Source organism: Streptomyces sp. BK239 (assembly GCF_004217285.1).
GTDB lineage: Bacteria > Actinomycetota > Actinomycetes > Streptomycetales > Streptomycetaceae > Streptomyces.
In genome coordinates this window covers 57,672-172,598 of record NZ_SHKS01000009.1, presented here as the reverse complement: position 1 = coordinate 172,598, position 114,927 = coordinate 57,672, and the positions used below count along the sequence as shown (strand labels likewise).

100 protein-coding genes, 2 tRNA genes, 3 pseudogenes and 1 riboswitch (2 of these 106 running past the window's edge) are annotated in these 114,927 nt (G+C 71.9%); of the genes and pseudogenes, 60 read left to right on the top strand and 45 right to left on the bottom strand.

Annotation, left to right across the window (positions count from 1 at the left end):
* A protein-coding gene (locus EV567_RS24855) for an MFS transporter (RefSeq protein WP_130443794.1) crosses the window boundary here: on the bottom strand, window positions 1-359 show its beginning. It extends 886 nt beyond the left edge of the window; 359 of the gene's 1,245 nt are visible here — the first part of the coding sequence; the start codon lies at window positions 357-359; its stop codon lies off the left edge, out of view.
* A gap of 147 nt (window positions 360-506) precedes the next feature.
* Between EV567_RS24855 and EV567_RS24850 the strand changes: the two genes are divergently transcribed.
* From EV567_RS24850 to EV567_RS24840, 3 genes are all read left to right on the top strand, one after another.
* Window positions 507-1,148: a DUF6758 family protein gene (locus EV567_RS24850; RefSeq protein WP_130443792.1), complete on the top strand. Its 642-nt coding sequence runs from the start codon at window positions 507-509 to the stop codon at window positions 1,146-1,148.
* 157 nt (window positions 1,149-1,305) lie between these two features.
* The gene (locus tag EV567_RS24845; protein WP_130443790.1) at window positions 1,306-2,178 is read left to right on the top strand and encodes a PHP domain-containing protein; all 873 of its coding nucleotides are present in this window, start codon (window positions 1,306-1,308) and stop codon (window positions 2,176-2,178) included.
* A gap of 70 nt (window positions 2,179-2,248) precedes the next feature.
* On the top strand, window positions 2,249-2,854 hold the full coding sequence (locus EV567_RS24840; RefSeq protein WP_130443788.1) for a MarC family protein: 606 nt from the start codon (window positions 2,249-2,251) through the stop codon (window positions 2,852-2,854).
* 61 nt (window positions 2,855-2,915) lie between these two features.
* Here the strand turns inward: EV567_RS24840 and EV567_RS24835 are convergent, their stop codons facing one another.
* Both EV567_RS24835 and EV567_RS24830 read right to left on the bottom strand, forming a co-directional pair.
* Window positions 2,916-3,284, bottom strand: a complete 369-nt coding sequence (locus EV567_RS24835; protein WP_130443787.1) for a hypothetical protein — start codon at window positions 3,282-3,284, stop codon at window positions 2,916-2,918.
* A 281-nt stretch (window positions 3,285-3,565) separates the two neighbouring features.
* A complete protein-coding gene (locus EV567_RS24830) occupies window positions 3,566-3,718 on the bottom strand; it encodes a hypothetical protein (RefSeq protein ID WP_007384531.1) in 153 nt (50 codons plus the stop codon).
* 251 nt (window positions 3,719-3,969) lie between these two features.
* Here EV567_RS24830 and EV567_RS24825 point away from each other — a divergent pair, with 251 nt between their 5' ends.
* The gene (locus EV567_RS24825) at window positions 3,970-4,875 is read left to right on the top strand and encodes an NYN domain-containing protein (RefSeq protein ID WP_130443942.1); all 906 of its coding nucleotides are present in this window, start codon (window positions 3,970-3,972) and stop codon (window positions 4,873-4,875) included.
* Window positions 4,876-4,927: 52 nt separating this feature from the next.
* Here the strand turns inward: EV567_RS24825 and EV567_RS24820 are convergent, their stop codons facing one another.
* Both EV567_RS24820 and EV567_RS24815 read right to left on the bottom strand, forming a co-directional pair.
* Window positions 4,928-5,833, bottom strand: a complete 906-nt coding sequence (locus EV567_RS24820; protein WP_130443785.1) for an alpha/beta fold hydrolase — start codon at window positions 5,831-5,833, stop codon at window positions 4,928-4,930.
* A gap of 136 nt (window positions 5,834-5,969) precedes the next feature.
* Window positions 5,970-8,528 carry a DEAD/DEAH box helicase gene (locus tag EV567_RS24815; protein WP_130443783.1) on the bottom strand — a complete coding sequence of 853 codons (2,559 nt, stop codon included), beginning with the start codon at window positions 8,526-8,528 and terminating at the stop codon, window positions 5,970-5,972.
* 497 nt (window positions 8,529-9,025) lie between these two features.
* Here EV567_RS24815 and EV567_RS24805 point away from each other — a divergent pair, with 497 nt between their 5' ends.
* Window positions 9,026-9,769: a ferritin-like fold-containing protein gene (locus tag EV567_RS24805; protein ID WP_130443779.1), complete on the top strand. Its 744-nt coding sequence runs from the start codon at window positions 9,026-9,028 to the stop codon at window positions 9,767-9,769.
* Window positions 9,770-9,866: 97 nt separating this feature from the next.
* Here EV567_RS24805 and EV567_RS24800 read toward each other — a convergent pair whose 3' ends face one another.
* The 4 genes from EV567_RS24800 to EV567_RS24785 form a co-directional block, all read right to left on the bottom strand.
* Entirely contained in the window at window positions 9,867-10,136 is a 270-nt protein-coding gene (locus EV567_RS24800) for a hypothetical protein (RefSeq protein ID WP_130443777.1), read from the bottom strand.
* Between the two features lie 237 nt (window positions 10,137-10,373).
* Window positions 10,374-10,601, bottom strand: a complete 228-nt coding sequence (locus EV567_RS24795; RefSeq protein ID WP_130443775.1) for a DUF3107 domain-containing protein — start codon at window positions 10,599-10,601, stop codon at window positions 10,374-10,376.
* Window positions 10,602-10,758: 157 nt separating this feature from the next.
* Window positions 10,759-11,400: a TetR/AcrR family transcriptional regulator gene (locus EV567_RS24790; protein ID WP_130443773.1), complete on the bottom strand. Its 642-nt coding sequence runs from the start codon at window positions 11,398-11,400 to the stop codon at window positions 10,759-10,761.
* A 202-nt stretch (window positions 11,401-11,602) separates the two neighbouring features.
* Window positions 11,603-11,821: a hypothetical protein gene (locus EV567_RS24785; RefSeq protein WP_130443771.1), complete on the bottom strand. Its 219-nt coding sequence runs from the start codon at window positions 11,819-11,821 to the stop codon at window positions 11,603-11,605.
* 198 nt (window positions 11,822-12,019) lie between these two features.
* Between EV567_RS24785 and EV567_RS24780 the strand changes: the two genes are divergently transcribed.
* From EV567_RS24780 to moeZ, 7 genes are all read left to right on the top strand, one after another.
* A complete protein-coding gene (locus EV567_RS24780) occupies window positions 12,020-13,039 on the top strand; it encodes an alpha/beta fold hydrolase (protein ID WP_130443769.1) in 1,020 nt (339 codons plus the stop codon).
* Complete coding sequence (locus EV567_RS24775) at window positions 13,036-14,433, top strand: DUF3152 domain-containing protein (protein WP_130443940.1); 1,398 nt, start codon at window positions 13,036-13,038, stop codon at window positions 14,431-14,433. Before EV567_RS24780 ends, EV567_RS24775 begins: the two co-directional genes overlap by 4 nt.
* 173 nt (window positions 14,434-14,606) lie before the next feature.
* Window positions 14,607-16,373: a DUF3492 domain-containing protein gene (locus EV567_RS24770; RefSeq protein ID WP_130443767.1), complete on the top strand. Its 1,767-nt coding sequence runs from the start codon at window positions 14,607-14,609 to the stop codon at window positions 16,371-16,373.
* Complete coding sequence (locus EV567_RS24765) at window positions 16,370-17,767, top strand: hypothetical protein (protein WP_130443765.1); 1,398 nt, start codon at window positions 16,370-16,372, stop codon at window positions 17,765-17,767. The genes EV567_RS24770 and EV567_RS24765 overlap by 4 nt, the downstream gene beginning before the upstream one ends.
* A gap of 244 nt (window positions 17,768-18,011) precedes the next feature.
* Window positions 18,012-18,974 (top strand): NAD(P)-dependent oxidoreductase, encoded by a 963-nt coding sequence (locus EV567_RS24760; protein ID WP_130443763.1) that lies wholly within the window; start codon window positions 18,012-18,014, stop codon window positions 18,972-18,974.
* A complete protein-coding gene (locus tag EV567_RS24755; RefSeq protein WP_130443762.1) occupies window positions 18,962-19,711 on the top strand; it encodes a spherulation-specific family 4 protein in 750 nt (249 codons plus the stop codon). The genes EV567_RS24760 and EV567_RS24755 overlap by 13 nt, the downstream gene beginning before the upstream one ends.
* Before the next feature lie 63 nt (window positions 19,712-19,774).
* Window positions 19,775-20,953, top strand: coding sequence for an adenylyltransferase/sulfurtransferase MoeZ (gene moeZ, locus EV567_RS24750; RefSeq protein WP_130443760.1), 1,179 nt, complete (start codon window positions 19,775-19,777; stop codon window positions 20,951-20,953).
* 77 nt (window positions 20,954-21,030) lie between these two features.
* Here the strand turns inward: moeZ and EV567_RS24745 are convergent, their stop codons facing one another.
* The 3 genes from EV567_RS24745 to EV567_RS24735 form a co-directional block, all read right to left on the bottom strand.
* Window positions 21,031-22,629 (bottom strand): alpha/beta hydrolase, encoded by a 1,599-nt coding sequence (locus EV567_RS24745; RefSeq protein ID WP_130443758.1) that lies wholly within the window; start codon window positions 22,627-22,629, stop codon window positions 21,031-21,033.
* Window positions 22,630-22,747: 118 nt separating this feature from the next.
* A complete protein-coding gene (locus tag EV567_RS24740; RefSeq protein WP_130443756.1) occupies window positions 22,748-24,292 on the bottom strand; it encodes an alpha/beta hydrolase in 1,545 nt (514 codons plus the stop codon).
* A 109-nt stretch (window positions 24,293-24,401) separates the two neighbouring features.
* Complete coding sequence (locus EV567_RS24735) at window positions 24,402-27,143, bottom strand: lysylphosphatidylglycerol synthase domain-containing protein (RefSeq protein WP_130443754.1); 2,742 nt, start codon at window positions 27,141-27,143, stop codon at window positions 24,402-24,404.
* A gap of 186 nt (window positions 27,144-27,329) precedes the next feature.
* Between EV567_RS24735 and EV567_RS24730 the strand changes: the two genes are divergently transcribed.
* From EV567_RS24730 to nudC, 5 genes are all read left to right on the top strand, one after another.
* A complete protein-coding gene (locus EV567_RS24730) occupies window positions 27,330-27,740 on the top strand; it encodes an MGMT family protein (RefSeq protein ID WP_407071619.1) in 411 nt (136 codons plus the stop codon).
* Between the two features lie 263 nt (window positions 27,741-28,003).
* Entirely contained in the window at window positions 28,004-31,504 is a 3,501-nt protein-coding gene (locus tag EV567_RS24725; RefSeq protein ID WP_130443750.1) for an ATP-dependent DNA helicase, read from the top strand.
* A 106-nt stretch (window positions 31,505-31,610) separates the two neighbouring features.
* Window positions 31,611-35,219, top strand: a complete 3,609-nt coding sequence (locus EV567_RS24720; RefSeq protein ID WP_165430475.1) for an ATP-dependent DNA helicase — start codon at window positions 31,611-31,613, stop codon at window positions 35,217-35,219.
* A 10-nt stretch (window positions 35,220-35,229) separates the two neighbouring features.
* On the top strand, window positions 35,230-36,642 hold the full coding sequence (locus tag EV567_RS24715) for a dipeptidase (RefSeq protein ID WP_130443746.1): 1,413 nt from the start codon (window positions 35,230-35,232) through the stop codon (window positions 36,640-36,642).
* A gap of 144 nt (window positions 36,643-36,786) precedes the next feature.
* Window positions 36,787-37,731, top strand: a complete 945-nt coding sequence (gene nudC, locus EV567_RS24710; RefSeq protein WP_130443744.1) for an NAD(+) diphosphatase — start codon at window positions 36,787-36,789, stop codon at window positions 37,729-37,731.
* Window positions 37,732-37,847: 116 nt separating this feature from the next.
* Here the strand turns inward: nudC and EV567_RS24705 are convergent.
* A pseudogene (locus tag EV567_RS24705) lies at window positions 37,848-37,913 on the bottom strand (NrdH-redoxin); the annotation flags it as partial.
* Here EV567_RS24705 and EV567_RS28430 point away from each other — a divergent pair.
* Window positions 37,888-38,091, top strand: a complete 204-nt coding sequence (locus EV567_RS28430; RefSeq protein ID WP_278044781.1) for a helix-turn-helix domain-containing protein — start codon at window positions 37,888-37,890, stop codon at window positions 38,089-38,091. The pseudogene EV567_RS24705 and the gene EV567_RS28430 overlap by 26 nt on opposite strands.
* Window positions 38,092-38,272: 181 nt before the next feature.
* A pseudogene (locus tag EV567_RS28340) lies at window positions 38,273-38,431 on the top strand (XRE family transcriptional regulator); the annotation flags it as partial.
* Between the two features lie 112 nt (window positions 38,432-38,543).
* Here EV567_RS28340 and EV567_RS24690 read toward each other — a convergent pair.
* Window positions 38,544-38,801: a mycoredoxin gene (locus tag EV567_RS24690; RefSeq protein WP_130443742.1), complete on the bottom strand. Its 258-nt coding sequence runs from the start codon at window positions 38,799-38,801 to the stop codon at window positions 38,544-38,546.
* A 182-nt stretch (window positions 38,802-38,983) separates the two neighbouring features.
* Here EV567_RS24690 and EV567_RS24685 point away from each other — a divergent pair, with 182 nt between their 5' ends.
* From EV567_RS24685 to EV567_RS24670, 4 genes are all read left to right on the top strand, one after another.
* A complete protein-coding gene (locus EV567_RS24685; RefSeq protein ID WP_242620989.1) occupies window positions 38,984-41,182 on the top strand; it encodes an ATP-dependent DNA helicase UvrD2 in 2,199 nt (732 codons plus the stop codon).
* Between the two features lie 173 nt (window positions 41,183-41,355).
* Window positions 41,356-41,682 carry a hypothetical protein gene (locus EV567_RS24680; protein ID WP_242620988.1) on the top strand — a complete coding sequence of 109 codons (327 nt, stop codon included), beginning with the start codon at window positions 41,356-41,358 and terminating at the stop codon, window positions 41,680-41,682.
* Window positions 41,683-41,856: 174 nt separating this feature from the next.
* Window positions 41,857-42,225 carry a WhiB family transcriptional regulator gene (locus EV567_RS24675; protein ID WP_030784068.1) on the top strand — a complete coding sequence of 123 codons (369 nt, stop codon included), beginning with the start codon at window positions 41,857-41,859 and terminating at the stop codon, window positions 42,223-42,225.
* Window positions 42,222-42,545, top strand: a complete 324-nt coding sequence (locus EV567_RS24670; protein ID WP_130443736.1) for a hypothetical protein — start codon at window positions 42,222-42,224, stop codon at window positions 42,543-42,545. The genes EV567_RS24675 and EV567_RS24670 overlap by 4 nt, the downstream gene beginning before the upstream one ends.
* Before the next feature lie 140 nt (window positions 42,546-42,685).
* On the opposite strand, the gene EV567_RS24665 is transcribed toward EV567_RS24670, so the two are convergent.
* Both EV567_RS24665 and EV567_RS24660 read right to left on the bottom strand, forming a co-directional pair.
* Window positions 42,686-44,107: an AarF/ABC1/UbiB kinase family protein gene (locus tag EV567_RS24665; RefSeq protein WP_130443734.1), complete on the bottom strand. Its 1,422-nt coding sequence runs from the start codon at window positions 44,105-44,107 to the stop codon at window positions 42,686-42,688.
* Window positions 44,100-45,320 carry a TOMM precursor leader peptide-binding protein gene (locus EV567_RS24660; protein WP_130443732.1) on the bottom strand — a complete coding sequence of 407 codons (1,221 nt, stop codon included), beginning with the start codon at window positions 45,318-45,320 and terminating at the stop codon, window positions 44,100-44,102. Before EV567_RS24660 ends, EV567_RS24665 begins: the two co-directional genes overlap by 8 nt.
* Window positions 45,321-45,587: 267 nt before the next feature.
* On the opposite strand from EV567_RS24660, the gene EV567_RS24655 reads away from it, so the two are divergent.
* The 4 genes from EV567_RS24655 to EV567_RS24640 all read left to right on the top strand — a co-directional run bounded on the left by EV567_RS24655 (window position 45,588) and on the right by EV567_RS24640 (window position 49,437).
* Window positions 45,588-46,184 (top strand): M48 family metallopeptidase, encoded by a 597-nt coding sequence (locus EV567_RS24655; protein WP_130443730.1) that lies wholly within the window; start codon window positions 45,588-45,590, stop codon window positions 46,182-46,184.
* Window positions 46,185-46,286: 102 nt separating this feature from the next.
* A complete protein-coding gene (locus EV567_RS24650) occupies window positions 46,287-47,972 on the top strand; it encodes a TerD family protein (protein ID WP_130443728.1) in 1,686 nt (561 codons plus the stop codon).
* An 11-nt stretch (window positions 47,973-47,983) separates the two neighbouring features.
* Window positions 47,984-48,664, top strand: a complete 681-nt coding sequence (locus tag EV567_RS24645; RefSeq protein ID WP_130443726.1) for an AIM24 family protein — start codon at window positions 47,984-47,986, stop codon at window positions 48,662-48,664.
* Between the two features lie 17 nt (window positions 48,665-48,681).
* The gene (locus EV567_RS24640) at window positions 48,682-49,437 is read left to right on the top strand and encodes an AIM24 family protein (RefSeq protein ID WP_130443724.1); all 756 of its coding nucleotides are present in this window, start codon (window positions 48,682-48,684) and stop codon (window positions 49,435-49,437) included.
* Window positions 49,438-49,501: 64 nt separating this feature from the next.
* Here the strand turns inward: EV567_RS24640 and EV567_RS24635 are convergent, their stop codons facing one another.
* Both EV567_RS24635 and EV567_RS24630 read right to left on the bottom strand, forming a co-directional pair.
* Window positions 49,502-50,017: an NUDIX hydrolase gene (locus EV567_RS24635; RefSeq protein ID WP_130443722.1), complete on the bottom strand. Its 516-nt coding sequence runs from the start codon at window positions 50,015-50,017 to the stop codon at window positions 49,502-49,504.
* Window positions 50,014-51,492 (bottom strand): zinc-dependent metalloprotease, encoded by a 1,479-nt coding sequence (locus EV567_RS24630; RefSeq protein WP_130443720.1) that lies wholly within the window; start codon window positions 51,490-51,492, stop codon window positions 50,014-50,016. Before EV567_RS24630 ends, EV567_RS24635 begins: the two co-directional genes overlap by 4 nt.
* 193 nt (window positions 51,493-51,685) lie before the next feature.
* Here EV567_RS24630 and EV567_RS24625 point away from each other — a divergent pair, with 193 nt between their 5' ends.
* The 4 genes from EV567_RS24625 (at window position 51,686) to EV567_RS24610 (ending at window position 54,810) form a co-directional block, all read left to right on the top strand.
* A complete protein-coding gene (locus tag EV567_RS24625) occupies window positions 51,686-52,795 on the top strand; it encodes an SDR family oxidoreductase (RefSeq protein ID WP_130443718.1) in 1,110 nt (369 codons plus the stop codon).
* Window positions 52,796-52,837: 42 nt separating this feature from the next.
* Window positions 52,838-53,299, top strand: coding sequence for a molybdenum cofactor biosynthesis protein MoaE (locus EV567_RS24620; protein ID WP_130443716.1), 462 nt, complete (start codon window positions 52,838-52,840; stop codon window positions 53,297-53,299).
* A 140-nt stretch (window positions 53,300-53,439) separates the two neighbouring features.
* Window positions 53,440-53,661: a hypothetical protein gene (locus tag EV567_RS24615; protein ID WP_130443714.1), complete on the top strand. Its 222-nt coding sequence runs from the start codon at window positions 53,440-53,442 to the stop codon at window positions 53,659-53,661.
* Between the two features lie 54 nt (window positions 53,662-53,715).
* Window positions 53,716-54,810, top strand: coding sequence for a PDZ domain-containing protein (locus EV567_RS24610; protein WP_130443712.1), 1,095 nt, complete (start codon window positions 53,716-53,718; stop codon window positions 54,808-54,810).
* A 33-nt stretch (window positions 54,811-54,843) separates the two neighbouring features.
* Here EV567_RS24610 and EV567_RS24605 read toward each other — a convergent pair whose 3' ends face one another.
* On the bottom strand, window positions 54,844-55,383 hold the full coding sequence (locus EV567_RS24605; RefSeq protein WP_242620987.1) for a PPA1309 family protein: 540 nt from the start codon (window positions 55,381-55,383) through the stop codon (window positions 54,844-54,846).
* Between the two features lie 167 nt (window positions 55,384-55,550).
* Here EV567_RS24605 and EV567_RS24600 point away from each other — a divergent pair, with 167 nt between their 5' ends.
* The 4 genes from EV567_RS24600 (at window position 55,551) to EV567_RS24580 (ending at window position 61,775) form a co-directional block, all read left to right on the top strand.
* The gene (locus tag EV567_RS24600) at window positions 55,551-58,541 is read left to right on the top strand and encodes a UPF0182 family protein (protein ID WP_130443936.1); all 2,991 of its coding nucleotides are present in this window, start codon (window positions 55,551-55,553) and stop codon (window positions 58,539-58,541) included.
* 45 nt (window positions 58,542-58,586) lie between these two features.
* Window positions 58,587-58,660, top strand: a tRNA-Met gene (locus EV567_RS24595).
* 206 nt (window positions 58,661-58,866) lie between these two features.
* Window positions 58,867-60,798 (top strand): tetratricopeptide repeat protein, encoded by a 1,932-nt coding sequence (locus tag EV567_RS24585; protein WP_407071618.1) that lies wholly within the window; start codon window positions 58,867-58,869, stop codon window positions 60,796-60,798.
* Between the two features lie 903 nt (window positions 60,799-61,701).
* Window positions 61,702-61,775: transfer RNA gene (locus EV567_RS24580), tRNA-Met, on the top strand.
* 97 nt (window positions 61,776-61,872) lie between these two features.
* On the opposite strand, the gene EV567_RS24575 is transcribed toward EV567_RS24580, so the two are convergent.
* Window positions 61,873-62,289, bottom strand: a complete 417-nt coding sequence (locus EV567_RS24575; protein WP_130443706.1) for a Fur family transcriptional regulator — start codon at window positions 62,287-62,289, stop codon at window positions 61,873-61,875.
* A gap of 229 nt (window positions 62,290-62,518) precedes the next feature.
* Here EV567_RS24575 and katG point away from each other — a divergent pair, with 229 nt between their 5' ends.
* Complete coding sequence (gene katG / locus EV567_RS24570) at window positions 62,519-64,735, top strand: catalase/peroxidase HPI (protein WP_130443704.1); 2,217 nt, start codon at window positions 62,519-62,521, stop codon at window positions 64,733-64,735.
* A gap of 97 nt (window positions 64,736-64,832) precedes the next feature.
* On the opposite strand, the gene EV567_RS24565 is transcribed toward katG, so the two are convergent.
* Together EV567_RS24565 and hisN are read right to left on the bottom strand one after the other, a co-directional pair.
* Complete coding sequence (locus EV567_RS24565; RefSeq protein WP_130443702.1) at window positions 64,833-65,225, bottom strand: cyclic nucleotide-binding/CBS domain-containing protein; 393 nt, start codon at window positions 65,223-65,225, stop codon at window positions 64,833-64,835.
* Window positions 65,226-65,400: 175 nt separating this feature from the next.
* Entirely contained in the window at window positions 65,401-66,201 is an 801-nt protein-coding gene (hisN, locus tag EV567_RS24560) for a histidinol-phosphatase (protein WP_130443700.1), read from the bottom strand.
* Between the two features lie 207 nt (window positions 66,202-66,408).
* Here hisN and EV567_RS24555 point away from each other — a divergent pair.
* A pseudogene (locus EV567_RS24555) lies at window positions 66,409-66,990 on the top strand (TetR/AcrR family transcriptional regulator); the annotation flags it as partial.
* Between the two features lie 127 nt (window positions 66,991-67,117).
* On the opposite strand, the gene EV567_RS24550 reads toward EV567_RS24555, so the two are convergent.
* The 4 genes from EV567_RS24550 to EV567_RS24535 all read right to left on the bottom strand — a co-directional run bounded on the left by EV567_RS24550 (window position 67,118) and on the right by EV567_RS24535 (window position 70,852).
* Window positions 67,118-67,441, bottom strand: a complete 324-nt coding sequence (locus EV567_RS24550; RefSeq protein ID WP_130443696.1) for a multidrug efflux SMR transporter — start codon at window positions 67,439-67,441, stop codon at window positions 67,118-67,120.
* Between the two features lie 76 nt (window positions 67,442-67,517).
* Complete coding sequence (gene rsgA, locus EV567_RS24545) at window positions 67,518-68,528, bottom strand: ribosome small subunit-dependent GTPase A (RefSeq protein WP_130443694.1); 1,011 nt, start codon at window positions 68,526-68,528, stop codon at window positions 67,518-67,520.
* 11 nt (window positions 68,529-68,539) lie between these two features.
* A complete protein-coding gene (aroA, locus tag EV567_RS24540; protein ID WP_130443692.1) occupies window positions 68,540-69,880 on the bottom strand; it encodes a 3-phosphoshikimate 1-carboxyvinyltransferase in 1,341 nt (446 codons plus the stop codon).
* 249 nt (window positions 69,881-70,129) lie between these two features.
* Window positions 70,130-70,852, bottom strand: coding sequence for a M50 family metallopeptidase (locus EV567_RS24535; RefSeq protein WP_130443690.1), 723 nt, complete (start codon window positions 70,850-70,852; stop codon window positions 70,130-70,132).
* 49 nt (window positions 70,853-70,901) lie between these two features.
* Between EV567_RS24535 and EV567_RS24530 the strand changes: the two genes are divergently transcribed.
* The 10 genes from EV567_RS24530 (at window position 70,902) to EV567_RS24485 (ending at window position 81,025) form a co-directional block, all read left to right on the top strand.
* Window positions 70,902-71,717, top strand: coding sequence for an SOS response-associated peptidase (locus EV567_RS24530; protein WP_130443688.1), 816 nt, complete (start codon window positions 70,902-70,904; stop codon window positions 71,715-71,717).
* Between the two features lie 37 nt (window positions 71,718-71,754).
* A complete protein-coding gene (locus tag EV567_RS24525) occupies window positions 71,755-72,423 on the top strand; it encodes an alpha/beta family hydrolase (RefSeq protein WP_130443933.1) in 669 nt (222 codons plus the stop codon).
* 256 nt (window positions 72,424-72,679) lie between these two features.
* Window positions 72,680-73,366 carry an RNA polymerase sigma factor SigR gene (gene sigR, locus EV567_RS24520; RefSeq protein WP_207228846.1) on the top strand — a complete coding sequence of 229 codons (687 nt, stop codon included), beginning with the start codon at window positions 72,680-72,682 and terminating at the stop codon, window positions 73,364-73,366.
* Complete coding sequence (rsrA, locus tag EV567_RS24515) at window positions 73,363-73,665, top strand: mycothiol system anti-sigma-R factor (RefSeq protein ID WP_130443686.1); 303 nt, start codon at window positions 73,363-73,365, stop codon at window positions 73,663-73,665. The genes sigR and rsrA overlap by 4 nt, the downstream gene beginning before the upstream one ends.
* A gap of 132 nt (window positions 73,666-73,797) precedes the next feature.
* Window positions 73,798-75,171: an HD-GYP domain-containing protein gene (locus EV567_RS24510; RefSeq protein ID WP_130443684.1), complete on the top strand. Its 1,374-nt coding sequence runs from the start codon at window positions 73,798-73,800 to the stop codon at window positions 75,169-75,171.
* A complete protein-coding gene (locus tag EV567_RS24505; RefSeq protein ID WP_130443682.1) occupies window positions 75,168-76,421 on the top strand; it encodes an HD-GYP domain-containing protein in 1,254 nt (417 codons plus the stop codon). The genes EV567_RS24510 and EV567_RS24505 overlap by 4 nt, the downstream gene beginning before the upstream one ends.
* A 105-nt stretch (window positions 76,422-76,526) precedes the next feature.
* Window positions 76,527-77,507: a hypothetical protein gene (locus EV567_RS24500; RefSeq protein WP_130443680.1), complete on the top strand. Its 981-nt coding sequence runs from the start codon at window positions 76,527-76,529 to the stop codon at window positions 77,505-77,507.
* A 92-nt stretch (window positions 77,508-77,599) separates the two neighbouring features.
* A complete protein-coding gene (def, locus tag EV567_RS24495) occupies window positions 77,600-78,250 on the top strand; it encodes a peptide deformylase (protein ID WP_130443678.1) in 651 nt (216 codons plus the stop codon).
* Between the two features lie 274 nt (window positions 78,251-78,524).
* On the top strand, window positions 78,525-79,622 hold the full coding sequence (cyc1, locus tag EV567_RS24490) for an epi-isozizaene synthase (protein ID WP_130443676.1): 1,098 nt from the start codon (window positions 78,525-78,527) through the stop codon (window positions 79,620-79,622).
* The gene (locus EV567_RS24485) at window positions 79,619-81,025 is read left to right on the top strand and encodes a cytochrome P450 (RefSeq protein ID WP_130443674.1); all 1,407 of its coding nucleotides are present in this window, start codon (window positions 79,619-79,621) and stop codon (window positions 81,023-81,025) included. Before cyc1 ends, EV567_RS24485 begins: the two co-directional genes overlap by 4 nt.
* 39 nt (window positions 81,026-81,064) lie before the next feature.
* On the opposite strand, the gene EV567_RS24480 is transcribed toward EV567_RS24485, so the two are convergent.
* The 6 genes from EV567_RS24480 to EV567_RS24450 form a co-directional block, all read right to left on the bottom strand.
* The gene (locus EV567_RS24480) at window positions 81,065-82,027 is read right to left on the bottom strand and encodes a GlxA family transcriptional regulator (protein WP_130443673.1); all 963 of its coding nucleotides are present in this window, start codon (window positions 82,025-82,027) and stop codon (window positions 81,065-81,067) included.
* 238 nt (window positions 82,028-82,265) lie between these two features.
* Window positions 82,266-83,273, bottom strand: coding sequence for a ribonucleotide-diphosphate reductase subunit beta (locus EV567_RS24470; RefSeq protein ID WP_130443669.1), 1,008 nt, complete (start codon window positions 83,271-83,273; stop codon window positions 82,266-82,268).
* A complete protein-coding gene (locus tag EV567_RS24465; protein ID WP_130443667.1) occupies window positions 83,273-85,663 on the bottom strand; it encodes a ribonucleoside-diphosphate reductase subunit alpha in 2,391 nt (796 codons plus the stop codon). The genes EV567_RS24470 and EV567_RS24465 overlap by 1 nt, the downstream gene beginning before the upstream one ends.
* 120 nt (window positions 85,664-85,783) lie before the next feature.
* A riboswitch (cobalamin riboswitch) is annotated at window positions 85,784-85,921 on the bottom strand.
* A gap of 166 nt (window positions 85,922-86,087) precedes the next feature.
* Window positions 86,088-87,716: a monocarboxylate uptake permease MctP gene (mctP, locus tag EV567_RS24460; RefSeq protein ID WP_130443665.1), complete on the bottom strand. Its 1,629-nt coding sequence runs from the start codon at window positions 87,714-87,716 to the stop codon at window positions 86,088-86,090.
* On the bottom strand, window positions 87,713-87,988 hold the full coding sequence (locus EV567_RS24455; RefSeq protein ID WP_130443663.1) for a DUF3311 domain-containing protein: 276 nt from the start codon (window positions 87,986-87,988) through the stop codon (window positions 87,713-87,715). The genes mctP and EV567_RS24455 overlap by 4 nt, the downstream gene beginning before the upstream one ends.
* A 122-nt stretch (window positions 87,989-88,110) precedes the next feature.
* Window positions 88,111-88,875, bottom strand: a complete 765-nt coding sequence (locus EV567_RS24450) for a GntR family transcriptional regulator (RefSeq protein ID WP_130443662.1) — start codon at window positions 88,873-88,875, stop codon at window positions 88,111-88,113.
* A gap of 355 nt (window positions 88,876-89,230) precedes the next feature.
* Between EV567_RS24450 and EV567_RS24445 the strand changes: the two genes are divergently transcribed.
* From EV567_RS24445 to EV567_RS24430, 4 genes are all read left to right on the top strand, one after another.
* Window positions 89,231-90,511 (top strand): extracellular solute-binding protein, encoded by a 1,281-nt coding sequence (locus tag EV567_RS24445; protein ID WP_130443660.1) that lies wholly within the window; start codon window positions 89,231-89,233, stop codon window positions 90,509-90,511.
* Window positions 90,512-90,593: 82 nt separating this feature from the next.
* Window positions 90,594-91,580: a carbohydrate ABC transporter permease gene (locus tag EV567_RS24440; RefSeq protein ID WP_130443658.1), complete on the top strand. Its 987-nt coding sequence runs from the start codon at window positions 90,594-90,596 to the stop codon at window positions 91,578-91,580.
* On the top strand, window positions 91,577-92,434 hold the full coding sequence (locus EV567_RS24435; protein WP_407071617.1) for a carbohydrate ABC transporter permease: 858 nt from the start codon (window positions 91,577-91,579) through the stop codon (window positions 92,432-92,434). Before EV567_RS24440 ends, EV567_RS24435 begins: the two co-directional genes overlap by 4 nt.
* Window positions 92,435-92,441: 7 nt before the next feature.
* Window positions 92,442-93,938 (top strand): glycoside hydrolase family 3 protein, encoded by a 1,497-nt coding sequence (locus EV567_RS24430; protein WP_130443656.1) that lies wholly within the window; start codon window positions 92,442-92,444, stop codon window positions 93,936-93,938.
* A 13-nt stretch (window positions 93,939-93,951) separates the two neighbouring features.
* Here the strand turns inward: EV567_RS24430 and nagB are convergent, their stop codons facing one another.
* Entirely contained in the window at window positions 93,952-94,737 is a 786-nt protein-coding gene (gene nagB, locus EV567_RS24425; protein WP_130443654.1) for a glucosamine-6-phosphate deaminase, read from the bottom strand.
* Between the two features lie 394 nt (window positions 94,738-95,131).
* Between nagB and EV567_RS24420 the strand changes: the two genes are divergently transcribed.
* Entirely contained in the window at window positions 95,132-96,607 is a 1,476-nt protein-coding gene (locus EV567_RS24420) for a PAS domain-containing sensor histidine kinase (RefSeq protein WP_207228845.1), read from the top strand.
* Between the two features lie 231 nt (window positions 96,608-96,838).
* Here EV567_RS24420 and EV567_RS24415 read toward each other — a convergent pair whose 3' ends face one another.
* Window positions 96,839-97,096, bottom strand: a complete 258-nt coding sequence (locus tag EV567_RS24415) for a WhiB family transcriptional regulator (RefSeq protein WP_003992873.1) — start codon at window positions 97,094-97,096, stop codon at window positions 96,839-96,841.
* 321 nt (window positions 97,097-97,417) lie between these two features.
* Window positions 97,418-98,386 carry a diacylglycerol kinase family protein gene (locus EV567_RS24410; protein WP_130443652.1) on the bottom strand — a complete coding sequence of 323 codons (969 nt, stop codon included), beginning with the start codon at window positions 98,384-98,386 and terminating at the stop codon, window positions 97,418-97,420.
* Window positions 98,387-98,501: 115 nt separating this feature from the next.
* Here EV567_RS24410 and EV567_RS24405 point away from each other — a divergent pair, with 115 nt between their 5' ends.
* Complete coding sequence (locus EV567_RS24405) at window positions 98,502-98,960, top strand: hypothetical protein (protein WP_130443650.1); 459 nt, start codon at window positions 98,502-98,504, stop codon at window positions 98,958-98,960.
* Window positions 98,961-98,965: 5 nt separating this feature from the next.
* Here EV567_RS24405 and EV567_RS24400 read toward each other — a convergent pair whose 3' ends face one another.
* The 3 genes from EV567_RS24400 to EV567_RS24390 all read right to left on the bottom strand — a co-directional run bounded on the left by EV567_RS24400 (window position 98,966) and on the right by EV567_RS24390 (window position 101,059).
* The gene (locus EV567_RS24400; RefSeq protein ID WP_130443648.1) at window positions 98,966-100,081 is read right to left on the bottom strand and encodes an RNA polymerase sigma factor SigF; all 1,116 of its coding nucleotides are present in this window, start codon (window positions 100,079-100,081) and stop codon (window positions 98,966-98,968) included.
* Entirely contained in the window at window positions 100,078-100,491 is a 414-nt protein-coding gene (locus tag EV567_RS24395; protein ID WP_004925829.1) for an anti-sigma regulatory factor, read from the bottom strand. The genes EV567_RS24400 and EV567_RS24395 overlap by 4 nt, the downstream gene beginning before the upstream one ends.
* 307 nt (window positions 100,492-100,798) lie before the next feature.
* Window positions 100,799-101,059: a UBP-type zinc finger domain-containing protein gene (locus EV567_RS24390; protein WP_130443646.1), complete on the bottom strand. Its 261-nt coding sequence runs from the start codon at window positions 101,057-101,059 to the stop codon at window positions 100,799-100,801.
* A 59-nt stretch (window positions 101,060-101,118) separates the two neighbouring features.
* Here EV567_RS24390 and EV567_RS24385 point away from each other — a divergent pair, with 59 nt between their 5' ends.
* On the top strand, window positions 101,119-102,717 hold the full coding sequence (locus EV567_RS24385) for a Na+/H+ antiporter (RefSeq protein WP_130443644.1): 1,599 nt from the start codon (window positions 101,119-101,121) through the stop codon (window positions 102,715-102,717).
* A 2-nt stretch (window positions 102,718-102,719) separates the two neighbouring features.
* Here EV567_RS24385 and EV567_RS24380 read toward each other — a convergent pair whose 3' ends face one another.
* On the bottom strand, window positions 102,720-103,649 hold the full coding sequence (locus EV567_RS24380) for a 1-aminocyclopropane-1-carboxylate deaminase/D-cysteine desulfhydrase (protein WP_130443642.1): 930 nt from the start codon (window positions 103,647-103,649) through the stop codon (window positions 102,720-102,722).
* 156 nt (window positions 103,650-103,805) lie between these two features.
* On the opposite strand from EV567_RS24380, the gene EV567_RS24375 reads away from it, so the two are divergent.
* Together EV567_RS24375 and EV567_RS24370 are read left to right on the top strand one after the other, a co-directional pair.
* Complete coding sequence (locus EV567_RS24375) at window positions 103,806-105,212, top strand: family 2B encapsulin nanocompartment shell protein (protein WP_130443640.1); 1,407 nt, start codon at window positions 103,806-103,808, stop codon at window positions 105,210-105,212.
* A gap of 103 nt (window positions 105,213-105,315) precedes the next feature.
* Complete coding sequence (locus tag EV567_RS24370; RefSeq protein ID WP_130443638.1) at window positions 105,316-106,461, top strand: family 2 encapsulin nanocompartment cargo protein polyprenyl transferase; 1,146 nt, start codon at window positions 105,316-105,318, stop codon at window positions 106,459-106,461.
* A gap of 369 nt (window positions 106,462-106,830) precedes the next feature.
* Here EV567_RS24370 and EV567_RS24360 read toward each other — a convergent pair whose 3' ends face one another.
* Together EV567_RS24360 and sodN are read right to left on the bottom strand one after the other, a co-directional pair.
* Window positions 106,831-107,580 carry a VOC family protein gene (locus tag EV567_RS24360; protein ID WP_130443634.1) on the bottom strand — a complete coding sequence of 250 codons (750 nt, stop codon included), beginning with the start codon at window positions 107,578-107,580 and terminating at the stop codon, window positions 106,831-106,833.
* 149 nt (window positions 107,581-107,729) lie between these two features.
* Window positions 107,730-108,125, bottom strand: a complete 396-nt coding sequence (gene sodN / locus EV567_RS24355; protein ID WP_130443632.1) for a superoxide dismutase, Ni — start codon at window positions 108,123-108,125, stop codon at window positions 107,730-107,732.
* A 144-nt stretch (window positions 108,126-108,269) separates the two neighbouring features.
* Between sodN and sodX the strand changes: the two genes are divergently transcribed.
* A complete protein-coding gene (gene sodX / locus EV567_RS24350) occupies window positions 108,270-108,704 on the top strand; it encodes a nickel-type superoxide dismutase maturation protease (RefSeq protein WP_130443630.1) in 435 nt (144 codons plus the stop codon).
* On the opposite strand, the gene EV567_RS24345 is transcribed toward sodX, so the two are convergent.
* Window positions 108,608-109,237, bottom strand: coding sequence for an ABATE domain-containing protein (locus EV567_RS24345; RefSeq protein WP_130443628.1), 630 nt, complete (start codon window positions 109,235-109,237; stop codon window positions 108,608-108,610). The two genes, sodX and EV567_RS24345, sit on opposite strands and share 97 nt — an antisense overlap.
* Window positions 109,238-109,335: 98 nt before the next feature.
* On the opposite strand from EV567_RS24345, the gene EV567_RS24340 reads away from it, so the two are divergent.
* Window positions 109,336-110,094 carry a trans-aconitate 2-methyltransferase gene (locus EV567_RS24340; RefSeq protein WP_130443925.1) on the top strand — a complete coding sequence of 253 codons (759 nt, stop codon included), beginning with the start codon at window positions 109,336-109,338 and terminating at the stop codon, window positions 110,092-110,094.
* A gap of 63 nt (window positions 110,095-110,157) precedes the next feature.
* On the opposite strand, the gene EV567_RS24335 is transcribed toward EV567_RS24340, so the two are convergent.
* Genes EV567_RS24335 through EV567_RS24325 form a run of 3 tightly spaced genes read right to left on the bottom strand, consistent with a single transcriptional unit; the run spans window position 110,158 to window position 112,870 of the window.
* Window positions 110,158-110,919: an amino acid ABC transporter ATP-binding protein gene (locus EV567_RS24335; protein ID WP_130443626.1), complete on the bottom strand. Its 762-nt coding sequence runs from the start codon at window positions 110,917-110,919 to the stop codon at window positions 110,158-110,160.
* Window positions 110,916-111,875: an amino acid ABC transporter permease gene (locus tag EV567_RS24330; protein ID WP_130443624.1), complete on the bottom strand. Its 960-nt coding sequence runs from the start codon at window positions 111,873-111,875 to the stop codon at window positions 110,916-110,918. The genes EV567_RS24335 and EV567_RS24330 overlap by 4 nt, the downstream gene beginning before the upstream one ends.
* Before the next feature lie 29 nt (window positions 111,876-111,904).
* The gene (locus EV567_RS24325) at window positions 111,905-112,870 is read right to left on the bottom strand and encodes an ABC transporter substrate-binding protein (RefSeq protein ID WP_130443622.1); all 966 of its coding nucleotides are present in this window, start codon (window positions 112,868-112,870) and stop codon (window positions 111,905-111,907) included.
* Between the two features lie 650 nt (window positions 112,871-113,520).
* Between EV567_RS24325 and EV567_RS24320 the strand changes: the two genes are divergently transcribed.
* Entirely contained in the window at window positions 113,521-114,753 is a 1,233-nt protein-coding gene (locus tag EV567_RS24320) for an NADP-dependent malic enzyme (RefSeq protein ID WP_130443620.1), read from the top strand.
* Between the two features lie 141 nt (window positions 114,754-114,894).
* Window positions 114,895-114,927: the start of a zinc-binding dehydrogenase gene (locus EV567_RS24315; RefSeq protein WP_130443618.1), read on the top strand. Its footprint extends 933 nt past the window's final position; 33 of the gene's 966 nt are visible here — the first part of the coding sequence; its start codon is at window positions 114,895-114,897; its stop codon lies beyond the right edge, outside the window.

The following is a 114,927-nucleotide window of genomic DNA, read 5'->3' as shown; positions in this document are numbered from 1 at the left end:
CCGGCCCGGTAGCCGACGAGCTGGCCGACGGTGTCGGAGGTGCCGGACAGGCCCGCGAAGACGACGACGAGGGCGAGGCCCAGCAGCAGCGTCTTGCGGCCGCCGATCCGGCTGGAGACGAACCCGGTCACCAGCATGGCGAAGGCGGTGATCAGGAAGTACGAGGTGAACAGGAGGGAGACCTGGCCGGCCGTGGCGTTCAGTCCGGAGGCGATGGACGGCAGGATCGGGTCGACGAGTCCGATGCCCATGAAGGCGACGACGGACGCGCCGGCGGTCGCCCAGACCGCCTTGGGCTGCCGCAGAAGGCCGCCTGCTCCCGCGGGCGCCTCGAGAGGGGACTCCGTTTCGTGTTGCATGCCGGTGCTCCAATCCCGCGGCTGATAGTTGGTATTTACACACACTAAGTTAGGGTCACTAATTAATGCAAGTTACATCTAACTTGGCAGGCCCGGACGGGTGATCGTCCTTGACGTGGACGGGATCGGGTAGGACCGTGGGGCTCTATGAGGGGCGAACCCAGTTGCCCGAAGTGCGGTGGCCGGGTCAGGGCTCCCGGACTCTTCGCCGATTCCTGGCAGTGCGATGTGCACGGCACGGTGCATCCGCTGCAGCCCGTGATCCCGCCCAGCGTCGAGGCCCTCAGTGTGGTGGTGCACCGCACCCGGGTACCGGTGTGGATGCCGTGGCCGCTGCCCGTCGGCTGGCTGTTCACGGGCGTGGCGTACGCCGGTGACGACCGCAGCGGCGGGCGGGCCAGCGCCGTCGCGTGCTCGGGGCCCGGTCCGCTCGGCGGCATGGGCGAGCTGATCCTCGTCGCCGAGGAGCTCGGCGTCGGTCTCGGCGCGCGCTACGCCGGCATGGAGGGGCCCGACCCCGGCCCCTACATGAACGTCGAGAAGCCGCCCGAGGCCAAGGTCCTGGCCGCCGGCCGCCCCACCCCGCTGTGGCACGTCAGCGGCGCCCCCGGCGACCGCGCGGTCTTCGCGGGCGAAGCGTGCGGGCTGTGGCTGTGGGCGGTGGCGTGGCCCGAGCAGTCCGGGCTGCTGATGTACGGCGAGCTGGTGCTGACGGACCTGCGGGACGCGGGCGCCGAGGTGGAGCTGGTGCCCTGCGGGGCGTTGTCGCCGCACCTGCTCAAGCCGTGAGGGCCGGCCGGGCACGCGGGGCGCAGCGCGGGGTGCGGCTGGGTGTGCTCCCGGGGTGTAGGGGGCGCTTCCCGGGTGCGGGTGTGACAGGGGTCGTCCGGATTCCCGTTATGCTGGAGCGTCCCGTTCCGCTCTCTCGCCGTCTGGAGCCCGTGCCGTGCGCATCGACCTGCACTGTCACTCCACGGCTTCCGACGGTACGGACACCCCTGCCGAACTCGTCCGGGGCGCGGCCACGGCCGGCCTCGACGTCGTCGCGCTGACCGACCACGACACCACCCGCGGGCACGCCGAGGCGATCGCCGCGCTGCCCGAGGGGCTCACCCTCGTCACCGGCGCCGAACTGTCCTGCCGGATCGACGGCGTCAGCATGCACATGCTGGCCTACCTTTTCGACCCCGAGGAGCCCGCGCTGCTCGCCGAGCGGGAGCTCGTGCGCGACGACCGCGTGCCGCGCGCCCGGGGCATGGTCGCCAGGCTCAACGAGCTGGGCGTCCCCGTCACCTGGGAGCAGGTCGCGCGCATCGCCGGTGACGGTTCCGTCGGCCGGCCGCACGTCGCCACCGCGCTGGTCGAACTGGGCGTCGTCCCGACCGTGAGCGACGCGTTCACCCCGGACTGGCTGGGCGACGGCGGACGGGTCTGGATCCCGAAGCACGAGACGGACCCCTTCGAGGCGATCCGGCTGGTCAAGGCGGCGGGCGGCGTGACCGTCTTCGCCCACCCGGCCGCGAGCAAGCGGGGCCGCACGGTCCCCGAGTCAGTGATCGCCGAACTGGCCGCCGCCGGCCTCGACGGCATCGAGGTCGACCACATGGACCACGACGCGGACACCCGCGCGCGACTGCGGGGGCTCGCCCGCGACCTGGGCCTGCTGGTGACCGGGTCCAGCGACTACCACGGCAGCCGCAAGACCTGCGCGCTCGGCGAGTACACGACCGACCCCGAGGTGTACGGGGAGATCACGCGACGGGCGACCGGGGCGTTCCCCGTCCCGGGGACCGGCGGGCCCGAGGCCCTTCGCGCCTGAGGCCGTCACGGCCTCGGGGGCAGCTCCGCACGTCCACTTCCACCCTCTCTCGCGCAAGGCCTCCGTACACATGTTCGACGTTGCCGTCTTCGGCTCCCTGTTCCTCACCCTGTTCGTCATCATGGATCCCCCCGGCATCACCCCGATCTTCCTGGCCCTGACCTCGGGCCGCCCGGGCAAGGTGCAGAAGCGGATGGCGTTCCAGGCCGTCTGCGTGGCCGGCGGCGTGATCACCGTTTTCGGGCTGCTGGGCCACCAGATCCTGAACTACTTGCACGTGTCAGTGCCCGCGTTGATGATCGCGGGCGGGCTGCTGCTCCTGCTGATCGCGCTCGACCTGCTCACCGGCAAGTCCGACGAGCCCAAGCAGACCAAGGACGTCAACGTCGCGCTGGTCCCGCTGGGCATGCCGCTGCTCGCCGGACCGGGCGCGATCGTGTCCGTCATCCTCGCCGTGCAGAAGGCCGGCAGCGTCTCCACGCAGGTGTCGGTGTGGGCGGCGATCTTCGCCATCCACGTCGTGCTGTGGCTGGTGATGCGCTACTCGCTGCTGATCATCCGGGTCATCAAGGACGGCGGCGTGGTCCTGGTGACACGGCTCGCGGGCATGATGCTCTCCGCGATCGCCGTGCAGCAGATCATCAACGGGGTCACCCAGGTCGTCCAGGGCAGCTGACGCGGCGGCGTGGTTCCTACCGGCTGTGCGATCCGGCTGCCGGTAGGAACCACGCCTCAGCTCAGGCCTCGTGGTGATCGGGGCGGTCGGAGTGGGCGCGCAGACGCTGCCAGCAGCGGTGCACATGCCGCTCGGCCTCCAGTACGGCCGATTCGGCGGGGCGGACGCCGCCGTGAGGTGTCGTGGTGCGACGGGCCGCGGCCGGGGTGTGCGTGCGTCGCGCCGAAGCGGACGGCGTGGGTCCGGAGTGCGGCCGGGCAGCCGGCTGATCGTGGCGGGCGGGTGCCTCGGGGGACGTCGCGGCGCGCCGGCGGGCGGTGCCGACCGCCCGGCGCCGCGTGTAGGGGCGGGTGGCCGCGAACCGTGCCGCCAGGATGACGCCGGTGGCGGCCGCCGCGGCCAGAGCGGGTTCCGCGTGGTGTACGAGCACAGGGAGAGGGCCTTCCCGTGAAGTGGCGGTCGGGGCGGCGCGGACGCCGGGTGCTCACCAGGTACCCGCGCCGGACGGGATCACCCCGGGCAACTTCCTCACTCTGGCCCCCTTGCGCTCGCGAGGATTTCCGACCCGCCCACCTTCACCCGTTCGGGTGAACTCCGGATGCGGCCTCCCCGTCCCGGACGGACATGGGCGGAGCCCCGCCCGGCGTCGAGTCGACGCGGTGCGGGGCTCCGGAACGCATGTGAGGGGGCCCGTAGAGGGGGGTCGAGGTGCTACGAGGCCGAGGTGTCGGCCGGACGGATCCACAGTCGCTGCCCGATGGCGGCGGCCTGCTGAACGATCCGGTTGACGGAGGCGGCGTCCACGACGGTGCTGTCCACGGGCGTGCCGTCGACGTCGTCGAGTCGCATGATTTCGAAGCGCATGGTGGCTTCTCCCTTCGTCTGGTCATCCTCCTGAGGAGAACTGCTGATGTGCGGCCCACGGGACGACGGTGCCCCCTGTTCCATACGCATTCAACGCGGTGCTTGTTACAAACATTCCCTACGCTAATAAAATTTTTCGAACGCCTAATTACTGACGGGTAGGCGCAGTGGCCGTGGCGGAACAGGGCCGAAGCGGGGCCGGAGCGGGACTGAACGGGACCGGTTGTGTTCATAGCGTGACCGCCGGGACAATGGAAGGGATGAACGACGACCTGGCGGCCCTCGCCGCCCGTATCGACCGCACGAACGAGCTGCTGACGCGCATGCTCGCCGAGGTGGCGAAGACGCCGTCGACGCACGCGATCTTCGTCGACGCCGGCTATCTGTACGCGGCGGCGGGCCGGCTGGTCGCCGGGACCGAGGACCGGCGGGCGTTCGACCTGGACGCCGAGGGCCTGATCGAAGCGCTCATCGACCGGGCGCGCACGATCTTCGCGGACAGCCGGTTGCTGCGGGTCTACTGGTACGACGGCGCCCGGCGCCGCATCCACACCGCCGAGCAGCAGTCCATCGCCGAACTCCCGGACGTCAAGATCCGGTTGGGCAACCTGAACGCCAACAACCAGCAGAAGGGCGTCGACTCCCTGATCCGCACCGACCTGGAGTCCCTCGCCCGGCACCGCGCCATCAGCGACGCGGCACTCCTCGGCGGCGACGAGGACCTGGTCTCGGCGGTGGAGGCGGCCCAGGGGTACGGCGCACGCGTCCACCTCTGGGGCATCGAGGCCCCCGAGGGCCGCAACCAGGCCGAGCCGCTCCTGTGGGAGGTCGACAGCCAGCGCACCCTGGACCTCGACTTCTTCAAGCCGTACGTCTCACGGCGCACCGCCCCGGCGTACGAACCGGCCGGCGTGCAGCGGCCCACCCGTGAGGAGGTCCGCTTCGCCGGCGCGCAGATCGCCGCCAAGTGGCTCGCGGCGCGCGGCAGGGAGCCCCTGGCGGACCTCCTCCCCGGCCACCCCTACCTGCCCGGCTCCGTCGACCAGGACCTCCTGGTGGAGGCGGAGCGCATCCTGCAGTACTCGCTCCGCGGCCAGGCGGAGCTGCGGCGCGTACTGCGGGACGGCTTCTGGGAGCACCTCCAGACGCAGTACTAGTGCCGGGGCAAACGTTGCCTGCCGGGGCACTAGTGCCGGGGCACTGGCTGCCTCAGGACGGGTGTCCGCCCTGTCGGCGGTCCGGTCGCCCGCGTACGACCTTGTCCCAGAAGTCCGCCAGGCCGTGGGCCGTGGCCAGGGGCTGGTCCAGGTTGGGGGAGTGCTCCGCGCCGGGGATCACCGTGCGGGCCGCACCCAGCTCCACGGCCATGTCGTCCAGGACGCTCACCGGCCAGGTGTCGTCACGCGCGCCCGACAGTACGTGCAACGGCAGCGGCGCGGCGGCTAGTTCGGCGACCCGGTCGGGCTCGACGAGCAACTGACGTCCCGTCGCGAGGAGTTGCGCCGGCTTGTGGTTCAGCCAGCGCAGCCGCATCAGCGACAGTTCGCCGAACCCCCGCGCGGGGCCGCCGATCTCCTCCGGTGGGCCCATCGCGAGGATCGCCTCCCATACCTCGGGCATCTCCATCACCGCGAGGGCGTCGTGCAGCAACTGCACGCGCTGCCGCTGCGACTCGGAGATGTGCGCCGGGCCCGAGGCGACGAGGGTGAACGAGACGAAGGGGGAGTGGTCCAGGAGGACGGCCGCCCGTGCTACCTGGCCGCCCATGGAGTGCCCGACGAGATGCAAGGGAGTGTCGAGGGCGGCCGCCTGTGCGAGCACATCCCGCGCCAACTCGGCTTGGGCGTAGGGCGTTTCGTCACGCGCCGGGCCGTGGGACTCGTTCTGCCCGCGTCCGTCCACGGCGACCGTGCGGTAGCCGCGGGCCGCCAGGGGCTCGTGCAGGAAGTGGAAGTCCTCCTTGCTCCCGGTGAACCCCGGCAGCAACAGCGCGACGCCCGACGGCTCGACACCGGGCGCCGCCGGCGCGTCGACGACGGCGAACTCACCGCGCGCTGTCCGCAGCTGGTACGCGCGTGCGCCGGGAGGCGGGGTGAAGCTGATCGGCGTGGTCACGGGCTGAGGTTACCGGGACAACGGAGGCCGGGTGCAGAGCGCCTCTCGGCCGGGGCGGAACCTCTCACCACGCCGACGGCCCGGTTCCCCGAGGGGGAACCGGGCCGTCGGCGGTCGCTGTCGTCGCTCGCGGCGATCAGCTGTCCGCGGGCTTCGCGGCGGCCGTCGCCTTACGCGTACGCCGCGGCTTCGGCTGCGCCTCGGCCGTGTCGGCGGCGGCCTCCGCCGGGGCGGCGGTCTTGCGGGTCCGGCGGGGCTTGACCTCCGGCTCCTGCGAGACCTGAGCCGGAATGGCGGCCGTACCGGTCGCCGGGGCGGCGGTCTTGCGGGTGCGGCGCGGCTTGGCCTCGGCGGTCTCCGCGTCGACGGCTGCCGGGGCGGCGGCCGTCTTGCGGGTGCGCCGCGGCTTGGCCTCGGCGGCCTCGGCCGTGTCCACGGCTGCCTCCGCTGCGGCTGCGGCCGTCTTGCGGGTGCGGCGCGGCTTGGCCTCGGCCGTCTCCGCCGTGTCGGCGGCGGCTTCCGCCTTGGCGGCCGCGGTCTTGCGGGTGCGGCGCGGCTTGACCTCCGCGGCCTCGGCCGTGTCCACGGCTGCCTCCGCTGCGGCTGCGGCCGTCTTGCGCGTGCGACGGGGCTTGGCCTCGGCCGTCTCCGCCGTGTCGGCGGCGGCTTCCGCCTTGGCGGCCGCGGTCTTGCGGGTGCGGCGCGGCTTGACCTCCGCGGCCTCCGCCGCCTCGACCGTGTCCACGGCGGCTTCCGCCGGGGCGGCGGTCTTGCGCGTGCGGCGCGGCTTGGCCTCCGGCTCCTGCGAGGCCTGAGCCGGGATGACCGGCGTGGCGGCCGTCTCCGACTGGGTCGCCTTGCGGGTGCGGCGCGGCTTGGCCTCGGCGGCCTCGGCCGTGTCGACCGCGGTCTCAGCCGGGGCCGTCGCCTTGCGGGTGCGGCGGCGCGGCTTGGTCTCCACGGCCTCCGCCGGAGCGACGGCGGCCTCCGCCGGCGGCGCCTCGACGGCCGGGGCGGCCGACTCGGTCACGGCCGTCGTCTCGGGGACCGGCTGCTCGGCCGGCTCCGTCACGGTCGCCGGCGCGTCCGACGCGACCGCGCTGCGGCGGGTGCGGCGGCGGCGCGGCTTCTCGGCCTCGGCGGACGCGATCTCCGAGGGACCCTCCGCCGTCGTCACGGCCGCTTCCGCGGCCTCGGGAGCGGCGGACTCGACGGCCGTGGCGGCCGACGCGGCGACGGCGTCCTGCGAGGCTCCGCCCCGGGTCCGGCGACGGCGACGCGGCGTACGAGGAGACGTCGCCGCCTCCTCGACGGCGGGAGCCGCGGCCTGCCCTGCCTGCTCGGTCCGGGCCTGCTCGGGCGCCGGCGTCCCGTCGACGGTGGCGCCACCCCGTGTACGACGGCGGCGGCGCGGCGTACGGCCGACGCTCTCACGCTGCTCGGCGGAGCGGGAGTCGTCCCGTCCACCCCGGCGGTCGCCGCGCCCGCGAGCACCGCGGCCGCCCGGCTCGCCCAGGTCCTCCAGCTCCTCCGCGTCGAGCCCGGCGCGCGTGCGCTCCGAGCGCGGCAGGACACCCTTGGTGCCCGCGGGGATGCCGAGGTCCTCGTAGAAGTGCGGGGAGGTGGAGTACGTCTCCGGCGGGTCGCTGAAGTCGAGCTCCAGCGCCTTGTTGATGAGCTGCCAGCGCGGGATGTCGTCCCAGTCGACGAGCGTGACCGCGATGCCCTTGGCGCCCGCGCGGCCGGTACGGCCGATGCGGTGCAGGTAGGTCTTCTCGTCCTCGGGGGACTGGTAGTTGATGACGTGGGTGACGCCCTCGACGTCGATGCCGCGCGCGGCGACGTCGGTGCACACGAGCACGTCGACCTTGCCGTTGCGGAAGGCGCGCAGCGCCTGCTCGCGGGCGCCCTGGCCGAGGTCGCCGTGGACCGCGCCGGAGGCGAAGCCGCGCTGCTTGAGCTGGTCGGCGAGGTCGGCCGCCGTGCGCTTGGTGCGGCAGAACACCATCACCAGGCCGCGGCCCTCGGCCTGCAGCATGCGCGCGACCATCTCGGGCTTGTCCATGTTGTGCGCGCGGTACACGTGCTGCTTGGTGTTCGCGACCGTCCGCCCCGCGTCGTCGGGCGAGGTGGCGTTGATGTGCGTCGGCTGCGACATGTAGCGGCGGGCGAGGCTGATGACCGCGCCCGGCATGGTCGCGGAGAACAGCATGGTCTGCCGCTTCACCGGCAGCATGCCGATGATCCTCTCGACGTCGGGCAGGAAGCCCAGGTCGAGCATCTCGTCGGCCTCGTCGAGGACCAGGCACTTGACGTGCTTGAGGTTGAGCTTCTTCTGGCCCGCCAGGTCCAGCAGCCGGCCCGGGGTGCCGACGACGACGTCGACGCCCTTCTTCAGGGCCTCGACCTGCGGCTCGTACGCGCGGCCGCCGTAGATCGCGGTGACGCGCACGTTGCGCACCTTGCCCGCGGTCAGCAGGTCGTTGGTGACCTGCGTGCACAGCTCGCGCGTGGGGACCACGATGAGCGCCTGCGGGGCGTCGGTGAGGTCCTCGGGGCGGGCGCGGCCGGCCTCGACGTCGACGGGGACCGTGACGCGCTCGAGGAGCGGGAGGCCGAAGCCGAGCGTCTTTCCGGTGCCGGTCTTGGCCTGGCCGATGACGTCCGTGCCCGACAGGGCCACGGGGAGCGTCATCTCCTGGATGGGGAAGGGAGTGGTGATGCCGACGGCCTCCAGGGCCTCGGCGGTCTCGGGGAGGATTCCGAGCTCTCGGAACGTCGTAGTCAGGGTGCTGCCTCTTCTGTGTGCGCGGTGCGAGGCGAGCGCGGGGGTCGTGTCGGACCGTGCCGGGGACGCGGCCGCCTCTCACGGGCGAGCCGTCAGCACACGGGACCTCATCCGACGCTCCAGCGTTCGTACCGCTGAGGGTGTCCCGCCGATCGTCGTACGCGCAGAGCCGTACGGTCAGGGTGGGCTGTCGGGTCGGAGCCGATCGGGCCACCGACCGGGCATCCTCATACATGCGGCCCGTCGAATACTCGGCAGGCGCATTACCACCATACCTTGGATCCGCGCACATGCGATGGCCGATTCGGTCACGTTGTGGTTGTCACACCGACGGGCAGGGTCCCGCGCGCTTCGTCGCCGCACACGTCGACCAGGGCCTTCCCCCGTGCGGCGAGCGGGTTATTGTGCGCTTCATGACGACCTCTGACAAGCCCGACAACGAGAACGCCGCCACCGGCATCGCCGCCCAGGACTGGGCGACGGCCGCCGCCGACCCCCAGTACCGGGCCGCGGTCGTGGACCTGCTCGGTGCGCTCGCGTACGGCGAGCTGGCGGCGTTCGAACGGCTCGCCGAGGACGCCAAACTGGCGCCCACCCTGGAGGACAAGGCGGAGCTGGCGAAGATGGCGTCCGCCGAGTTCCACCACTTCGAGCGGCTGCGCGGCCGGCTCACGGAGATCGGTGAGGAGCCCACGCGCGCGATGGAGCCGTTCGTCGCCGCGCTCGACGGCTTCCACCGGCAGACGGCCCCCTCCGACTGGCTGGAGGGTCTGGTCAAGGCGTACGTGGGCGACTCGATCGCCAGCGACTTCTACCGCGAGGTCGCCGTGCGTCTGGACGCCGACACGCGCGCCCTGGTGCTCGCCGTCCTCGACGACACCGGCCACGCGGGCTTCGCCGTCGACCGGGTGCGCGCGGCGATCGACGCCGACCCGCGCGTGGGCGGACGGCTCGCGCTGTGGGCGCGGCGGCTGATGGGCGAGGCGCTGTCGCAGTCGCAGCGGGTGGTCGCGGACCGCGACGCGCTGTCGACGATGCTGGTCGGCGGCGTCGCGGACGGCTTCGACCTCGCCGAGGTCGGCCGGATGTTCTCCCGCATCACCGAGGCCCACACCAAGCGGATGGCGGCTCTGGGACTCGCCGCGTAGATGCCGTCGGGCGCCGTGGGGGCCGGGGAGACCGCTTCGGCTGCCGGCCCGTGCGGGGCCGGCTGGTCGCGCGGTTCCCGCGCTCCCTCGGTGCGCCTCAGGCTGTGGCTGATCGCCGCAGGCCGCGGCCCGTGGGGCGCAGGAGCAGGGACAGCGAGGCGGCGGAGACGACCGCCGCTCCGAGCAGGCTCAGCAGCTCGTTGCCCGGGCCGAGCGCGCTGTGGGCGACGAAGTCGCCGAACAGGGCTCCGGCGACGCCCGTCGCGAACACCATGGTGGGCGCGGGCAGTCGGTGGGACAGGCGGTGGAACGCCGCCCACGCGAGCACGAGACCGAGCACAGCGGAGCCGAGCGCTTCCAAGATCATGCGGGTCCCTCCCAGACGGCGGGCTGTGCATCGAGGTCGTAGCCCGTCTTACCCGTGACCTGCGAAAGGCAATCCTCCCCTGTGGGGAAGTCGTGCTCCATCCGTGGAGAATTCCGCCGCCGCCGACGGCGAGAGCCCGGCGGCCGTCGCCCACGTAGGTGGGACCGGCCGCGGTGCACGGCGAGGGGCCCGGCAGCCGAATCGGAATCGGCTGCCGGGCCCCTCGTCACGCGCCGCCTACAGGGTGCCGAAGCCCACCTTGCGCGGGGCGGGCTCGCCCAGCTCGACGTAGGCCAGGCGGTCGGCCGGGACCAGGACCTTGCGGCCCTTCTCGTCCACGAGGCTGAGCAGCTGCGACTTCCCCGCCAGCGCCTCGGAGACGAGGCGCTCGACCTCCTCGGCGCTCTGACCGCTCTCCAGAACGATCTCGCGGGGCGCGTGCTGCACGCCGATCTTGACCTCCACGGCTATGTCCCTCCGACGGTCAGTGGTGCGCGGGCGTCCGCGCCGTACGCTGCACACATTAGCCCGGTGAGGGGACGGGTACGCCGCGGCCGTCCACGCCAGGAGCGAACAGCGGACGGGAACAAAGAGCCGACGGTCCGCACGCGGGCGTGCGCGCTCAGTGCTGCTCGGTGCCGTGCAGCGGGAATCCGGCGATGCCCCGCCAGGCCAGCGAGGCCAGCAACTGCACCGCCTGGTCGCGCGGGACGCTGCGGTCGCTGTGCAGCCAGGAGCGGGCCACGACCTGGGCGAGGCCGCCCAGTCCCGAGGCCAGCAGCATCGACTCCGCGCGCGAGAGGCCGGTGTCCTCGGCGATCACGTCGCAGATCGCCTCGGCGCACTCGTTCGTCACCTTGTCGACGCGCTCGCGCACCGCCGTCTCGTTCGTCAGGTCCGACTCGAAGACCAGCCGGAACGCGCCGCCGTCGTCCTCCACGTACGCGAAGTAAGCGTCCATCGTGGCGCGCACGCGCTGCTTGTTGTCGCTCGTCGAGGCGAGCGCGCCCCGGACCGCCTGGATGAGCGATTCGCAGTGCTGGTCCAGCAGCGCCAGATAGAGGTCGAGCTTGCCCGGAAAGTGCTGGTAGAGCACCGGCTTGCTGACGCCGGCGCGCTCGGCGATGTCGTCCATCGCGGCAGCGTGATAGCCCTGCGCGACGAACACCTCCTGGGCGGCGCCCAGCAGCTGGTTCCGTCGGGCACGGCGCGGCAAGCGCGTGCCTCGCGGGCGCGCCGCCTCAGTTTGCTCGATGGCTGTCACGCCGCCTCCCAAAGTCGTCCTCATGCGGTGTGCCGCCGCCCGGCCATCGTACTTTTCGGTAACCGTGACGCGCGCGGTGCGAGCGCAGAATTTCACGGACCGGACGATGGTAAAAGCAGTACAGAACGTTTGCTACCGGTATGCAGTGGGCAGACTGCGCCTCCGTCTCGGCCTGCGCCGCCGTGAGTCCCTGGCGTGCGCGTCAGCGGTAGTCGTCCTCGTCGAGCGAGACGACGCGGGCCTGTTCGACGAGGTCGGCCTCGTTCGCCCGGGCGGGGTCGACGCCCTCCAGGGGGTCGTCGCGGCGCGGCGTGACGTCCGCGTGCTGTTCCGCGGCGTCGTTCTCCGGCGCCTCGACGTCGACCTCCGAGACCTCGTCGTCGTTCACGAACGTCTCGGGGTCGGTGGGGTCGACGGTCATGGCGGGCTCCCTTCCTACGAACGTCCCTGAGAATGCAGGGGCCACACGCGGGTGCCCTCTCTACGAGCCTAGGAGACACCCTTTTCGGACGCTATGCGATGTGCCCGGGAATCGCGCCGCCATCTGCGCGGTCCCCGACCTGTCCGCTGTGACGGCGAACACACAAGTCACGGCGTGATCGTCTCGTAACATTGCGGCATGTCTTCGACCGAGCTGCCCTCAGTGCCGCCCGCCAGTGTGCTGCCGAAGGCGGTGTCCGTCAGGGTCGCCGAGGGCGAGCGGCTGCGGTCGGTCGGACTGCCGGGCGTCACGCTGAAGATCCGTTCCAGGCCGCCCGCGCGCGAAGGGCTGGAACCGGCGCTCTACGTGCACGGTCTCGGCGGCTCCTCGCAGAACTGGTCCGCGCTGATGGCCCTGCTCGACGGCGTCGTCGACAGCGAGGCCGTCGACCTGCCCGGCTTCGGCGACTCCCCGCCCCCGGACGACGGCGACTACTCCGTCACCGCACACGCGCGTGCCGTCATCCGCTACCTGGACGCCTCCGCCCGCGGACCCGTGCACCTCCTCGGCAACTCGCTCGGCGGCGCGGTGTCCACGCGCGTCGCCGCCGTACGACCCGACCTCGTGCGCACCCTCACCCTCGTCTCGCCCGCACTGCCGGAGCTGCGCATACAGCGCACCGCGGTGCCCACGGGACTGCTCGGCGTCCCCGGAGTGGCCGCGCTGTTCAGCAGGTTCACCCGTGAGTGGACGGCCGAACAGCGCGTCCGCGGCGTCACCGCCCTCTGCTACGGCGACCCCGGGCGGGTCGCGCCGGAGTCCTTCCAGCACGCGGTGGAGGAGATGGAACGGCGGCTGCGGCTGCCGTACTTCTGGGACGCCATGACCCGCTCCGCGCGCGGGCTGGTCAACGCCTACACCCTGGGCGGCCAGCACGGACTGTGGCGCCAGGCCGAACGCGTCCTCGCCCCCACCCTCCTCGTCTACGGCGGCCGCGACCAGCTCGTCGGCTTCCGCATGGCGCAGCGGTCCGCACGCGCCTTCCGCGACTCTCGGCTGCTCACCCTGCCGGACGCCGGACACGTGGCGATGATGGAATACCCGGAGACGGTCGCCACGGCGTTCCGGGAACTGCTGGCGGAGACCCGTGCCCCGGACGCGGGAAGCGGGGCCGCTCCGGCCGCCGAGCGCGCCGGGTCCGTGGACGCGGGGAGCTGAGGGGGGACGTGGGACGGCACAGTCGACGGGGGCCGGCGCAGAGCAGCGCGCCGCGAGGTACGACCACCAGCGCCGAAGGGAGCGCCTCCGCAGGGGCGCGCGGAGGGGTTTCGAAGGCGGACGCGCGGGGCAGCCGCGATCAAGAAGCGGCGGGCCGGCCAAACGGCGGGACCCCAGCCCACGGCTTTCCCCCGCTTTCTGACAGATCCCCAGCCCACGGCTCGCCCAGGCTGCCCGAAGGCACTCCCGCGCACGGTTTCCCCCGGGTGGCTCGTGGCGGTCACCCCGAGCAGCGGGAAGCCGGGGGAGCATGGGGTGAGTTGACGGGACGTCCGGCGCAGGGTGCCGGGCCGCTGATCCCCCGTCAGCGACCGGCGTCCCCGGGCGGCCCCCGGCAGGACTACCTCGACGCATTTGAGGAGGACGACGTCTTCGCCCGCCGCAGGCCCCTGTCCGGCGCCGTCTCCTCGCACACGAGCGGCGACCCGTACGCCTCCGTCACCGAACGGGACCCGGAACCCCGTTCGGCCGACAGGGGCGAGGACGACGTGCCGCCCTCCGGCGCGCCCTCGTCCGGCAGGGGAGGCAAGGGGCGGGCCTTCACCGGCATCGCGGCCGCCGCCGTCACCACCGCGCTGGCGATCGTGGTCGCCGGACAGGTCACCGACGCGCGCGACGAGGACTCCGCCCGGTCGCAGACCGCCGCCGGCCAGGCCGCGCGCGACACCCGGGACTCCACCGGCCGGGGCGGCGGCCGTCCGGGCCCCTCCGCCGCGCTCCCCGAGGCGGCCCCGCTGACGTACGCGCAGCAGATGGACCGGAAGTACCCCCTCGGCGCAGAACTCACCGGCTCGGGCAGGTTCGACTCAGTGCCCGGCATCGAGAAGGCGCCCGGCAAGGGGCGCAAGTACACCTACCGCGTGGACGTCGAACAGGGACTCGGCCTCGACGCGGCGCTCTTCGCGCAGGCCGTGCAGAAGACGCTGAACGACCAGCGCAGCTGGGCGCACGACGGCGCACGCACCTTCGAACGCATCCACTCCGGCGAGCCCGACTTCGTCATCACCCTCGCCAGCCCCGGAACCACCGCCGAATGGTGCGCGAAGTCCGGTCTGGACACCACCATCGACAACGTCTCCTGCGACTCGGCCTCCACCGAACGCGTGATGATCAACGCCTACCGGTGGGCGCAGGGCTCGCAGACCTACGGCGACCAGATGTACGCCTACCGGCAGATGCTCATCAACCACGAGGTCGGCCACCGGCTCGGCTACAGCCATGTGACCTGCGACAAGAACGGCGACCTCGCGCCGGTCATGCAGCAGCAGACCAAGTTCCTGGAGCACGACGGGATCCGCTGCCTGCCCAACCCGTGGCCGTACCCCACGCAGTAGGTCCTCCCTAGCGGGGCACAACGCGTGCCGCGCGGGAAAGTTACGAGCGTTCACCCCTTTTGGTGGTGCGACGGACAACCGTCCGTCGCGCCACGCCCTCGTCCGCATACCTTCGTCCCGCTGCGAGCCGCCGACCAACGGCGGCTCCCGAACGGGAGATCGGGGGTGCACACGTGCGGATCGGACTGCTTACGGAGGGTGGCTATCCGTATGTGGGCGGTGACACCGGACCCTGGTGCGACCGGCTCGTACGGGGGCTCGGACAGCACGAGTTCGCCCTCTTCGCACTCAGCCGCAGCGAACGACAGGACACCGCCGGCCGGGTCGAACTGCCCCCGCAGGTCCGCAGCGTGCGCACGGCCCGGCTGTGGACGGCCGAGGACGACGGGGTCGCGTACGGCCGCCGCGCGCGCCGGCGGTTCACCGAGTGCTACGGCGAACTGGCGGCCGGGATCTCCGGGGCAAGCGCCCCGGACGTTCAGGCGGACCGTTTCGGCAGCGCGCTGTACGGGCTCGCCGAGCTGGCCCGCGACGAGGGCTCACTGGTGCGCGCACTCCGCTCGGAGGACGCGCTGCGCGCCCTGGAGCGCGCCTGCCGCGCCCCGGGCGCGACGCGCACGGCCCGCGAGGCGCGTGTGCCCGAACTGCTCGCGGTGGCGGCGCATGTGGAACGCCTCCTGCGGCCCCTTTCCCTCGGCTGGTACGAGGAGGAGGGGGGCGGAGGACGTGGTGAACGGGGTCATGGGGGCCGTGGGCACCATGGGGGCCGTGGCGGGGGCGGCCTCGGCGCGGTCGACCTGTGCCACGCGACCTCCGGAGGAGCGGCCGCCCTGGTGGGACTGCTGGCGTGGCACTTCTTCGGGGTGCCCCTGGTGGTCACGGAGTACGGAGTGCGGCTGCGGTCGCACTACCTGAACTTCGGAGCGGTGGAGGCGTCAGGGGAGGGCGGCACCGACGCGGGAGGTGACGTACTCGCCTCGGGGGAGGCGTCCCCCGCCGTGCGGGCGCTCGTCACCGCCTTCCACGGGCGGCTCGCCGCCGAGGTGTACCGCCGGGCCGCCTGTCTCACGGCCGGCAACGCGCACGCCCGGCGCTGGCAGGAGCGATGCGGCGCCGACCGGGCCAAGCTGCGCACCGTCCACCCCGGCAGGGACGCCGCGCCCTTCGCCGAGGTGGGCGACTCCCCTGACACCGCCGACCCGCGCACCCTCGTCTGGATCGGCCGCGTGGAGCCGGCGAAGGACCTGGTCTCCCTGCTGCACGCGTTCGCCGAGGTGCGCCGGGAGGAGCCCGGGACGCGACTGCGGATCATCGGCACGCCGAGCGGGCCGGAGGGCCGGGCGTATCTCGGCCACTGCCGTGCGCTGGCCGCGCAGCTCTTCCCCGACGAGGCGGCGGGACCGCACTGCGTCGGCGACAACCCGGTGTCCTTCGAGGACCTCGGCCACCCGGGTGCGCCCGGCCTCGCCGAGGCGTACGCGGCGGGCGCCGTCGTCGTTCTCTCCAGCGTCGTCGAGGGCTTCCCGGCCGGCCTGGTCGAGTCGATGTTCTGCGGGCGGGCGACCGTGTCGACGGACGTCGGCGCGGTGGTCGAGGTCATCGGCGGCACGGGACTGGTCGTGCCGCCGCGCAATCCGAGAGCGCTCGCCGACGCCTGTGTCGCGCTGCTGCGCGATCCCGAGCGCCGTGCGCGCCTGGGCGCGGCCGCCCGCGCACGAGCCCTCGAACTGTTCACCGTCGAGCAGAACGTCACGGCGTTCCACGACATCTACCTGGAGACCGTCTCCCGCACCCCCGTGCACCGTCCCGCCTTCGACGGCCCCGGTGAGCCCCGGCCCTTCGCCGTCCCGGCCGAGGCCCGCCTCGCGGGCCCCTGGACGGGCTCACGCAAGCGTGACGTGGCCGCGGGGCGGGTCGCCGCGGCCGAGGGGGCGCGATGAGCGGCCTCGGCGAACTGGACCGTCCCGCCACACCGGCGAGCCCGGGTTCCTCCGCGGTGGCATGGGACGGCCGATCGGAGGAGTGGCTCGCCCCGGAGGGCGAGGCCGTCGAAGACACGGCTCCGGAGGACGCGCTCTCCGCGGGCGTGGCCGTGGAGAACCGGGCAGAACCGTGCTCCGAGCGCCCCGCCGACTCCACGGGAGCGGCGGGGGAGCCGCCCTTACCCGCGCCCGCTCTCGCCTCCGGGCCCGCAGCTGCCTCTGCGCCGACAACCGCCCCTGCGTCGGAAGCCGCCCCCCGTCGCGGCGCCGGCGACCCCGTCAAGGCGTTGATGCACCGCCACCGTCACCTCTGTGAGCGCGCCGTCGACCCGCTGGAGATCGCCGCCGGTCTCGAGGCCCATGGGATGACCGACCGGACGGCCGCACGCTTCCGGCACCGGGACGTCTTCTCCCTCGCGGAGGAGATGTACGCCCGCGTTCCCCGCGACGGCGACCGCCCCGTACGCCCCGCCCCCGCCGCCGCACCCCGAGCCCGCTCCGACTGGGCGCTGCTCACCCTCCTGCCCGGCGCCCTGTTCGCCGCGACCGTCACCGGACTGCGCCTGACCGACGGCCAGACGCGCCTCTGCCTGGCGACCGCGGGCGTCCTCGCCGTCCTCCTCGCCCTGTGCGCGGCACTGCGCCGAGGCCCGCTGAGCCCGCACGGCCACGCGCACCCCGGCTCACTCGGCGCCAGCGGCTGGACCTGCGCGCTGTTCGCCTACGCGGCCCTCGGCGACGGACTCCTCCGCGCCGCCGTGAACGGCGGCCCCGACGGCCTGCCCACCGGGGCGAACGACGGCCCCTGGCCGCTCACCCTCGCGCCCCCGCTGACCCTCGTCCTGGCCTGCGCCCCCGCCGCGTGGAGCGCGCACCTCCTCGCGGTGGGCGCCTGCCGACGACTGGAGGCCAGCCGGGGCCTGGAGGAGTTCACCGCCGCCGTGCGTCCTCTGGTGTTCGGCGTGTTCGCCCTGTTCCTGTGCGCCCTCACCGCCCTGACCGGACTCTGCGCCAAGGCCCTCGGAGAGACCGCCGACCACCCCCGGACCCTCACCCTCGGCATGCTGCTCTTCCTCGCCCGCCTCCTCGTCGTGCACGGCTCGCCCCGGCTTCCGGTGCTCCTCCTCGGCGCCGCGGGCGCCGCCGAGACGATCGCCGTGGCCACTGTCTTCACGGGCCGTCTGCCGGGCTGCGGCTTCCTCGCCGTGCCCGTCGAGTCCCTCGTCGCCGCCTGGGGACCAACCGGCGTACCCGCCCTCACCTGCGGTGCGGCCGCGCTGGCCCTGCTGATCCACGCGAGCCGCACGCTCCCCAGGGTGTCCGCCCACGCGCGAACGGACCAGCCGTGCTGACACCGAACCGCCCCGGCCGCGGCGCCCTCCCGTGCCCTGCCGCCCCACGACCTCCGCGCGCAGCGCCACCCCCACCGTGCACGGACCGCACGACGCACGCGCTCCTCCATCCACGCGACACCCGAAGGAGAGACCAGATGACCACCTCCCGATCCGGAGCGACCGGGACCGCCGGAGCCCCGGCGGCCGCAGGCGCCCTCGCGGCCACGGGAACGACCGGAGCGCACACCCCGGGAGCGGCACGATGAGGGTCCTGCTGATCGGAGCCAACGGCTACGTCGGGCGCTTCGTCGCCGACCGTCTGCTCGCCGACCCGGCCGTCCAGCTCACCGCGCTCGGCCGCGGCGACGACGCGGACGTCCGCTTCGACCTCGCGACCGGCAGCCCCGGCGCGCTCACCCGCTTCCTCGACGCGGTCCACCCCCAGGTCGTCGTCAACTGCGCGGGCGCCACCCGCGGCGGCGCCCGCGAACTCACCCGCCACAACACCGTCGCCGTCGCCACCGTCTGCGAGGCCCTGCGTCGCAGCGGCTGCGGCGCACGGCTCGTCCAGATCGGCTGCGGCGCCGAGTACGGCCCGAGCCAGCCCGGCTCCTCCACGGCCGAGGACGCCGTCCCCCGTCCCGGCGGTCCGTACGGCGTCAGCAAACTCGCCGCCACCGAACTCGTCCTCGGCTCCGGTCTCGACGCGGTGGTGCTCCGGGTCTTCTCGCCCGCCGGGCCCGGCACCCCCGCCGGCTCGCCGCTCGGCCGGCTCGCCGAGGCCATGCGCCGTGCCATGCAGTCCGGCGACGGGGAGCTCAAGCTCGGCGGACTCGGGGCCCAGCGCGACTTCGTCGACGTCCGCGACGTCGCCCGCGCCGTGCACGCCGCCTCCCTCTCCGCCGCGCAGGGCGTCATCAACATCGGTTCCGGCCGCGCCGTCCGGCTGCGCGACGCCGCCGCGATTCTTGCGCGCGTGGCCGGATACGGCGGCGCCCTCCACGAGCTCGACGGCCCGCCCGGCGGCCACTTCCGGCCGACCATCGGCCATCCCCGCGCCGACGCCGACCACGCGGTCCCGGTCGCGTACCCGTACCCCGACGGCTGCGGCAGCTGGCAGCAGGCCGATGTGCGCACCGCGCGCGACCGGCTCGGCTGGCGGCCCCGGATCAACCTGGAGGAGTCCCTCGCCGACATCTGGATGGAGGCCGCGTGTCGTATCTGACCGGCGCCCCGGCGGGTGCCGCGGACACCGACGTACGCACCGGCTTCGGCGTGCCCGGCATCGCGCACCCCCTCCTCGCGCAGACCGAGTGGGACGAGCTCACCCGCCCCGGCAGAAGCCTGCACTGGGTCGTCCTCGACGTCGCCGGCGGCCCCGGCGTCCGCCCCGACCCGCACTGCCTCGAAGCCGCCGGCCGGCTCCGCAACGCCGGCGTCCGCGTCCTGGGCCACCTCGACCTCGCCCACGGCGCCCGCGCCCTGCCCGAGGTCGTCTCCGACGCGCAACGGCACGTCGACTGGTACCAGGTCGACGGCTTCTTCCTGGACCGCTCCCCGTCCGACCGCACGGCGCTCCCCGGGATCCGCCGCACGGTCAGCACCCTGCGCACGCTCCGCGAGAGCCCCCACATCGTCCTCGGCCATGGCGTCCACCCCTACCCGGGCTACGCCGAGAACGCCGACCAGCTCGTCACCTTCTCCGGCGCGTGGAGCGACTACCGCTGGTCGCAGGCGGCCGAATGGACCGCCGCCTACCCGCCCGAGCGCTTCTGCCACCTCGTCCACGGCGTGCCCGGCGCACACCTGGAGGAGGCGCTGCGCATCGCCCGCTGGCACGGTGCGGCGACCATCTGGTTCACCGACCGCGGCGACGGCGGCGGACTGACCGACCCCTGGGAGACCATGCCCGGCTACTGGGACGAGATCGTCTCGCGGATCGGAACAGGTGTCTCGGAATGAAGAAGCCCATGGCAGTGTTACGGGGAGAACAACCGTAGTGATTGACCGACCAACGGAGTCCCCGTGTCGCTGCCACCCCTGGTCGAGCCGGCCGCCGAGCTCACCGTAGACGAGGTCCGCCGGTACTCCCGCCACCTGATCATCCCCGACGTCGGGATGGACGGGCAGAAGCGGCTGAAGAACGCCAAGGTGCTGTGTGTCGGCGCCGGCGGCCTGGGCTCGCCGGCGCTGATGTACCTGGCCGCGGCGGGCGTGGGCACGCTCGGCATCGTGGAGTTCGACGAGGTGGACGAGTCCAACCTGCAGCGTCAGATCATCCACAGCCAGGCCGACATCGGCCGCTCCAAGGCTGAGTCCGCGCGCGACTCCGTCCTCGGCATCAACCCGTACGTCAACGTGGTCCTTCACGAGGAGCGGCTCGAGGCCGACAACGTGATGGATATCTTCGGCCAGTACGACCTGATCGTCGACGGCACGGACAACTTCGCGACCCGCTACCTGGTCAACGACGCGTGCGTGCTGCTGAACAAGCCGTACGTGTGGGGCTCGATCTACCGCTTCGACGGCCAGGCGTCCGTGTTCTGGTCGGAGCACGGTCCCTGCTACCGCTGCCTCTACCCGGAGCCCCCGCCCCCCGGCATGGTCCCCTCCTGCGCCGAGGGCGGCGTGCTCGGCGTGCTGTGCGCGTCCATCGGCTCCATCCAGGTCAACGAGGCCATCAAGCTCCTCGCGGGCATCGGCGAGCCGCTGGTCGGCCGCCTGATGATCTACGACGCCCTGGAGATGCAGTACCGCCAGGTCAAGGTCCGCAAGGACCCGGACTGCGCGGTCTGCGGCGAGAACGCGACCGTCACCGAGCTCATCGACTACGAGGCCTTCTGCGGCGTCGTCTCCGAGGAGGCCCAGGAGGCGGCCGCCGGCTCGACGATCACTCCCAAGCAGCTCAAGGAGTGGATCGACGACGGCGAGAACATCGAGATCATCGACGTCCGCGAGCCGAACGAGTACGAGATCGTCTCCATCCCGGGCGCCACGCTGATCCCGAAGAACGAGTTCCTCATGGGCACCGCCCTGCAGAGCCTCCCCCAGGACAAGAAGATCGTCTTGCACTGCAAGACGGGTGTCCGCAGTGCGGAAGTCCTCGCGGTCCTGAAGTCCGCCGGCTTCGCGGACGCGGTGCACGTCGGCGGCGGCGTGATCGGCTGGGTCAACCAGATCGAGCCGGACAAGCCGGTCTACTGACCGGCCGGCCGATCCGGCCCACCGGTTCCGGCGGCGGGGGTTTCGCGCACCACAGGTGTGTGAGACCCCCGCCGCCGTCATGAGCAGACCGTGCCGTCCTTCGGCGTCTTGCCGTTCAGCAGATAGCCGTCCACCGCCGAGTCGACGCAGCCGCTCCCGCTCCCGTAGGCGCCGTGCCCCTCGCCCTTCCAGGTGAGCAAGGCCCCTACGCCCCGGCCGAGTTCGTTCGCCATCCTGCGCGCGCCCTCGTACGGTGTCGCCGGGTCCCCGGTGTTGCCGACCAGCAGGATCGGCGCCGAGCCCGCCGCGCTCACCTCCGGTGTGTCGAACTGGCCCGCCACCGGCCAGTCGTGGCACCACCCCGCCGTGTCCCAGCCGAGGAACGAGCCGAACACGGGGGAGATCCTCTCGAACTCCGGCAGCAGCCTCTTCGTCTCCTCGACCGTCGGCCGCTGCCTGTCGTCCAAGCACGATATGAGCCGTTGCGCGTGGTTCGACGTGCCGTAGTGCCCGTCGGTGTCGCGGTCGTTGTAGGCGTCGGCGAGGCGCAGCAGCTCCGAACCGTCGCCCTGATAGGCCGACTTGAGGGCGCTGGTCAGACTGGGCCAGGCCGCCTCGCTGTACAGCGGCACCACGATGCCGATGAGCGCGAGCGTCTGGGTGAGCGTGCGTCCGGACGAGGTCGGCAGCGGCTTTGAGTCGATCCGCTTCAAGAGCGCGGCGATCTTCTCACTGCCCCGCCTCGGGTCCTGGCCGGTCGACCTGAGGTAGTTGTCGAGCGCCAGCTGGAAGCCCTTGGCCTGGTTCTTGGCGTGGCCAACGGTGTCGGCGGTCGGGTCGACCACCGCGTCGAGGACCACGCGCCCCACGTTCTTCGGGAACAAGTGGGCGTAGACGCCGCCCAGTTCGGTGCCGTAGGAGATGCCGAAGTAGTGCAGCTCGTCGTCGCCGAGGACCTGGCGCATCAGGTCCATGTCGCGGGCCGTGTCGGTGGTGGAGACATGGGCCGTCTTCTTCCCGGCGGCCTTCCGGCATCCCCGGGCGAAGTCGGAGGCGTCTTTCAGGAACGCCCGTTCCTCGGCCGCGTCGTCAGGGGTGGAGTCGACGGCCTCGGCTGCCTGGATCTCCTTGTCGCTTCGGCAGCGGACCCCGCCCTGCGCCCCGACACCGCGTGGGTCCCAGCTGACCAGGTCGTAGCGCTCGTGCAGCGAGGACACCGTGGAGGCGTACGACGGCATCGTGGACACACCCGATCCGCCCGGGCCGCCGAAGTTGAAGAGCAGCGAACCGATGCGGTCCTCGCCCTTGCCCTTGGCCTTGGACCGGATCAGGGCGAGGCCGATCGTCTCGCCGTCAGGCCGAGCCCAGTCCAGGGGGACCTTCAGCGTCGCGCACTGCCAGTCGTCGCCCGGTGCGGGGGCGCCCTCGGTGGTACGGCACCGCCCCCAGTCGGGTTTCTGCGAGGTGAGGGACGTGGGCAGCGCCGACGCCGGTGCGGCGCCGCCGTCGGGCGCGGCGGCGGACGGGCGGGCGGGGTCCTTCGCCTTCCCGCCGTCGCCTCCCTTGCCGTCGGACGACGAGCCGTCGCCGCAGCCCGTCACCAGCAGTGCGGTGGCCGCCCCCAACGCCGTCCAACGGGCGGCCCCCCGCGCCGTCCACCGTGCGAAAAGCCTCATGTCTCTTCCCCCCTCACAAGCCGTCCGACTGCGTCCGCGAACGGCGGTCATGCCATGGTAGGCGGATCACCGCCGACCCGTCGGAGCCTGTGGATAACTCTCTGAACTGCGCTTTCGCTTAGGAACAGACGGTCCCCGCCGGCGGCACCCGCCCGTCCAGAAGGTATCCGTCGACCGCCCGCTGCACGCATTTGTTCTTGCTGTCATAGGCGCCGTGTCCCTGTCCCCGGTAGGTCAGCTCCACGCCGACGCCCTTGCCCAGCGCGTCCACCATCTTCCGCGCGCCCTCGTACGGAGTGGCCGGGTCACCGGTGTTGCCCACGACGAGGATCGGGGCCGAGCCGGGAGCGCTGACGTCGGGATGGTCGGCCGCGCCCGGCACCGCCCAGTCCGTACAGCTGAGCATGCTCCAGGCCAGGAAGTCCCCGAACAGAGGGGAGGCGGCGCGGAACTCCGGCAGTTTGCCCTGCACGAAGTCGGGCGAGTAACGCGGCTTGTCGTCGGCGCAGTTGATCGACACGTTGGCGGCGGTGATGTTGCTGTACTCGCCGTTCTCGCTGCGGCCGTTCATCGAGTCGGACAGCAGCATCAGGGTCCTGCCGTCCCCGTCGTAGGCCTGCTCCAGCCCTTCGGTCAGGTACTCCCAGAAGTCCTTCGAGTAGAGAGCCTGCGCGATGCCGTTGGTCGCGGCGCTCTGGGTCAGCTCGCGGGGGAAGATCCCCGGGATCGGCTTGCTGTCGAGGTCCTTCAGCAGGCGGGCGATCTTGTCCTTGACGTCCTGAGCGGTATCGCCGACGGGGCAGTCCTCGACCTTCGACGTGCAGTCCTCGGCGAAGTTGTCCAGTGCGAGCTGGAAGCCCCGGGCCTGCCCCAGCGAGCCCTGCTCGGGCGTCTGCGTCGGATCGACGACCGCGTCGAACACGGCCCGCCCGACCCGCTGGGGGAAGAGGTGGGCGTAGACGCCGCCGAGTTCGGTGCCGTAGGAGATGCCGAAGTAGTGCAGTTTGTCGTCGCCGAGGACCTGGCGCATGAGGTCCATGTCACGGGCCGCGTCGGTGGTGCGCACGTGCGGCAGCATCGTCTTCGAGTTCTTCTCGCAGGCGCCGTTGAACGCCTGGACGTTGTCCACGTAGGCGGTGCGCTCGGCGGCGTCGTCCGGTGTCATGTCCTGCTGGAAGTAGGCGTCGAGCTGCTGGTCGTTCTCGCAGCGCACGCCGGCGCTGCGGCCGACGCCTCGAGGGTCGAAGCTGACCAGGTCGTAGCGGGTGCGCAAAGTCGCGTAGTCCTCGCCGAACGCGGGCAGGGTGGCGACGCCCGAGCCGCCCGGGCCGCCGAAGTTGAACACCAGGGAGCCGATCCGCCGGCTCGCCTCGCCGCTGGCCCGGGCCCGGATCAGCGCGATGCCGATCGTGTCGCCCTTCGGCTCGGCCCAGTCCAGCGGCGCCCGCATCGTGGCGCACTGCCACGCGTCGCCGTCGGGCAGCGGGGACGGCGCGCTGCCGCCGCCCTCCGCCGGCGACGGCGCCGGGCAGTCCTCCCACCGCAGTTCCTGCGCCGCCAGGTCCGCCTGCGGGGAGTCGCCGCCGCAGCCCGCCACCAGGCACGACGACACAAGGACGGCGACGGTCAGGGCGGCGGCGCGCACACGGGAGGGATTCGGCATGCTCCCATCCTGAGGCGGCGCGGAAGCACGCGCGCGGGACGCGGTCCGTACGAGGTACGGGCGGCCGGTGGCCTCGTGGTCAGCGACGCCCTCATGCCGTCGCGTCGCCTCAGAGGGCGCCCTTGCGGGTCAGATGGTTGAAGGCCAGCCAGCCAGGCAGCACCGGGATCCACAGCGTGAGCAGCCGGAACAGCAGGACGGCCGGCGCGGCGACCTCCTTGGGCAGGCCGACCGCGATGAGACCGACGGTCAGGGTCGCCTCGACCGCGCCGACACCGCCGGGCGTCGGCGCGGCCGAGCCGAGCGCGTTGCCCGCGAGGAAGACGACGGCGACGCTGGCGATGCTGATCGAGGCGTCCTGGTCGCCGAACGCGCGGATCGACGCGTCCAGGCACATCACGAAGCAGGCGGTGAGCAGCAGCATGCCGCCGATGCCGGTGACGAGCTTCTGGGGGCGCTGGAGCACGTCCAGCATGCGCGGCACGACCCCGGCGAACAGCGACCTCACGCGCGTGGCGACGAACTTCCGCAGGAACGGCACCGAGGTGACCACGAGCACCAGCACCGCCACCGTCAGCAGACCCGCGATCACGGTGCGGGACGGCGACAGCGACGGCGTCTTCTCGGTGCCGGTGAGATAGCCGAACGACAGCAGCATCAGGATGTGGCAGCCGAGCCCGAACAGCTGCGAGGCGCCCACGCTCGCCACCGCGAGCCCCGGCCGCACGCCCGCACGCTGCAGGAAGCGCGTGTTCAGGGCGACCCCGCCGACGGCGGCCGGGGCCACGATCTTCACGAAGGACCCCGCCACCTGCGCCGCCACCGTGCGCGGGAACGGCACCCGCTCCGGCACGAACCCCAGCAGGCTCATCGCCGCGGCGACATAGCTGAGCGCCGAGAACAGCACAGCCGCGGCGACCCACCCCCACTCCGCGTTGGCGACGAGCGGGCCGAACTCGATGTGCGTGAGCTGCGTCAGCAGGAAGTACGCGCCGATGGCGCCGGCGATGAAGCTGATCAGGGTGCGCGGACGCACCCGCTCCAGCCGGGCCGGCTCGACCGGCGCCTGGGGCCGGATCCGCAGCACCTCGTGCCGGATCTGCGTCAGCAGATCCTCCTCGCGGGCCTCCTCCAGCGCCTCGTCGATGGCCCGCTTCTCCGCCCGCGCCTCCGCGCGCTCGACCTTCTTGGCGGACTTCTCCAAGGTCACCGCGGGAGCGTCGCCCGCGGCCTCCTGGCGGGCCAGCTTGGCCTGCTGGGAGGCCTCCAGCACGGCGTCCCGCTCGCGCTGCGCCCGCTCCCGGGCGAGTCTGCGCAGCGTCGCGCGCGTGGAGCGGCTGAGCGCGATGGGCTGGAGCATCGGCAGGCAGTCGGCGACGGCGTCGGGACCGAGCACGCCCACCGCCGAGGCGACCGCGCGCTCCGCGCCCACCCGCAGGCCGAGCGTGACCAGCAGCTGCGAGGTGTCCATGCGCAGCAGCAGGTCACCGGCCGCGATCTCGCCGACCCGGAGGTCGGTGAGGATCACCGTGCCGGAACGATCCACCAGGATCGCGTCGCCCACCAGCCTGCGGTGCGCGATGCGCCGGGACTGCAGGGCGCGCACCTGGTGCCAGGCATCGCGCAGCAGGTCGTCGGTGATCTCCTCGTCCGGCAGCGAGTCCAGGGTGCGGCCGCCCGTGTGCTCGTAGATGAGCATCACGGCGTCCGGACCCAGCTCGGAGGTCGCGATCAGCTTGGGCGCGTTGGCGCCGGCCGCGATGGCCGCGTAGGCGAGCAGTGCTTCCTGCTCCAGCGCCTGCCGCAGAGACTGAAGGCTGCTGCGGGTGGCGAAACCGCGCAGCGTCAGATTGCGCCACGCGCGGTAGAAGAAGCCCTGCGCCTGCTGCTCACGGTCGACCACCGTGACGTCCAGCGGCGGGCCGTCCTCCAGGGTGACGAAGTAGCGCCGCCCGCGGTCGCCGGTCTCCGGGGTGTCGGCGACCTCCTGGCGGGCCGCGCTGACCGGGCGGAAACCGACGTGCCGCAGCCCCGCCATGAGGGTCCGGCCGGTGGGGCGGACGTTCGGCGAGCCGACGGCGTACAGGGTGCCGTACGCCACCGTCCAGCCGATCAGCACCGTCAGGATGATCGAGAACGGGGTGGTGTAGCCGGTGACCAGCATCGAGAAGGCGTCGAGGAGCAGCACGATCCACAGCACGGCACGCCATCGCGGCCGGCGCGACATGCCGACGGCCGTCATGTAGGCGATGACGGGCGCGAGGTAGCCGTGCACGGGGTCGGTGAGGGCGGTGATGTCGCCGGGGGAGGGCTGGGTGAGCGCCTCCTGGATCGAGTCCGGGGCCGCCTTGGCCACCCACAGGTCGGTGGCGAGGGTCACCCCGTGCGCGAGGACGGCCGCGAGCACGCCGTCGGCGATGCGCAGCCCGTCCCGTTTGATCAGCCGTTCGATGGCGAAGGCGACCGGGACCAGCAGGATCGCGATGCTGGACGCCAGGCCCGCGATCTTGATGAGGAGATCGGGGGCCTGCCCCGTGCCCTTGTTGATGTCCTGCTCGAGGCCGGAGGTCGTCCCGTGGGCGAAGGCGGCGATGGCGATCAGGACGATCACGCCGAGGACGCCCACCAGCAGCCGCATGAGGTCGGAAGGGCGGTGCACGCGCGCGGGGAGCAGCGGCTCGTCGCCCTCGACCTCGTCGATGTGCGTCACTTCGACGAGCTCGGGGTCCTGGCCCGCCGTCTGTTCCGCGAGCGCTTTCGCGTTCTGCTCCGCCTTTCGCGCGGGGTCCGGGCGCGACGCAGCGTCAGAGGTGCCCTCCGCTCCCTCGGGACGCACACCCTGCTGCTTCATCGTCTCTTCTTGGTCTCGTATCACCGGTCACCGCCCGCACGATGGTGGCATGCCGCACCGACACACGGGGGCATCAGGGTGCAAATGCGGGATCGCACAGTCTGCCCGAAGCGTCGCCTTCGAGCGAGAGTCACTCACCGTCGACCGGCGGTCGCGTTGTCGGTGGCGTGCGGCAGGATGGGAGGGGTGAGCGAGCTGAGCCTCCCGGACGGCGCCCGAGCGGAGCACGAAGCCACCCGCGCGGAGTACCCGGACGACGCGCTGCCCGAGTACGCCGAGCGGGTTCTCGAAGTGGCCGAGTCGATCCCGCCCGCCCGGGTCATGACGTACGGGGACGTCGCCGAGTGGCTGGGGGAGGGCGGCCCCCGGCAGGTCGGCCGGGTGATGGCCCTCTACGGTGGCGCCGTCCCGTGGTGGCGCGTGGTGCGCGCCGACGGGGTGCTGCTGCCGGGCCACGAGCTGCGGGCCCTGGACCACTACCGCGCGGAGGGCACGCCTCTCAAGGAGGCGGGCAGAACCGCGGAAGGCCACCTGCCGCGCCTCGACATGAGACGCGCGCGATGGGACGGCGGCGAACGTGCGGAGGGTCACACCTGACAGCTTCCGCCATGAACCGTGCCGTGCGGGAGCCTGTGGCCCGTTCGGGGGAAGCGGGGCACGTCGCCGGCATGGCGTACGTTCGACAGGCGTGGGACATGCGTGGCCCGCGAGCCGTGCGGGGCACGAGGGACGAAGTGGAAGTAACCCCTCCGGTCGTCCTGTCGGCGTAGCGTCGCCCGCGCGCGTCCCCCTCATCCCCCGACCACCGCTCTCCCCGAGCGGCGCTCCGACCAGCACAACCACCAGGACCGGCGAACCACGTGAGCTCCTCTTCCTCCACCAGGCGCCTGTCGCACTCTCCGGTGCGACAGGGGAGTCGTGGCGCTTACCGACTGGTACGTACCCCGCCGGCCCCCGTCGATCCCCCTCGTCTTGACGCCGCCCAGCGCTCCGTGGTTGACCACACCACCGGTCCGCTGCTCGTCCTCGCGGGGCCGGGCACCGGCAAGACGACCACCCTGGTCGAGTCCGTCGCCGCCCGCGTCGCCCGCGGCGCGGACCCCGCGCGCATCCTCGTGCTCACCTTCAGCCGCAAGGCCGCCGTCGAACTGCGCGACCGCATGGCGCTGCGCATGGGAGCCGCCCACGCCCCTCAGGCGACCACCTTCCACTCGTACTGCTACGCCCTGGTCCGCGCCCACCAGGACAGCGACCTGTTCGCCGAGCCGCTGCGACTGCTGTCCGGCCCGGAGCAGGACGTGGCCGTGCGCCAGCTGCTCGAGGGCCAGATCGACCTGCAACGCCTCGGCCTCACGCACGTGCGCTGGCCGGACGAGCTGCGCGCGTGCCTCACCACGCGCGGCTTCGCCGACGAGGTCCGCGCGGTGCTCGCCCGTACCCGCGAACTCGGTCTCGGCCCCGACGCCCTGGACGCCTTCGCGAGCCGCACCGGCCGGCCCGACTGGCAGGCCGCGGCGGCCTTCCTCGCCGAGTACCTCGACGTCCTCGACCTGCACGGCGTGATCGACTACGCCGAACTCGTCCACCGCGCGGTCCTCCTCGTCCGCCGCCCCGAGGTCGCCCAGCGGCTCGCAGCCCAGTACGACGCCGTCTACGTCGACGAGTACCAGGACACCGACCCGGCCCAGGTGCGACTGCTGGACGCCCTCGCCGGCGGCGGTCGCACCCTCGTCGCCCTCGGCGACCCCGACCAGTCGATCTACGCCTTCCGGGGCGCCGACGTGAACGGCATCCTGGACTTCCCCCGGGCCTTCCCGCGCCTCGACGGCCGCCCGGCACCCGTCGAGGTCTTGCGGACCTCCCGGCGCTCCGGCACCGCTCTGCTGGCGGCCACCCGGCTGCTCACCCAGCGGATGCCCCTGACACGGCTCCCCGCCCAGAAGGTCCGCGCCCACCGCGAACTCGCCCCCGTGCGCGAGGGCGGCCGCGTCGAGGTGTACACGTACCCGACGGCCGGCACCGAGCTGGACAACATCGCCGACATCCTGCGCCGCGCGCACCTCGAGGACGGCGTGCCCTGGGGCGAGATGGCCGTCCTCGTGCGCGCGGGCGCCCGCACCATCCCGACGGTCCGCCGCGCCCTGACGGCCGCCGGCGTCCCCCTCGACATCGACGGCGACGACCTCCCCCTGCGCCACGAACCGGCGGTCGCCCCCCTCCTCACGGCACTGCGCGCGGTCGCCATGGCCGAAGCGGGCACCACGGCGGCGGAGACGGGCACCACGGCGGCGGAGACGGGCACCACGGCGGCGGAGACGGGCACCACGGCGGCGGAGACGGGCACCACGGCGTCCGAGGCGGGCACCACGGCGTCCGAGACGGACACCGCGGCGACGCGGGCGACCACCCCGCCGTCGGGCGGCGGGACCGACGACGGGGCAGCCGCGCCCCGCGGCGGCGCCGCCCCGGACTGGCTCGACGTCGAGACCGCCCTCACGCTCCTCGCCTCCCCCCTCGCCGGCATGGACGCCGCCGACCTGCGCCGCCTCGGACGCGCCCTGCGCGAGGAGGAGCGCGCCGCCGGCGACCCGCTGCCACCGCCCTCCGACGAACTGCTCGCGCGGGCTCTCGCCGAGCCGGAACGGCTGATCACCCACGACCCCGCCTACGCGCGCGGAGCGCAACGCCTCGGCGCGCTGCTGCGCAAGGCACGCGAGCGGCTCGCCGGCGGCGGCACCGCCGAGGAGGCGCTGTGGGACCTCTGGGAGGGCACCCCCTGGCCCACCCGACTGGAACGGGCCGTCCGGCGCGGCGGCGCGGCCGGCCGCAACGCCGACCGCGACCTGGACGCCGTGTGCGCCCTGTTCGCCACCGCCGCGCGCGCGGAGGAGCGCACCGGAGGCCGGGGCGCCCTGAACTTCCTCGCCGAGATCGAGGCCGAGGACATCGCCGCCGACACCCTCACCCGGCGCGCCGTCCGTCCCGACGCCGTCCGCCTGATGACCGCGCACCGCGCCAAGGGTCTGGAGTGGAGCCTGGTCGTCGTGGCCGGCGTCCAGGAAGGGCTGTGGCCGGACCTGCGCCGCCGCGGCTCCCTCCTGGAAGCCGACCGCATCGGCCGCGACGGACTCGCCGAACCGCTTACTCCCGGCGCCCTGCTCGCCGAGGAACGCCGCCTCTTCTACGTCGCCGCCACGCGCGCGCGTGACCGCCTCGTCGTCACGGCGGTGAAGGCCCCCGCCGACGACGGCGACCAGCCCTCCCGCTTCCTCACCGAACTCGGCGTCGAACCCAAGGACGTCACAGGCCGCCCCCGCCGCCCCCTGTCCGTCGCCGCGCTGGTCGCCGAACTGCGCGCCACGACGGTCGACCCGCGCGCGTCCGCCGCCCTCAGGGAGGCCGCCGCCCGCCGCCTGGCCCGCCTCGCCGCGCTCAGCGACGAGGACGGCCGGCCGCTTGCCCCGTCGGCGCACCCCTACCGCTGGTGGGGCATGTTCGACCCGACCGAGAGCAAGGTGCCGCTGCGCGACCGCGACCGGCCCGTGGCCCTGTCCGGCAGCGCGCTGGACCAGCTCGCCAACACCTGCGCCCTCCAGTGGTTCCTCGGCCGCGAGGTCAAGGCCGACGCCCCCGCCACCGCCGCCCAGGGCTTCGGCAACGTCGTGCACGTCCTCGCCGACGAGGTCGCCTCCGGGCACACCCCCGCCGACCTCGCCGTCCTCATGGAGCGTCTTGAGTCGGTGTGGAACGCGCTCGCCTTCGACGCGCCCTGGAAGTCGGACCAGGAGAAGGCCAACGCGCGCGCGGCCCTCGAACGCTTCCTGACATGGCACGTCGACTCGGGCGGCCTGCGCGCCGGCCGCACACCGGTGGCCAGCGAGCACGACTTCGACGTCACCCTGGAGGCGGGCGAGTACGAGGTGCGCATCCGCGGCCAGATGGACCGCGTCGAGACCGACGCCGAAGGCCGCGCCTACGTCGTCGACTTCAAGACCGGCAAACACGCGCCCACCGCGCGCGAGGTGGAACGTCACCCCCAGCTCGCCGTCTACCAGCTCGCCGTCCGCGAGGGCGCCGTCGACGACGCCTTCGACGGGGCCCGCCCCCAGCCGGGCGGCGCCGAACTCGTCCACCTGCGCCAAGGAGCCGCCAAACGGGACGGCGGCGACAGCCTGCCCAAGGTCCAGGCCCAGGAAGCCCTCGAAGGAACCGCGGGGGAGTGGGTCGGCGACCTGCTCGCCACCGCCGCCGGAAAGGTCCTCGACGAGCGGTTCACGCCCACCGCGGGGCAGCACTGCACCCACTGCGCCTTCCGGGCGTCGTGCAGCGCCCGCCCCGAAGGACGCCACGTCGTGGAGTGAGCACACCGGTGTGACGGACCGCACCACACCTGCTGACCTGCGCTTTCCGGCGCGACGGCGGGCGGTTTGTCATCGACTGTCAGTGCCCGCCGCTAGCCTTCGCCACATGCCAGCCCGCATCACCGACCCCGAGCAGCTCAAAGAGCTCCTCGGCATCCCCTTCACCCCGGAGCAGACGGCCTGCATCACCGCGCCGCCCGCCCCGCAGGTGATCGTGGCCGGTGCCGGCTCCGGCAAGACGACGGTGATGGCCGCGCGCGTGGTGTGGCTCGTCGGCACCGGACAGGTCGCCCCCGAACAGGTGCTCGGCCTCACCTTCACCAACAAGGCCGCCGGCGAACTCGCCGAACGCGTCCGCAAGGCGCTGGTCAAAGCCGGCGTCACCGACCCCGACGTCATCGACCCGGACAACCCGCCGGGCGAGCCGGTCATCTCCACCTACCACTCCTTCGCCGGCCGGCTGCTCACCGACCACGGCCTGCGCATCGGCCTGGAGCCGACCTCCCGGCTGCTCGCCGACGCCACCCGCTACCAGCTCGCCGCCCGCGTGCTGCGCGAGGCGCCCGGCCCCTACCCGGCGCTCACCCGCTCCTTCGCCGACCTGGTCAGCGACCTCCTCGCCCTCGACGCCGAACTCGCCGAGCACCTCGTCGCTCCCGAGGACCTGCGCGCGTGGGACGCCGAACTCCTGCACACCCTGGAAGGCGCGAAACTCAGCAACGCCGACCTGCGCAAGGCACCCGACGCCGCGGCGGCCCGACGTGAACTCACCGACCTCGTGCGCCGCTACCGGGCCGCCAAGCGCGAACGCGACCTGCTCGACTTCGGCGACCAGATCGCCCTGGCGGCACGACTCGCCCAGGTCCCCGAAGTCGGCCGGCTCCTGCGCGAGGAGTTCCGCGTCGTTCTCCTGGACGAATACCAGGACACCTCCGTGGCCCAGCGCATCCTGCTCGCCGGCCTCTTCGGCGGCGGCACCGGCCACCCCGTCACCGCCGTGGGCGACCCCTGCCAGGCGATCTACGGCTGGCGCGGCGCCTCCGTCGCCAACCTCGACGACTTCCCCGAGCACTTCGCCCACGCCGACGGCCGCCCCGCCACCCGCCAGGCCCTCAGCGAGAACCGCCGCAGCGGCGGCCGTCTGCTCGACCTCGCCAACGGACTCGCCGAACCCCTGCGCGCCATGCACGCGGGCGTGGAAGCCCTGCGCCCCGCCCCGGGCGCCGAACGCGACGGACTCGTGCGCTGCGCCCTCCTGGCCACCCACGCCGAGGAGATCGCCTGGATCGCCGACTCCGTCGCCTACCTGGTCGCCACCGGCAAGGCGCCCGGCGAGATCGCCGTCCTGTGCCGCACCGCCACCGACTTCGCGGAGATCCAGGGCGCACTCGTCGCCCGGGACGTCCCCGTGGAAGTCGTAGGCCTCTCCGGGCTGCTGCACCTGCCGGAGGTCGCCGACCTCGTCGCCGTCTGCGAGGTGCTCCAGGACCCCGGCGCCAACGCCTCCCTGGTGCGCCTGCTCACCGGCCCGCGCTGGCGCATCGGCCCACGCGACCTCGCCCTCCTCGGGCGGCGGGCCCGGCTGCTGGTGACCCACGCGCGCGGGGACGACGCGGACGACCCCGACCGACGCCTCGCCGAAGCCGTCGAAGGCGTCGACCCCTCCGAAGTGATCTCGCTCGCCGACGCCCTCGACACCTTCCTTGAATCACCCCTCCACCACACCGCGGGCACCGGCGGCGACGACGGGCTGCCCTTCTCGCCGGACGCGCGCGTACGCTTCGCCCGGCTCGCCGCCGAACTACGCGACCTGCGCCGATCCCTGGCCGACCCCCTGATGGACGTCCTGCACCGCGTCCTCGCCGTCACCGGCCTCGAAGTGGAACTGTCGGCCTCCCCGCACGCCCTGGCCGCCCGCCGGCGCGAGACCCTGTCGAACTTCCTGGACATCGCCGCCTCCTTCGCCGCCGGCGAGAACGAGGCCGGTCTCCTCGCGTTCCTCGGTTTCCTGCGCACCGCCGCCCAGTACGAGAAGGGCCTCGACAACGCGCTGCCCGGCGGCGAGAACACCGTCAAGGTCCTCACCGCGCACAAGTCCAAGGGCCTGGAATGGGACGTCGTCGCCGTCCCCGGCCTGGTCGAAGGCACCTTCCCCAGCGGCCAGGGCCGCGAGAAGTGGACCGCCCAGGCCAAGGTGCTGCCGCACGCGCTGCGCGGCGACGCCGACACGCTCCCCGACATCCAGGACTGGGACTCGCGCGGCATGAAGGCCTTCCACGAGGCCATGAAGGAGCACCAGCACACCGAGGAACTCCGCCTCGGCTACGTCACCTTCACCCGCCCCCGCTCGCTGCTCCTGGGATCCGGCCACTGGTGGGGCCCGACCCAGAAGAAGCCCCGCGGACCCTCCGCCTTCCTCCAGGCCCTCCACGACCACTGCGCGGCCGGCCACGGCGAGATCGAGGCCTGGGCCGACGAACCCGACGACGACGCCGAGAACCCCGCCCTCCACCACGCCGCCGCTGACCACGCCTGGCCGCTGCCCCTGGACGCCGACGCCCTGGCCCGCCGCCGCGCCGCCGCCGAGACCGTCCTCACCCACCTGGACACCCTCGCCGCCCGCACACACCACCCGCCCGACACCGCGCCCCACGACCGGCGTCACACCGTCGCGCACGGCCCCGAGACCACCGACCACCCGGAGTGGCCGCCGCCGGACGAGGACCCCGCCCACGACGAACCGCCCCACGAGGAAGCCCTCTACGACGAACCGTCGTACGACGAAGCCGGCGACCCCTTCGAGGACGACGGGCCCGACGCCTCCGGCGAAGGGCCCGTCCACTGGGAGGACGAGTGGACCCCGGCCCGCCCCACCGTCCCGCACCAGGCCCCGCCGCCCGAACAGCCCGCCCGCCGCCATCCGCCCGAGCCGCGCCACACCCGCCTCACCCCCGAGGAAGCCCGCACCATCGCCTCCTGGGACCGCGACCTCGACGCCCTCACCGGAGAACTCCAGCGCGCCCGGCAGAGCGTCACCGACGTCCCCCTGCCCCCCACACTGACCGCCTCCCAACTGCTGCGCCTCGCAGCCGACCCGGACGGCTTCGCCCAGGAACTCGCCCGCCCCATGCCCCTGCCCCCGCAACCCGCCGCCCGCCGCGGCACCCGCTTCCACGCCTGGGTCGAAGCCCGCTTCGAGGAACTCACCCTCCCCCTGCTCGAACCCGACGAACTGCCCGGCGAGGACGCCGAGATCACCGACGAACGGGACCTGGAGGCACTCAAGGACGCCTTCGAACGCACCGAGTACGCCCGCCGCACCCCTCACCGCGTCGAAGCGCCCTTCCAGCTCACCCTCGCCGGTCGCGTCATCCGCGGCCGCATCGACGCCGTCTACAAAGAGGGCGACGACGAGACGGCCACCTACGAGATCGTCGACTGGAAGACCAACCGGGGCCGCACCGCCGACCCCCTCCAGCTCGCGCTGTACCGGCTCGCCTGGGCCGAGCAGCAGGGCGTGCCCGTGGAATCCGTCACAGCGGCCTTCGTGTACGTGCGCACCGGCGAGGTCGTCCACCCCGAAGGACTGCCGGACCGGGCCGCGCTGGAGCGCCTGTTGACGCAGGACGACGCCGCCGAGGACGATCCCGGGCAGCCCTCCACGCGTGAGAGGCGTGCACAACCGCCCGGAGAGGATGTCGGCGCGGGCCGATAGGCTCGTGACCATGAGCCATCCCGTTGACAGTGCCGTCAGCGCCGTCCGCACGCACATCGAGCGGCACCGTGCCGCCTTCCTCGACGACCTCGCCGAGTGGCTGCGCATCCCGTCGGTGTCGGCCCAGCCCGACCACGCACCCGACGTACGGCGCAGCGCGGACTGGCTCGCCGCGAAACTCAAGGAGACCGGCTTCCCCACCGCCGAGGTGTGGCCCACGCCCGGCGCCCCCGCCGTCTACGCCGAGTGGCCCTCCGGCGACCCCCAGGCGCCCACGGTCCTCGTCTACGGCCACCACGACGTGCAGCCCGCCGCCCGCGAGGACGGCTGGGACAGCGACCCCTTCGAGCCCGTCGTCCGCGACGACCGCCTCTACGCGCGCGGGGCCGCCGACGACAAGGGACAGGTCTTCTTCCACACCCTGGGCGTACGCGCCCACCTCGCCGCCACCGGCCGCACCGCCCCCGCCGTCAACCTCAAACTGCTGATCGAGGGCGAGGAGGAGTCCGGCTCCCCGAACTTCCGCGCCCTCGTCGAGGACAACGCCGGACGGCTCGCCGCCGACGCGGTCATCGTCTCCGACACCGGCATGTGGTCCGAGGACACACCCACGGTGTGCACCGGCATGCGCGGTCTCGCCGAGTGCGAGATCCGCCTCTTCGGCCCCGACCAGGACATCCACTCCGGCTCCTTCGGCGGCGCCGTGCCCAATCCGGCCACCGCCGTCGCCCGCCTCGTCGCCGCCCTCCACGACGAACACGCACGCGTGGCCGTCCCCGGCTTCTACGACGGAATCGTCGAACTCACCGACCGCGAACGCGAACTCTTCGCCGAACTCCCCTTCGACGAGCAACGGTGGCTGCGCACCGCCAAGTCCCACGCCGCCCACGGCGAAGCCGGGCACACCACCCTGGAGCGCGTCTGGGCCCGCCCCACCGCCGAGGTCAACGGCATCGGCGGCGGCTACCAGGGCCCCGGCAGCAAGACGGTCATCCCGTCCTCGGCCTTCGTGAAGCTGTCCTTCCGGCTGGTCGCCGGACAGGATCCCGACCAGGTCGAGAAGGCCGTACGCGCCTGGGCCGAGGCACAGGTGCCCGCCGGGATCCGGCACGAGATCACCTTCAGCCCCGCCACCCGGCCGTGTCTGACCCCGCTGGACCACCCCGCACTCCAGGCCGTCGTCCGCGCCATGGGCCGCGCTTTCGAAAGCCCCGTCCGCTTCACCCGCGAGGGCGGCTCGGGCCCCGCCGCCGACCTCCAGGAAGTCCTGGGCGCTCCCGTGCTCTTCCTGGGCATCTCCGTCCCCTCCGACGGGTGGCACGCCCCGAACGAGAAGGTCGAGCTGAGCCTCCTCCTCAAGGGCGTCGAGACCGCCGCGCACCTCTGGGGCGACCTCGCCGAGACCTGGCGCCGTGCACCCTGACGACGCCGCCCGATCCGGAGCGGCACCACGCGGGGCACACCGGAAGAACCGCCCCGCCCCACCGCGCCCGGCACGGTCGCCCGCCGCACGTCCTGCTGAACCGCCCGCCCACACCACCGCTCAACGGGGGAGTTGGAAGCACCAGTGACCACCTGGACCGACCAGAACGCCGACCGGCCCGTCTCACTCACAGCGCCGAGCGGCATCGACCGGGCCGCCCACCACCGGCTCGACGAGGCCTGGCTCGCCGCGGCGTGGAGCCACCCCACGACGCGTTGCTTCGTCGTCTCCGGCGGCCAGGTCCTCATCGACGAGACGTCCGACGGACGCACCGAGCTCGTCATGACCCCGTCCTTCGAAGCCCCCCTCACCGAGGCCCACCGGTACTTCCTCGGCACCGACGAGGACGGCGTCAGCTACTTCGCCCTCCAGAAGGACGCGCTGCCCGGCCGTATCGACCAGTCCGCCCGCCCGGCCGGCCTGCGCGAGGCCGGACTGCTGCTGTCCCCGCGGGACGTCGGCCTGATGGTGCACGCCGTCGGTCTGGAGAACTGGCAGCGCACCCACCGCTTCTGCTCCCGCTGCGGGGAGCGCACGGTCATCGCCGCCGCCGGCCACATCCGCCGCTGCCCGGCGTGCGGCGCCGAACACTACCCGCGCACCGACCCCGCGGTGATCATGGCCGTGACGGACGGGGAGGACCGCATCCTGCTCGGCCGCCAGGTCCACTGGCCCGAAGGCCGCTTCTCCACCCTCGCCGGATTCGTCGAGCCCGGCGAGTCCATAGAGCAGGCCGTGCGCCGCGAGGCCTTCGAGGAGGTCGGGGTGAGCGTCGGCCGGGTCGACTACGTCGCCAGCCAGCCCTGGCCTTTCCCGTCCAGCCTGATGCTGGGCTTCACGGCCCGCGCCACCTCCACCGACATCCAGGTCGACGGCGACGAGATCCACGAGGCGCGCTGGTTCTCCCGCGACGAACTGGGCGCCGCTTTCGAATCCGGCGAGGTCCTGCCGCCCTACGGCATCTCCATCGCGGCCCGCCTGATCGAACTCTGGTACGGCAAGCCCCTGCCGACCCGCAGCTCCCTGTGACCCGGCACGACGTGACACGCCGCACGGGCTGACAGGACACAGAGAAGGCGGCCCCCGAACCCTCGGGGACCGCCCTCCTCACACCGCCGTGAGCCACCCGCTCACGCCGCGGTGCCTCACGCGCCGATCTTCTGCTTCACCTGAGCCAGCGAAGGGTTGGTCAGCGTCGAACCGTCGGGGAACGGACTCGACGCGGCCAAGGCTCAGGGGCGTACCGGCGGACGGCCGTCAGTCGTGAGTGAGGACGTGCTCACCGTGGCCCTGGCCAGGCAAGCGAAGGGCGAGAGCGTGAGCGCCATCGCCAAGGCTCTCGGGATCTCCCGTGCCACCTTGTACCGCCACCTTGGAGAGGGCGCCTGAGGCGGCCTGTACAGCCGCGCGGTCAAGTCGACCAGGCGCAGACCAGCATGGTGCCCACGGTCTTGCCCTCCGGTGGACCAATCAGGGAAACGCTCACGTCGGAGAAGCCGCCCCGAGGGCGTCAAACCGGTGTCACTGGCGGCGTGCCGTGGCTACTCTCGGATCATGACGACTGCGGCCGATTCAGCTGCTGATCGAGCCGACGGGCCGACGTATGGCGGGCAAGTGGGTCGGGTTCGGCAAGGACTTCGACGTGAACACGGGCCCGTGGGAGCTGCGCCTACTCGACCGGTCCACAGGGCGCGCAAGCATTGAGCGGTACTCGACCCTCCCGGATTGAGGCAGGTGTGCCCTTGCGCGGGCGCGCTCCCTTCTGAAGGGCGGAGCAAGACAGCAGACGACCCCCGTCGAACTCGATGACGGGGGTCTCTCTGCGTGTGGGGAGCGGGTCGTCAGGCGCTGAGCGCCTGCTTCACCTGGGCAAGGCTCGGGTTCGTCATCACGACCTCGTCGCCGCCGGTGGAGGGAACTACCCGAACCGTCGGCACCGTCTGGTTTCCGCCGTTCGCCTTTTCCACGAAGGCCGCGGACTCCGGGTCCTGCTCGATGTTGATCTCGTCGTACGTGATGCCCTCGCGGTCCATCTGGCTCTTCAGCCGGCGGCAGTAGCCGCACCACGTGGTGCTGTACATCGTCACGGTGCCCGGCATGTCGGTCGCGCTCCTAAAAGGCTCGGGGACGTCTGGTCGCAGTGGAGGAACGTACGGGCACGCGCCGTCATTCCCTCGGGGAAGCCCCGCACGGCGTGACGCCTGCCGCATTAGTACGACTGCGGGTGCCCGCCTGTGGACAACCGTCCCGCCCGTCTCCGGCGACCTGGCAGCATGGCTGTGTGACAGCAGCAACGCATTCCCCCCTCTTCCCGCAGGTACCGGACTCGGCCGACGCGGTGCTCGAAGGGCTCGACCCCGAGCAGCGCGAGGTGGCCACCACCCTGCGCGGTCCGGTGTGCGTGCTGGCGGGAGCCGGGACGGGCAAGACCCGGGCGATCACCCACCGCATCGCCTACGGAGTGCGCGCCGGTGTCCTGCAACCCTCCAGCGTGCTCGCCGTCACGTTCACCAACCGCGCCGCCGGCGAGATGCGCGGCCGGCTGCGTCAGCTCGGCGCCCAGGGTGTCCAGGCCCGCACCTTCCACTCCGCCGCCCTGCGTCAGCTCCAGTACTTCTGGCCGAAAGCCGTCGGTGGCTCGCTGCCCCGGCTCGTCGACCGCAAGATCCAGCTCGTCGCCGACGCGGCGGCCGCCTGCCGCATCCGACTCGACCGGGGCGAGCTGCGCGACGCCACCGCCGAGATCGAGTGGTCCAAGGTCACCCAGACCGTCCCCGCCGACTACCCGGCCGCCGCCGCCGTGGCGGGCCGGGACGCCCCCCGCGACCCCGCGGAGATCGCCCAGCTCTACGCCGCCTACGAGGACCTCAAGCGGCAGCGCGCCGTCATCGACTTCGAGGACGTGCTGCTGCTGACCGTCGCCGTCCTCCAGGACCGGCGCGACATCGCCGAGCAGGTCCGCGCCCAGTACCAGCACTTCGTCGTCGACGAGTACCAGGACGTCAGCCCCCTCCAGCAGCGCCTGCTGGAGCTCTGGCTCGGCGACCGGGACGACCTGTGCGTGGTGGGCGACGCCAGCCAGACGATCTACTCGTTCACCGGAGCCACCCCCGACCACCTTCTGGACTTCCGCACCCGCCACCCCGGCGCCACCGTCGTCAAGCTGGTCCGCGACTACCGCTCCACGCCCCAGGTCGTCCATCTCGCCAACGGTCTGCTCGCCCAGGCCCGGGGCCGCGCCGCCGACCACCGCCTCGAGCTGATCTCCCAGCGCGCCCCGGGGCCGGAACCCGCCTACTGCGAGTACACCGACGAGCCCGCCGAGGCCGAGGGCGCCGCCCACCGCATCCGCGAACTGCTCGACGCCGGCGTCCCGGCCGCCGAGGTCGCCGTCCTGTTCCGCACCAACGCCCAGTCCGAGACCTACGAACAGGCCCTCGCCGACGCCGGCATCCCCTACCAGCTGCGCGGCGCCGAGCGGTTCTTCGACCGGCCCGAGGTGCGCAAGGCCATCGTCTCCCTGCGCGGCTCAGCCCGTTTCAGCGGCAACGACACCTTCCTCGACGACGCCGACGACCTGCCCTCCCAGGTGCGTGCCGTGCTGTCCGGCGAGGGCTGGACGCCCAAGCCGCCCGCGGGGTCCGGCGCCGTCAGAGAGCGCTGGGAGTCGCTGGCCGCCCTGGTCCACCTGGCGCAGGACTTCGCCGCCGCACGGCCCGGCGTCACCCTCGCCGACCTGGTCGCCGAGCTCGACGAGCGGGCAAACGCCCAGCACGCCCCGACCGTGCAGGGCGTCACCCTCGCCTCCCTGCACTCGGCCAAGGGCCTGGAGTGGGACGTCGTCTTCCTGGTCGGCGTCGCCGAGGGCATGATGCCGATCACCTACGCGAAGACCGACGAGCAGATCGAGGAGGAGCGCCGTCTCCTCTACGTCGGGGTCACCCGCGCCCGCGAGCGTCTCCATGTCTCCTGGGCGCTGTCCCGATCGCCCGGCGGACGGCCGAACCGCCGCCCCAGCCGCTTCCTCGACGGGCTGCGGCCCGGCTCCGGCGGCGTGGCGGGGCGGGGCTGGCCCGCCGCCCAGGGAGGCGTCGAGCGCGGTGTGACGAGCCGGGCGGCGGGAGTCTCCGCCGTGCCGCGGCGGACGCAGCGCACCCCGGCCCGCTGCCGGGTCTGCGGGCGCGGTCTGACCGACGCCGGCGAGATGAAGCTGATGCGCTGTGAGGACTGCCCTTCGGACATGGACGAGGGCCTCTACGAGCGGTTGCGCGACTGGCGAGCGATCCAGGCGGGGCGCAACGGTCAGCCCGCCTACTGCGTCTTCACCGACAAGACCCTCATCGCGATCGCCGAGGCCGTCCCCGAGGAGGCGGCCGAGCTGACGCGGATCCCGGGGGTCGGTATGCGCAAGTTCCACCGCTACGGGGCCGATGTACTGGCTATCTGTGCAGGCCAGGACCCGGCTGGAGAGGCCGAATGAGACTGATCCGAACTCGTCGAAAAAATAGTTTGCGCATGCCCCGGCAATCCCCATAGGTTCTTAGGCACGAGAACAGAGGCCTTCTCGAAGGCCCTGATCCCGTGCTCTACTTGCATATCCGTCGGACCGGGCTCACCCCTGGTCCCCCGAGACGCCGAGAGGAGGCGATTGAAGTGATCATCAACAACACCAGCTCCACCAGCACCGCCAAACTGACCGATCGCTCGATCGTCTCCATGTGCATGCTCGGCGCCTCGAACCTGGGCACCGGTCTGTCCGGCATTCGTGCCGATCGGCCGGCGTCCTCTCCCGTCGCTCTTGCGGGCCTCCCTGTCCGCGAGCGCAGCGAGCGACCGACCAAGGCACTGGAAGCGGCAGTAGTGGCACAGGCGAAGGCCTATGCCTTTACGGCGACCGGTGCCGGATTCCGGAAGCAGACGACGCAGCACCACCAGATGTGGGCCTTCCGTGGGCCAGAACCCTGGAGTGATCCAGCCTGATCTTCGATCAGGCCGGCGCCTTCAGGGCCGCGGAACCCCATCCGGGATCCGCGGCCCTTCTGTTTGTCCTCCACCAGGGACGACGAAGCGAAGGGGCCTCGGGACAAGAAAAGAACCCGGTACCAGCCGCCACCGGCCCCACAGGGCCGACCGACCAGACGAGGAAGACGAACCGTGCAACTCGAAGCGCACGCCCCGTCCGTACCGCCTTCCGAAACGATCCCCCCGCCCGGCCTCACGGAGGACTCCGCCTTGACCCCGCTCACCGCGCTCACCGCGCTCGACGACGCCATCGAGAACCTGGGGGTACCCGTCCCCTGCCGTTCCTACGACCCGGAGGTCTTCTTCGCCGAGTCGCCGGCAGACGTCGAGTACGCCAAGTCCCTCTGCCGCACCTGCCCGCTGATGGAGGCCTGCCTCGCCGGCGCCAAGGAGCGGCGTGAGCCCTGGGGCGTCTGGGGTGGCGAGCTGTTCGTCCAGGGTGTCGTCGTCGCCCGGAAGCGGCCGCGTGGCCGCCCGCGCAAGAACCCGGTCACGGCATGAACATCGCAGGAACCATCGACCGTCCCCTCACGCACGACCCCAAGAAGCAGGCCCCGATGAAGCCGTCCACCAGCGAGCCCGCAGGCTCCGCGACCGAACACGTCACCACCACCGGCGCGAACGACTCGCGTCAGAACAGGACCCGAGAGATGCAACTCATCCCAGAAGCCCTGGCACGTGCGCATATGCACGACCGGCTGCACGAGGCCGAGCGGGAACGCCGGGCCATGCGCCTGGCGACCGCCCGCCGGATGCAGCGCCGGGCCGAGCGCGCCTCCCTGCGTGCTCGCCGGGCGCTCGCGATGGCCGTGATGCAGTAGTCCTTCCCACCTGAAGCGGTGGCCTCCCGGTGAGGGAGGCGAAGCTCTCCCCGCGGGGGCCGGCCCGTCCGAACGGACCGGCCCCCGCAGTGCGTTCACGCGGCGCCGGCCCGGCCGCGAGGCTGACCGGCCGGCCCGTGTCACGCCTGAGCCGCTGTTTCCTCCCCGTCCTCCTCGTCGGCCTCCAGGTTCGCCTGGAGGACGTCCGCGAGTTCTTCCTCCTCGCCCCCCTCCAGGACGAACCCCGGGAGCCACCCCTCCAGTTCCTCGCGCAGCCGCACCGTGGCGCCGAGCTGGCAGAGCACACCGATCGTGCTGAGCGTCACCCGGTGGATCAGCAGATACGCCGGGGGGAGGTTGAGCTGCTTGCCCAGTTGATGGGCGGGGGAGCGGGGGTCGGCGATCCGCGCGGCCTGGCTGCGCATCCAGTCACGGGTGAAGGTGAACTCCTCCACCCGGGCCGGCTCGATGATCGGCAGGAGGTAGTCCAGGACGGCGTCCGGGTCCAGCTCTATGGACTCCTTGACGAAGCCCTCCCTGCGCAGCAGTTCGTAGACCGCGGCGGCCTCACCGTCCAGTGTCATCCGCAGGGATGCGCCGATGGGCTCGGGAAGGCCGCCCGGGAGCCGGTCCACGGTGCCGAAGTCCAGTACGCCCAGCCGCCAGTCGTCCTCGCCGTCGGGGCCGCCGGGCAGCAGACGGAAGTTGCCGGGGTGCGGGTCGGCGTGCAGCAGGCCGGTGCGGGCCGGGCCGGAGAAGAGGAAGCGGGACAGCAGCTGGCCGGCGCGGTCCCGTTGCTCCTGGGTGCCGTCGGAGATCACCTCGGAGAGCGGCACTCCGTCGATCCACTCGGTGATCAGCACCTGGTCGCCCTGGTGGACCACCGCCGGGACCACGACGTCGGGATCGTCGGCGAACTCCTCGGCGTGAGCCTGCTGGGCCTGCGCCTCCAGGCCGTAGTCCAGTTCCTCGGAGACCCGGTCCCGCAGCTCGGTGATCAACGGCTTGACGTCCATACCGGGGACGAGAGGGCCCAACAGACGGGCGAACCGGCTGAGTTGGGTCAGGTCGGACAGCAGGGCCTCGCCTGCTCCGGGGTACTGCACCTTGACCGCGACCGCACGCCCGTCATGCCACACCGCCCGGTGCACCTGGCCGATCGAGGCGGCGGCGGCCGGTTTGTCGTCGAACTCCAGGAACAGGTCCGCCCAGTCCTCGCCGAGCCGCTCGGCGAGCGCGGCGTGCACCGTGCGGGTCGGCATCGGCGGCGCCGCCTCCTGGAGCTTGGTGAGCGCCGCCCGGTAGGGGCCGGCGATCTCCTCGGGCAGGGCCGACTCGAAGACGGACAGGGCCTGCCCGAACTTCATCGCGCCGCCCTTCAACTCGCCGAGGACCTTGAACAGTTGCTCCGCAGTGCGCTGCTGCAGCTCGCGGCCGACGATCTCCGCGGACTCGCCCACGATGCGCTTGCCCAGGCCCCAGGTCGCCCGGCCGGCGAAGCCGAGCGGGAGCGCGGCGAGCTTGGCGGTCCGGGTGACCGCCTTCCGGGGAAGATCAGACATGCGCCCTCCAAGTCCCAGCCGACCGCGTCGCTTGTGGCGTACGGCCCAACCCGGTCGAATGCCGTTGCTCCGCCATTGTCGCGCGCGACCCCCCGTCCTCGGGGCGAGTGTGTTCCTCCTTACCTTTCTCCGCCGCCCCGCACGAGCACCCGGAGTGTGCCCACACCGGTCGCGCGTGCCACTGGAGCGTCGGCAGGGCGACCTCCCAGCGCGCGCCCGCGCTCGACGGGAGCTGGCCGTCGAGGAAGGCGACCGCGTGCGCCGCCGCCAGCCCGGCGACGGTCGCGGCGAGCGTCAGATCACAGGCGCGGGCCGGGCGCCGCCGTCCCCCGGAGTGCCACTGCGCGACCAGACGCGGCCAGGCCGGATCACGATCGGTGCGCCCCTGGTGCAGGCAGCCGGCGCACGCCGTCTCCCCGGGGAGGACCAGCGGGCCCACGAGACCCGTCGCCTCCACCACCCCGGCGTACAGGTGCGGTGTGCCCGAGGCGATCAGAGGCTCGGCCGCCGCGGGCGCGGGCGCGTGCACGGACACGTCGTCCCGAGGGGCGAGGATGACCAGGGAGAAACCGGGCGAGTCCGTCTCGGCCGGGGAGTGCGGGCTTCTGCGGGGCGGGCGGTCCGGGGCCGCCCCGCGTGCCGCGCGCCTGGCGGCCTCGTCCCGGCGTTCGCCCACCGCCTCCACGGTCAGTCCGCCCGGTGCGACGTCCCCCGGCTCCACCCGGCCGCCGTCGCGCACGTCCACCTCGCCCACCCCGGCGCCCGACAGGAGCGAAGCCAGGACCGACCCGACCCGTCCCGCCCCGCGTACCTGCACCCGCATCCGCCGCCGTGCCGCCAGGCGGCCGAGCGCTTCGCCCGGTTCGGAGGCGGTCAGCGAGAGCGAGGCGAGGTCGGGACGCAACCGCTCCATGACGTCCTTCTTCTCCCGCAGCGCGTCGGCGTCCGGCCCACCGCCGCGTGCGTCGTCCAGCAGTCCGGCCCGGGCCAGCCGCTTCACCAGCAGTTCCACATGATCGTCGGGCAGGTCCATGCGCCTGCCCTCCTGACGCAGGAGCGGCAGACCCCGGGTGCCGTCCAGCAGGTCCAGGAAACTGCCCGTCGCGGTGTCCATCGGGCCGAGCGTCAACGCGTGCGCCGGCGTCATCCCGAACTGCACGGTGTTGAGGTCGCGCCAGCCGCGCCGCAGCGCGGGCTTCACCATCGGATGCATCGGAAACCCCCGTCAGCCTGAGATCGCGGCCCCCGCCGGGATCAGCCTGCAACTCCTCACACCGGCGGAGCGGAGGCGTGGGGACGACCTCGCTCCGCCGGCTCGTGCCAGCATGCCGGGGACTCGAAGGCCGGTGCCGAAAGTTGTCCACAGGCCGACTGGTTCGTCGTACTAATCCGTCGTATGAGGCAGGACAGTGGTCGGCGCTCGGTACCCGACCGCCCCGGAGTCGGGACTTCCGCCCTGCGCAGCGGGTAACGTCTTGGCGTGCCCGCCGACCCACCGCACCGCGCCAGAAAGCCACAGCGCAGCACGACGAACCAGCCGCCGAGCGGTTCGGGGACGAGCGCGATCGAGGTCCGCAGAAGCGCCCGCCGACGCCGGACGGTCTCCGCGTACCGCGAGGGCGATCGCACCATCGTGCTCATCCCCGCCCGGATGTCCGCGGCCGAGGAGCAGCGCTGGGTGAGCGTCATGCTCGACAAGCTGGCCGCCCAGGAGAGCCGGCGCGTCCCCGGCGACGCCGAACTGGCCGAACGCGCCGAGCGGCTTTCGGCGCAGTACTTCGCCGGCCGGGCGCGGGCCGCCTCCGTGCGCTGGGTGACCAACCAGAACACCCGCTGGGGCTCGTGCACCCCGGCCGAGGGCAGCATCCGTCTGTCGCACCGGCTCAAGGGCATGCCGGAGTACGTCATCGACTACGTCCTGCTGCACGAACTCGCGCATCTGCTCGTGCCCGGCCACGGCGCCGACTTCTGGCGGCTGCTGGAGGCCTATCCGCGCACCGAGCGGGCCCGCGGCTATCTGGAAGGGGTGGCCGCCGCCGCCCGCCTGCCCAAGGATCCCGGCGTGCGCGAGGACTGAGCCCGTTGTGTACCGGGTCTGTACCGACATCGTCCGATGTCGGAGTTTGCCGTTAGCCTGGCGCGACGCACTTCGAATCGGGATGGGGGACGGTCGTTACGCATGACCAGGCAATTCCAGCGCGGCCACAAGGCCAGGATCAGTGACCTCACCGCGGGCACGGATCTGTACGTCGGTGTGCAGATCTCCGGTCCGGGCCTGACCTTCGACATCAGCTGCTTCGGCCTCGACGCCGACGAGCGGCTCTCCGACGACCGGTACTTCGTCTTCTTCAACCAGCCGAAGTCCCCCGAGGAGTCCATCCAGCTCCTGGGCGCCCAGGCGGGCGACACGGAGTCCTTCCGCGTCACCCTCGACCGGATCCCCCCGCAGATCCAGAAGCTGTCCTTCACGGCGACCGTCGACGGCGCCGGGCAGATGTCGCAGATCGGCCCCGGCTACCTCCGGATCGTGGCGGGCGGCGAGGAGGTGGCCCGGTACGCGTTCGACGGCTCGGAGTTCTCCACCGAGCGAGCCGTGATGCTGGGCGACTTCTATCTGAAGGACGTCTGGCGTTTCGCGGCGGTCGGTCAGGGGTTCGACGGCGGTCTGGACGCGCTGCTGAAGAACTTCGGCGGCGAGGTCCTGGAGGAGGAGGCGCCCGCCGCTTCCCAGCAGCCGCAGTCCGGCGCCGTCCCCGGGTTCGCCCCGCCGGCCCAGGCCGCCGCGCCGCCCGCGTTCGGCGCCCCCGCCGCCTCGCACCAGCCGCAGCACGCCCCGCAGCAGCCGCAGCCCGCAGCACAGAGCTTCGCCCCGCCCGCCCCGGCACCGGCCACGCCTCCCGCGCCGGCGCCTTCGATGCACGCGGCGCCGACCATCGTCGCGCCGCTGACCCCGCCCGGTGGCGCACCCGTCCCGCCGCCCGCGCCGGCCCCCGCGCCCTACGGCCAGCCGGGTCAGCCCGGCCAGCAGCCGCCGTACGGCCAGCCGCCCCACCAGCAGTCCTACGGCCAGGGCGTCACCGGCGCCCCGACCGCACCGCTGCCCCCCGGCTACGCCCAGCCGCCCCAGGCCCCTCAGGCCCCTCAGGCCCCCACCGGTTACGGCCAGCAGCCCTACGGTGTGCCGCAGGGCGCGCCCCAGGGCGGCGCAGGGGTCTCCGCCGCGCTCCAGAAGTTCAAGGAGACGCCCACCGGCCAGCGCTGGACGCAGCAGAACAAGAAGCTGATCCGCGTCGACCTCGGCATCGGCGGCCAGCCCGTGCTGGCCCGCCAGGGCAGCATGGTGCTCTACCAGGGCAAGGTCGACTTCAGCTACAAGGGCGCCGGGTTCGCCGGCCGGATCGTGGGCAACGCGACCGGTCAGGAGATGCAGCTGATGCGCTGCACCGGCCAGGGACAGGTGTTCCTCGCCGACAACTCCACGATGCTGCACCCCATCGAACTCCAGGGTGACGGCATCTGCGTCTCCGCCGAGAACGTCCTCGCCTTCGACGAGAGCCTCCAGTACGAGGTGCGCCGCGTCGAGGGGCACGGCATCCCCGGCGGCGCCCTGTTCACCATGCAGTTCACCGGCACCGGGACGATCGTCGTGAAGACGCACGGCACACCTGTGGTGCTGCCGGTCACGCCCACCACGTTCGCCGACTGCAACGCCGTCGTCGCCTGGTCGGCCGCCGCCCAGGTCGTCGTCTCCAGCCAGGTGCGGATGCGCCGCAACGCCTACCCCGGCGACACCGGCGAGAGCGTCAACCTCCAGTTCCGGGGCGCGCCCGGCAACTTCATCGTCGTCCAGCCGTACGAGGTCTGAGGGAGCCCGTCATGAACCAGCCGCTCGCGGGCTTCGCCCCCGCACCCGTGACCGCCCGTATGGAGAACCACGGCAGCCACATGCTGAAGGTCGCCCTCCAGACCGGGAACGACCTCCTCGCGCGCGTGGGCTCGATGATCGCCTACGAGGGCTTCATCCAGTACGAGCCCAACCCGCCGGCCGTGCGCCAGATCGCGCGCGACTGGATGACGGGGGAGGGCGCGCCGTTGATGAAGTGCTCCGGCGACGGTCTGCTCTACCTCGCCGACTACGGCGCCGACGTCGTCGTGATCAACCTCAACGGCGACGGCATCTCCGTCAACGCCACCAACCTGCTCGCCTTCGACGCGCACCTCACCTGGGGCGTGGAGCGGGTCAAGGGGCTGGCGAAGTTCGCCGGCCAGGGCCTGTGGAACACGAGGATCTCCGGGCAGGGTTGGGTCGCGCTGACCTCCCGGGGCAAGCCGATCGTCGTGGACTGCGGCGGCGGCGAGAACGAGACGTACGTCGACCCGGACGCGCTGGTCGCCTGGTCGCCGAACCTCAAGGTCAAGGGCAAGCGCAGCTTCAAGGCGCAGTCGCTCATCGGCCGGGGCAGCGGCGAGGCCTACCAGATGGCCTTCTCCGGTGAGGGCATCGTCGTCGTCCAGCCCAGCGAGGACAGCACCGACCGTCTCCGGGTCCGGGGCTGAGGGGGAGCCAGAGCACCATGCAGAGTTCGCTTTTCGCCTACAACGACCAGCCGACCCAGGAGCGCTGGAGCCTGCAGAACAAGCAGATGCTCCGCGTCGCCCTGGAGGGCCACGACGACATCCTCGCCCGCAAGGGCACCATGGTCGCCTACCAGGGGATGGTGGAGTTCGACGCCGAGTACCGCACCGGCAACCAGGCGCGCGCGCGTGCGCGCACCGGCGAGGGCCTGGACCTGATGCGCTGTCATGGGCAGGGCACCGTCTACCTCGCCAACCTGGCCCAGCACATCCACCTCGTGGACGTGGAGCAGGACGGCCTCACCGTCGACAGCAGCTACGTCCTCGCCATGGACTCCTCGCTGCACCACGAGGTCATCGCCGTCGACAGCCTCTACGGCATCTCCGGCTCGGGGAAGTACCAGCTCAACATCACAGGCCGGGGCCGGGTCGCCCTGATGACGTCCGGCGCCCCGCTGATGATGCAGGTGACGCCCGACAAGTACGTCAACTGCGACGCGGACGCGATCGTCGCCTGGTCCACCGGGCTGCGGGTGCAGATGCAGGCCCAGACGCATTCCTCGGGCGTGTGGCGGCGGCGCGGCAACACCGGCGAGGGCTGGGAGCTGAGCTTCATGGGCACCGGCTTCGCACTGGTCCAGCCGAGTGAACTGCTGCCCCCGCAGAACGCCCAGATCGGCTCCGGGCTCGCCGCGCAGTACGGCATGGGGCAGCAGGGGGCGCGGGCACAGAACCAGGGCAACGTCTGGAGCTGACGGTCCCGGAAGACGAACGTGTAAGGGGCGGCCACCCGGGTGGCCGCCCCTTACACGTTCGCGTTCACAGTCGTGCGCGCGTCGCCTCCACCAGGCGCACGACCGAACCGTCCGCCACGCCCGCGACCTCCTCGTAGGGGAACCAGCGCAGGTCGAGGGACTCGTCGCTGATGGCCTCCATAGCGCCGTCGGGAGCGAGCGCCGCGTACTGGACGTCGAGGTGCCAGGCGCACGGTGTGAGATGCCGGTCCAGACGCACCGGGCCGCCCGGGAGCAGGCTCAGGCCGGCGATGCCCGACTCCTCGGTGGCCTCGCGCAGGGCCGCGTCCGCGAGCGTCGCGTCGCCCGGCTCGCAGTGGCCGCCCATCTGGAGCCACATCCGCAGCTTGCGGTGCAGCGTCAGCAGCACCCGGTCGCGGGCGGGGTCGATCACCAGGGCGCTGGCGGTGATGTGTCCGGCCTCGCAGGCCTTCCACATGCCGTCAGGGTGGGTCTGGAGGTGGTCCAGGTACGTCTGGCGCAGCTCTTGCTGGTCCTCGTACTCCTTCAGGACGAGGACCGCGTCGTCATGCAGGCTCACTCGGTGTCGTCGTCCTTCGCGCCCGGCTCCGGCTTGCCCGCCTCCGGCTTCTTCGGCCCCTTGTCCAGGTCCGGCTTCCCGCCGGTCGAGCCGCTCGCCGCCTCGCCGAGGATCTTGTCCAGCTCGGAGAAGTCCAGCTGCTCGCGGTGGACGAAGCCGTCCGGGTCGTCCAGGTCGGCGGCGGTCGGCAGCATGTCGGGGTGGGCCCACAGACCGTCGCGGCCGTCGACACCGCGCGCGTCGGTCAGGGACGCCCACAGCCGGGACGCGTCGCGCAGGCGGCGCGGGCGCAGCTCCAGACCGATCAGCGTGGCGAACGTCTGCTCCGCGGGGCCGCCCGAGGCGCGACGGCGGCGCAGGGTCTCGCGCAGCGCGTCCGCCGAGGACAGGCGCGGCTTGGCCGCCGCGTGCACCACCGCGTCCACCCAGCCCTCGACCAGCGCCAGGGCCGTCTCCAGACGGGCCAGGGCGGCCTTCTGCTCGGGGGTGTCCTCCGGCTGGAACATGCCCTGCTGGAGCGCGTCCTGAAGCTGCTCGGGGTTCTGCGGGTCGAACTGGCCGACCACGTCCTCCAGCTTGGCGGTGTCGACCTTGATCCCGCGCGCGTAGCCGTCGACCGCGCCGAACAGATGCGAGCGCAGCCACGGCACGTGGGCGAAGAGACGCTGGTGGGCCGCCTCACGCAGGGCGAGGTACAGCCGCACCTCGTCCTTCGGGACGCCGAGGTCCTTGCCGAACGCGTCGACGTTCGCCGGCAGCAGCGCGGCCTTGCCGGCCGGGCCGAGCGGCAGGCCGATGTCGGTCGAGCCGACGACCTCGCCCGCGAGGACGCCGACGGCCTGCCCGATCTGCGAGCCGAACATGGCGCCGCCCATCGAGCGCATCATGCCGATCAGCGGGCCGGCCATGGCCTGCATCTCCTCCGGCAGGACGTCGCCCATGGCCGTGCCGACGCGCTCGGCGACCGGGTTGACCAACTCCTTCCACGCCGGCAGCGTCGCCTCGACCCACTCCGCGCGCGACCACGCCACGGCCGATCCGGCGCCGGACGGCAGGGAGGTCGCGTCGTCCAGCCACAGGTCGGCCAGACGGACGGCTTCCTGCACGGAGGAGTGCTCGGCCGGGCCGACACTCGCGTCCTTGACGCCGTCGGAGGTGCCCTGGGCGACCGTCTGACGGGCGATCTGCTGGGCCATGTCCCAGTTCACCGGGCCGCCCTCGTAGGAGAGCATCTGGCCGAGCTGCTGGAACGCGGCGCCCAGGTCGGTGGGGTTCAGCGAACCGAACATGGCAGCGAGCGGATTGTCGGCACCCGGGCCTCCCGGGCCGCCGAAGCCGCCGGCGCCGGACAGCCCGAAACCGAACGGGTTGGCCGGTCCCTGCCCACCGCCGCTCTGCGGGTCCTTCTTCTTGCCCTCGTCGCCGTCTTCCGGCTCCTCCGGCGGAAGGCCGAATCCGAATGGGGTGTCACTCACGGGGTTCCTCGGCTGGTAAGGCCACCGGCTCTCGGCCGGCGGCGCGGCTGCCCTGCAACACCACCCAGCGTAGACACCCCGGCTCGATCGGGCCTCGGTGCTTCGCCGACTCTCGGCCTGCGGCAGGATGGATGCCACTTGGTACGTACGCGCCACTCGCGCTCGTATGGAAAACAACCGCTGGAGACACCTGGTGAGTTCCCCAGATCCGCAGGTTCGCGCAGCGCGAAACCACTCGGCCCCGTCCGCGGGGCGCGGGCCCGTCGTCGCCGTCACCGGCGCCGCGACCGGAGTGGGCGCGCTGCTCACCGAGCGGCTCGCCGCGTCGGACGAGATCAAGCAGGTCGTCGCCATCGACGAGCGGCGCGGCGAGTGCGACGCGGCACAGTGGCACATCCTCGACGTCCGGGACCCGGCCATCGCCGACAAGCTGCGCGGCGCGGACGTGGTGGTCCACCTGGCGCTCGACCTGGACCTGGGGAGCGACTCCGCCGCCCGGACGGCGTACAACGTGCGCGGTACGCAGACCGTGCTCACCGCCGCCGCGGCGGCCGGGGTGCACCGCGTGGTGCTGTGCACCTCCACGATGGTCTACGGGGCGCTGCCCGACAACGAGCTGCCGCTGTCGGAGGACGCGGAGCTGAAGGCGACGGCGGAGGCGACCGGTGTCGGGGACCTGCTGGAGATCGAGCGGCTGGCGCGGCGCGCCCCCCGCGCGCATCCCGGCCTGAACGTCACCGTGGTGCGGCCCGCGGTGCTGGTGGGAGGCACGGACACCGCGCTGACCCGGTACTTCGAGTCGCCCCGGCTGCTCGTCGTCGCCGGGTCGCGGCCCGCGTGGCAGTTCTGCCACGTGGAGGACCTGTGCGGTGCGCTGGAGTACGCCGTCCTGGAGAAGGTGGACGGGGAGCTGGCCGTGGGCTGCGACGGATGGCTGGAGCAGGAGGAGGTGGAGGAGCTCAGCGGGATCCGGCGGATGGAGCTGCCGTCGGCGGTCGCGCTGGGGGCCGCCGCCCGGCTGCACCGGATCGGTCTGACGCCGTCACCGGCGGGCGACCTGGCGTACACGATGTACCCGTGGGTGGTGAGCGGGAGCCGGCTGCACGACGCGGGGTGGCGGCCGGGGTGGACCAACGAGGAGGTCCTGGCGGAGCTGCTGGAGGAGGTGTCCGGGCGGCACACGGTGGCCGGGCGCCGGCTCGGGCGCAAGGACGCGACGGCGGCGGGCGCCGCGGGAGCGACGGTCGCCCTGCTGGGTGCCGCGGCCGTGGTGCGGCGGGCCCGCAAGGCCCGGCGGCGGTAGCGGGCGGAGGGCACCCGGTCCGCGTGGGGCAGTATGGGGAGTATGGCTTCCAGCAACGATCACCCGGGTGAGCAGGGCTCTTCCGACCCGCTCAAGTTGATCGCCGTCCGTGACACCGCTCTCTCCCTGGACGAGGTCTTCCGGGCCGTCGGGGACGACGCGGCCGGTGGCACGGCGCTGTTCGTGGGGACCGTGCGCGACCACGACGGGGGCGCCGACGTCGACTCGCTCGCGTACTCCGCCCACCCCACCGCGGAGGCGGAGATGCGGCGGATCGCCGAGAAGGTCGTCGCCGATCACCCGGTGCGGGCGCTGGCCGCCGTGCACCGGGTGGGGGAGCTGAAGGTGGGCGACCTGGCCGTCGTCGTCGCCGTGTCGTGCCCGCACCGGGGCGAGGCGTTCGAGGCCTGCCGGAAGCTGATCGACGACCTCAAGCACGAGGTGCCCATCTGGAAGCACCAGAGGTTCTCCGACGGCACGGACGAATGGGTGGGCGCCTGCTGACGCGCGCTTGCCTGACGCGCGCCTGCTGAGGCGGCCCTACTGACGTGAGGCCGCTGAGTCAGGCCCGCTGACGCACCGCCACGCGTCGATCACCTCCCGGTTGCGTAACCCGACCCCTGCCGTGAGCGTTGTCAGTGCGGATGGTTAATCTGCTGATCAGTCAGTTGCTGTGGGCTCACTTCGGTCGGGAGGTCGGCATGGCGGTGCTCGCCTGGTTGTTGATTCCGCTGGTGGCCGCGGTCGGCGCCGGCCTGTGGGGCAGCTGGGCCAACCGGACCCGCAGGGTCCGCGGCGACGGGCCGGAACTCGACGGCTACGCGCGCTTCCGGGCGGCCATGGAGAGGTCCCACACCGGTTCGTGATCGGGCAAGTGGCCCTGACGGTGCGCTGACAGAGGCGTCCCGTACTGTCGAGGCATGCCACGCCGCACCGCGACGATGCTCGCCTCCACCCTGATGCTGATCGCGCTCCTGTGCGCGGGAGTGCTCATCCCCGTGCCGTATTCGGAGATGTCCCCGGGGCCCACGGTGAACACCCTCGGCGAGCATGACGGCGAGCCGGTGCTGCAGATCTCCGGACGCAAGACCTACGAGTCGACCGGCCACCTGAACATGACCACCGTGCGGGTCACCGGCGCCGAGTACCGGATGAACCTCGTCGAGACGGTCTACGGCTGGCTCGCGCACGACTACAAGGTCGTGCCCCACGACACGCTCTACCCGGACGGCAAGACCGAGGAGCAGTCCACCCAGGAGAACGCCGAGGAGTTCAGCCAGTCCCAGGAGAGCGCCAAGGTCGCCGCCCTGAAGGAGCTGGACGTCCCGGTGCGGTCCTGGGTGATCGTCTCCACCGTGGTCAAGGGCTCGCCCGCCGAGGGCAGGTTGCACGCCGGCGACGTCATCAAGACCGTCGACGGCACGGACGTCAAGGCGCCCGGGGACGTGGCGAAGCTGGTCACCAAGCACAAGCCGGGCGAGAAGGTCGTCTTCGGGATCGTGCCCGCCAAGGAGCAGGCGGCCGCCGAGAAGGAGAACCGGACGCCGAACAAGGCGGAGACGGTCTCCATCACCACCGCCAAATCCGACGACCAGGGACAGCAGCGCGCGATCGTCGGGATCTCCGCCGGGACCGACCACACCTTCCCGTTCACCATCGACATCAAGCTCGCCGACGTCGGCGGCCCGAGCGCCGGCCTGATGTTCGCGCTCGGCATCTACGACAAGCTCACCCCGGGGAGCCTGACCGGCGGCAAGTTCGTCGCCGGCACCGGGACCATCGACGACGACGGCAAGGTCGGGCCGATCGGCGGCATCCAGATGAAGACGGTCGGGGCGCGCGCCAAGGGCGCCCAGTACTTCCTGACGCCCGCCGACAACTGCGCGGAGGCCGCCGAGGACGTCCCCGACGGGCTGACGCTCGTCAAGGTGGACACCATCGGCGACGCTCTCGGCGCCCTGGGGGACATCCGCGGCGGCGACACCGCCGGCCTGCCGAAGTGCACGACCGGGTGAGCCACGCGGGGCCGCGGCAGGCCCCGCGACCTGCTACTCGAAGGTCGCCGACAGGGCCTCCGCGAGACCCGGGACCAGCTTGGCGCCCGTGAGGACCTCCGACGGGGCGTCCTTCTCACGCAGCCGCAGAGCCGACTCGCGCGTGCCGTCACGCAGGACCGCCACCGTCATCCGCACCTCCTGACGGTCGGGGTGGTCGGCCACCCACCGCGTCAGCTTCGACCCGCTCAGCCCCTGCGGGACCTGCGCCTCGGCGGACGGCGGCAGCATCAGACGCTCCACGGTCAGCGCGCAGCCGACCACCGCGTCCGGCCAGGCGATCGTGGCGAGGAACTCGTCGAGCGGCTTGTCCGTTGGCACTTCGTCCTGCTCGATCGGAGTGAGACCGGTCGTGGCGGACTCGTCGTCCAGACCGAGCTGGGCGGCGAGCGAGGGTTCCTGCGTCCGCAGCCGTGCGGTGTCTACGAGGGCGAAGAGGCGGGCGGGCTGGTCCCAGCCGAGGCCGGATGCGTACTCGTCGATCTCGAGTACGGCCCGGGTGAGAGGGCTCGCTGCCATAGGAGTGTTGGACATGGTCACAATCCTGCCTCGTTCCTGGCCGGAATCGGGAACCGAGTAAAGGGTGAGTAAGTTGCATAGGTGGGGGCCCGCGATCAGGGGGCGTCCCACACGGTCCACGAACACGCGGACCTGACGAATCGACAACAGCGACTTTCGAGGTGCGCACCTTGGCTTTCCAGATGCCGGACCGCGGCGGAGGCCCGACGGGACCGCGGATCAGAGTGGGCCGCCCGTCCCGGCGCGTCCGGACCCTGCTCATGACGCTGGGCGTCCTTGCCGTCCTCGGCATGGCGTTCACCATGTTCGCCGGATTCTGGACGGACTGGCTCTGGTACCGGTCGGTGAACTACTCCTCCGTGTTCACGACCACCCTGTCGACCAAGATCGGGCTGTTCTTCGTCTTCGGCCTGCTCATGGCCTTCGCCGTCGGCCTCAACATCTGGCTGGCGCACCGGCTGCGCCCGCCGCTGAGCGCCATGTCGATGGAGCAGCAGAGCCTCGACCGCTACCGCATGGGCATCGCGCCGTACAAGAAGTGGCTGCTGCTCGGCGTCACCGCGCTGGTGGGGCTGATCGCGGGCGCGTCGGCGTCGAGCCAGTGGCGCACGTGGCTGATGTGGGTCAACGGCGTGCCCTTCGGCGAGAAGGACCCGCAGTTCAAGCTCGACGTGGCCTTCTACGCCTTCGACCTGCCCTGGTACCGGTTCCTGCTCGGCTTCGGCTTCGCCGCCACGATCCTGTCCCTGATCGCCGCCGCGCTCACCCACTACCTGTACGGCGGGCTGCGCGTCACCAGCCCCGGCGCCAGGGCCACCGCGGCGGCCACCGGCCACCTGTCGGTGCTGCTGGGCGTCTTCGTCGCGCTGAAGGCGGTCGCCTACTGGCTCGACCGGTACGGCCTGGCCGTGAAGTCCAGCGACTTCAAGGCCACGGACAACTGGACCGGCCTGCGGTACGTCGACGCCAACGCCTATCTGCCGGCCAAGACGATCCTGTTCTGCATCGCCGTCATCTGCGCCCTGCTGTTCTTCGCCACCCTGTGGCGGCGCACCTGGCAGCTGCCGGTGATCGGCTTCGGTCTGATGGTGCTCTCCGCGATCCTCATCGGCGGCCTGTACCCGGCGATCGTCCAGAAGTTCCAGGTCCAGCCGAACGAGCAGGCCAAGGAAGCGCCGTACGTCGAGAAGAACCTCAAGGCGACGCGTGAGGCGTACGGCATCGACGGCACGCAGGTCACCGAGTACTCGGGCGTCAGCAAGAACGAGGACAAGACGAAGCTGCGCGACGACGTCGGCGCCACGGCGAGCATCCGGGTCCTCGACCCGAACATCGTGTCGCCGACGTTCCAGCAGCTCCAGCAGATGCGGAAGTACTACGCCTTCCCCACCAACCTGGACGTCGACCGCTACAAGGTCAAGAGCGAGGACCAGGACACGGTCATCGGTCTGCGCGAGCTGAACCTGGCGGGCGTCGACAAGCAGAACTGGATCAACAACCACTTCCGCTACACCCACGGTTACGGCGTGGTCGCCGCCAAGGGCACCACCGCCGACCCCGAGGGCCGTCCGGCGTTCACCGAGTCCGACCTGCCTTCCCAGGGCGTCCTCGGACAGTACGAGCAGCGGGTCTACTACGGCGAGAAGACGACCACGTACTCGATCGTCGGCGGTCCCCAGAAGGAGATCGACTACTCCGACGACGACGGTGAGAAGACCACCAGCTACACCGGCGACAGCGGGGTCAACCTCTCCAGCCCGCTGAACCGGGCGGCGTACGCGGTCGCGTTCGGCGAGCCGCAGATCCTCTACTCCGGAGCGATCGGCGAGGGCTCGCGGGTCCTGTACAACCGCACGCCCAAGGAGCGCGTCGAGGCGGTCGCCCCGTGGCTGACCATCGACGGCGACGCCTACCCGGCGGTCGTCGGCAACCGGATCCAGTGGATCGTCGACGCGTACACCACCACCAACGGCTACCCGTACGCCTCGCGCACGACCCTCGGCGACACCACCGCCGACTCGTTGACCGCCACCAACAACACCCGTGCGGTGGTGGCCCAGCAGAACCAGGTCAACTACATCCGCAACTCGGTGAAGGCGACGGTCGACGCGTACACCGGCGAGGTCAAGCTCTACCAGTGGGACACCAAGGACCCGGTCCTCAAGACCTGGATGAAGGCGTTCCCGGGCACGGTGGAGAAGAAGTCGGAGATCTCCCCCGACCTGATGGCCCATCTCCGGTACCCGCAGGACCTGTTCAAGGTCCAGCGTGAGCTGCTCACCCGCTACCACGTGAAGGACGCCACGACGTTCCTCAGCGGCAGCGAGGTGTGGCAGGTGCCGGACGACCCGACCAACAAGTCGGGCGACGCGGTGCCGCCGTACTACCTGAGCATGAAGCTGCCCGACCAGCAGGCACAGGCGTTCTCGCTGACGACGACGTTCACGCCCAACGGCCGGGACAACCTGAGCGCGTTCATGGCGGTCGACTCCGAGGCCGGCACACCGGACTACGGCAAGATCAGAGTCCTGAAGCTGCCGACGAGCACGACCGTCGACGGACCCAAGCAGGTCCAGAGCCAGTTCAACTCCCAACAGGACATCGCCGAGTCCATCAGGCTGCTCAGTGGCGGTGCCTCCGAGGTCGAGTACGGCAACCTGCTGACGGTGCCGCTCGACGGAGGACTGCTCTACGTGGAGCCCGTGTACGTGCGCGGCGGAGGGCTCAAGTACCCGCTGCTGCGCAAGGTGTTGGTGACCTACGGCGGCAACACCGCCTTCGAGAACACCCTCGACGAGGCCCTCAACAAGGTCTTCGGCACGGAGGGCACCGCGCCGCCGCCCGCGGACCAGGGCACCAACCCGCCGCCGACGTCCCAGAACCCCACGGTCCAGGAGGCGTTGAAGGACGCCCAGGAGGCCTTCACCGCCGGCCAGGAGGCTCTGAAGAAGCCCGACTGGGAGGCGTACGCCAAGGCGCAGAAGGACCTTGAGGACGCGCTGAAGCGGGCCGAGGCGGCGCAGGCCGAGGCGGACAAGAAGGCGGGAGCCACGGGCGGGGCCAAGCCGAGCCCCGGCAGCAGCCCCAGCAGCACGCCGAGCGGCGCCGCCGAACCCGGCGGCAGTCCGGCGAGCAGTCCGGGCGCGAAGCCCAGCCCCGCACCCAGCGGCTGATCGGAAAAGCCCACCCCCGCGCCGTGATACGGTTGTGGAACACGGCGCGGGGTGGAGCAGCTCGGTAGCTCGCTGGGCTCATAACCCAGAGGTCGCAGGTTCAAATCCTGTCCCCGCTACTGAAAGCGAAGGCCCGGATCCTCCAGAGGATCCGGGCCTTCGTGGTGTGCGAGCACAGTATTCGCGGCCTCTGTCGCCGCGCCGCCTCGGGGAGTTGGGGGTGTCTGTGTTTGACTTGTCTCTCTGTGGGCATGTCGACAAAACGCTGAAGTGACCTTACGGGCTGCGGTATACCAGGTGTATCCCGGTTGCAGGTGGTGCGACGATGGACGTTATGGGGGACAAGGCAACTCTGTTCGAGACAGGGCGATTTGTGCAGCCTTCCGACGAGAAGGCCACCCCGGACGCGAGCCGGGGCGAGTACCGGGTCGAGTACGACGACGACCACCGCGACAACCACCGAAACAACGGAAACGACGGGAACGACGGGGACGACCACCGCGACGAACAGCGGGACGAGACGGTGGAGGCCGTCGAGGAGGCACGCCGACGGCTGGCCGCCGAGGCCGGTGACGTCGAGGCGATGAGCGTCCTCGGCGCTCTGCTGCTGCGCCGCGGCGAGCTCGACGACGCCGAACCCCATCTGCGTGCAGCCACCGCGGCCGGTGACCGTGCCGCCGCCAACAACCTGGGCGTCCTCCTCCACCAGCGCGGCTATCCCGACGACGCCGCCGGCTGGTGGCGGGTCGCCGCCGTCGCCGGCTCCGCGGCCGCCGCGCACGCGCTCGGCCGCCATCACCGTGAGCGGGGCGACGAACCGGCCGCCGAGTACTGGCTGCGCCAGTCCGCCGAACAGGGGCACGTGCTGGGCGCCTACGCCCTCGCCGACCTGCTGGAGCACCGCGGCGACACCACCGCCGAGCGCTGGATGCGGGCCGCCGCCGAGCGGGGGCACCGGGAGGCGTCGTACCGCCTCGCGCGCGCCCTCGACCGCAGGGACGCCCGCGCCGCCGACGACGAGCGCGGCGTGAGCGACGGCGGCGGCGCCGCGTCGCCGGAGGCCGAGCAGTGGTACCGGCAGGCAGCCGCGCGCGGCCACCGCCGGGCAGCACTGCACCTCGGGACGATCCTGGAGAAGCGGGGCGACCTCAAGGAGGCCGGGCGCTGGTACCTGACCTCCGCCAAGGACGGCGAGCCGCGCGCCGCCTGTGCGCTGGGATTCCTGCTGCGTGACGCCGGCGACACCGAGAACGCCGCCGTGTGGTGGCTGCGGGCCGCTCAGGACGGCGACGGCAACGCGGCCAACGCCCTGGGCGCGCTCTACGCCGAGCGCGGCCAGACCCAGACCGCGGAACGCTGGTACCGGGCCGCGTTGGACGCCGGCGACGACAACGGCGCCTACAACCTCGGGCTGCTCTGCGCCGAGCAGGGGCGCGTCGCGCAGGCCGAGCAGTGGTACCGGCGCGCCGCGTACGCCGGGCACCGGGAGGCGGCCAACGCGCTCGCCATCCTGCTGCTCCAGGGCGGGGACACCGCGGGCGCCGAGCCGTGGTTCTCCAAGGCCGCGGAGGCGGGGAGCGTCGACGCCGCGTTCAACCTGGGGATCCTGTTCGCCGGGCGGGGCGAGGACGCCGTCGCACTGCGCTGGTACGAGCGGGCCGCCGCCGCCGGGCACACCGAGGCGGCGTTGCAGGTGGGCATGGCCCGGCTGCGGGACGGGGACGAGCAGGGGGCCGAACGGCATCTGCGGTGCGCCGCTGGCGGGGGGAGCGCGGAGGCCGCGTACCGGCTGGCGGCGGTGCTGGACGCGCGCCGTCCTCCGCAGCCGGCGCACGAGCTCGGGGAGACCGTGCACGAGAAGACCGAGTGCGAGGAGTGGTACGAGCGGGCCGCCTCCCAGGGGCACCGGCGTGCGCAGGTGCGGGTCGGGATGCTGGCCGCCGCCCGCGGTGACGTGGTGGAGGCGGCGCGCTGGTACCGGGAGGCCGCGGAGGCCGGGTCGCGCAACGGGGCCTTCAACCTGGGGCTGCTGCTGGCCCGGGAGGGGAGCGAGCCGGAGGCGGTGGTGTGGTGGACCCGGGCCGCCGACGACGGGCACGGGCGGGCGGCGCTGCGGCTCGCCCTCGTCTACGCGCGTCGGGGCGAGCTGGCCGAGGGCCAGCGATGGGCGGACCGAGCGGTGTCCCTGGGCCCGGCGGAGGTGGCCGAACGAGCAGCCCGCCTGCGAGACGCCCTACGCCAGGAACTCTCGGCCTGACGCGCGAGCCCGCCTCTGGTGCGGGCGGGGCCCCTTACGCGCGTTCGCCGGCACCGGTCGGGCAGTGCGCGCTCGCCCGCGCCGGCGTGCTTTCTCCTGTGCCCCTCGCCACACGGCGGCGCGGCTCGCGGGATGCGTTGCGTCAAATGCGGTCGGTCCGACCTGCGACGCGGGTGACGGCGGCTGCGTTGCCTGCGGTGCAGGCGGCGTGTGCGTGCTCCCCCGGGCCTGCGCCTTTGCACCTGCGCCCCTTCCCGCACGCGGCGCCCTTACGGGACGCGTTGCCTGCCGTGCGGGGGGTGGCGCCTGCGCGGCTGTCGGCGCGGGCGGTGTGTGCGTGCTCGCCCGGGCTTGCGCGTTTGCGCGTGTGCCCCTTGCCGCACGCGGCGCCCGTGCGGGACGCAGCCTGCCGTGCGGGGGCGGCGCCTGCGCGGCTGTCGGTCCGGGCGGGGTGTGCGTGCTCGCCCGCCGGTCCCATGGCAGAGCCTTACGCGCGCTCGCCCGCGCAGGCGGGCTTCACTGCATCTCATGCCGCCGCAGCGGCGCGAGTGCTGCGGGCGGCCCGCTCGCCAGGCGCGTTGCGCCAGGAGCTCCTCGCCTGACTTGCGCTTCGGTGGCCGTGTCCGACACACGAACCCCGGCACCGGGCGGCCTGCGCGCGCCTCGCCCGCGTCGGCGGGGGTCAACCACACCGTCCCGGCCGCCACGGCGGTGCGACTGCTGTCGGCGGCCGGGCGTGGACCCGGTGCGGCAGGCGCTGTCCGCCCTGACCTGTGGCGCGGGTGGCCGTGTCCCACGCCCGCCCACCCGCCGGTGCCAGGGCCGCGCCGCCGCAGCCTGCGTGGCTGGGGATTAAGGGATTTGCTTCGGCGGCCGGGCGTCGCGTAACGTTGCATTCGTCGACGCGGGGTGGAGCAGCTCGGTAGCTCGCTGGGCTCATAACCCAGAGGTCGCAGGTTCAAATCCTGTCCCCGCTACTGAAGGCCGAGGGCCGGAATCCATGGGATTCCGGCCCTCGGTGTTTTCACTGCGCGAAGGCGAACCCGCGCGGGGGCGCCTCGGAGCGCCGCGCCCTCAGAGCGCCGCGCAGTTGGGGCAGATGCCGCGGTAGGTCACCTCGACGTCCGAGACGGCGAAGCCGAAGCGCTCGGAGTCGGGCAGATCGGCGAGCGGGTTGCCGCTCGGGTGGACGTCGCGGATCGCGCCGCACTGCCCGCACACCAGGTGGTGGTGCGGCCGGTGGGCGTTGGGGTCGTACCGCTTGGCGCGCCTGTCCGTGGCGACTTCGAGCACCTCGCCGAGCGTGACCAGCTCGCCCAGCGTGTTGTACACCGTCGCCCGGGAGATCTCGGGCAGCCTGGCGACGGCCCGTGCGTGGACCTCGTCGGCCGTCAGATGGACGTGATCGCCGTCGAGGACCTCGGCCACGACGCGCCGCTGCGCGGTCATCCGCCAGCCGCGTCCGCGCAGCCGTTCCAGAAGGTCACTCATGCTGATCAGCCTAACAGTAGGGGGACCAGGTCCCGAACGTGTGTGACTTTGGAGTGTCACTTGACTTAGACATTGTCCATTGTAGGATCTAACTCGGCTTTGGCCAAGCGACAGGAGCTGCAGAAGTGACGTCGGTGACGTGAGTGACCATCGAGCGACTGCCGCCCGCAGGGACGACCGCCCCCGTCGTCCCTGAGCACCGTGAACCGCCTAGTCCCGGAGGATTTTCATGGCTGAGAACCACGACGCGATCGTCACCGACGACAAGCCGGCGGAGACGGGCGGCTGCCCGGTCGCGCACGGGCGCGCCGCGCACCCGACGCAGGGCGGCGGGAACCGCCAGTGGTGGCCGGACCGGCTCAATCTGAAGATCCTCGCCAAGAACCCGGCGGTGGCGAACCCGCTCGGAGCGGACTTCGACTACGCCGAGGCGTTCAAGAACCTGGACCTCGCGGCCGTGAAGCGGGACATCGCCGAGGTGCTCACCACCTCCCAGGACTGGTGGCCCGCCGACTTCGGCAACTACGGCCCCCTGATGGTCCGTATGGCCTGGCACAGCGCCGGCACCTACCGGATCAGCGACGGCCGCGGCGGCGCCGGCGCCGGTCAGCAGCGCTTCGCCCCGCTCAACAGCTGGCCCGACAACGCCAACCTGGACAAGGCCCGCCGTCTGCTGTGGCCGGTCAAGAAGAAGTACGGCCAGAGCATCTCCTGGGCCGACCTCATGATCCTCACCGGCAACGTGGCGCTGGAGCAGATGGGCTTCGAGACCTTCGGCTTCGGCGGCGGCCGGGCCGACGTCTGGGAGGCCGAGGAGGACGTCTACTGGGGCCCCGAGACCACCTGGCTCGACGACCAGCGCTACTCCGGCGACCGCGAGCTGGAGAACCCGCTCGGCGCGGTCCAGATGGGCCTCATCTACGTCAACCCGGAGGGCCCCAACGGCAACCCGGACCCGATCGCCGCGGCCCGCGACATCCGCGAGACGTTCCGCCGCATGGCGATGAACGACGAGGAGACGGTCGCCCTGATCGCGGGCGGTCACACCTTCGGCAAGACCCACGGCGCCGGCCCCGCCGACCACGTCGGCGACGACCCCGAGGCCGCCTCCCTGGAGGAGCAGGGCCTGGGCTGGAAGAGCACCTACGGCACCGGCAAGGGCGGCGACACCATCACCTCCGGCCTGGAGGTCACCTGGACCGCCACGCCGACGCAGTGGAGCAACGGCTTCTTCAAGAACCTCTTCGAGTACGAGTACGAGCTGACGGAGTCCCCGGCCGGCGCCAAGCAGTGGGTCGCCAAGAACGCCGAGGCGATCATCCCGGACGCGCACGACGCGTCGAAGAAGCACCTGCCCACGATGCTCACCACCGACCTGGCGCTGCGCTTCGACCCGGTCTACGAGCAGATCTCGCGCCGCTTCTACGAGAACCCCGACCAGTTCGCCGACGCCTTCGCCCGCGCCTGGTACAAGCTGACCCACCGCGACATGGGCCCGAAGTCGCTCTACCTCGGCCCTGAGGTCCCGCAGGAGACCCTGCTGTGGCAGGACCCGCTGCCCGAGGCCGAGGGCGAGACCATCGACGCGGCCGACGTCGCGGCCCTGAAGGCCAAGCTGCTCGACTCGGGTCTGACCGTCTCCCAGCTCGTCTCCACCGCGTGGGCCTCGGCGTCCACCTTCCGCGGCAGCGACAAGCGCGGCGGCGCCAACGGCGCCCGCATCCGCCTGGAGCCGCAGCGCAGCTGGGAGGTCAACGAGCCCGACCAGCTGCGTCACGTCCTGAGCGTCCTCGAGGGCGTGCAGGCGGAGTTCAACTCCGGCGCCAAGAAGGTCTCCCTCGCCGACCTGATCGTGCTCGGCGGCGCGGCCGGGGTCGAGAAGGCGGCCAAGGACGCGGGCTTCGACGTGGAGGTGCCCTTCACGCCGGGCCGCGTGGACGCGACCGAGGAGCAGACGGACGTCGAGTCGTTCGCCGCGCTGGAGCCGCTCTGGGACGGCTTCCGCAACTACGTGGGCAAGGGCACCCGGCTGCCGGCCGAGTACCTGCTGCTCGACAAGGCGAACCTGCTCACGCTGAGCGCCCCCGAGATGACCGCCCTCGTCGGCGGACTGCGCGTCCTGGGCGCCAACCACGGCCAGTCCTCGCACGGCGTCCTCACCGACAAGCCGGGCGCGCTGACCAACGACTTCTTCGTCAACCTGCTCGACCTGGGCACGACGTGGAAGTCCACCTCCGAGGACCAGCACACCTTCGAGGGCCGTGACGCGGCCACCGGCGAGCTGAAGTGGACCGGCACGCGTGCCGACCTCGTCTTCGGCTCCAACTCCGAGCTGCGCGCCCTCGCCGAGGTCTACGCCAGCGACGACGCCAAGGAGAAGTTCGTCACCGACTTCGTCGCCGCCTGGGTCAAGGTCTCGAACCTGGACCGGTTCGACCTCGTCTGAGCGGACGGGCCGGCGTGAACGGACGGGCCGGATCCCCTTCGGGGGGTCCGGCCCGTCCGCGTGCCCGGACGTCACGCCTCCGGGCCCGGTCCCGGGCTCAGGCGGGGATCTGGCTGCGGGCGGGCGCCCAGCAGCGGATGATGTCGCGGACCGAGACGATGCCGGCCGGTTCGCCGCCGTCCAGGACCACGAGGTGGCGGAAACCGCCGTGTGCCATCGCCCGGGCCGCTTCCTCCAGCGTCCAGGTCGGGGCGGCGAAGACGACGTCGCCGGTGGTGTGGCCGTGTGCGGGCTCGGCGTCCGGGTTCTGGCCCAGGCCCAGGGAGTTGAGGATGTCCCGCTCGGTGAGGATGCCGATGCCGCCGGCGTCCGGGTCGAGGACGATCGCCGCGCCGACGCGGCGTGCGGACATCAGGGCGGCGGCTTGGCGGAGGGTGTGTGCGGGGCCGATGGTGAGGACCACTGTGCTCATGGCGTCACGGACGAGCATGGGCTGGAGCCACCTCCTAAGAATCCCCGGAACAGGGATTCACATGTTCACAAGTGGGGGTGCTGTCAGCGTGGCAGGTAAAGCGCGGGTCAACAAGGGGGCGCGCGCAGTCAATTGAGGGCGCACGCGCTCATCTGTGCCCGACGGGCGGGGTGGTCCGTCGCGGGGCCCCGGCTTACTGACGCGGGTTCAGATACGTCAGGAGCTCGTCGTGGAGCAGGCCGTTCGACGCGGCCGCGTTGCCGCTGTGCGGGCCGGGCCGGCCGTCGAGACCGGTGAACGAGCCGCCGGCCTCCGTCACCACGATCGCGGGGGCCGCCATGTCCCACAGGGACAGCTCCGGCTCGGCGCACAGGTCCACCGAGCCCTCGGCGACCATCATGTACGGCCAGAAGTCGCCGTACGCGCGCGTGCGCCACACCTCGCGGGTGAGGTCGAGGAACCCGTCGAACCGGCCCTGCTCCTCCCAGCCGCTCAGCGAGGAGTACGCGAACGAGGCGTCGGAGAGCTTCGAGACACGGGAGACCTGCAGGCGCGTGGCCCGGGACAGACTGCGGCCGGCGAACGCACCGTGGCCCTTCGCGGCCCACCAGCGGCGGTTGAGGGCGGGCGCGGAGACCACGCCCACGACGGGCTGGTAGCCGCCCTCCGCGGCCTCCATGAGGGAGATGAGGGTGGCCCAGACGGGGACGCCGCGCACGTAGTTCTTGGTCCCGTCGATCGGGTCGATCACCCAGCGGCGCGGGCCGGTGCCCTCGACGCCGTACTCCTCGCCGAGGATCGCGTCACGGGGGCGGGCGCGCTGGAGGTGGCCGCGGATGAGTTCCTCGGCCCCCTTGTCGGCCTCGCTCACCGGCGTCATGTCCGGTTTGGTCTCCACCTTGAGGTCGAGGGCCTTGAAGCGGTCCATGGTCGCGGCGTCAGCGGCGTCCGCGAGGACGTGCGCGAGGCGGAGGTCGTCGAGGTAGTCCGGCATGACTCGAACCTATCTGCCGAGGTGGCGGCGGAGCCAACGGGGGCTCGGGGTGAGTGAAGGGCGCGCAGGTGGGTACTTCAGATGTTTCTCGTCGTCTACCCCCCTCACGCACTCATGGCCGGCACTCACCACCCCCCTCCGCGGACCCTTGACAGTGCGCGGACGCGCGTCAAACCTGGGCGCAGAGCCGCTCGCCCCAGGGAGGCGATGATGCCTGCTGCCCGGGAATGCCTACTCGACGCCGCTTTCACGGCGCTCGCGCGACGCTCGTGGGCCGTGGTGCGCATGGTGGACGTCGCCGCGGCGGCCGGGGTGTCCCGGCAGACCCTCTACAACGAGTTCGGCAGCAAGGACGGCCTGGCCAGGGCGCTCGTCAGGCGGGAGGCCGACGGCTATCTCGCCGGCGTCGAACGGGCCCTGTCCGCGCACGGCGACGCCCGTGAGCGGCTCACCGCGGCCGCCGAGTGGACGACGAACGTCGCCCGCGGGAACCCGCTCGTACGGGCCCTGCTCACCGGGTGCTGGAGCGAGCGCCTGCCCGCCCCGACGCTCGCCGCGGTGCCCTCCTCCTCCGCCGTGCCCGCGCAGCGGCGGGCGGACGGGCCGCTGCCCTCGCCCGGGGACCTCCTGGCGGGCGTCCGGGACCGGGCCGTGGCCGCGATCGCCGGCCCCGGCGCCGCCCCCGACGACCTCGCCCGCACCTGCGAACTGGCCGTACGACTGGCGGTGTCGTGCGTGGCGGTCCCGCCGGGGGAGGGCGGGGTCGCGGAACTGGTGCGCGGCGTGATCACCGCGACCCAAGGGCCGGGCCCCGTGGCTCCCGGCGCCGCGCCCCACCAGCCGGGCACCGCGGCTGCCGGCGCGAACACCGCGAAGCACGGGCCGATCCCCGCGTCGCACGGAGCGCTCGCCGCGTCTAGTGCGCCGACCCCGACAGCTGCAGGCCGATCACCCCGGTGATCACCAGGGTGATCGAGACGATCTTCAGCACCGACACCAGGTCGCCGAGGAAGACCATGCCGTAGATCGCGGTGCCCGCCGCGCCGATGCCGGTCCACACCGCGTACGCCGGACCGACGTCCAGCTTCCGCAGCGACAGGGTGAGCAGACCGAAGCTGCCGAGCGCGAACACGCAGAACGCGATCGTCGGCCAGAGCCGGGTGAAGCCGTGCGACAGCTTCAGGCAGACGGCGAAGCCGGTCTCGAGCACTCCCGCGACGATGACCAGCAGCCACGCCATGTGCTGTCCTCCCGTGTGTGCGGCTCGGTGCGATTATGCACTTACCGAACTCGCACGCCGACAAACAACGCGGAGGTCAGTCGCCGTCCGTGCGCTCCCGCGTCGACAGCAGCCGGCGCAGTGAGTACAGCCGCGCCTGGTCCGCGTGGCCCTCGGCGACCCAGGCGTCCAGCGCGCAGTCCTGCTCGTCGTGACTGCACGCGCGCGGGCAGCCCACCGTCCCCGGCTCCAGGTCGGGGAAGGCGTGGATCACCCGGGACGGATCGACGTGGGCCAGTCCGAACGAGCGGACGCCCGGGGTGTCGATGGCCCAGTCGTCCGTGCCCTCGAGCGGCAGGGCGAGGGCCGACGTCGTGGTGTGCCGGCCGCGGCCGGTCACCGCGTTGACGTGCCCCGTCAGACGCCGGCGGTCCTGCGGGACCAGCGCGTTGACCAGGGTCGTCTTGCCGACTCCCGAGTGGCCCACGAACGCCGTGATCCGCCCGGCCAGATACTCGCGCACCCGGTCCGCGGCGTCGCCGTTCTCCAGCTCCTCGCGGCTGGTGACCACGTAGGGGATGTCGAGGTCGCCGTACAGCTCCAGCAGCTTGTCCGGAGCGGCGAGGTCGGACTTCGTCATGACCAGCAGCGGTTCCAGCCCGCCGTCGTACGCGGCGACCAGGCAGCGGTCGATCAGCCGCGGGCGGGGCTCCGGGTCGGCCAGGGCGGTGACGATCGCGAGCTGGTCGGCGTTGGCGACCACCACCCGCTCGTACGGGTCGTCGTCGTCGGCGGTGCGGCGCAGCACCGAGGTGCGCTCCTCGATGCGGACGATGCGCGCGAGGGTGTCCTTCTTGCCGGACATGTCACCGACGAGGGCCACCCGGTCGCCGACCACGGCCGCCTTGCGGCCCAGCTCACGGGCCTTCATCGCCATCACGATCCGGTCGTCGACGAGACACGTGAGGCGTCCGCGGTCGACGGTGAGGACCATGCCCTCGGCGGCGTCCTCGTGCTTGGGCCGGATGTTCGTCCGCGGCCGGTTGCCCTTGCGGTTCGGGCGGCTGCGGATGTCGTCCTCGTCGGTGTGCTTGCCGTAGCGGCGCATCGCGGAAGCCCCTATACCCCGAGCATCCCGGCCCACAGCTGCGGGAAGTCCGGCAGGGTCTTCGCCGTCGTGGCCACGTTCTCGATCCGCACGCCGTCCACCGCCAGCCCGATGACCGCGCCGGCCGTCGCCATCCGGTGGTCGTCGTAGGTGTGGAACACCCCGCCGTGCAGGGGGCGCGGGCGGATGTGGAGGCCGTCGGCGGTCTCGGTGACGTCGCCGCCGAGCTCGTTGATCTCCTTCGTCAGCGCGGCCAGGCGGTCCGTCTCGTGCAGGCGCAGATGGGCGACGCCCCGCAGGGTGGACGGGGAGTCCGCGAGGGCGGCGACCGCGGCGATGCCGGGGGTCAGCTCGCCGACGTCGCCCAGGTCGACGTCGATGCCGTGGATCGAGCCCGTGCCGGTGAAGACCAGCCCGTAATCGGTGAGTTCGCAGGAACCGCCCATCTCGGTGAAGATCTCCCGCAGCCGGTCACCCGGCTGGGTGGTGCGGGACGGCCAGTCCGGGATCAGCACCCGGCCGCCGGTCACCAGCGCCGCCGCCAGGAACGGCTGGGCGTTGGACAGGTCCGGCTCGATCGTCAGGTCCCGGCCGAGCAGCGCGCCCGGCGTCACCCGCCACACGTTCGGCTCGCCGCCCGACTCCGGGGTGTCCACCTGGGCGCCGACCGCGCGCAGCATGTCGACGGTCATCCGGATGTGCGGCATGGAAGGGAGGGAACCGCCCGTGTGCCGGACCTCCACGCCCTGGTTGAAGCGCGGTGCGGACAGCAGCAGCGCCGAGACGAACTGCGAGGACGACGACGCGTCGATCTCCACCGGGCCGCCGTCCAGCGCGCCCGAGCCGTGCACAGTCAGCGGCAGCGCGCCGCGCCCGTCGTCGTCGATCCGGGCGCCGAGCACGCGCAGCGCGTCGATGACGCCGTTCAGCGGGCGCTCGTAGGAACGGGGGTCGCCGTCGAAGCGGACGGGGCCGTCGGCGAGCGCGGCGACCGGCGGCAGGAACCGCATCACCGTGCCGGCGTTGCCCACGTCGACCGTGGCCGGACCGCGCAGCCCCGCGGGAAGGACCCGCCAGGCCTCGCCGCTGCCGCCGGGACCGCCGCCGACGGACGAGCTGGAGGACACCGTCTCCTCGATGCCGACGCCCATCGCGCGCAGGGCGCCCGCCATCAGCAGCGTGTCGCGGCTGCGCAGCGGGCGGCGCAGCCAGCCCGGCTCGGAGGCGAGGGCGGCCAGGACGAGCGCGCGGTTGGTGACCGACTTGGACCCCGGCACGTGGACCGTCGCGTCGACGGCTCCGCTCGCGTGCGGGGCGGGCCAGAGGGCGGTGTGGGCGGAGTTCACGGGCATGCGCCCACTTTAGTCTCCGCGAGGGCGGGCCGACGTCAGCCGTTTCGGCGCTGAAGCCCCCGAAACGCGCCCTAGGGCGCGTTTCGAAAGTAGCGTCGTCCGCCCGAAGGGCGTGCCCGGCGGCGTCTGGTGCGTGCGATCGCAAGGCGGAGGGTCGCCTCGATACTGGATGTATCGGGGCCGATCCCGACAACGCGGCGAGCGTGCGTGCCAGACGCCGCCGGGCAGGCGGGACTTTCGACACGCGCCCTAGAGCCCGAGCAGCCACCGTCCGCCGCCCAGCAGGGAGCACAGGCTCACCGCGTGGAAGAGGAAGAACCACAGGGCGGCCGGCACATGGGTCAGCCTCGACAGCTGGTCGGCGTCCGAGTCGCCCGCCCCGCCGCGCGCCCGCTTCGCCTGCAGCTCGAACGCCGGCCGTACGCCGCCCAGCAGCAGGAACCACACCACCGCGTACGCGAACGCCGCCTGGACCTGGGGCCCCGCCAGCCAGGACACCATCAGGAACGTGCCGCCCGTGACGATCACCGTCAGGGCCCCGTAGGCGTTCCGGATCATCACCAGCATCGCCAGCAGCAGCGCCGTAGCCGCCCACAGCAGCAGCGTGATGCGGCCGGCGCCCAGCAGTGCCGCGCCGCCCAGACCGAGCAGCGGGGGAGCGGTGTAGCCGGCGGCGGCGGTGAGGATCATGCCGAGGCCGTGCGGCTTGCCCCGGCTGACGGTCAGACCGCTGGTGTCCGAGTGCAGGCGTATGCCGGTGAGCGTCCGGCCGGTCAGCAGCGCGACCAGACCGTGGCCGCCCTCGTGGGCGATCGTGATGGCGTTGCGGGAGATACGCCACAGAGTGTGAGGGACGACTATGGCGAGGGCCGCGCCCATGGTGGCCAGCACCACCCACAGATCGGGGTCGGGCTGGGTGCCGGTGAGCCGGTCCCACAGGTCGGGCAGCGCGGTGGTGGCGGTGCTGTCCATGTTCCTTGGTGGCTCCCTGTCGTCGTCGGAGTCTGGCAGTGTGGCACGTATGTGCGGACGGTATGCAGCGAGTCGCAGGCCCGAGGACCTGGCGGGCATCTTCGAGGTCGAGAAGTGGGAACCCGAGGAGACCCTGGAACCCGACTACAACGTGGCTCCCACCAAGGAGGTCTACGCCGTCCTGGACCGTCCCCTGAAGGACGTGGCCGACCCGCGTCCGGTTCGCCAGCTGCGCAAGCTGAAGTGGGGACTGGTCCCGTCCTGGTCGAAGAACCCCGAGGGCGCCGCCCGGATGATCAACGCGCGTGCGGAGACCGTCCACGAGAAGCCGTCCTACCGTCGCGCCTTCTCCTCCCGGCGCTGCATCCTGCCCGCCGACGGCTACTACGAGTGGGTCACCGGGCAGCAGGAACGCGACCTCGAGGTCGAGGGGAAGAAGAAGCGGCCGCGGAAGCAGCCCTACTTCGTGCTGCCGGCCGACGGCTCGGTCTTCGCGATGGCCGGGCTCTACGAGTTCTGGCGGGACCGCACCCTGCCGGACGAACACCCGCTGGCCTGGTGGGCGACCTGCTCGGTGATCACCACGGAGGCCGAGACCGGACCGCTGGCCGTCGCCCCGGCCGAGGGACCCGGCTCCCTGTCCGACATCCACCCCCGGATGCCCCTGATGCTCACCCCCGACCGCTGGGACGCCTGGCTGGACCCCGCCCGCACGGACGTCGACGACCTGCGCGCGCTCCTCGCGCCCCCGCCCACCGGGCTGATGCGCGCCTACCCCGTCGCCACGGCCGTCAGCAACGTCCGCAACAACGGGCCGGAGCTGCTGAAGGAGCTGGAGGGCCCCGAGGAGGGCACACTCTTCTGACGTGACGAACGACGCGACGAGCGACGAGACCAACGACGTGACGAACGACCCGACGAGCGACGAGACGACCCGCCGGCGGACGACCGAGACCGTCCCCACCGACGCCGGCGAGGCCCGCGTCACCTGGTGCCACGCCGAGAACGCGCGCCTCCTGCTCGCCGTGAGCCACGGCGCCGGCGGCGGCATCGAGGCGCGCGACCTCAAGGCCCTCGCCGCCGTCCTCCCCGCGCACGGCGTCACCGTCGCGCTCGTCGAGCAGCCCTGGCGGGTGGCCGGCAAGAAGGTCGCGCCCGCACCGAAGACCCTGGACACCGGCTGGCGCGGCCTCTGGCCCGCGCTGGCCGCGCCCGGACTGCCGGTGGTCTCCGCGGGACGCAGCGCCGGAGCCCGGGTGGCCTGCCGTACCGCCGCCGAGCTCGGCGCGCACGCCGTGCTCGCCCTCAGCTTCCCGCTCCACCCGCCGGGCCGGCCGGAGAAGTCCCGCGCGGGGGAACTGCTCGGCTCCGGCGTTCCCACCCTGGCCGTCCAGGGCGGCAACGACCCCTTCGGCAAGCCGGCCGAGTTCCCCGGGGGCGCGTACGAGCTGGTGGAGGTCCCGTACGCGGACCACGGCTTCGCTGTGCCCAAGCGCGCGGAGATCTCGCAGGACGAGGCCGTGGCGGTCGTCACGGACGCGGTCGTGAAGTGGACCGGCTCACTCGGGTGAAGCTTCGGGAATGCCTGGGCGGCCGGCGCTGTTGTGCGGGACGTACGTGCTGGTCACCAGCACCGACGTCGTAGGAGAGGAAGTCCGCCGCATGGGTTCGACCATCTATCCGACCCGCAGCAGCCGCACTGACCTGGACTGGACGGTGCTGCACGCGGCCAGGACCGCCCCGGTTCGGGCGGCGGGCGGACCGGATCGTCGTCTATCCTCCGATTCGAGTGAGGCCGCTCTCGGTCTCACGAGAACGCTTGAGGAGGTGGGTCCGGTCACTGGGACCGACGCAGGGACCGATCACGGCCAGGCGGAGCAGCCCGAGGGCCAGGGCGGCACGAGCGCGGAGACGGCCGTGGAGCGCAGCGCGCGCTTCGAGCGGGACGCGCTCGAGTTCCTCGACCAGATGTACTCGGCCGCGCTGCGCATGACGCGCAACCCGGCCGACGCCGAGGACCTGGTGCAGGAGACGTACGCCAAGGCGTACGCGTCCTTCCACCAGTTCCGTGAGGGCACCAACCTCAAGGCCTGGCTCTACCGGATCCTGACCAACACCTTCATCAACTCCTACCGCAAGAAGCAGCGCGAGCCCCAGCGCAGCGCCGCCGAGGAGATCGAGGACTGGCAGCTGGCGCGTGCCGAGTCGCACATGTCGACCGGTCTGCGCTCGGCCGAGTCGCAGGCGCTGGACCACCTGCCCGACTCGGACGTGAAGGAAGCGCTCCAGGCCATCCCCGAGGAGTTCCGCATCGCCGTGTATCTCGCGGACGTCGAGGGCTTTGCCTACAAGGAGATCGCGGACATCATGGGGACCCCCATCGGTACGGTGATGTCCCGGCTGCACCGGGGCCGCCGCCAACTGCGCGGGATGCTCGAGGACTACGCCCGTGAGCGCGGACTGGTCCCGGCCGGCGCCGGAGAGTCGGACGAAGCGAAAGGTTCGGGCTCATGAGCTGCGGAGAGCCGCACGAGACGGACTGTGGTGAGGTCCTCGACCATCTCTACGAGTTCCTCGACAGCGAGATGCCGGACCTCGACCGCGACAAGTTCAAGCAGCACTTCAGCGAGTGCTCGCCGTGCCTGGAGAAGTACGGGCTCGAGGAAGCCGTGAAGAAGCTGGTCAAGCGGTGCTGCGGCCATGACGACGTGCCGACCGACCTGCGCTCCAAGGTCATGGGCCGGATCGAGCTGATCCGATCCGGCCAGGCCGTGCCCGAGCACGACGTGACGGTCACGCCCCAGGAGTCCTGACCCCCAGGCCTCCCGCGAGGAGGCCGTGCCGTCACCCGAATGTGCTAATCGACGGGTGATGAGCCCCCGTTGCCGTCCCTCGCCGCCCTAGGCTCCGGTGCCCGGACCAAGGTGTGGTCGGGGGAGGGCGACATGGAGGCAGTTCCGGCGCGGGCGCGCGGCTACGTCGTCTGCGCCGCCCTCGGCGCCCTGCTCTGTCTGACGCCGCCGCCCCTGGCGTGGACGCCGTGGTGGACGGTCCTGCCGCTCGCCGTGCTCTACGCCGGCGGGGAGCGTGTCGCCCGCCGCCGGTTCGCCGGCGCCTTCTACCCGGTACTGCTCGCCGGGGCCTTCCTGCTGCCGCCGTCCGCGGCCGCGCTCGTGCCCTTGCCCGGGGCGTTGTGCTCCCCCGACGGCCAGCGGCCCTCCGCAGTGCGGCGGATCCGGCGGGCCGCCCACCTCGCGACCGGCGTGTGGGCCGCCGCCTGGGTCCACGGGGCTCTGGGCGGAGCCGAGGCGGTCGTGGACGCGGATCTCTCCGCGGCCCTCGCTCCGGCCGGGGCCGCCGTCTTCGTGTTCTGCCTGGTGCTCGCCGCCGCGGACGGCGGGATGCTCGCGCCCGCCGAACGGCTGCCGTCGCGCCCGCCGACACGGGGGCTGTTCCTGCGCTCCCTCGCCCCCGTAGGGGTGCACGGGCTCGCCGGGCTGATGATGGCCCTGCTGTGGCGCAGCCCCTACGGGCCGGTCGCCGCGCTGCTCGTGCTGTTCCCGATGGGCGTGTCCTGGTGGGTGTTCGCCCAGTACCACCAGGAGCGGACCGCCCATCAGGCGACCATCCGCGCGCTGGTGCAGGCCGTCGACATCAAGGACGGCTACACCCGTGGGCACAGCGAACGCGTCGGACAGGCCTCGATGATGATCGCGCGCGAGCTGGGGATGGACGAACAGCGCGTGGAGACCCTGCGGTTCGCCGGAATCCTGCACGACGTCGGCAAGCTCGGCGTTCCCACGCGGCTGCTGCGCAAGAACGGGCCGCTGACGCCTGAGGAGCGCCGCGTCATCGAACTCCACCCCGAGTACGGGCACGAGATCACCCGGGGCATCGCCTTCCTCGGCGAGGCCCGCTCGGCCATCCTCCACCACCACGAACGGATGGACGGCAACGGCTACCCCTACGGGCTGGCGGGCGCTCAGATCCCCGAGTCGGCCCGGGTGGTGGCCGTCGCGGACGCCTTCGACGCGATGACCTCCACCCGCAGCTACAGCCGGGCCCGGCCGGTCGCCGCGGCCCTGGAGGAGCTGAACCGCTGCGCGGGCGAGCACTTCGACCCCCGGATGGTGTCCGCCCTGACCGAGGTGATCACCCGCGAGGGCTGGCACCCGGTGGTCACCGCCGACACCCCCCACCCGCCGCAGCAGCAGCCGTCGCCGCCCTCCGCAGCCGGCGCCCCCGCCACCACGACCACACCCCCCGCCCCCGTCCCGGCTCCCGGCCGGCCCGGCGCGCCTCAGACGGAGTCACGGTGAAGGGCACCCGGTGGTATCTCGGCGTGGTGCGGACCGGGGCCGCGCTGCTCGTGGCGGGCTCCCTGCTCGTCACCCTGCGCGCCGGTGTCGAGGAGCGGGGCGTCGCGCTCGCGTTCGGGGCGCTCGTCGCCGTGGGGGAGTCGGCGCTGCCCCGGTGCCGGCCGCGCTCGCCGGGGCTGCGGGAGGCGGCGCCGCTCGGGGCCGCCGGCTCGCTGTCGTACGCGCTGCTCGGGGAGCACGCCGGGCACGCCACGCACCACGGGCTCGCACAGGCCGTCTCGGTGGTGGCCGCCGCCTCCCTGCTCGGCAGCGTGCCGCGCATCGCGCGCGGGGAGGGGCCGGTCCTCGACCACCTCGTCCGGCGCGTGCTGGCCGTCGGGTTCGCCGCCGCCTGCTTCCAACCCCTGTACAACAGCGGGGTGTTCGACGCCTGGAGCGGTCCGGCGTACGCGCTGCTGCTGCTCGCGCTGCTCGTCCTCACGGTCCTGTGCGAGGCGCTCCTCGCCGCCGTGCTCGCCCACGCCCGCACCGGCTGGCCCCTCGCCCCGCTCCTGCGCGACGAACTGCGCGGCCTGCCCGGGATCGGGACCGCCGTGTGCGCGACCGGCGCGGTCATGGCGCTCGCGGTGGCCGTCGTCGGACTGTGGGCGCTGCCCGTGTTCTGCGTGCCGCTGCTGCTCACCCAGCTGTCCCTGCGCCGGTACGCCGCCGTGCGCGCCACCTACCGGCAGACCATCGCCTCCCTGGCCCGCGCCACCGAGATCGCCGGCTGCACCCCGCACGGGCACGCCCGCCGGGTCGCCGCCCTCAGCCAGGCCGTGGGCCGGGACCTGGGGCTGACCGAGCCCGAGCTGACCGTCCTGGAGTACGCGGCGCTGATGCACGACATCGGGCAGCTCAGCCTCGTCGATCCGGTCCCGGCGGGCGCCACGGCCGGGCTGCCGCCGGACCGGCAGCGGCGGATCGCCCTGCTCGGCGGGGCCGTCGTCCGCCAGACCGGGGCGGGCGAGCTGGTCGCGACGGTCGTGGAGCGGCAGGCGGACCCCTACCCCGAGCAGCCGCCGGCCGCCCGGATCGTCCGGGTGGTCAACGCCTACGAGGAGAAGGTGCGTGACGCCGGACCGGGCGGCCCGCTGTCCGCGCTGGAGGAACTGCGGCTGGGAACGGGCGGGGAGTACGCGCCCGAGGTGGTCGAAGCGCTGGCCAGGGTGCTGTCGAAGGGCTGTCTGACCCTGCCCGTCACGGGGTAACCCATGGGTAATGAGCGTCCTCGCAGCCACACGTGGTTGGATGCGAGGGACAGGGTGTCCGGGGGCACCGGCCAGCCCACACCACGGAACTGGCAGGCGGGAATCGTGAGGATCTTCGGCAAGGGACGACACCGGCCCTCCGCCTCCTGGCGGCAGGCCACCGACCGGGCGTTCACGCTCATCGGCGACGGCCGGTACGAGGACGCGGGCGCGCTGCTGACACGTGCCGCCGACCTGGAGCCCTGGCTGTCGGAGTCCTGGTTCAACCTCGCCCTGCTGCACAAGTTCCGGCACGACTGGGAGCAGGCCCGCACGGCCGGTCTGCGCGCGGTCGCCCTGCTCGACCGGGAGACCGGGGCCCCCGACTGGTGGAACGTCGGCATCGCGGCCACCGCGCTCCAGGACTGGCCGCTGGCCCGGCGCGCCTGGCAGGCCTACGGGCTGCGCGTGCCGGGCGATCTGACCGGCTCCGGCGAGCCGGTCGGCATGGAACTGGGCAGCGCGGCCGTACGGCTCTCGCCCGAGGGCGAGGCGGAGGTGGTGTGGGGGCGCCGGCTGGACCCCGCCCGGATCGAGGTGCTGTCGATCCCGCTGCCGTCCTCCGGGCGGCGCTGGGGCGAGGTGGTGCTGCACGACGGCGTCCCGCACGGTGAGCGGACCACGTCCACGGGCCACGCGTACCCGGTGTTCGACGAGATCGAGCTGTGGGCCCCCTCCCCGGTGCCCACCTGGGTGGTGCTGCTGGAGGCGGCGACGGAGGCCGACCGCGACGCGCTGGAACAGCTCGCCGCGGACGCGGGCTTCGCGGCGGAGGACTGGTCGTCGTCGGTGCGGCTGCTGTGCCGGACGTGCTCGGAGTCCCGGATGCCGTCGGACGAGGGCGACGGCGAGCACCTCGACCCGCACGACCACAGCGAGCCGGGGCACCCCGGGCCGCTGGGGCACCGCACGGACGGGCAGCTGTGGGTGCCGGAGCGTGAGTGCGGGGTCGCCGCGCCCGCCGGGCTGGTGCGGGGTTTGCTGGACGGGTGGGTCGCCGACAGCCCCGATTCGAGGGACTGGCGGGATCTCGAAGAGGTTTGCTGACGCGGGCTCCCGGCTGCGGGCCGTGTGTGGCGCACGCCCACGTACCCTGTATTCGCAACTTCACCCCGGTTTTGAGGAAGGCATCGTCGGTCATGGCGCAGCAGGACACCGATCAGCAGCACACGGGCGTGCTCCCCGTGGACGACGAGGGCTTCGTCATCGACACCGAGGAGCCGGAGGAGCGCGAGCGGGCCTGGTGCGAGGCGGGCACCTCGCGGCCGATCACCGTCGTCGGCAACCCGGTGCTGCACAAGGAGTGCAAGGACGTCACCGAGTTCGGCGAGGAGCTGCGGCAACTGGTGGCGGACATGTTCGCCTCGCAGCGCACCGCCGAGGGCGTGGGCCTGGCGGCCAACCAGATCGGCGTCGACCTGAAGGTCTTCGTCTATGACTGCCCCGACGACGAGGGCGTGCGCCACACCGGCGTGGTGTGCAACCCCCGGCTCGTCGAACTGCCCGCCGACAGGCGCCGGTTGGACGACAGCAACGAGGGCTGTCTGTCGGTGCCCACCGCGTACGCGCCGCTCGCCCGGCCGGACTACGCCGAGGTGACCGGTCAGGACGAGAAGGGCAACCCGATCAAGGTGCGCGGCACCGGTTACTTCGCTCGGTGTTTGCAGCACGAGACCGACCACCTGTACGGCTACCTGTACATCGACCGTCTCTCCAAGCGCGAACGCAAGGACGCCCTGCGGCAGATGGCCGAGAACGAGCCCCGCTACCCCGTGGTCGCCAACGACTGAGCGACACCGCCCCGCACGAGACGCCTGGCCGAGATCTTCTCCCGGTCAGGCGTCGTTCGTATGTACGTCGGATGTTCGATCGCTTATGCACATCCACTGATCCATAACCAGTCACGCCGGGGCGTATACGCGGCAGGTTGGGGGAGTGAATGAAGCAAATCCGTTCCCAGAGCGGTCAGTCGTAGTGCTGAATGGGGAGTGCGGGGATACGCAACGGCGCACGCCCGGCACGGCGGGAGGGGTGTGCGTCACCGGCGGCTGAGAGGGGTTGTTCGTGCCAGCTTTCCCATACAGCACCACAAACCGCACCGCAGCGACGGGGACCGCCGTCGCGGTTCCGCCGTCGCTCTCCCTCCCGGTCGTCGAGGCGGAGTTTTCGCGGCGGCTGCATCCGTATTGGCCTCGGCTGCAGGAGAAGACGCGCACATGGTTGCTGGAAAAACGGCTGATGCCGGCCGACAAGGTCGCGGAATATGCCGACGGCCTGTGCTACACGGATCTGATGGCGGGCTACTACCTCGGGGCCGGTGACGAGGCGCTCCAGGCCATCGCCGACTACAGCGCCTGGTTCTTCGTCTGGGACGACCGGCACGACCGCGACGTGGTCCACGAGCGGGCCGGCGCCTGGCGGAAGTTACGCGTCCGTCTGCACGCCGCCCTGGACTCCCCGGCCCGTCACCTGCACGACGACGACCCTCTGGTCGCCGGACTCGCGGACAGTGCGGGCCGGCTCTTCGCCTTCCTGCCGAAGACCTGGAACGCGCGGTTCACCCGGCACTTCCACACCGTGATCGAGGCGTACGACCGGGAATTCGGCAACCGCGTCGAGGGGCGCGTTCCCACGGTCGAAGAATATCTCGCGCTGCGCCGCCTCACCTTCGCCCACTGGATCTGGACGGACCTGCTGGAACTCGCCGCGGGCCGTGAACTCCCGGACCAGGTGCGCAAACACCCCGCATTCCGCCGGGCCGCCCTGTTGAGTCAGGAATTCGCCGCCTGGTACAACGACCTCTGCTCACTTCCCAAGGAATTAGCGGGAGATGAGGTCCACAATCTCGGGATCAGTCTCATCACCCATGAGGGGCTGACTCTGGAAGAGGCGGTTGAAGAACTCAGGCGACGCGTCGAGGAATGCGTGTCCGAGTTCCTCGCCGCCGAACACGAGGTCCTGTCCCTGGCCGATCGGCTCGCCGACGGGACGGTTCACGGGAAGGAATTGAGCGTCACCGTCCTGGCCTGTCTGGGAAACATGCGCAACTGGTTCAGTTCCGTCTACTGGTTCCATCACGAGTCCGGCCGGTACCGGGTCGACAACTGGGACGACCGGTCCACGCCCCCGTACGTCAACAACGAAGCGGCAGGTGAGAAATGACCGTCGAATCGATGAAACACGAAACCCCGGAGACGGCCGGGACCCCCGGGACGGACGGCGCGCCGGCGCCGGCGGAGCCGCCGCTGGCGGGCGGCGGGGTCCCGCTGCTCGGCCACGGCTGGCGGCTCGCCCGCGACCCGCTGGCCTTCATGAGCCGGCTGCGCGACCACGGCGACGTCGTCCGCCTCAAACTCGGCCCCAAGACGGTGTACGCCGTCACCGCGCCCGCCCTCACCGGGGCCCTCGCCCTCAGCCCCGACTACATCATCGCCGGTCCCCTGTGGGAGTCCCTGGAGGGCCTGCTCGGCAAGGAGGGCGTGGCCACCGCCAACGGCCCGCTCCACCGGCGTCAGCGACGCACCATCCAACCCGCGTTCCGGCTCGACGCCATCCCCGGCTACGGGCCGGTCATGGAGGAGGAGACACACGAACTGGCCCGGCGCTGGCGGGACGGGGACGCGGGCGAGACGATCGACTGCACCTCGGAGTCCTTCCGCGTCGCGGTGCGGGTCGCCGCCCGCTGTCTGCTGCACGGGCACTACATGGACGAGCGGGCCGAGCGGCTGTGCGGGGCACTCGCCAGCGTCTTCGAAGGGATGTACCACCGCATGGTGGTGCCCCTCGGGCCGCTGTACCGGCTGCCGCTTCCGGCCAACCGCGAATTCAACCGCGCCCTGGCCGATTTGCATCTCCTGGTGGACGAGATCATCGCCGAACGCCGGGCATCCGGTCAAAGGCCGGACGATTTGCTGACGGCATTGCTCGAAGCGAAGGACGACAATGGGGACCCCATCGGGGAACAGGAGATCCATGACCAGGTCGTCGCGATACTCACCCCGGGCAGCGAAACCATCGCTGCCACGATCATGTCCCTGCTGCTGGTCCTCGCCGACCATCCGGAACACGCGGACAAAGTACGCGCGGAGGTCCACGCCGTAACCGGAGGCAGGCCGGTCGCATTCGGCGACGTACGCAAGCTGACGCACACCAACAACGTGGTCGTCGAGACCATGCGTTTGCTTCCGGCCGTATGGATTCTGACGCGGCGGGCGGTCACCGACACGGAACTCGGCGGGTATCGCATTCCGGCCGGGGCGGACATCGTGTACAGCCCCTACGCGATCCAGCACGACCCGCGCTCCTACGAGCGACACCAGGAGTTCGACCCCGACCGCTGGCTTCCACAGCGGTCGAAGGACATCCCCAAGTACGCGATGCGGCCGTTCAGCGTGGGCAACCGCAAGTGCCCCAGCGACCACTTCTCGATGGCCCTGCTCACCCTGGTCACCGCGGCGCTCGCCACGGCGTTCCGGTTCGAGCAGGTCCCCGGGTCCCGGCCTCAGCCCCGGGTCGGCATCACCCTGCGTCCCCAGGGCCTCAGGCTGAGGGCCGTGCCCCGCTGAAAGGCACGCGGAGGCCGTCCGCGAGCCACCGGCGTGCGCTCAGGCGGCCTCGGGCCCGCGGAACGTGCGCCGGTAGGCGTTGGGAGTGGTGCCCAGCGCCCGCACGAACTGGTGCCGCAGCGCGGCCGCCGTGCCGAAGCCGGTGCGCCAGGCGATCGCGTCGACCGTGTCGTCCGTCGCCTCCAGCAGACGCTGGGCGAGCAGCACCCGCTGTCGCAGGATCCAGCGGTAGGGCGTGGTGCCGGTCTCCTGCTGGAAGCGGCGGGCGAAGGTGCGCGGCGACATGTGCGCGCGGGCCGCGAGCTGCTCGACCGTGACGTCCTCGTCGAGGTGCCGCTCCATCCAGACCAGCACCTCGCCGACGGTGTCGCAGGACGAACGGGGCAGCGGCCGTTCGATGTACTGGGCCTGGCCGCCGTCCCGGTGCGGCGGCACGACCATCCGGCGGGCGATCCCGTTGGCGACCTCGGGGCCCTGCTCCTTGCGCACGATGTGCAGACAGGCGTCGATGCCGGCGGCCGTGCCGGCCGAGGTGATGACCGGGTCGTCGTCGACGTAGAGCACGTCCGGCTCGACGGCCGTGCGCGGGTACTGCCGGGCCAGCTGCTCCGCGTGCCGCCAGTGCACCGCGCACCGCCGGCCGTCCAGGAGCCCGGCCGCGGCCAGGACGAACGCGCCCGAGCAGACGCTGAGCACCCGGGTGCCCCGGTCGACGGCCCGGCGCAGCGCGTCGAGCAGCTCGGGCGGGAACTCCCGGGCGGCGTAGGTGTCCCCGGCCGGCACGGCGATCAGGTCGGCGCTCTCCAGCCGCTCCAGGCCGTGTTCGGTGCGCAGGGTGAAGCCCGCGTGGGTCGACAGCGTCGGCCCCTCGGCCGAGGCGACCGCGAAGTCGTAGACCGGCAGCCCGTCGTCGCTGCGGTCGATGCCGAACACCTCGCAGACCACGCCGAGTTCGAAGGGGTGCACACCGTCGAGGAGGACCGCGGCCACGTTCTTCAGCATGCGGCCAGTGTGCCCCGGAACCCGGCCGGAGGGGACGGGAAGTGGCAGGAAATCGAAGTCATGCGGCAGTCCTGCCACTGTCAGGAGTGTCAGCCGCGCACGATGCTTACCTCATGAACGCACTCACCGCTTACCTCCCGGTCCTCGTCCTGTTCCTCCTCCTCGCGGGCCCGGCGTTCGTGGGACTGGCCCACGAACGCCGGATCGACCGTCAGCTGAGGGGGACGGCTCAGAAGGCTCAGAAGTCTTCGTTCAGGTCGACCGAGCCCTCCACGGCCACCTGGTACGCCGAGGCCCGGCGCTCGAAGAAGTTGGTCAGCTCCTGAACGCCCTGGAGCTCCATGAAGGAGAAGGGGTTCTCCGAGCCGTACACCGGGGCGAAGCCGAGCCGGATCAGCCGCTGGTCCGCGACGCACTCCAGGTACTGGCGCATCGAGTCGGTGTTCATGCCCGGCAGGCCGTCGCCGCACAGGTCGCGCGCGAACTGCAGCTCGGCCTCGACGGCCTCCGACAGCATGTCGGTGACCTGCTGCCCCAGCTCGTCGTCGAAGAGCTCCGGCTCCTCCTTGCGGACCGTGTCCACCACGTCGAACGCGAAGCTCATGTGCATGGTCTCGTCCCGGAACACCCAGTTGGTGCCGGTGGCCAGACCGTGCAGCAGACCCCGGCTGCGGAACCAGTAGACGTACGCGAAGGCGCCGTAGAAGAACAGGCCCTCGATGCACGCGGCGAAGCAGATCAGGTTCAGCAGGAAGCGGCGGCGGTCGGCCTGGGTCTCCAGCCGGTCCAGCTTCTCGACCGAGTCCATCCACTTGAAGCAGAACCCGGCCTTCTCCCGGATGGAGGGGATGTTCTCCACCGCCGCGAAGGCGGCCGCGCGGTCCTCCGGGTCGGGGAGGTAGGTGTCCAGCAGCGTCAGATAGAACTGGACGTGCACGGCCTCCTCGAAGAGCTGGCGCGACAGGTACAGGCGCGCCTCCGGGGAGTTGATGTGCTTGTAGAGCGTCAGCACCAGGTTGTTCGCCACGATCGAGTCGCCCGTCGCGAAGAAGGCGACCAGCCGGCCGATGAGGTGCTGCTCGGCCGGCGACAGCTTCGCGAGGTCGGCCACGTCCGAGTGGAGGTCGACCTCCTCCACGGTCCAGGTGTTCTTGACGGCGTCCCGGTAGCGCTCGTAGAAGTCCGGGTAGCGCATGGGGCGCAGAGTCAGCTCGAAGCCGGGGTCGAGAAGGTTCTGGGTGGTCATCACTGGCAGGCCTCGCAGGACTCGGGGTTTTCCAGGGAGCAGGCGACGGCCTCTTCGGCGGGCGTCTGCTGGACGGGGACGGTCTTCGCGGGCAGGCCCTGGGAGCCGGCCGCGCGGGCGATACGGGTCGCCGGGCGCGAGCGCAGGTAGTACGTGGTCTTCAGGCCCGACTTCCACGCGTACGCGTACATCGAGGAGAGCTTGCCGATCGTCGGCGTCTCCAGGAACAGGTTCAGCGACTGCGCCTGGTCCAGGTACGGGGTGCGGGCGGCGGCCATGTCGATCAGGCCGCGCTGCGGGATCTCCCACGCCGTGCGGTACAGGGCGCGCACGTCGGCCGGGATCCACGCGAAGTCCTGTACCGAGCCGCCCGACTCGCGCAGCGCCTCACGCGTGCGGGCGTCCCAGACGCCCAGCGCCTTGAGGTCCTGCACCAGGTAGGAGTTGACCTGGAGGAACTCGCCGGACAGCGTCTCGCGCTTGAACAGGTTGGACACCTGCGGCTCGATGCACTCGTAGACGCCCGCGATCGAGGCGATCGTCGCGGTCGGCGCGATGGCCAGCAGCAGGGAGTTGCGCATGCCGACGGAGGCGATCCGCTCGCGCAGGGCCGCCCAGCGCTCCGGCCAGGTGAACTCCACGCCGTAGTGGTCGGGGTGCAGCACCCCGCGTGCGGCGCGGGTCTTGTCCCAGGCGGGCAGCGGGCCGTTCCGCTCGGCGAGGTCGGCGGAGGCCTCGTACGCGGCGAGCATGATCCGCTCGGCGATGCGCGTGGAGAGCGCCTTGGCCTCGGGGGAGTCGAAGGGCAGCCGCAGCTTGAAGAAGACGTCCTGGAGGCCCATCGCCCCCAGGCCCACCGGGCGCCAGCGGGCGTTGGAGCGGCCCGCCTGCTCGGTGGGGTAGAAGTTGATGTCGACGACGCGGTCGAGGAAGGTGACCGCCGTGCGGACGGTGCCGTCCAGCCGCTCCCAGTCGATGTCGCCGGTCGCCGTGTCGACGAACGCGCCCAGGTTGACCGACCCCAGGTTGCAGACCGCGGTCTCCCCGTCGTCGGTGACCTCCAGGATCTCCGTGCACAGGTTGGAGGAGTGCACGACGTGCCCCGGCTCGGCCGTCTGGTTGGCGGTGCGGTTGGCGGCGTCCTTGAAGGTCATCCACCCGTTGCCGGTCTGCGCGAGGGTGCGCATCATCCGGCCGTACAGCTCACGGGCCGGGATGGTCTTCTTCGCCAGACCGTCCGCCTCGGCCTTGCGGTAGGCGGCGTCGAACTCGTCCCCCCACAGGTCGACCAGCTCGGGCACGTCGGCGGGGGAGAACAGCGACCACTCGGCGTCCGCGTTCACGCGGCGCATGAACTCGTCCGGGATCCAGTGCGCCAGGTTGAGGTTGTGCGTACGGCGGGCGTCCTCACCGGTGTTGTCCCGCAGCTCCAGGAACTCCTCGATGTCGGAGTGCCAGGTCTCCAGGTAGACCGCCGCCGCGCCCTTGCGCCGGCCGCCCTGGTTCACGGCGGCGACCGAGGCGTCCAGCGTCTTCAGGAACGGGACGATGCCGTTGGAGTGGCCGTTGGTGCCGCGGATCAGCGAACCCCGTGAGCGGATGCGGGAGTACGACAGCCCGATGCCGCCGGCGTGCTTGGAGAGGCGGGCGACCTGGTGATACCGGTCGTAGATGGAATCCAGCTCGTCCAGCGGGGAGTCGAGGAGGTAGCAGGACGACATCTGGGGGTGCCGCGTACCCGAGTTGAAGAGGGTGGGGGAGGACGGCAGGTAGTCGAGGCGGCTCATCAGGCCGTACAGCGCGGCGACTTCGTCGACCGAGCGGGGGGTGTCGTCCTCGGCGAGCCCGGCGGCGACGCGCAGCAGGAAGTGCTGGGGCGTCTCGACGACCTTGCGGGTGATCGGGTGGCGCAGCAGGTAGCGGCTGTGCAGGGTGCGCAGCCCGAAGTAGCCGAAGCGGTCGTCGGCCTCCGTGTCGACCAGCGCGTCGAGGCGGCGGCCGTGGAGGCGGGCGAACTCGGCGGTGCGGTCGGCGATGAGGCCCTCGCGGTGGCCCACGGCGATGGACTCGGTGAACGAGGTGACGCCCTGGGAGGCGGCCTCCGCGCGGATGCCGACGGTCAGCAGCCGGGCGGCCAGCCGGGAGTAGGCGGGGTCCTCGGAGATCAGGCCCGCGGCGGCCTCCGTGGCCAGTTCGCGCAGCTCCGCGAGGACCTCCTCGTGGCTGCCCCGGGCGGAGCGGCCGCGCAGCGCGGCGGCGGCGACCCGTCCGGGGTCGGCGGCGGGCAGGTCGGCGGTCAGCTCGGTCAGGGTCCGCAGCAGTGCGGCACCGGGACCGTCGTCCTCCACGGGGGTGACTGCTGAAGCCGGACCGGCTGGCGCGATGGTCACGTGGGGCTCTCCCTCGCTCGGCGGGGCCTGGCGGAGGGCAGGAGGCAGCACACGAGCGCGCACGGCGTCGCGTCCACCGGCCCACTCCGCGAGGCCCGGACGTCGGGCGTCCGGACCGGATGGGCCGGACGCGCTGTCGGCAGGTCCTCGGACTGGACTGGCGTGCGGTGAGGCACGAGTACACCGTTGCGGGACAGTTCCGGATTCGCACCGGATTCCCCTGCGGCGACAGCGAGCACGAGCATACATCTTGTGCTCGCCCGCCACGCCACCCCCAGATGTTGTGTCGTGGCGGCTCCAGAGCGTCAGCCGGCAGGTGAGGAGAGTGATCCGGTCCAGGTGGCGGGCGGATTCCGGCGGGGCCGGAGAAGGCGAGCGCCCCCGCTCCGGCAGCGGCGCCGGGGGCGGGGGCGCTCGCCCCGCGTCAGTGGCTGGTACCCGCCGTCGCCGGCGGGAGCTCCACCTGTACGCCCGGGTCGCCCGCGTCCGCCGTGTAGTCCGCCGGGGACGTCTCGTCGACGCCGTCGGGGGCCTTCACGGCCTTCAGGACGAACGTCAGGACCACCGTGACGACGACGTTGAGCACGAACGCCGTCAGACCGATGTAGCCGATCTCGCCGATGCCGGGGATCTCCTTGGCGGAGCCGCCGAAGTGCTTCTGCGTCGGGGAGGCGACGCCGTACGCGGCGAAGGTGCCGTAGACCATGCCCACCGCCCAGCCGGCGAGCAGCGCCCACCGGTGGAACCAGCGGGTGAACAGACCGCCGACCAGGGCCGGGAAGGTCTGCAGGATCCAGATGCCGCCCAGCAGCTGGAAGTTGATGGCGACCGTCTTGTCCATGGTGAGGACGAAGACCAGCGCGCCCACCTTCACCAGCAGGGACACGATCTTGGAGACCCGCGTCTCCTCCTTCGGTGTGGCGTCCGGCTTGATGAAGTCCTTGTAGATGTTGCGGGTGAACAGGTTCGCCGCCGCGATCGACATGATCGCCGCCGGGACCAGCGCGCCGATGCCGATCGCCGCGAAGGCCACGCCCGCGAACCAGTCGGGGAACATGTTCTCGAACAACTGCGGGATCGCCAGCTGCCCGTTGGTGACCTTGACGCCGGCCGCGATGGCCATGAAGCCCAGCAGCGCGAGCAGCCCCAGCATCAGGGAGTACAGCGGCAGGATCGTGGTGTTGCGCCGGATCACCTCACGGCTGCGCGAGGACAGCGTCGCGGTGATCGAGTGTGGGTACATGAACAGCGCCAGCGCGGAGCCGAGGGCCAGCGTGGCGTACGTCCACTGGCCCGCCTCGGCCGGCACCAGGGCCCCGCGCGGCTTGCCTGTTGTGGGGTTGGTCTGGCTGAACGCGTCGCCCGCCTTGGCGAACACCTCGTCGAAACCGCCGAGTTTGATCGGGATGTAGATGATCGCCACCGCGATGACGATGTAGATCAGCGTGTCCTTCACGAACGCGATGAGCGCCGGGGCCCGCAGTCCCGAGGAGTAGGTGTACGCGGCGAGCACGCCGAACGCGATCAGCAGCGGCAGGTCCTTGACGAACCAGTTGGTGTCCTCGCCGCCGCCGACGCCCATCACGTCCAGCACGGCCTGGATGCCGACGAGTTGGAGCGCGATGTAGGGCATCGTGGCGAGGATGCCGGTCAGGGCGACCGCCAGCGACAGTCCCTTCGAGCCGAAGCGGCCGCGCACGAAGTCCGAGGTCGTCACGTACCCGTGCTTGTGGGACACCGACCACAGCCGCGGCAGGAAGGTGAAGATCAGCGGGTACACCAGGATCGTGTAGGGCACCGCGAAGAAGCCCGCCGCGCCCGCCGCGTAGATCGCCGCCGGGACGGCGACGAAGGTGTACGCGGTGTACAGGTCGCCGCCCAGCAGGAACCAGGTGACCCAGGTTCCGAACGACCGGCCGCCCAGGCCCCATTCGTCGAGGCTGTGCTCGTTCTCGGCCTTGCGCCAGCGCGCGGCCAGGAAGCCCAGGACCGTGACGGCCAGGAAGAAGAAGATGAAGACGGCGAGCGCGACGCCGTTCACGCCGTCGTTCACTTCGCCGCACCCCCGTCCCGGCTCCCGCCGGCGCCACGGGAGCGCTGGTCACGCTGCCACAGCTTGTACGCGGTCATCGTGAGCGCGGTGGAGATCAGCACCCACAGCATCTGGTACCAGTAGAAGAAGGGGATCCCCGCGACCGCCGGTTCCACCTCGGCGTACGAACCGACCCACAGCATCGCCACGAAGGGCGCGAACAAGCAGAGACCGATGACGACGCGCACGGGCGTCACCACCGGACCTCTCGACACCTCTGGGGCTTCCGACATTCAGGCCACTCCGTCCCCTTGTTGATCACCTGTGCAAACGCGCAGGCAATGTAGGTGACGGATAAAGCCCAGCGGAAGACCCCGTCCGGATATCGGTCCCAGTCTTCCCGCGGCGCCCGCGATCAGTCCTGCGGCCGCTTCAGCCGTGCGACGAACTTGTAGCGGTCCCCCCGGTACACCGAGCGCACCCATTCCACCGGTTCGCCCTCCTTGTCCAGGGAGTGCCGGGAGAGCATCAGCATGGGCAGCCCGACGTCGGTGCCGAGCAGACCGGCCTCGCGCGGTGTGGCGAGGGAGGTCTCGATGGTCTCCTCGGCCTCGGCGAGACGGACGTCGTAGACCTCGGCGAGCGCGGTGTACAGGGACGTGTACTTCACGAGCGAGCGGCGCAGGGCCGGGAAACGCTTCGCGCTCAGGTGGGTCGTCTCGATCGCCATCGGCTCGCCGTTGGCCATGCGCAGCCGCTCGATGCGCAGCACGCGCCCGCCCGCGGTGATGTCGAGCAGGCCGGCGAGGGTGTCGTCGGCGGTGATGTAGCCGAGGTCGAGGAGCTGCGAGGTGGGTTCGAGCCCCTGGGCGCGCATGTCCTCGGTGTAGGAGGTGAGTTGGAGCGCCTGGGAGACCTTGGGCTTGGCGACGAACGTGCCCTTGCCCTGGATGCGCTCCAGCCGGCCCTCGACGACCAGTTCCTGCAGGGCCTGGCGCACGGTCGTGCGCGAGGTGTCGAACTCGGCCGCGAGCGTCCGCTCGGGCGGCACCGGCGTGCCGGGCTCCTGCGTCTGCGTCATGTCGAGCAGGTGCTTCTTCAGGCGGTAGTACTTGGGCACGCGCGCGGTGCGGACGGTCGCCCCACCCTCGTTCTCCGCACTGCTGACGTCGGTGCTCATGGCCTGCCTTCCGGCTCCGGATGCGGGTCGCATCTGATGCGGCGACGCCGCGCCGCGCGCCGCGTCGATCCGTGATCCCTCTGTATACCGTCGCGACCCTTGCTGGTCTAGTCCATACGGCAAGTGGTCTAGCGGCTCAGCATGCCACGCGGGCCGTGTTTTCGAGGGCTTCTTACTTAAAGGTTCCTTCATATGTAGGTCCAATAACGGCTGGTCAAACGCTTTTCCGCCACCCTTGACACCGCTGTGGGCCTGCGCCAGGCTCGGCGCACTGGTCTACACCATTGGTCCAGGTCCCGGCCCCACGTTCACCACGGGAGGCAGGGGGGTTCGCAGCATCCCTGAGGAGGGTGGCGTGAAGCGCAAGCTGGCAGCCGCGATCTGCATCGCGGGCATGACGGTCTCCGTCGCGGCGTGCGGGGACGGCAAGGACAGCGGGGCGGACAAGGGATCCGAGGCCGGCGAACTGACGGTCTGGCTCACGGTCGACGCCCAGAACAACTGGCCGGACCTGGTGAAGGCCGCCGACGCCGCCGTGGCGAAGAAGCACCCCGGTGTGAAGATCACCCACGAGTACTACGGCTGGCCCGACAAGAACGCCAAGCTCGACGCGGTCCTCGCCACCGACAAGGCCCCCGACGTGGTCGAGATGGGCAACACCGAGATGCTCGGCTACATGGTCAAGGGAGCCTTCGCCCCGCTCGACGCCTCCGCGTTCGACAACTCCTCCGCCTGGCTGGACGGCCTCAAGGCCTCGGTCTCCTACGAGGGCAAGACCTACGGCGTCCCGTACTACGCCGGCGGCCGCGTCGGCAACTGGCGCAAGGACCTCTTCGCCTCCGCCGGAGTCAAGGCCGCCCCCAGGACCTACGCCGAGCTGACCGCCGCCCTGGACAAACTCCAGAAGAAGGAGGGCGGCAAGTTCAGCGCCTGGTACCAGCCCACCCGCGACTGGTACGCCGCCATGTCCTTCGTCTACGACGCCGGCGGCTCGATCGCCGTCGAGTCGGGCGGCGAGTGGAAGGCGAACCTGTCCTCACCCGAGTCCGTCAAGGGCCTCACCGAGTTCAAGAACGTCGTCGACAGGTACATGCACGGCGACAAGACCAAGGACGAGTCCGACCGCTACATCGTCTACGGCCAGGGCAAGTCCGGCATGATCTTCGGCGCGGCCTGGGAGGGCGCGACCGCGGAGGCACCCGAGAACGACAAGAGCGGCAAGCTCAAGGGCAACCTCGAGAACTTCGTGATGCCCGGTCCTTCGGGTAAGAACCTCCCCGTCTTCCTGGGCGGCTCCGACCTCGCCGTGCCCGTGAAGTCCGACGCGCGGGCCCTCGCCACCGAGTGGATCAACGCCTTCACCGGACCCGCCGGCCAGAAGGGCCTGATGGCCAAGGGCAACCTGCCCAACAACAAGACCGACCTCGCCACGCTGAAGAACGACGCGGCCACGGCGGTCCCGGCCACCGCCGCCGAGTCCAACTGGTTCGTCCCGATGGCCCCCGGCTGGGGCCAGGTCGAGAAGGCCCAGATCCTCCAGACCATGCTCCAGAGCATCGGCACCGGCAAGAAGACGGTCCAGGAGGCCGCGAAGGAGGCGGACGCCGCCATCGACAAGGTCATCAACACGAAGTGACCGGCGAGAGCGGGGCCCCGCCGCCGGGCAGCGGGCGGGGCCCCGCCTCAGTACGACCGAGGGACCGCTGAGGAGCGCGCCGATGAGTGCCGCAGACACGACCACCACCGCCAAGGCGCCGCCGCCCAGACCGGCGCCGCCACCGCCCGCGCCACGGCGCCCGCGCGCGCGGCGGACACCCGCCACCGCCGGCGCCCCCTGGCTGCTGCTCGCACCCTGTCTGCTGGTCCTGCTGCTGGTGATGGGCTATCCGCTGATCCGGCTGGTCACCCTCTCCTTCCAGAAGTTCGGCCAGTCCCAGCTCTGGGGCTTCCAGCCGGCCGAGTCGGTCGGCTTCGACAACTTCGCCGGGGTGCTGGGCGACGGCGAGTTCTGGACGGTCGTCCTGCGCACGACCGTCTTCGCGACCGGCTGCGTGATCCTCACCATGGGCGTCGGCATGCTGATCGCGCTGCTGCTCCAGCGGGTCTCCGGCTGGGTGCGGACGCTGGTCCACATCGCCCTGGTGGCGAGCTGGGGCATGCCCGTCATCGTCGCCACCACCGTCTTCAAATGGCTCTTCGACACCGACTACGGCATCCTCAACGCGCTCCTCAGCGAACTCCCCGGCGTCGACCTCGTCGGCCACAACTGGTTCGCGAGCGGCCCGCAGGGACTCGCCGTCATCATGCTCCTGGTGGTCTGGGGAGCCGTCCCCTTCGTGGTGATCACGCTCGGCGCCGGCCTCACCCAGGTCCCCAGGGAACTGGAGGAGGCGGCACGGCTGGACGGCGCCGGCTCCTGGGGCGTCCTGCGGTACGTCACCCTGCCCGTCCTCAAGCCGGTCCTCGTGATGCTCACGACGCTGTCGGTCATCTGGGACATGGGCGTCTTCCCCCAGGTGTTCGTGATGCGCGGCGGCCACCCCGAGCCCGAGTTCCAGATCCTGACGACCTACTCCTACGACCGCGCCTTCGTCGTCAACGACTACGGACAGGGCTCGGCGATCGCCCTGATCACCGTGCTGCTCCTGCTCGGCGTGGTCGCCGTGTACATGCGCCAGATGCTGAAGATCGGAGAGGTCGAGTGAGCGGCATCAGCAACGTGCGCGCGCCCGCCGCCGCGCGCCACAAGTCCAGGCTCGGCTGGAACCTCCTCGGCCTGCTGGTCTTCGTCGTCGCCGGCTTCCCCGTCTACTGGATGCTCAACACGGCGTTCAAGCCCGCCAAGGACGCCATCGACCCCGACCCGAGCCTGCTGCCGACCGGGCTGACGCTCGCCAACTTCGGCCGGGCGCTGGACATCTCCGACTTCTGGGGACCGGTCGGCCGCAGCCTGGCCGTCTCGCTGGCCGTCGTCGCCATCGGCGTCGTCGTCGGCACGCTGGCCGCCCTCGCCCTCTCGCGGTTCGCCTTCCGGGGCCGCAAGATCGTGATCGTCGGCATCCTCGCCGTGCAGACGATCCCGCTGGTCGCCATGATCATCCCGGTCTTCCTGCTGCTGAACGACCTCGGCCAGTACGACCGGCTGACCGGCCTGGTCGTCACCTACCTGACCTTCGTCCTGCCGTTCACCGTGTGGACGCTGCGCGGCTTCATCGTCAACATCCCCAAGGAGCTGGAGGAGGCCGCGATGGTCGACGGCTGCTCCCGCACCGGCGCCTTCCTGCGCGTCGTCTTCCCGCTGCTCGCCCCCGGCATGGTCGCCACCTCGGTCTACGCCTTCATCCAGGCCTGGAACGAGTACCTCTACGCCCTGATGCTCCTCAGCCAGAAGAACCAGACCGCGACCGTCTGGCTCGGCAACTTCACCACCAAGCACGGCACCGAGTACGCCCCGATGATGGCCGGCGCCACCATGATGGCCGTACCCATCGTCGTCCTGTTCCTCCTCGTCCAGCGGAAGATGGCCGCGGGTCTGACCGCGGGCGCCGTGAAGGGATGACGCCCCGATGACGACACTCACGAGCGGCACCGACGCCCTCACCCGGGACGCGCTCACCGTCCTGCAGCCCGGCTTCCCCGGGACCACCGCCCCCGACTGGCTGCTCCGCCGCCTCGGCGAAGGCCTCGCCTCGGTCGGCCTGTTCGGCCGCAACGTCGCCTCGCCCGGGCAACTGGCCTCGCTGACCGCGCGGTTGCGCGCCGAACGCGAGGACGTGATCGTCGCGATCGACGAGGAGGGCGGTGACGTCACCCGCCTGGAAGTGCGGACCGGCTCCAGCTTCCCCGGCAACCTCGCGCTGGGCACGGTGGACGACGTGGAACTGACCCGGGAGGTGGCCCGGGAGCTCGGCCGCCGGCTCGCCGAGTGCGGAGTCACCCTCAACTGGGCCCCGTCGGCGGACGTGAACTCCGACCCCCGCAACCCGGTCATCGGGGTCCGCTCCTTCGGCGCCGACCCCGACCTGGTCGCCCGGCACACCTCCGCCTATGTCACCGGCCTGCAGTCCGCGGGCGTCGCCGCCTGCGCCAAGCACTTCCCCGGCCACGGTGACACGGCCGTCGACTCCCACCTGGCCCTGCCCCGCGTCGACGCCGCCCCCGAGGTGCTGGCCGGGCGTGAGCTCGCCCCCTTCCACGCGGCCGTCGCCGCGGGCAGCCGGGCCGTGATGAGCGCCCACATCCTCGTCCCCGCCCTGGACCCGGACCGCCCGGCGACACTGTCCCGGCGCGTCCTGACCGATCTGCTGCGCGGCGAACTCGGCTACGACGGCCTGATCGTCACCGACGGCATGGAGATGCGGGCCGTCGCCGCGACGTACGGCATCGAGCGCGGCAGCGTCCTCGCGGTCGCGGCCGGCGCGGACGCGATCTGCGTGGGCGGCGGCCTCGCCGACGACGCGACGGTACGACGCCTGCGCGACGCCCTCGTCACGGCCGTCCGTACGGGCGAACTGCCCGAGGAACGCCTCGCGGACGCGGCGGAACGGGTGCGGGCGCTGGCCCGCTGGACGGCTTCGGCGCGGGCCTTGCCCCCGTCCCCGCGGGAGGTGGCGCGCGCCGGCGTCGGCCTGGACGCGGCCCGCCGCGCGCTCCGCGTCACCGGGGCGGAGGGCTTCACCCCGCTCACCGAGGCCCCCTACGTCGCCGCCCTCACCCCGGTCGCCAACATCGCCGTCGGCGACGAGACGCCCTGGGGCCTGGCCGCGGAACTGGCCCGGCTGCTGCCCGGCACCCGGACGGGCGGCTTCACCGGCGAGGACGCGGGGCAGGCGGCGTCGGCGGCGGCGGGGGAGCGCCGGATCGTCGCGGTGGTACGCGACGAGCACCGCCACCCCTGGATGGCGAAGGCCCTGGACGCCCTTCTGGCCGCCCGCCCGGACACGATCGTGGTGGAGATGGGCGTGCCCCAGTCCCCGCCGCGAGGAGCCCTCCACGTGGCCACCCACGGAGCGGCGAGGGTGTGCGCCCAGGCGGCCGCCGAGGCCCTGACGGGCCCGCGGTGACCGGGCGGCAGGGTCAGATCCCCTGCCAGGACGGCTTGTCGGCGTAGGTGTGGCGGAAGTAGTCCGCCAGCTTCAGCTTCGACGCCGCGGCCTCGTCCGCGACCACCGTGGCGTGCGGGTGGAGTTGCAGCGCGGAGGCCGGGCAGACCGCCGCGAGCGGGCCCTCGACGGTCGCCGCCACCGCGTCCGCCTTGCCCTCGCCCGTGGCCAGCAGCACCAGATGCCGTGCCTCCAGGATCGTCCCGATGCCCTGGGTGATCACATGGTGCGGAACCTGCTCGACGTCGCCGCCGAAGAAGCGCGCGTTGTCGATCCGGGTCTGCTGGGTCAGCGTCTTGATCCGGGTGCGCGAGGCCAGCGAGGAGCACGGCTCGTTGAAGCCGATGTGCCCGTCGGTGCCGATCCCGAGCAACTGCAGATCGACCCCGCCGGCCTCGGCGAGCGCCCGGTCGTAGGCCTCGCACGCCCCCGGCACGTCCTCGGCCGTGCCGTCGGGGCCGAGGAACGCGTCCATCTCGATGCCGAGCGGTTCCAGCACCTCCCGGCGCACCACCGAACGGTAGGACTCCGGGTGCTCGGCGGGCAGCCCCACGTACTCGTCGAGCTGGGCGATCCGGGCCCGCGAGACGTCCACGGCTCCCGCGCGCACCTTCGCCGTCAACGCCTGGTAGACCGGGAGGGGGGTGGAACCGGTGGCCACGCCCAGCAGGGCGTCGGGCTTGCGCCGCAGGAGTCGCGCCATGGCCTCGGCGATGAGCTCGCCGCCCGAGGCGGCGTCCGGAACGATGACTACTTCCACGCTGGGCCTGCCGTTCTGGGGAGATCTGACGTGGTGTGGCATGTGGTTTAGACCAATTTATCAGAGGGGTGGGCCGCGCGACACGGCCGCGAGGTGTGCGTCCGGAGAAATTGCCCCGCCCATCCGGCCCGCTCGGGAACCCGCACAGGCTAGGCTGCGGGGTGGGCACACCATTGCCACAGCTTCCGCCTTCCCCGCACAGGAAGGCGGACCGAGGACCGGAGCTCTCTGCCCTGACTGCCCCGGATCCTCACCTTCGGCCGACCGGGACCGCACACCCCAGCGGCCGATATTGCTCCGGGCTGCGGTGCCGGGAGGGTTGAGGGTCCCTCTCAGGCGCCGCGGCCCGCGGGTGTTTTCCGGGCCCTCCACCACCGCGGGTACGCTCGCACACGTGCCCTCCATGAACGAACTCGTACGCCAGCACACCGCACTCGACGACTCCGACCTCGAGTGGCTCCACCTGCTGGTCTCGGAGTGGCAGCTGCTCTCCGACCTCTCCTTCGCCGACCTGGTCCTGTGGGTCCCCACCCGCGACGGCACCCGCTACGTCTCCGTCGCCCAGATGCGCCCCAACACCGGCCCCACCTCCTACCAGGACGACATGGTCGGCCACCTCGTCCCCCGGGGCCGCCGCCCCCTGCTGGACGCCGCCCTCGACGAGGGCCGGATCGTGCGCGAGGGCGACCCGGAGTGGCGCGAGGAGGTCCCCGTCCGCGTCGAGTCGATCCCCGTCCGGCGCGACGGCCGCGTCCTCGGCGTCATCGCCCGCAACACCAACCTGCTCACCGTGCGCACCCCGAGCCGGCTGGAGCTCACCTACCTCCAGAGCGCCTCCGACCTCGCCCAGATGATCGCGGCCGGCGCGTTCCCCTTCCCCGACCAGCAGATGGACATGGACGCCGCGCCCCGCGTCGGCGACGGACTGATCCGCCTGGACGCCGACGGCATCGTCCAGTACGCCTCCCCGAACGCGCTCTCCGCCTACCACCGGATGGGGCTCGCCTCCGACCTGGTCGGCCAGCACCTCGGCCGGACCACCGCCGAACTCGCCCCCACCCACGGCCCCGTGGACGAGGCGCTCGCCAAGGTGGCCAGCGGCTGGGCGCCCCGCGAGTTCGAGATCGAGGCCCATGACGGCGTCATCCAGTTCCGCGCGATCCCCCTCAAGCCCAAGGGCACCCGCATCGGTTCACTGGTCCTGCTCCGGGACGTCACCGAACTGCGCCGGCGCGAACGCGAGTTGATCACCAAGGACGCGACCATCCGGGAGATCCACCACCGGGTGAAGAACAACCTCCAGACGGTCGCGGCCCTGTTGCGGCTCCAGGCCCGGCGCATCGAGTCGGAGCGGGGAAGGGAGGCCCTGGAGGAAGCGGTCCGCCGCGTCGGCTCGATCGCCATCGTCCACGAGACGCTGTCCCAGAACCTGGACGAGCGCGTGGAGTTCGACGAGATCGCCGACCGCGTCCTCGCGATGGTCGCGGAGATCTCCCCGGGCAAGGTCGTCGGCCGGCGCACCGGGCGCTTCGGCATCCTGGACGCGGAGGTCGCCACCCCCCTGTCCATGGTGCTCACCGAGATCCTCCAGAACGCCCTGGAGCACGGCTTCCGCGAGGGCGAGACCGGCACGGTCGAGGTCGCCGCGGTGCGCGGCGGCACCACCAAGGAGGCCCGCCTCCTGGTCACCGTCCAGGACGACGGCGTGGGCCTGCCCGCCGGGTTCGACCCGCACACCTCGGGCAACCTCGGCCTGCAGATCGTGCGGACGCTGGTGGAGGGGGAGTTGGGCGGCGCCTTCGACATGGTCCCGGCGCCGGAGCGCGGCACGCGGGTGATCCTGGACATCCCGGTGCGGGCGCAGAAGTGAGCTGCCCGGGGTGAACTCCCGCCTGTGCGGGAGCTGCTGACGGAATGTGAGCGCCCTGAGCGCACTGGCCGTGCACAGCAAGAAGCCCCGGACCGTTCAGGGGTCCGGGGCTCGAATGCTCGTTGCCAGCTTGTGCTGCGCATCGGGGGTACTGCGCGCTGCGGCTCGGGGGCGGGAGAAGCGTACGCGGTGTACGCGCCGCCAAGCTCAGGCTGTGCGGGGCGGGTGTTGTCAGGCGGAGGCCTGACGGGCCCGGTTGCGGGCGGCGCGGCGCTTCATGGCACGGCGCTCGTCCTCGCTGAGACCACCCCAGACGCCGGAGTCCTGACCGGACTCGAGCGCCCACTGCAGACACTGCTCGATAACGGGGCAGCGACGGCAGACGGCCTTGGCTTCCTCGATCTGCAGCAGCGCAGGACCGGTGTTGCCGATGGGGAAGAACAGCTCGGGGTCTTCCTCGCGGCAAACGGCGTTGTGACGCCAGTCCATGGCTGCTACCTCTCCTTGGTATTACGTGCAGGTTGCTTGTGAATGTGAACGCTTTCACGAATCCCTCAACAAGTGAAGGGCCACCAGCCGGGTTTCCCTGGCGTGGGTCCTGGTGTTTGTAGAGGGGTTCCGGTGATCAGTGGATGCCGGTGTTGCGGGCTGTCCCGATCGCCACGTAGAGACTCGCAAACCTCAGCGGCGGATACAACCCCTTCCGGAAAGTTTTTTTTGATTCCTCGGTGTCGACTAGGTCACAGCCGTACTTCCATGGGGTGGATCCTGGCCTAAACGTTCGAGTGAAAGGACTTTAGCCAGTTCTGCTCACACAATCACACGCAGTGCACGGCGTACGCCTGTGAACGTCACGCTGGTTCGCAGCCCCAGGTGGTCACCGTCCATCTGGAGGGGCAGAGGGACCTTCGAATGCAAGGTGAAGCGGTCCAGATCGTGCAATGAGACAGCGTGCTTGCCATGGGGGCCCCGCTCGGGGGACGAAGTGAGCAACTGGGTGCCATACCGGACAACCGCGGCGGTGGACAGACGGCTGAGACCGAATACGTCGAGCCCGCTGTCGAACGAAGCCTTAGGCGACGCGTACACCGGGCGATTGCCCAGATAGGTCCACGGAGCCGTGTTGCACACGATGGACAGCACCAAATCGGTCACCGGGTCCGCGCCCGGCCGTTCCAGAGTGATCGTGCCGTGCCGGCGCTGCGGTTCACCGAGAAGCTGGCGCATGGCCTGGCGCACGTAAAGAGCGTGTGTGGATTTCTTGCCGCGTTCGCGGTGCTGTTCCACACGGCCCACGACCCCGGCGTCGAATCCGAGCCCGGCGTTGAAGGTGAACCAGCGGGCCGGCACCGCCTCGTCCTCGGTACCCGGGGTGCCGGAGGTCAGGCCCAGGCCGACCGTGCGCTCCCTGCCCTCGCGCAGCGCGTCCAGCAGTACGCCGGTGGCCTCCACCGGGTCGTTGGGCAGGCCGAGGGCGCGGGCGAAGACGTTGGTGGAGCCACCGGGGACCACGGCGAGGCCGGGCAGGCGCTCGGGGGCGGGCCCGTCGTGCAGCAGGCCGTTGACCACTTCGTTGATCGTGCCGTCGCCGCCCAGGGCGACGACCATGTCTATGTCCTCGCTGCGCGCCGCCTGCCGTCCGAGATCCCGGGCGTGCCCGCGGTACTCGGTGGTGACGGCGTCGAGTTTCATCTCGCTGGCGAGCGCGTGGATGAGGACGTCACGCGTCCGTGCACTGGTGGTCGTTGCAGCCGGATTGACGACGAGAAGTGCACGCATGGTCCGCAGCGTACCTACTGGGTGGTACCGGGGCACAGGCCGATCAAGGGTTCGGTGAGAGTTCCCGCCGTGACCCTCACCACCGGCCCGGGTCCGCCGCGGATACGCTTCGGGGGTGAGTGGTGAGCAGAAGCCCGTCGTGCCGGAAACCGCAGGCCCGCGCCCGCGTCGTCTGACGTATGTCGCCGGCCTCGTCGCCCTGGAGGGATTGGCGCTGCTCGTCGGCGGGGTGTGGATCCTCGTCCTCGGGGTGGCCGGCGATCCCGACGACCGGAGCCAGGCCGTCACCGGCGGGGTGACGCTGGCGGTGCTCGCGCTGCTGCCGCTGCTGGCCGCCCGCGGGCTGCTGGGCCGCCGGGGCTGGAGCCGGGGCCCGGCCGTGATCACGCAGATCCTGGCGCTGCCCGTCGCCTACAACCTGCTCCAGGCCGAGAGCATGGCGATCCCGGCGGGCATCGCCCTCGCCGTCGTCGCCGTCTCCGCTCTCGTCCTGCTCGTCAACCCCGAGACGACCCGGGCCCTCGGGATCCGGGGGCCCGGCAAGAACGCCGGTGGCGGCGACGAGGAGAAGTAGCCTCCTCACTCCTCGACGAGGAGCTTCTCCCGCAGCTGGGCCAGTGTGCGCGCCAGCAGGCGCGAGACGTGCATCTGCGAGATGCCGACCTCCTGCGCGATCTGCGACTGCGTCATGTTCCCGAAGAAGCGCAGCAGCAGGATCCGCTTCTCGCGGGGCGGGAGGTCCTCCAGGAGCGGCTTCAGCGACTCCCGGTACTCCACGCCCTCCAGCGCCTCGTCCTCCGCGCCGAGCGTGTCGGCGACCGCCGGGGACTCGTCGTCGGTGTCGGGGACGTCCAGCGACAGCGTGGAGTAGGCGTTGGCGGACTCCAGGCCCTCCAGCACCTCCTCCTCCGAGATCGCCAGCTTCTCGGCCAGCTCGTGGACGGTGGGGGAGCGGCCGTGCAGCTGCGACAGCTCGGCGGTCGCCGTCGTCAGCGCGAGGCGCAGCTCCTGGAGCCGGCGCGGCACCCGCACCGCCCAGCCCTTGTCGCGGAAGTGCCGCTTGATCTCGCCGACCACCGTCGGGGTCGCGTACGTGGAGAACTCCACACCGCGGTCCGGGTCGAAGCGGTCGACCGACTTGATCAGGCCGATGGTGGCGACCTGCGTGAGGTCGTCCAGCGGCTCGCCGCGGTTGCGGAAGCGGCGGGCGAGGTGCTCGACGAGCGGCAGGTGCATGCGGACCAGCCGGTTGCGCAGCTCCGCGTACTCGGGGCTGCCGTCCTTCAGTCCGCGCAGCTCGACGAAGAGCGCCCGCGCGCCGCTGCGGTCCTGCGGCTCGCGCTGGTGGGGCTCGCGGCGCTGAGGCTCGTGCCGCGCGCCTGGCACGCCCTGTTCGTCGTCTCGCTCGTGCTCGCTCATCGTCCCGCCCGTCGCCCTCTGTCGAGCCTTTGTCTCAGCCCGGCCGGGGGTACCCCCGATCCGCCTCTCCCGAGACGGCTCCTGCACGGCGCCGCCCGCCAGGCCGGCCCCCACGGAGGCCTGGTCGTCCTCCGGATGCGGCCGCGCCTGCTCGGGAATGCCGTCGACGCCCATGCGCCGGGAGGCGTCCGAGGAGAGAGGCGCCCCGGCGCCCTCGGCAGGCAGCCCCCGTGTGCCGCGCTCTTCGTCCCGCACCGGCCCGTCCCCGTTCCTCACGCCGGCCCGGGTCCCGCGCCGCGTTGTTTGTAGAGGCTGATCGAAACGGTCTTGTCCTCGTCCACGGCGGAGGAGACCTTGCCCGCGAGGGCGGACAGCACGGTCCAGGCGAAGGTGTCACGCGAGGGGGCGTGGCCGTCCGTGGTCGGGGCCGAGACGGTGACCTCCAGTGAGTCGTCGACCAGGCGGAAGACACAGCTGAGGACGGAACCCGGCACGGCCTGCTGGAGCAGGATCGCGCACGCCTCGTCCACCGCGATGCGCAGGTCCTCGATCTCGTCCAGGGTGAAGTCCAAACGGGCCGCGAGGCCGGCCGTGGCCGTCCGCAGCACCGACAGGTAGGCACCCGCAGCCGGCAGCCGGACTTCCACGAAGTCCTGGGTCGCGGGCTCGCCTGCGATCTGGGACACCCTCACCTCCAAGGTGGTACAAGCTTTTCAGGGCCGAGGGTCACCCCCCGGGTAACGCGTGTGTGGTGCAGCGGTGACGCTATCGCGCTCTCAAGTCTCCTGTCCCGGGACCCCAACCCCATGGCGTCACTCACAGTAAACCTGTGAACACGCTCCGTGTCTAGGGGTCTGTCCGGCCCAAATGGGAACAGGGCGCGCCGGGTTGACGTACCCATGCGTCAGATGCTCGAACCGTACCCGCTGGACGGCCCGGCCGCCGGGGGGCGGTTCGGGCCACGACCTGCGAGGTTCGCCGAGCATGCGGCGCTCACACGAGGACGTGGTCGACGAAGCACCAGCGCCAGTTCTCACCCGGTTCGAACGTCCGCATGATCGGGTGGCCCGACTCCTTGTGGTGCTCCGTCGCGTGGCGGCCCGGCGAGGAGTCGCAGCAACCGACGTGCCCGCACGTCAGGCACAGCCGCAACTGCACCGGGTGGGTGCCGTTGCGCAGGCACTCCGGACAGGTCTCGCCGAGCGGGTCCGGTGGGGGGTGCGGCAGCGCGTCGGCGTGCGTGCACTGTTTCATGATTGCCAGGTTACGACGCGCGCGCGGGCGACCGCGCGGAAAATCGAGGGCGGGACGACATGGACGTGATGCCACTGCTGTTGCTGGTGGCGGGCAGTGCGGCGATCGCCGGGGCGGCCCGGCGCACCCCGGTGCCCGCCCCGCTGCTCCTGGTGGCGGTCGGCCTGGCCGCGTCGTACGTGCCGGGCGTCCCCGACTACACCCTCGACCCGCACATCGTCCTGCCGCTGCTGCTGCCCCCGCTGCTGTACACCTCCGCCACCGACAGCTCCTACCTGGACCTGCGCGCGCAGCTGCGGCCGGTGGCGCTGCTCTCGGTCGGATACGTCCTGTTCGCCACGGTCGCCGTCGGCTACGCCGCCCACCTGCTCGTCCCCGGCCTGCCGCTGACCGCCGCGCTGGTGCTGGGCGCGGTGGTCGCCCCGCCGGACGCGGTCGCGGCGACCGCGGTGGCCCGCAGGGTCGGACTGCCCTCGCGGATCACCACCATCCTCCAGGGCGAGTCCCTGCTGAACGACGCCACCGCGATCACCGCCTACAAGGTGGCCCTCGCGGTCGTCGTCGGCACGGGCGCGTCCTGGGCCGGCGGCGTCGAGGAGTTCCTGGTCGCGTCGGTCGGCGGCACCGCCGTAGGGCTCATCCTGATGGCGCCGCTGCACTGGCTGCGCACGCACCTGAAGGAGCCGCTGCTGCAGAACACGCTGTCCCTGCTGATCCCGTTCGTCGCGTACGCCGCCGCCGAGCAGTTCCACGCCTCCGGCGTCATCGCCGTGGTCGTCGTCGCCCTGTACCTCGGTCACCGCGCGTGGGAGGTCGACTTCGCCACCCGCCTCCAGGAGGAAGCGGTGTGGAAGATGGTCGCCTTCATCCTGGAGTCGGCGGTCTTCGCCCTGATCGGCCTGCAGCTCCAGATCGTCCTGAAGGGGCTCGGCGCGTACGAGGGCCTGGACGCCGCCTGGTACGCCGTCGCCCTCTTCATCGTCGTCGTCGCGGTCCGCTTCCTGTGGGTGTACCCGGCGACCTTCCTGCCGCGGCTGGTGTCGGCGCGCATCCGCGCGCGTGAGGAGAACCCGACCTGGCGGGGACCGATCGTCGTCGCCTGGGCCGGCATGCGCGGCGTGGTCTCCCTCGCCATCGCCTTCTCCGTCCCGCTCACCATCGACGACGGCGCGGAGCCCTTCCCGCACCGCAACCTGATCCTCTTCCTGACGTTCACCACCGTCATCGGCACCCTGGTCGTGCAGGGGCTGACCCTTCCCCCGCTGATCCGGCTGCTGAAGTTCCCCGCGGTCGACCCGCGGGCCGCCACGCTCGCCGAGGCCAACGCGCAGGCGCAGGCCTCCCGGGTCGCCGAGGAACGCCTGGACGCCCTCCTCGAAGACGAGCGCAACGCCCTCCCCCCGCCCCTCGCCGACCGTCTGCGCATGGTCCTGGAGCGCCGCCGCAACGCCGTCTGGGAGCGCCTCGGCCAGGTCAACGAGGTCACCGGCGAGACCGTCGACGACACCTACCGCCGGCTGTCCCGCGAGATGATCAGCGCCGAGCGCGAGGTGTTTGTCCGCCTCCGCGACGGCCGCCACATCGACGACGAGATGCTGCGCACGCTGCTGCGCCGGCTCGACCTGGAGGAGGCGGCCGCTTTCCGCGAAGCGGGATGACGTCAGGCGGGGAACGGGGAGCCCGTGACCACCGCCGTGACCTGGGCGCCACGCGGGAAGGCGCCCTCCTCCGCGAGGGCGGTCAGGGCCCACAGCGCCTTGGCGACGTAGAGACGCTCGACCGGCAGGGCGTGCCGTTGCTCGAAGTCGTCGGCGAAGGCGTCGAGGGCGGCCGGCACGCGCGCGTACCCGCCGAAGTGGAAGCGCTCGTCGAGCCGCCACCGGCCGCGCGGCCCGCCGAACGCCTCCGCCTGCAGGGCCCGGACCTCGTCGCCGAGGAAGCCCCCCTTGAGGACGGGTATGCCCAGCGCCGACTGGCCGGGACCGAGGCCTGCGGCCAGCCCGGCCAGGGTGCCGCCGGTGCCGCAGGCCAGGGCGACGACGTCGCCGCGTCCCCGCAGCTCCTCGCCCAGCGCCCGGCAGCCGCGGACGGCCGCCGCGTTGCTGCCGCCCTCGGGGACGACGTACGCGTCCTCGGCGCCGGCGGCGCGCAGAAGGGCCGCGAGAGCGTCCGGCTCGCTCTTGCGGCGGTAGGCCGCCCGGTCGACGAAGTGCAGCCGCATCCCGTCGGCGGCGCAGCGGGCCAGGGAGGGGTTCAGCGGGCGGTCCGCCAGCTCGTCCCCGCGCACCACCCCCACCGTGGGCAGGCCGAGGAGCCGGCCGGCGGCGGCCGTGGCCCGCAGATGGTTGGAGTACGCGCCGCCGAACGTCACCACCGTCCGCCCCCGCGCCGCGGCCAGGTTCGGCGCCAGCTTGCGCCACTTGTTGCCGATCAGCTCCGGATGGATCAGGTCGTCCCGCTTGAGCCGCAGCCGCACTCCGCGCCGGGCGAACCGCTCGTCGGCCACCTCCTGCACGGGCGAGGGCAGCCGGGGGCGCAGCGCGGCGGGATCGAACGGAAGGGAGCTGGTCACCAGGCCATTGTCGAACATCGTTCGGACGGGGAAAGCGCTCTTCCCAGGCCCCCGGTGATCCATTCCCCCTCGTTCGTGTAATAGCACGAGCACCCTGCGTGATGGAAGGCTTGCCGACGAGACAGTGCATCGGCGCACCACGGCGTCCGTGCATGACCGGGAGGGCAATTCCTTATGTCGGTAGGCGAAGAGGTCCGCGCCGAGCAGGGCAAGCCGCAGCAGAGCCTCGGCACCGCGGCCGCGCGGAACCTGGCCACCACGACCAAGTCCGCACCGCAGATGCAGGAGATCAGCTCCCGCTGGCTGCTGCGGACGCTGCCCTGGGTGGACGTGCAGGGCGGCACGTACCGGGTGAACCGGCGACTGACGTACGCGGTCGGCGACGGCCGGGTCACGTTCGTCAAGACCGGCGACCGCGTCGAGGTCATCCCCGCCGAGCTGGGCGAACTGCCGGCGCTGCGCTCCTACGAGGACGAGCAGGTGCTCGGCGAGCTGGCCCAGCGCTGCCGCCAGCGCGAGTACGCCCCGGGCGAGGTCATCGCCTCCTTCGGCAGCCAGACCGACGAGGTCCATCTGCTGGCGCACGGCAGGGTGGAGAAGATCGGCACCGGCCCCTACGGCGACGACCAGGTCCTCGGCGTCCTCGCCGACGGCGCCTACTTCGGCGACCAGGCGCTCCTGGACGGCGAGTCCATCTGGGAGTACACGGCGCGCGCCGACACCACCTGCACGGTGCTGACGCTGTCCCGCGCCGACTTCGAGCAGGTCGCCGAGCGCGCCGACTCCCTGCGCGCACACCTGCGTTCGCTGCTCTCCATCCCCGCGCAGCAGACCAACCGCTACGGCGAGAAGTCCGTCGACCTCGCCGCCGGCCACGCCGGAGAGGCCGACATCCCGCACACCTTCGTCGACTACGACGCCCAGCCGCGCGAGTACGAACTGAGCATCGCCCAGACGGTGTTGCGCATCCACACGCGGGTGGCCGACCTCTACAACCAGCCCATGAACCAGACCGAGCAGCAGTTGCGGCTGACGGTCGAGGCGCTCAAGGAACGCCAGGAGCACGAGCTCGTCAACAACCGGGAGTTCGGGCTCCTGCACAACTGCGAGTACGACCAGCGGCTCCAGCCGCACGACGGCGTGCCGAGCCCGGACGACCTGGACGAGCTGCTCAGCAGGCGGCGCGGGACGAAGATGCTCCTCGCCCACCCGCGCACGATCTCCGCGATCGGGCGCGAGCTGAACAAGCGGGGGCTCGTCCCCGAGACGATCGACATCGCCGGCAACCGCATCCCGACCTGGCGCGGGGTGCCGATCTACCCGTGCAACAAGATCCCGGTCACCGAGGCCCGGACCAGCTCGATCATCGCGCTGCGTCTCGGCGAGCAGGAGCAGGGCGTGATCGGGCTGCGCCAGTCCGGCATCCCGGACGAGATCGAGCCCAGCCTGTCCGTGCGGTTCATGGGCATCAACGAACAGGCGATCATCAAGTACCTGGTCACGGCCTACTACTCGGCCGCGGTGCTGGTGCCGGACGCGCTGGGCGTCCTGGAGAACGTCGAGATCGGCCGCTGGCGGTGACCACGCCGGCCCTGACGCGCCGGTGGCGGGGGCGTCCGGGGGGCACGCGATGCCCGTCGGCCCTACCGCCGCCGCCGTCCGCGGACCCTGCGAGGGGGACCTCATGACCGAAGTGACGGACACCAGGCCCCATCCGGGCGGGGCACGGCAGCGGCGTTCCTCGGCCGCGAGCCGTGCCGAAGGCGGCCCACCGGGCGTGCCCGGCGCCGCACCGGCGGCCGCCGCCGAGGGGCAGGAGGCGGCGGCGATCCTGGAGGACGCGCGCGCCGTCGTCGACCCCGCCCTGCGCACGGCGCTGGAATCGCTGCCCGGCTCGATGCGCCGTATCGGGCTCTACCACTTCGGCTGGGAGCACGCCGACGGCACCCCGGCCGCGGGCAACGCCGGCAAGGCGATCCGTCCCGCGCTGGTCCTCGCCGCGGCCGCCGCGCTCGGCGGCCCGGCGGCCCGTACGGCGGCGGTCCGCGCGGCCGCCGCGGTGGAACTGGTCCACAACTTCACGCTGCTGCACGACGACGTGATGGACCGGGACGCCACCCGCCGGCACCGCCCCACCGCCTGGACCGTGTTCGGCGACGCCGACGCGATCCTCGGCGGGGACGCCCTTCAGGCGCTCGCCCTCGGCATGCTCGCCGAGGACCGGCACCCGGCGTCACCGGCGGCCGCCGCCCGGCTCGCGGCCTGCGTGGTCGAACTGTGCGCCGGGCAGCAGGCGGACACGGCGCTGGAGAAGCGGCACCCCGCCGAGGTCACCCTCGACGAGGTGCTCGTCATGGCCGAGGCGAAGACGGGCGCGCTGCTCGGCTGCGCCTGCGCGATGGGCGCGCTGTACGCGGGGGCGTCCGGGGAGGACGTCGAGGCGCTGGACTCGTTCGGCCGGCAGGCCGGGCTCGCCTTCCAGCTCATCGACGACGTGATCGGCCTGTGGGGCGACCCCCGGCGCACCGGCAAGCCGGCCGGTGCGGACCTGGCCGCCCGCAAGAAGTCCCTGCCCGTGGTCGCCGCGCTCACCTCGGGCACCCCGGCGGCCGCGGAACTGGCCGAGCTGTACGCGCGGCCGTACGACCCGGCGGACCTGGAGCGCACCACGCGGGCCGTGGAGCGGGCCGGCGGGCGCGAGTGGGCGCAGGAGCAGGCGGCCGACCGGATGGCCCGGGCGATGTCCGAGCTGGCCCGGGCGGTCCCGGAACCGGAGTCCGCTACGGGCCTGCTGTCCCTGGCGGAGTTCGTCACCCGGCGCAGCACCTGACGGCGGCAGCGGTGCCCGCCGACACCTACTCACGCCGGCGGGAACCGTCCTACTCTGAGGACATGGACAGGGAAAACCACGTCTGTCCCGATTGCGGGCAGGCCGTAGACACCGTCGTCCGGCGTCACAAGACGCTGGGCGCCTGGGTCCCGCGATGGGTAGCGGGTCCGTGCCACAACCCCGGCTGCGCGTCGTACGAAGAGGGAGGCGTCGAACTTCACGGTCACCCCGAGAACACCCACCCCACCTCCGAACCGGACCCGGCCGACACTCCAACGGCCCCCACGACCTGACCCGATATCCGTCACGTCCGACCACCGCCGGGCTCGCGTTCACGCGGGGCCCGGCGACCGTCGCGCACGGGGGCCCTCACACCTGCGGGTCGCGGGCGGTCAGGCAGTACAGCCCGCCCGCCGGGTCGCGCAGCACCGTCCAGTGCGGGTGGACGGCGACGAGGGTCGCGCCGAGCGCCTCGTGACGGGCGCGCACGGCGTCGATCCCGCCGCCGCACGCCAGGTCGAGGTGCGCGGACACGCCCCGCTCCTCGCCGAGCCGCTGGAGCAGGATCCTGATCGGCAGCCCCGCGGGCGGGGCGACCACGTGGAACCCGGGCAGCGAGCCCGGCCGGGACGTCCAGCCCTGGCCGGCCAGGAGGCCGCTCCAGAAGGCGACTTCGGTGTCGTAGGCGGACGGCGGGACGTCGACGCAGACCTGGTCCAGCCGGCTGCCGGCCGCCACGGGCGGCCGCGCGGACTCCCCGTGCCAGGGCACCGCGCAGAACAACTGTCCGGCGGGCGACCGCAGTACGGACCACCCGTCGTGCGCCGCGACGCTCTCCGCGCCCGACGCGCACGCCGCTTCCACGAACGCGGGCACGTCCTCGGCGCAGAAGTCGAGATGCGCCCCGCCGTCACCGCCGGTGACGCCCTGCGCCTTCACGCACGCGTCGGCGCCCGCCGGAAGCAACGTGACGAACTCGCCGTCCTCGCCGCGCGGCGAGGACACCCGCGTGTCCGTGACGGCGGCCCAGAAGGCACACGCCCGCTCGAAACCCCCGGCGGGCCGGTCGACGAAGGCGTACGTCCAGCGGACGAGGGCGGCAGGAGCGAGTGAACTCATCCGCCGATCGTAGATCGGCACGCGAGCGGCCCCACAAGACCGCACCCGGACCGCGACGGACGCCGGATCGGCGCCCCGCGGACCGGGTGCGGTCATGAAGACTCTGCGACGACAGCGGTCGGACGCAGGTCGAACGGCATGATCGGAGATCAGGCCTTCTTGGTCTCCCAGAAGATGCGGTCGATCTCGGCGATCAGCTCCAGGGCCTTCTCACCGGTCTTCGGGTCCGTGGAACCCTTGGCGGCCGACAGGGCCTTCAGGGTCTCGTTGACCAGCTCGTGCAGCTGGGGGTACTTCTCGAAGTGCGGGGGCTTGAAGTAGTCGCTCCACAGCACGGAGACGTGGTGCTTCGCGAGCTCGGCGCGCTGCTCCTTGATGACGGTGGCACGCGTCTGGAAGTGCGGGTCGTCGTTGGCGGCCATCTTCTCCTGCACGGCCTTCACCGACTCCGCCTCGATGCGGGCCTGGGCCGGGTCGTACACGCCGCAGGGCAGGTCGCAGTGGGCGCTGACCTTCACCTTGGGGGCAAACAGGCGGGAAAGCATGGAGCGTTCCTTCCTCGTGATCGTCTTCTCAGGTGGGACATTACTCCTCGCCGGACAGCTTTTCGCGAGTGCCCCCTAGGGCTTGGGACAAAAGTAGGAGGCGGGACCGAGACTGGTGGGGGAACAACCAGGGGAGGTGCCGGGATGCCGGAGCTGTCGCGTGAGACCGAGCGAACGAGGGCGGCCGCGCCCTTCGGGCTGGCGGAGGTGACCGGCCCGTCGATGGTGCCCACGCTCCGCCACGGCGACCAGCTGCTGGTGCGGTACGGGGCCAGGGTGAGGGCCGGTGACGTCGTCGTGCTGAGGCATCCCTTCCAGCAGGACCTGCTGGTCGTCAAGCGGGCCGTCGAGCGCCGCGCGGGCGGGTGGTGGGTGCTCGGGGACAACGCCTACGCCGGCGGCGACAGCACCGATTACGGCGCCGTGCCCGACGAGCTGATCCTGGGCAGGGTGCGGTTCCGCTACCGGCCGCTCGGGCCGGATCAGCGCTCGCCGCTGGCGCTGGTGCGCTGGGCGCTCTCCGCCGCCAGGCCGGTGCCGGCCGACCGGTCGGCCTCCAGGCGCTTGCGGGCGCGGTAGGCGGCCACGTTGGCGCGGGTGGCGCAGCGGTCGGAGCAGTAGCGGCGGGAGCGGTTGGTCGAGGTGTCGAGGTAGGCGTTGCGGCAGGGCGCGGCCTCGCACAGGCCGAGCCGGTCGACGCCGTACTCGGTCAGGTGGAAGGCCAGGCCCATCGCGGCGATGGCGGCGTAGCCGGCGGTCGCGTTGGAGGGGTGGTCGGCGAGGTGCATGTGCCACAGCGGGCGGTCGTCCTCGTCCCGGGTGTCGTGGCCGGAGATCTGGGGGCTGACCGGGAACTCCAGCAGCAGTGAGTTGAGCAGGTCGACCGCGAGGGTCTCGTCGCCGGCGTCGGCCGCCTCGAACACCGCGCGCAGCCGTCCCCGTACGGCGCGGAAGCGGGTCACGTCCGCGTCGGTGGCCCGGCGGGCCGCCGACCCGTTGGCGCCGAACAGATCCCGGACGGACTGGACCGACGTCAGCGAGTCCTTGCCCTGCGCCGGCGCCTCGCTGTTGACGAGACGGACGGCGTAGTCCGAGTAATGGGCCAGTTCCACTTGTAGTCCTTACGGGAGGGCTCTATGGTCGTGGTGCGGTCAGGTAACGACTGATCGTGCTTTCAGGGTATTACGTGTCGACCGACGAGGGGGCTCTCATGGGCATGGACACCGGGACCGACTGGCAGCGCTGGCAGCAGAGCTGGGACCGGCAGCAGGAGTGGTACATGCCGGACCGGGAGGACCGCTTCCGCATCATGCTCGACATGGTGGAGGCGCTCGTCGGCACCGCCCCGCGCGTCCTGGACCTCGCCTGCGGCACCGGCACCGTCACCGCCCGGCTGCTCGCCCGCTTCCCCGACGCCACCAGCACCGGCGTCGACCTCGACCCGGCCCTGCTCACCATCGCCGAGGGCACCTTCGCCGGCGACGACCGCGTCCGCCTCGTCACCGCCGACCTCAAGGACCCGCACTGGACGGCGAAGCTGCCGTACGACTCCTACGACGCCGTGCTGACCGCCACGGCCCTGCACTGGCTGCACAGCGAACCCCTCGCGGACCTCTACGGCCGGATCGCGGGACTCGTCCGCGACGGCGGCGTCTTCATGAACGCGGACCACATGATCGACGACACCACGCCCCGGATCAACGCCGCCGAACGGGCGCTGCGGCACGCCCACATGGACCGGGCCAAGGAGACCGGCGCCGTCGACTGGGCCCAGTGGTGGCAGCTCGCCGCCGCCGACCCCGTCCTCGCCGGACCCACCGCCCGCCGCTTCGAGATCTACGGCGAGCACGCCGACGGCGACATGCCCTCCGCCGCCTGGCACGCGCGCGTACTGCGCGAGAAGGGCTTCGCCGAGGCCCGGCCGGTGTGGTGCTCGCCGTCGGACACCCTGCTGCTCGCCCTCAAGTAGGACCCCGCACACGCGAAGGGGGCGGTACGAAGGATCTCGTACCGCCCCCTCACCCGGGTCGGGTCACAGCACCTTGGACAGGAACGCCTTCGTCCGCTCGTGCTGCGGGTCCGTCAGGACGTCGCGAGGGTTGCCGGACTCGACGACCACGCCGCCGTCCATGAACACCAGGCTGTCGCCGACCTCGCGGGCGAAGCCCATCTCGTGGGTGACGACGACCATCGTCATCCCGGACTCGGCGAGGTCGCGCATGACGTCGAGGACGTCACCGACCAACTCCGGGTCGAGGGCCGACGTCGGCTCGTCGAACAGCATCAGCTTCGGGTCCATCGCCAGCGCGCGGGCGATGGCCACCCGCTGCTGCTGGCCGCCGGAGAGCTGCGAGGGGTAGTTCCCGGCCTTGTCGGCCAGACCCACCCGGTCCAGGAGCTGCGTCGCGCGCTCCTTGGCCTGGGCCCTGCTCGTGCCCTTGACCTGGACCGGCGCCTCCATCACGTTCTCCACCGCCGTCATGTGCGGGAAGAGGTTGAACCGCTGGAACACCATGCCGATGTCCCGGCGCTGCAGCGCGACCTCGCTGTCCTTGAGCTCGTGGAGCTTGTCGCCCTTCTGCCGGTAGCCGACCAGGTTCCCGTCGACGTACAGACGGCCGGCGTTGATCTTCTCCAGGTGGTTGATGCACCTCAGGAAGGTCGACTTGCCGGAACCGGACGGGCCGATCAGGCAGAACACCTCGCCGGACTGGACCTCCAGGTCGATGCCCTTGAGGACCTCGACCGCGCCGAAGGACTTGTGGACGCCCTCGGCCTTCACCATCGCGGTCATGCCACGCTCCTCGATCCGAACAGGTTCGCCTTGATCTTCTGGAAGACCGTCGGCGGCAGGCTCCGGCTGGAACCCCGCGCGTAGTAGCGCTCCAGGTAGTACTGGAAGACGCTGAACACGCTGGTCATGACCAGGTACCAGATCGACGCGACGAAGAGCATCTCCATCACGGCGTACGACTGGGAACCGATCACCGAGGTCGAGCGCAGCAGTTCGTTGTAGGTCACCGCGTACACCAGCGCCGAGGTCTTCAGCATGTTGATGAACTCGTTGCCGGTCGGCGGCACGATCACCCGCATGGCCTGCGGGATCACGATCCGGCGCAGCGTCTTGCCGTGGCTCATGCCGAGCGCGTGAGCCGCCTCCGTCTGCCCCTCGTCGACGGCCAGCAGGCCGGCGCGGCAGATCTCGGCCATGTACGCGGCCTCGTTCAGGCCGAGGCCCAGCAGGGCGCACATGAACGGCGTCATGACGTCCGTCATCTCGTCCTTGTAGATCGGACCGAGGTTCAGGATCGGGAAGATCAGCGCCAGGTTGAACCACATCAGCAACTGGACGTAGACCGGGGTGCCGCGGAAGAACCAGATGTACAGCCAGGCCACGCTGTTGGTGACCGGGTTCTTCGACAGCCGCATCACGGCCAGCAGCACGCCCAGCACCACGCCGAGCACCATGGACAGGAGGCTGATCAGCAGCGTCCGGCCGGCGCCCGCGATCACGGTCGAGTCGAACAGCTTGTCGGACACCGACTGCCAGCGGATGTCGCCGTGCGCGAAGGCGTTGACCAGCAGTGCGAGGAGTGCGAGAACGACGACGGCGCTGACCCAGCGGCCGTAGTGGCGCACGGGTACGGCCTTGATGGCCTCCGGCGGGCCGGCGAACGCCGAGTCCTTCGTCACCGGAGGCTGGTCGGCCGGCGGTGCGCCCGCGCCGGACTTGTCGAGCTTGTCAGTCATGGGGACTGCCCTTCAGTGGTGCTGGGGTCTTACTTGCCGCCGTTGATCTGGGCGGCCTTGATCGCGCCGCTCTGGGCGCCCCACTTTTCCAGCACCTTCTGGTACGAACCGTCCTTGATGATCCCGTCGACGGCCTCCTTGAGGGCGTCGCGCAGCTGGGTGTTCTGCTTGTCGACGACGATGCCGAAGGGGCCGGCGTCGTACTGCTCGCCGACGACCTCGAAGGCGTTGCCGCCGTCGGCCTTGCGGGCCATGTCCACGGCGACCGGGTAGTCGTTGACGCCGGCCACGGCGCCGCCCGACTTCACCCGGGTCTGGGCCTCGGTGTCGTTCTCGAACGACTCGATCGTGATGGCCTTCTTGCCGCCGTCCGTGCACTTCTTGGACTGCGTCTTCAGGGCCTCCTCGTAGGTGGTGCCCCGCTGCACGGCCGCCGTCTGGCCGCAGAGGTCCTCGATGGACTTGATGCCCTTCGGGTTGCCCTTCTTGACGTAGACGGCGGTGCCGGCGGTGAAGTAGTCGACGAAGTCGACGCCCTCGCCCAGCTTCTTGCCCTTGTCGTCCAGGCCTTCCTGGCGCTGCTTGTTGTCGGTGATCGACGACATGGCGATGTCGTAGCGGCCGGTGTTGACCGCGGTGATGAGACCGTCGAAGGAGCCCGAGGTGAACTTGAACTCGACACCGAGCTGCTTGCTGAGCGCGGCGGCGATGTCGGGGTCGACGCCCACGATCTTGCCGCCCTCGACGTACTCCATCGGCGCGTACTCGGCGTTGGTGCCGACCTTGATGACGCCCGCGTCCTGGATCTTCTTCGGCAGCTTGGCGAAGAGGGGCGCCGTGCTGGCCTTGCCCGAAGCGTCTACGTCGCCGCTGCCGCCGCCGGCGGTCTGGTCACCGCAGGCGGTGAGCAGCAGGGCGCCCGCGACCGCGAGGGAACCGACCGCGGCTAGCCGGGTGCGCGCGGCGGTGGTAGGGCGGATGGAACGTGCGGACATGGTGAGTGCCTCCGGCGGATGGAATGGAGATGCCGATGGGTCGACGAGAACACACACCTTCGGGTGTCGCGACCTCGTGTGATTACCGCATCTTGCCATTCGGACTACGCCATTCGAGGGGGCAGCCATGTCAAAATCGGATAACGGGCGACCCCCGAACCGCATCAGTCCGGTACATCACGGCCGCGCTGGGCCGCACCTTCTCCTGGAATCTATTCCTCCGGCCGAAAGATCTTCGGTTCATCTCACGATGCGGTCGCCGGAGATACGGCGTGTACGTCGACTTGAGTGCGTGTCAAGAGTTCGTCCGGTCCTCGCCCTCGTGTTCCGGCGTGAGAGCCATGTCACTGAGATGATCACCGAGGGCCCTCCGGAGCGGTCGGCGGCGTGCGGTTGGCGCTGTGACGTGCGGGGGCTGTGGGACTCCTGCAAGATGCGGCATGTGACCTTGCACGGATTGGACTCGTCCTGGGGCGCGTCCGTCCGGTAAGAAGGTTCTTCACACCCCTCATCCGGGGCTCAGGGCGCGTGTGCGGCGTGCCCGACGCGCAGGCCCGTACGTATCACCGCCTGGGATCTGCGCGATGCCCGCCCACTTCTCAACCAGGAGTGGCCACCCTCATCCATGTACACCTAAGGGGTAAGACACAGTGGCAGCGGAGATCGTCAATCCTCGCAGCGAAAGCGAAGCGGACAATACGGCCAAGGAGGGCGGTGCGGAGCCCCTCGACTCGTTCGATCCGGCGTTCGCGCTGCACCGCGGCGGCAAGATGGCCGTGCAGGCCACCGTCCCGGTTCGCGACAAGGACGACCTGTCCCTCGCCTACACTCCCGGCGTCGCTCGCGTGTGCACCGCGATCGCGGAACAGCCGGAGCTGGTGAACGACTACACCTGGAAGTCGTCCGTCGTGGCCGTCGTCACCGACGGCACGGCGGTCCTCGGGCTCGGTGACATCGGGCCCGAGGCGTCCCTTCCGGTGATGGAGGGCAAGGCGATCCTCTTCAAGCAGTTCGGCGGTGTCGACGCGGTCCCGATCGCGCTCGCCTGCACGGACGTCGACGAGATCGTCGAGACCGTGGTGCGCCTCGCGCCCTCGTTCGGCGGCGTCAACCTGGAGGACATCTCGGCGCCGCGGTGCTTCGAGGTCGAGCGCCGGCTCCAGGAGGCGCTGGACATCCCGGTCTTCCACGACGACCAGCACGGCACGGCGGTCGTGACGCTGGCGGCGCTGCGCAACGCGGCGCGGCTGAGCGGGCGGGCCATCGCCGACCTCAGGGCCGTCATCTCGGGCGCCGGCGCGGCCGGTGTCGCCATCGCCAAGATGCTGGTCGAGGCCGGCATCGGGGACGTCGCGGTCGCCGACCGCAAGGGTGTCGTCTCGGCGGACCGGGAGGACCTGACCGACGTCAAGCGCCAGCTGGCCGGGTTCACCAACAAGGCGGGGCTGACCGGCTCGCTGGAGGACGCGCTCGCGGGCGCCGACGTCTTCATCGGCGTCTCCGGCGGCACGGTCGCCGAGGCGGCGGTGGCCTCGATGGCCGAGGGCGCGTTCGTCTTCGCCATGGCCAACCCGAACCCGGAGGTGCACCCCGAGGTCGCCCACAAGTACGCGGCGGTCGTCGCGACCGGGCGGTCGGACTTCCCGAACCAGATCAACAACGTGCTGGCGTTCCCCGGCATCTTCGCGGGCGCGCTTCAGGTGCGGGCGTCCCGGATCACCGAGGGCATGAAGATCGCCGCCGCCGAGGCGCTGGCCGGCGTCGTCGGCGACGACCTCGCCGCGGACTACGTGATCCCGTCGCCGTTCGACGAGCGGGTCGCCCCCGCCGTGACCGCGGCGGTGGCCGCGGCCGCGCGGGCGGAGGGCGTGGCCCGTCGCTGACGCGGCTTTGACGGACGGCCCCGCCCGCACGGGCGGGGCCGTCCGGCTGTGTGCGCCCCTCGCCGGGCCGGTTGGCAAGAGGGCATGTCTCACAGCGGCGCCCGGTTTCGCCCGCCGGGCGCGGACCCTATCGTCGGCTGCATGTTCGCCGTCTACGCCGCTCGCATCGATCGT

Coding starts and splice junctions, on each gene's coding strand:
- EV567_RS24430 (WP_130443656.1), top strand. CDS start 92,442: ATGACGACACTCACGAGCGGCACCGACGCCCTCACCCGGGACGCGCTC.
- EV567_RS24550 (WP_130443696.1), bottom strand. CDS start 67,441: ATGGCGTGGCTGCTGGTCATCGTCGCGGGAGTGCTCGAGACCGGCTTC.
- EV567_RS24830 (WP_007384531.1), bottom strand. CDS start 3,718: ATGCGCTTCGAAATCATGCGACTCGACGACGTCGACGGCACGCCCGTG.
- katG (WP_130443704.1), top strand. CDS start 62,519: ATGGCTGAGAACCACGACGCGATCGTCACCGACGACAAGCCGGCGGAG.
- EV567_RS24765 (WP_130443765.1), top strand. CDS start 16,370: ATGAGCGGCCTCGGCGAACTGGACCGTCCCGCCACACCGGCGAGCCCG.
- EV567_RS24510 (WP_130443684.1), top strand. CDS start 73,798: ATGGAGGCAGTTCCGGCGCGGGCGCGCGGCTACGTCGTCTGCGCCGCC.
- EV567_RS24815 (WP_130443783.1), bottom strand. CDS start 8,528: ATGACGCTCCCCGTGGCCCTGTCGGGCACGGACGTCATCGGCCAGGCC.
- hisN (WP_130443700.1), bottom strand. CDS start 66,201: ATGCCGGACTACCTCGACGACCTCCGCCTCGCGCACGTCCTCGCGGAC.
- EV567_RS24620 (WP_130443716.1), top strand. CDS start 52,838: ATGGCTTCCAGCAACGATCACCCGGGTGAGCAGGGCTCTTCCGACCCG.
- sodX (WP_130443630.1), top strand. CDS start 108,270: ATGCCGGAGCTGTCGCGTGAGACCGAGCGAACGAGGGCGGCCGCGCCC.
- EV567_RS24670 (WP_130443736.1), top strand. CDS start 42,222: ATGAACATCGCAGGAACCATCGACCGTCCCCTCACGCACGACCCCAAG.
- EV567_RS24340 (WP_130443925.1), top strand. CDS start 109,336: ATGGGCATGGACACCGGGACCGACTGGCAGCGCTGGCAGCAGAGCTGG.
- EV567_RS24585 (WP_407071618.1), top strand. CDS start 58,867: ATGGACGTTATGGGGGACAAGGCAACTCTGTTCGAGACAGGGCGATTT.
- EV567_RS24800 (WP_130443777.1), bottom strand. CDS start 10,136: ATGATCTTGGAAGCGCTCGGCTCCGCTGTGCTCGGTCTCGTGCTCGCG.
- EV567_RS24650 (WP_130443728.1), top strand. CDS start 46,287: ATGACCAGGCAATTCCAGCGCGGCCACAAGGCCAGGATCAGTGACCTC.
- EV567_RS24745 (WP_130443758.1), bottom strand. CDS start 22,629: ATGAGGCTTTTCGCACGGTGGACGGCGCGGGGGGCCGCCCGTTGGACG.
- sodN (WP_130443632.1), bottom strand. CDS start 108,125: ATGCTTTCCCGCCTGTTTGCCCCCAAGGTGAAGGTCAGCGCCCACTGC.
- EV567_RS24740 (WP_130443756.1), bottom strand. CDS start 24,292: ATGCCGAATCCCTCCCGTGTGCGCGCCGCCGCCCTGACCGTCGCCGTC.
- EV567_RS24665 (WP_130443734.1), bottom strand. CDS start 44,107: ATGTCTGATCTTCCCCGGAAGGCGGTCACCCGGACCGCCAAGCTCGCC.
- EV567_RS24610 (WP_130443712.1), top strand. CDS start 53,716: ATGCCACGCCGCACCGCGACGATGCTCGCCTCCACCCTGATGCTGATC.
- EV567_RS24375 (WP_130443640.1), top strand. CDS start 103,806: ATGTCGGTAGGCGAAGAGGTCCGCGCCGAGCAGGGCAAGCCGCAGCAG.
- EV567_RS24440 (WP_130443658.1), top strand. CDS start 90,594: ATGAGTGCCGCAGACACGACCACCACCGCCAAGGCGCCGCCGCCCAGA.
- def (WP_130443678.1), top strand. CDS start 77,600: ATGGCGCAGCAGGACACCGATCAGCAGCACACGGGCGTGCTCCCCGTG.
- EV567_RS24575 (WP_130443706.1), bottom strand. CDS start 62,289: ATGAGTGACCTTCTGGAACGGCTGCGCGGACGCGGCTGGCGGATGACC.
- EV567_RS24415 (WP_003992873.1), bottom strand. CDS start 97,096: ATGGACTGGCGTCACAACGCCGTTTGCCGCGAGGAAGACCCCGAGCTG.
- EV567_RS24760 (WP_130443763.1), top strand. CDS start 18,012: ATGAGGGTCCTGCTGATCGGAGCCAACGGCTACGTCGGGCGCTTCGTC.
- EV567_RS24640 (WP_130443724.1), top strand. CDS start 48,682: ATGCAGAGTTCGCTTTTCGCCTACAACGACCAGCCGACCCAGGAGCGC.
- EV567_RS24470 (WP_130443669.1), bottom strand. CDS start 83,273: ATGACCACCCAGAACCTTCTCGACCCCGGCTTCGAGCTGACTCTGCGC.
- EV567_RS24825 (WP_130443942.1), top strand. CDS start 3,970: ATGGAAGGGATGAACGACGACCTGGCGGCCCTCGCCGCCCGTATCGAC.
- EV567_RS24485 (WP_130443674.1), top strand. CDS start 79,619: ATGACCGTCGAATCGATGAAACACGAAACCCCGGAGACGGCCGGGACC.
- EV567_RS24785 (WP_130443771.1), bottom strand. CDS start 11,821: ATGACCGTCGACCCCACCGACCCCGAGACGTTCGTGAACGACGACGAG.
- EV567_RS24780 (WP_130443769.1), top strand. CDS start 12,020: ATGTCTTCGACCGAGCTGCCCTCAGTGCCGCCCGCCAGTGTGCTGCCG.
- EV567_RS24720 (WP_165430475.1), top strand. CDS start 31,611: ATGCCAGCCCGCATCACCGACCCCGAGCAGCTCAAAGAGCTCCTCGGC.
- EV567_RS24450 (WP_130443662.1), bottom strand. CDS start 88,875: ATGAGCACCGACGTCAGCAGTGCGGAGAACGAGGGTGGGGCGACCGTC.
- EV567_RS24360 (WP_130443634.1), bottom strand. CDS start 107,580: ATGAGTTCACTCGCTCCTGCCGCCCTCGTCCGCTGGACGTACGCCTTC.
- EV567_RS24735 (WP_130443754.1), bottom strand. CDS start 27,143: ATGAAGCAGCAGGGTGTGCGTCCCGAGGGAGCGGAGGGCACCTCTGAC.
- EV567_RS24715 (WP_130443746.1), top strand. CDS start 35,230: ATGAGCCATCCCGTTGACAGTGCCGTCAGCGCCGTCCGCACGCACATC.
- EV567_RS24535 (WP_130443690.1), bottom strand. CDS start 70,852: ATGGACAGCACCGCCACCACCGCGCTGCCCGACCTGTGGGACCGGCTC.
- EV567_RS24615 (WP_130443714.1), top strand. CDS start 53,440: ATGGTTAATCTGCTGATCAGTCAGTTGCTGTGGGCTCACTTCGGTCGG.
- EV567_RS24325 (WP_130443622.1), bottom strand. CDS start 112,870: ATGTCCGCACGTTCCATCCGCCCTACCACCGCCGCGCGCACCCGGCTA.
- EV567_RS24600 (WP_130443936.1), top strand. CDS start 55,551: ATGCCGGACCGCGGCGGAGGCCCGACGGGACCGCGGATCAGAGTGGGC.
- EV567_RS24645 (WP_130443726.1), top strand. CDS start 47,984: ATGAACCAGCCGCTCGCGGGCTTCGCCCCCGCACCCGTGACCGCCCGT.
- EV567_RS24390 (WP_130443646.1), bottom strand. CDS start 101,059: ATGAAACAGTGCACGCACGCCGACGCGCTGCCGCACCCCCCACCGGAC.
- EV567_RS24330 (WP_130443624.1), bottom strand. CDS start 111,875: ATGACTGACAAGCTCGACAAGTCCGGCGCGGGCGCACCGCCGGCCGAC.
- rsgA (WP_130443694.1), bottom strand. CDS start 68,528: ATGCGCCGCTACGGCAAGCACACCGACGAGGACGACATCCGCAGCCGC.
- EV567_RS24370 (WP_130443638.1), top strand. CDS start 105,316: ATGACCGAAGTGACGGACACCAGGCCCCATCCGGGCGGGGCACGGCAG.
- rsrA (WP_130443686.1), top strand. CDS start 73,363: ATGAGCTGCGGAGAGCCGCACGAGACGGACTGTGGTGAGGTCCTCGAC.
- EV567_RS24455 (WP_130443663.1), bottom strand. CDS start 87,988: ATGTCGGAAGCCCCAGAGGTGTCGAGAGGTCCGGTGGTGACGCCCGTG.
- EV567_RS24335 (WP_130443626.1), bottom strand. CDS start 110,919: ATGACCGCGATGGTGAAGGCCGAGGGCGTCCACAAGTCCTTCGGCGCG.
- EV567_RS24605 (WP_242620987.1), bottom strand. CDS start 55,383: ATGTCCAACACTCCTATGGCAGCGAGCCCTCTCACCCGGGCCGTACTC.
- EV567_RS24690 (WP_130443742.1), bottom strand. CDS start 38,801: ATGCCGGGCACCGTGACGATGTACAGCACCACGTGGTGCGGCTACTGC.
- EV567_RS24410 (WP_130443652.1), bottom strand. CDS start 98,386: ATGCGTGCACTTCTCGTCGTCAATCCGGCTGCAACGACCACCAGTGCA.
- EV567_RS24840 (WP_130443788.1), top strand. CDS start 2,249: ATGTTCGACGTTGCCGTCTTCGGCTCCCTGTTCCTCACCCTGTTCGTC.
- EV567_RS24385 (WP_130443644.1), top strand. CDS start 101,119: ATGGACGTGATGCCACTGCTGTTGCTGGTGGCGGGCAGTGCGGCGATC.
- EV567_RS24530 (WP_130443688.1), top strand. CDS start 70,902: ATGTGCGGACGGTATGCAGCGAGTCGCAGGCCCGAGGACCTGGCGGGC.
- EV567_RS24660 (WP_130443732.1), bottom strand. CDS start 45,320: ATGCATCCGATGGTGAAGCCCGCGCTGCGGCGCGGCTGGCGCGACCTC.
- EV567_RS24565 (WP_130443702.1), bottom strand. CDS start 65,225: ATGCTCGTCCGTGACGCCATGAGCACAGTGGTCCTCACCATCGGCCCC.
- EV567_RS24480 (WP_130443673.1), bottom strand. CDS start 82,027: ATGCTGAAGAACGTGGCCGCGGTCCTCCTCGACGGTGTGCACCCCTTC.
- aroA (WP_130443692.1), bottom strand. CDS start 69,880: ATGCCCGTGAACTCCGCCCACACCGCCCTCTGGCCCGCCCCGCACGCG.
- EV567_RS24380 (WP_130443642.1), bottom strand. CDS start 103,649: ATGTTCGACAATGGCCTGGTGACCAGCTCCCTTCCGTTCGATCCCGCC.
- EV567_RS24850 (WP_130443792.1), top strand. CDS start 507: ATGAGGGGCGAACCCAGTTGCCCGAAGTGCGGTGGCCGGGTCAGGGCT.